Annotated in this window: 99 protein-coding genes, 1 tRNA gene, 1 other RNA gene and 4 pseudogenes (1 of these 105 running past the window's edge); 58 read left to right on the top strand and 47 right to left on the bottom strand. The window is 47.5% G+C overall.

Going from position 1 to position 115343, the window contains the following annotated elements:
• From NC980_RS05180 to NC980_RS05165, 4 genes are all read left to right on the top strand, one after another.
• A protein-coding gene (locus NC980_RS05180; RefSeq protein ID WP_190377717.1) for a nitrate reductase crosses the window boundary here: on the top strand, positions 1 to 1197 show its 3' portion. 1029 nt of this gene lie to the left of the window's left edge; the window shows 1197 of its 2226 coding nt (coding positions 1030-2226); the start codon falls outside the window, past its left edge; it ends in the stop codon at positions 1195 to 1197.
• A 129-nt stretch (positions 1198 to 1326) separates the two neighbouring features.
• A complete protein-coding gene (locus NC980_RS05175; RefSeq protein ID WP_242027048.1) occupies positions 1327 to 1791 on the top strand; it encodes a phosphate-starvation-inducible PsiE family protein in 465 nt (154 codons plus the stop codon).
• Positions 1792 to 1802: 11 nt separating this feature from the next.
• Positions 1803 to 2261 (top strand): nitrate reductase associated protein, encoded by a 459-nt coding sequence (locus NC980_RS05170; protein ID WP_190377716.1) that lies wholly within the window; start codon positions 1803 to 1805, stop codon positions 2259 to 2261.
• Positions 2262 to 2438: 177 nt separating this feature from the next.
• On the top strand, positions 2439 to 2507 hold the full coding sequence (locus NC980_RS05165; protein ID WP_347272641.1) for a hypothetical protein: 69 nt from the start codon (positions 2439 to 2441) through the stop codon (positions 2505 to 2507).
• A gap of 8 nt (positions 2508 to 2515) precedes the next feature.
• Here the strand turns inward: NC980_RS05165 and NC980_RS05160 are convergent, their stop codons facing one another.
• On the bottom strand, positions 2516 to 2932 hold the full coding sequence (locus NC980_RS05160; protein WP_190378043.1) for a hypothetical protein: 417 nt from the start codon (positions 2930 to 2932) through the stop codon (positions 2516 to 2518).
• 213 nt (positions 2933 to 3145) lie between these two features.
• On the opposite strand from NC980_RS05160, the gene NC980_RS05155 reads away from it, so the two are divergent.
• Positions 3146 to 4444, top strand: a complete 1299-nt coding sequence (locus NC980_RS05155) for a TldD/PmbA family protein (protein WP_190377715.1) — start codon at positions 3146 to 3148, stop codon at positions 4442 to 4444.
• Between the two features lie 63 nt (positions 4445 to 4507).
• Positions 4508 to 5803, top strand: coding sequence for an adenylosuccinate lyase (gene purB / locus NC980_RS05150; protein WP_190377714.1), 1296 nt, complete (start codon positions 4508 to 4510; stop codon positions 5801 to 5803).
• On the opposite strand, the gene NC980_RS05145 is transcribed toward purB, so the two are convergent.
• Positions 5800 to 6639 carry an SH3 domain-containing protein gene (locus NC980_RS05145; protein ID WP_348253907.1) on the bottom strand — a complete coding sequence of 280 codons (840 nt, stop codon included), beginning with the start codon at positions 6637 to 6639 and terminating at the stop codon, positions 5800 to 5802. The two genes, purB and NC980_RS05145, sit on opposite strands and share 4 nt — an antisense overlap.
• A gap of 43 nt (positions 6640 to 6682) precedes the next feature.
• Here NC980_RS05145 and NC980_RS05140 point away from each other — a divergent pair, with 43 nt between their 5' ends.
• Together NC980_RS05140 and NC980_RS05135 are read left to right on the top strand one after the other, a co-directional pair.
• On the top strand, positions 6683 to 7501 hold the full coding sequence (locus NC980_RS05140) for a rhodanese-related sulfurtransferase (RefSeq protein ID WP_190377712.1): 819 nt from the start codon (positions 6683 to 6685) through the stop codon (positions 7499 to 7501).
• A gap of 217 nt (positions 7502 to 7718) precedes the next feature.
• Positions 7719 to 8030, top strand: a complete 312-nt coding sequence (locus NC980_RS05135) for a hypothetical protein (RefSeq protein WP_190377711.1) — start codon at positions 7719 to 7721, stop codon at positions 8028 to 8030.
• Positions 8031 to 8076: 46 nt separating this feature from the next.
• On the opposite strand, the gene NC980_RS05130 is transcribed toward NC980_RS05135, so the two are convergent.
• The 9 genes from NC980_RS05130 to lipB form a co-directional block, all read right to left on the bottom strand.
• Complete coding sequence (locus NC980_RS05130; RefSeq protein ID WP_190377710.1) at positions 8077 to 8520, bottom strand: hypothetical protein; 444 nt, start codon at positions 8518 to 8520, stop codon at positions 8077 to 8079.
• 200 nt (positions 8521 to 8720) lie between these two features.
• Entirely contained in the window at positions 8721 to 9803 is a 1083-nt protein-coding gene (locus tag NC980_RS05125) for a glycosyltransferase (protein WP_190378013.1), read from the bottom strand.
• Positions 9804 to 10000: 197 nt separating this feature from the next.
• Complete coding sequence (locus tag NC980_RS05120) at positions 10001 to 10210, bottom strand: hypothetical protein (RefSeq protein ID WP_190377709.1); 210 nt, start codon at positions 10208 to 10210, stop codon at positions 10001 to 10003.
• A 401-nt stretch (positions 10211 to 10611) separates the two neighbouring features.
• Complete coding sequence (locus NC980_RS05115; protein WP_190377708.1) at positions 10612 to 11001, bottom strand: hypothetical protein; 390 nt, start codon at positions 10999 to 11001, stop codon at positions 10612 to 10614.
• 101 nt (positions 11002 to 11102) lie between these two features.
• Positions 11103 to 12236, bottom strand: coding sequence for an aminotransferase class V-fold PLP-dependent enzyme (locus NC980_RS05110; RefSeq protein WP_190377707.1), 1134 nt, complete (start codon positions 12234 to 12236; stop codon positions 11103 to 11105).
• Positions 12237 to 12520: 284 nt separating this feature from the next.
• Complete coding sequence (locus tag NC980_RS05105; protein WP_190377706.1) at positions 12521 to 13417, bottom strand: MBL fold metallo-hydrolase; 897 nt, start codon at positions 13415 to 13417, stop codon at positions 12521 to 12523.
• Positions 13418 to 13864: 447 nt separating this feature from the next.
• Positions 13865 to 17488, bottom strand: coding sequence for a glycerophosphodiester phosphodiesterase family protein (locus NC980_RS05100; RefSeq protein WP_347272638.1), 3624 nt, complete (start codon positions 17486 to 17488; stop codon positions 13865 to 13867).
• Positions 17489 to 17832: 344 nt separating this feature from the next.
• A complete protein-coding gene (locus tag NC980_RS05095; RefSeq protein WP_190377704.1) occupies positions 17833 to 21402 on the bottom strand; it encodes an alkaline phosphatase in 3570 nt (1189 codons plus the stop codon).
• Between the two features lie 430 nt (positions 21403 to 21832).
• Positions 21833 to 22480 (bottom strand): lipoyl(octanoyl) transferase LipB, encoded by a 648-nt coding sequence (gene lipB / locus NC980_RS05090; protein ID WP_190377703.1) that lies wholly within the window; start codon positions 22478 to 22480, stop codon positions 21833 to 21835.
• 197 nt (positions 22481 to 22677) lie between these two features.
• Here lipB and raiA point away from each other — a divergent pair, with 197 nt between their 5' ends.
• The 7 genes from raiA to ftsH all read left to right on the top strand — a co-directional run bounded on the left by raiA (position 22678) and on the right by ftsH (position 30590).
• Complete coding sequence (gene raiA / locus NC980_RS05085; protein ID WP_190377702.1) at positions 22678 to 23328, top strand: ribosome-associated translation inhibitor RaiA; 651 nt, start codon at positions 22678 to 22680, stop codon at positions 23326 to 23328.
• A gap of 322 nt (positions 23329 to 23650) precedes the next feature.
• A complete protein-coding gene (locus tag NC980_RS05080) occupies positions 23651 to 25684 on the top strand; it encodes an elongation factor G (protein WP_190377701.1) in 2034 nt (677 codons plus the stop codon).
• Between the two features lie 162 nt (positions 25685 to 25846).
• Positions 25847 to 26428: a cytochrome b/b6 domain-containing protein gene (locus NC980_RS05075; protein WP_190377700.1), complete on the top strand. Its 582-nt coding sequence runs from the start codon at positions 25847 to 25849 to the stop codon at positions 26426 to 26428.
• Positions 26429 to 26433: 5 nt separating this feature from the next.
• Positions 26434 to 27135 (top strand): molybdopterin-dependent oxidoreductase, encoded by a 702-nt coding sequence (locus NC980_RS05070; RefSeq protein ID WP_190377699.1) that lies wholly within the window; start codon positions 26434 to 26436, stop codon positions 27133 to 27135.
• An 84-nt stretch (positions 27136 to 27219) separates the two neighbouring features.
• Positions 27220 to 27951, top strand: coding sequence for a ribonuclease PH (gene rph, locus NC980_RS05065; protein WP_190377698.1), 732 nt, complete (start codon positions 27220 to 27222; stop codon positions 27949 to 27951).
• 147 nt (positions 27952 to 28098) lie between these two features.
• A complete protein-coding gene (locus tag NC980_RS05060; protein WP_190377697.1) occupies positions 28099 to 28551 on the top strand; it encodes an ATP-binding protein in 453 nt (150 codons plus the stop codon).
• Positions 28552 to 28682: 131 nt separating this feature from the next.
• Entirely contained in the window at positions 28683 to 30590 is a 1908-nt protein-coding gene (gene ftsH / locus NC980_RS05055) for an ATP-dependent zinc metalloprotease FtsH (protein WP_190377696.1), read from the top strand.
• Between the two features lie 368 nt (positions 30591 to 30958).
• Here ftsH and groL read toward each other — a convergent pair whose 3' ends face one another.
• Both groL and NC980_RS05045 read right to left on the bottom strand, forming a co-directional pair.
• A complete protein-coding gene (groL, locus tag NC980_RS05050; protein WP_190377695.1) occupies positions 30959 to 32626 on the bottom strand; it encodes a chaperonin GroEL in 1668 nt (555 codons plus the stop codon).
• Between the two features lie 92 nt (positions 32627 to 32718).
• Entirely contained in the window at positions 32719 to 33099 is a 381-nt protein-coding gene (locus NC980_RS05045) for a hypothetical protein (protein WP_190377694.1), read from the bottom strand.
• 98 nt (positions 33100 to 33197) lie between these two features.
• On the opposite strand from NC980_RS05045, the gene NC980_RS05040 reads away from it, so the two are divergent.
• The 3 genes from NC980_RS05040 (at position 33198) to NC980_RS05030 (ending at position 35810) form a co-directional block, all read left to right on the top strand.
• Positions 33198 to 33530 carry a thioredoxin family protein gene (locus tag NC980_RS05040; RefSeq protein WP_190377693.1) on the top strand — a complete coding sequence of 111 codons (333 nt, stop codon included), beginning with the start codon at positions 33198 to 33200 and terminating at the stop codon, positions 33528 to 33530.
• A gap of 9 nt (positions 33531 to 33539) precedes the next feature.
• Positions 33540 to 34703, top strand: coding sequence for an LL-diaminopimelate aminotransferase (locus tag NC980_RS05035; RefSeq protein ID WP_190377692.1), 1164 nt, complete (start codon positions 33540 to 33542; stop codon positions 34701 to 34703).
• 96 nt (positions 34704 to 34799) lie between these two features.
• Positions 34800 to 35810, top strand: a complete 1011-nt coding sequence (locus NC980_RS05030; RefSeq protein WP_190377691.1) for an Npun_R2821/Npun_R2822 family protein — start codon at positions 34800 to 34802, stop codon at positions 35808 to 35810.
• A 47-nt stretch (positions 35811 to 35857) separates the two neighbouring features.
• Here NC980_RS05030 and NC980_RS05025 read toward each other — a convergent pair whose 3' ends face one another.
• The 4 genes from NC980_RS05025 to NC980_RS05010 form a co-directional block, all read right to left on the bottom strand.
• Positions 35858 to 36676 carry a prohibitin family protein gene (locus tag NC980_RS05025; RefSeq protein ID WP_190377690.1) on the bottom strand — a complete coding sequence of 273 codons (819 nt, stop codon included), beginning with the start codon at positions 36674 to 36676 and terminating at the stop codon, positions 35858 to 35860.
• A 102-nt stretch (positions 36677 to 36778) separates the two neighbouring features.
• Positions 36779 to 37789 (bottom strand): threo-3-hydroxy-L-aspartate ammonia-lyase, encoded by a 1011-nt coding sequence (locus NC980_RS05020; protein ID WP_190377689.1) that lies wholly within the window; start codon positions 37787 to 37789, stop codon positions 36779 to 36781.
• Positions 37789 to 38094 (bottom strand): DUF4090 family protein, encoded by a 306-nt coding sequence (locus tag NC980_RS05015; protein ID WP_190377688.1) that lies wholly within the window; start codon positions 38092 to 38094, stop codon positions 37789 to 37791. The genes NC980_RS05020 and NC980_RS05015 overlap by 1 nt, the downstream gene beginning before the upstream one ends.
• Positions 38095 to 38150: 56 nt before the next feature.
• Entirely contained in the window at positions 38151 to 38993 is an 843-nt protein-coding gene (locus NC980_RS05010) for a Uma2 family endonuclease (RefSeq protein ID WP_347272622.1), read from the bottom strand.
• A gap of 105 nt (positions 38994 to 39098) precedes the next feature.
• Between NC980_RS05010 and serA the strand changes: the two genes are divergently transcribed.
• Together serA and prmA are read left to right on the top strand one after the other, a co-directional pair.
• On the top strand, positions 39099 to 40679 hold the full coding sequence (gene serA, locus NC980_RS05005) for a phosphoglycerate dehydrogenase (RefSeq protein WP_190377687.1): 1581 nt from the start codon (positions 39099 to 39101) through the stop codon (positions 40677 to 40679).
• Positions 40680 to 40793: 114 nt separating this feature from the next.
• Positions 40794 to 41684, top strand: coding sequence for a 50S ribosomal protein L11 methyltransferase (gene prmA / locus NC980_RS05000; RefSeq protein ID WP_190377686.1), 891 nt, complete (start codon positions 40794 to 40796; stop codon positions 41682 to 41684).
• Positions 41685 to 41687: 3 nt separating this feature from the next.
• Here the strand turns inward: prmA and NC980_RS04995 are convergent, their stop codons facing one another.
• Positions 41688 to 42797, bottom strand: a complete 1110-nt coding sequence (locus NC980_RS04995; protein WP_190377685.1) for a hypothetical protein — start codon at positions 42795 to 42797, stop codon at positions 41688 to 41690.
• 362 nt (positions 42798 to 43159) lie between these two features.
• Here NC980_RS04995 and nrdJ point away from each other — a divergent pair, with 362 nt between their 5' ends.
• Positions 43160 to 45490: a ribonucleoside-triphosphate reductase, adenosylcobalamin-dependent gene (gene nrdJ / locus NC980_RS04990; protein ID WP_190377684.1), complete on the top strand. Its 2331-nt coding sequence runs from the start codon at positions 43160 to 43162 to the stop codon at positions 45488 to 45490.
• 43 nt (positions 45491 to 45533) lie between these two features.
• On the opposite strand, the gene crtO is transcribed toward nrdJ, so the two are convergent.
• The gene (gene crtO, locus NC980_RS04985; protein WP_190377683.1) at positions 45534 to 47210 is read right to left on the bottom strand and encodes a beta-carotene ketolase CrtO; all 1677 of its coding nucleotides are present in this window, start codon (positions 47208 to 47210) and stop codon (positions 45534 to 45536) included.
• A gap of 246 nt (positions 47211 to 47456) precedes the next feature.
• Here crtO and NC980_RS04980 point away from each other — a divergent pair, with 246 nt between their 5' ends.
• Both NC980_RS04980 and NC980_RS04975 read left to right on the top strand, forming a co-directional pair.
• Positions 47457 to 48494 carry a hemerythrin domain-containing protein gene (locus NC980_RS04980; protein ID WP_190377682.1) on the top strand — a complete coding sequence of 346 codons (1038 nt, stop codon included), beginning with the start codon at positions 47457 to 47459 and terminating at the stop codon, positions 48492 to 48494.
• A gap of 99 nt (positions 48495 to 48593) precedes the next feature.
• Positions 48594 to 49574 carry a glycerate kinase gene (locus NC980_RS04975; protein WP_242027047.1) on the top strand — a complete coding sequence of 327 codons (981 nt, stop codon included), beginning with the start codon at positions 48594 to 48596 and terminating at the stop codon, positions 49572 to 49574.
• Here NC980_RS04975 and bioD read toward each other — a convergent pair.
• Together bioD and NC980_RS04965 are read right to left on the bottom strand one after the other, a co-directional pair.
• Complete coding sequence (bioD, locus tag NC980_RS04970; protein ID WP_190377681.1) at positions 49558 to 50262, bottom strand: dethiobiotin synthase; 705 nt, start codon at positions 50260 to 50262, stop codon at positions 49558 to 49560. The genes NC980_RS04975 and bioD overlap by 17 nt on opposite strands.
• Complete coding sequence (locus tag NC980_RS04965) at positions 50259 to 52112, bottom strand: serine/threonine-protein kinase (RefSeq protein WP_190377680.1); 1854 nt, start codon at positions 52110 to 52112, stop codon at positions 50259 to 50261. The genes bioD and NC980_RS04965 overlap by 4 nt, the downstream gene beginning before the upstream one ends.
• 189 nt (positions 52113 to 52301) lie before the next feature.
• On the opposite strand from NC980_RS04965, the gene NC980_RS04960 reads away from it, so the two are divergent.
• Positions 52302 to 53216, top strand: coding sequence for a branched-chain amino acid transaminase (locus tag NC980_RS04960; RefSeq protein ID WP_190377679.1), 915 nt, complete (start codon positions 52302 to 52304; stop codon positions 53214 to 53216).
• Between the two features lie 75 nt (positions 53217 to 53291).
• Here the strand turns inward: NC980_RS04960 and NC980_RS04955 are convergent, their stop codons facing one another.
• Positions 53292 to 53918: an HAD-IA family hydrolase gene (locus NC980_RS04955; RefSeq protein WP_347272621.1), complete on the bottom strand. Its 627-nt coding sequence runs from the start codon at positions 53916 to 53918 to the stop codon at positions 53292 to 53294.
• 171 nt (positions 53919 to 54089) lie between these two features.
• On the opposite strand from NC980_RS04955, the gene NC980_RS04950 reads away from it, so the two are divergent.
• Together NC980_RS04950 and NC980_RS04945 are read left to right on the top strand one after the other, a co-directional pair.
• Positions 54090 to 54323, top strand: a complete 234-nt coding sequence (locus tag NC980_RS04950) for a Nif11-like leader peptide family natural product precursor (protein WP_190377678.1) — start codon at positions 54090 to 54092, stop codon at positions 54321 to 54323.
• Positions 54324 to 54600: 277 nt separating this feature from the next.
• A complete protein-coding gene (locus tag NC980_RS04945; RefSeq protein WP_190377677.1) occupies positions 54601 to 55923 on the top strand; it encodes a D-alanyl-D-alanine carboxypeptidase in 1323 nt (440 codons plus the stop codon).
• Here NC980_RS04945 and hpnI read toward each other — a convergent pair.
• Genes hpnI through NC980_RS04920 form a run of 5 tightly spaced genes read right to left on the bottom strand, consistent with a single transcriptional unit; the run spans position 55920 to position 59562 of the window.
• On the bottom strand, positions 55920 to 57113 hold the full coding sequence (hpnI, locus tag NC980_RS04940) for a bacteriohopanetetrol glucosamine biosynthesis glycosyltransferase HpnI (protein ID WP_190377676.1): 1194 nt from the start codon (positions 57111 to 57113) through the stop codon (positions 55920 to 55922). The genes NC980_RS04945 and hpnI overlap by 4 nt on opposite strands.
• Positions 57114 to 57119: 6 nt before the next feature.
• Complete coding sequence (locus NC980_RS04935; protein ID WP_190377675.1) at positions 57120 to 57494, bottom strand: EamA family transporter; 375 nt, start codon at positions 57492 to 57494, stop codon at positions 57120 to 57122.
• Between the two features lie 9 nt (positions 57495 to 57503).
• The gene (locus tag NC980_RS04930) at positions 57504 to 57872 is read right to left on the bottom strand and encodes a hypothetical protein (RefSeq protein ID WP_348253906.1); all 369 of its coding nucleotides are present in this window, start codon (positions 57870 to 57872) and stop codon (positions 57504 to 57506) included.
• A gap of 14 nt (positions 57873 to 57886) precedes the next feature.
• The gene (gene hpnK, locus NC980_RS04925; protein WP_190377673.1) at positions 57887 to 58762 is read right to left on the bottom strand and encodes a hopanoid biosynthesis-associated protein HpnK; all 876 of its coding nucleotides are present in this window, start codon (positions 58760 to 58762) and stop codon (positions 57887 to 57889) included.
• Entirely contained in the window at positions 58762 to 59562 is an 801-nt protein-coding gene (locus NC980_RS04920) for a ferritin-like domain-containing protein (RefSeq protein ID WP_242027046.1), read from the bottom strand. Before NC980_RS04920 ends, hpnK begins: the two co-directional genes overlap by 1 nt.
• A 249-nt stretch (positions 59563 to 59811) precedes the next feature.
• Between NC980_RS04920 and NC980_RS04915 the strand changes: the two genes are divergently transcribed.
• Positions 59812 to 60111 carry a hypothetical protein gene (locus tag NC980_RS04915; RefSeq protein WP_190377671.1) on the top strand — a complete coding sequence of 100 codons (300 nt, stop codon included), beginning with the start codon at positions 59812 to 59814 and terminating at the stop codon, positions 60109 to 60111.
• A gap of 294 nt (positions 60112 to 60405) precedes the next feature.
• On the opposite strand, the gene NC980_RS04910 is transcribed toward NC980_RS04915, so the two are convergent.
• Both NC980_RS04910 and NC980_RS04905 read right to left on the bottom strand, forming a co-directional pair.
• Complete coding sequence (locus tag NC980_RS04910) at positions 60406 to 62934, bottom strand: peptidase domain-containing ABC transporter (RefSeq protein ID WP_190377670.1); 2529 nt, start codon at positions 62932 to 62934, stop codon at positions 60406 to 60408.
• A 57-nt stretch (positions 62935 to 62991) separates the two neighbouring features.
• Complete coding sequence (locus NC980_RS04905) at positions 62992 to 63753, bottom strand: peptidylprolyl isomerase (protein ID WP_190377669.1); 762 nt, start codon at positions 63751 to 63753, stop codon at positions 62992 to 62994.
• 413 nt (positions 63754 to 64166) lie between these two features.
• Here NC980_RS04905 and NC980_RS04900 point away from each other — a divergent pair, with 413 nt between their 5' ends.
• Entirely contained in the window at positions 64167 to 64808 is a 642-nt protein-coding gene (locus NC980_RS04900) for a peroxiredoxin (RefSeq protein WP_190377668.1), read from the top strand.
• Between the two features lie 41 nt (positions 64809 to 64849).
• Here the strand turns inward: NC980_RS04900 and NC980_RS04895 are convergent, their stop codons facing one another.
• From NC980_RS04895 to NC980_RS04875, 5 genes and pseudogenes are all read right to left on the bottom strand, one after another.
• Positions 64850 to 65332, bottom strand: coding sequence for a MarR family transcriptional regulator (locus tag NC980_RS04895; RefSeq protein ID WP_199298617.1), 483 nt, complete (start codon positions 65330 to 65332; stop codon positions 64850 to 64852).
• Positions 65327 to 65788: pseudogene (locus NC980_RS04890) on the bottom strand (MarR family transcriptional regulator); the annotation flags it as partial. The pseudogene NC980_RS04890 and the gene NC980_RS04895, both read right to left, overlap by 6 nt.
• Before the next feature lie 342 nt (positions 65789 to 66130).
• Entirely contained in the window at positions 66131 to 66619 is a 489-nt protein-coding gene (gene sixA / locus NC980_RS04885) for a phosphohistidine phosphatase SixA (protein WP_190377666.1), read from the bottom strand.
• A 72-nt stretch (positions 66620 to 66691) separates the two neighbouring features.
• Positions 66692 to 68002 (bottom strand): bifunctional oligoribonuclease/PAP phosphatase NrnA, encoded by a 1311-nt coding sequence (locus NC980_RS04880; RefSeq protein ID WP_348253905.1) that lies wholly within the window; start codon positions 68000 to 68002, stop codon positions 66692 to 66694.
• A 198-nt stretch (positions 68003 to 68200) separates the two neighbouring features.
• On the bottom strand, positions 68201 to 68710 hold the full coding sequence (locus tag NC980_RS04875; protein ID WP_190377665.1) for an HNH endonuclease: 510 nt from the start codon (positions 68708 to 68710) through the stop codon (positions 68201 to 68203).
• 257 nt (positions 68711 to 68967) lie between these two features.
• On the opposite strand from NC980_RS04875, the gene alr reads away from it, so the two are divergent.
• On the top strand, positions 68968 to 70179 hold the full coding sequence (gene alr / locus NC980_RS04870) for an alanine racemase (protein WP_190377664.1): 1212 nt from the start codon (positions 68968 to 68970) through the stop codon (positions 70177 to 70179).
• Between the two features lie 264 nt (positions 70180 to 70443).
• Here alr and NC980_RS04865 read toward each other — a convergent pair whose 3' ends face one another.
• A complete protein-coding gene (locus tag NC980_RS04865; protein ID WP_190377663.1) occupies positions 70444 to 70866 on the bottom strand; it encodes a molybdopterin-binding protein in 423 nt (140 codons plus the stop codon).
• Between the two features lie 83 nt (positions 70867 to 70949).
• Between NC980_RS04865 and modA the strand changes: the two genes are divergently transcribed.
• The 3 genes from modA (at position 70950) to NC980_RS04850 (ending at position 75252) form a co-directional block, all read left to right on the top strand.
• Positions 70950 to 71735, top strand: coding sequence for a molybdate ABC transporter substrate-binding protein (gene modA / locus NC980_RS04860; protein ID WP_190377662.1), 786 nt, complete (start codon positions 70950 to 70952; stop codon positions 71733 to 71735).
• Between the two features lie 24 nt (positions 71736 to 71759).
• Complete coding sequence (modB, locus tag NC980_RS04855; RefSeq protein WP_190377661.1) at positions 71760 to 73562, top strand: molybdate ABC transporter permease subunit; 1803 nt, start codon at positions 71760 to 71762, stop codon at positions 73560 to 73562.
• Between the two features lie 163 nt (positions 73563 to 73725).
• The gene (locus NC980_RS04850) at positions 73726 to 75252 is read left to right on the top strand and encodes a bifunctional metallophosphatase/5'-nucleotidase (RefSeq protein WP_190377660.1); all 1527 of its coding nucleotides are present in this window, start codon (positions 73726 to 73728) and stop codon (positions 75250 to 75252) included.
• 206 nt (positions 75253 to 75458) lie between these two features.
• Here the strand turns inward: NC980_RS04850 and NC980_RS04845 are convergent.
• The 3 genes and pseudogenes from NC980_RS04845 to acsF form a co-directional block, all read right to left on the bottom strand.
• Positions 75459 to 75839, bottom strand: a pseudogene (locus NC980_RS04845) (helix-turn-helix domain-containing protein).
• A gap of 145 nt (positions 75840 to 75984) precedes the next feature.
• Positions 75985 to 77382: pseudogene (hemN, locus tag NC980_RS04840) on the bottom strand (oxygen-independent coproporphyrinogen III oxidase).
• A gap of 107 nt (positions 77383 to 77489) precedes the next feature.
• Positions 77490 to 78554 carry a magnesium-protoporphyrin IX monomethyl ester (oxidative) cyclase gene (acsF, locus tag NC980_RS04835; protein WP_190377659.1) on the bottom strand — a complete coding sequence of 355 codons (1065 nt, stop codon included), beginning with the start codon at positions 78552 to 78554 and terminating at the stop codon, positions 77490 to 77492.
• Between the two features lie 402 nt (positions 78555 to 78956).
• Here acsF and NC980_RS04830 point away from each other — a divergent pair, with 402 nt between their 5' ends.
• Positions 78957 to 79979: a VOC family protein gene (locus NC980_RS04830; RefSeq protein ID WP_190377658.1), complete on the top strand. Its 1023-nt coding sequence runs from the start codon at positions 78957 to 78959 to the stop codon at positions 79977 to 79979.
• Here NC980_RS04830 and NC980_RS04825 read toward each other — a convergent pair.
• Entirely contained in the window at positions 79976 to 80779 is an 804-nt protein-coding gene (locus tag NC980_RS04825; RefSeq protein WP_190378008.1) for a DUF1838 domain-containing protein, read from the bottom strand. The genes NC980_RS04830 and NC980_RS04825 overlap by 4 nt on opposite strands.
• A 120-nt stretch (positions 80780 to 80899) precedes the next feature.
• On the opposite strand from NC980_RS04825, the gene NC980_RS04820 reads away from it, so the two are divergent.
• From NC980_RS04820 to NC980_RS04810, 3 genes are read left to right on the top strand one after another with little or no spacing between them, the layout of a single operon-like run.
• Positions 80900 to 81940, top strand: a complete 1041-nt coding sequence (locus NC980_RS04820) for a nitrilase-related carbon-nitrogen hydrolase (RefSeq protein ID WP_190377657.1) — start codon at positions 80900 to 80902, stop codon at positions 81938 to 81940.
• Positions 81941 to 83350: an aldehyde dehydrogenase family protein gene (locus tag NC980_RS04815; RefSeq protein ID WP_190377656.1), complete on the top strand. Its 1410-nt coding sequence runs from the start codon at positions 81941 to 81943 to the stop codon at positions 83348 to 83350.
• Between the two features lie 9 nt (positions 83351 to 83359).
• Positions 83360 to 83821, top strand: a complete 462-nt coding sequence (locus tag NC980_RS04810; protein WP_190377655.1) for a DUF3598 family protein — start codon at positions 83360 to 83362, stop codon at positions 83819 to 83821.
• On the opposite strand, the gene NC980_RS04805 is transcribed toward NC980_RS04810, so the two are convergent.
• On the bottom strand, positions 83809 to 84723 hold the full coding sequence (locus NC980_RS04805) for a DUF4437 domain-containing protein (protein ID WP_190377654.1): 915 nt from the start codon (positions 84721 to 84723) through the stop codon (positions 83809 to 83811). The two genes, NC980_RS04810 and NC980_RS04805, sit on opposite strands and share 13 nt — an antisense overlap.
• A gap of 325 nt (positions 84724 to 85048) precedes the next feature.
• Here NC980_RS04805 and NC980_RS04800 point away from each other — a divergent pair, with 325 nt between their 5' ends.
• The 3 genes from NC980_RS04800 to NC980_RS04790 all read left to right on the top strand — a co-directional run bounded on the left by NC980_RS04800 (position 85049) and on the right by NC980_RS04790 (position 87939).
• Positions 85049 to 86062 carry a zinc-binding dehydrogenase gene (locus NC980_RS04800; RefSeq protein ID WP_190377653.1) on the top strand — a complete coding sequence of 338 codons (1014 nt, stop codon included), beginning with the start codon at positions 85049 to 85051 and terminating at the stop codon, positions 86060 to 86062.
• Entirely contained in the window at positions 86059 to 86454 is a 396-nt protein-coding gene (locus NC980_RS04795; protein ID WP_190377652.1) for a nuclear transport factor 2 family protein, read from the top strand. The genes NC980_RS04800 and NC980_RS04795 overlap by 4 nt, the downstream gene beginning before the upstream one ends.
• Before the next feature lie 219 nt (positions 86455 to 86673).
• On the top strand, positions 86674 to 87939 hold the full coding sequence (locus tag NC980_RS04790; RefSeq protein ID WP_348253904.1) for a glycosyltransferase family 87 protein: 1266 nt from the start codon (positions 86674 to 86676) through the stop codon (positions 87937 to 87939).
• 60 nt (positions 87940 to 87999) lie between these two features.
• On the opposite strand, the gene NC980_RS04785 is transcribed toward NC980_RS04790, so the two are convergent.
• Entirely contained in the window at positions 88000 to 88803 is an 804-nt protein-coding gene (locus NC980_RS04785; RefSeq protein ID WP_190377650.1) for an aspartyl/asparaginyl beta-hydroxylase domain-containing protein, read from the bottom strand.
• A gap of 91 nt (positions 88804 to 88894) precedes the next feature.
• On the opposite strand from NC980_RS04785, the gene NC980_RS04780 reads away from it, so the two are divergent.
• The 8 genes from NC980_RS04780 to NC980_RS04745 all read left to right on the top strand — a co-directional run bounded on the left by NC980_RS04780 (position 88895) and on the right by NC980_RS04745 (position 99863).
• Complete coding sequence (locus NC980_RS04780) at positions 88895 to 90370, top strand: amidohydrolase family protein (protein WP_190377649.1); 1476 nt, start codon at positions 88895 to 88897, stop codon at positions 90368 to 90370.
• A 150-nt stretch (positions 90371 to 90520) separates the two neighbouring features.
• Entirely contained in the window at positions 90521 to 91012 is a 492-nt protein-coding gene (locus NC980_RS04775) for a chemotaxis protein CheW (RefSeq protein ID WP_199298597.1), read from the top strand.
• A complete protein-coding gene (locus tag NC980_RS04770) occupies positions 91009 to 92172 on the top strand; it encodes a protein-glutamate O-methyltransferase CheR (RefSeq protein ID WP_190377648.1) in 1164 nt (387 codons plus the stop codon). Before NC980_RS04775 ends, NC980_RS04770 begins: the two co-directional genes overlap by 4 nt.
• 25 nt (positions 92173 to 92197) lie before the next feature.
• Complete coding sequence (locus tag NC980_RS04765; protein ID WP_190377647.1) at positions 92198 to 93730, top strand: methyl-accepting chemotaxis protein; 1533 nt, start codon at positions 92198 to 92200, stop codon at positions 93728 to 93730.
• Positions 93731 to 93751: 21 nt separating this feature from the next.
• Positions 93752 to 94477 carry a chemotaxis protein CheW gene (locus NC980_RS04760; RefSeq protein ID WP_190377646.1) on the top strand — a complete coding sequence of 242 codons (726 nt, stop codon included), beginning with the start codon at positions 93752 to 93754 and terminating at the stop codon, positions 94475 to 94477.
• Between the two features lie 3 nt (positions 94478 to 94480).
• Positions 94481 to 97360 (top strand): hybrid sensor histidine kinase/response regulator, encoded by a 2880-nt coding sequence (locus tag NC980_RS04755; protein ID WP_190377645.1) that lies wholly within the window; start codon positions 94481 to 94483, stop codon positions 97358 to 97360.
• A 2-nt stretch (positions 97361 to 97362) separates the two neighbouring features.
• Entirely contained in the window at positions 97363 to 98343 is a 981-nt protein-coding gene (cheB, locus tag NC980_RS04750; protein WP_190377644.1) for a chemotaxis-specific protein-glutamate methyltransferase CheB, read from the top strand.
• 2 nt (positions 98344 to 98345) lie between these two features.
• Positions 98346 to 99863, top strand: coding sequence for an adenylate/guanylate cyclase domain-containing protein (locus NC980_RS04745; protein ID WP_190377643.1), 1518 nt, complete (start codon positions 98346 to 98348; stop codon positions 99861 to 99863).
• Positions 99864 to 99924: 61 nt separating this feature from the next.
• Here the strand turns inward: NC980_RS04745 and NC980_RS04740 are convergent, their stop codons facing one another.
• Entirely contained in the window at positions 99925 to 100965 is a 1041-nt protein-coding gene (locus NC980_RS04740) for a hemerythrin domain-containing protein (RefSeq protein ID WP_190377642.1), read from the bottom strand.
• A 273-nt stretch (positions 100966 to 101238) separates the two neighbouring features.
• On the opposite strand from NC980_RS04740, the gene NC980_RS04735 reads away from it, so the two are divergent.
• Both NC980_RS04735 and NC980_RS04730 read left to right on the top strand, forming a co-directional pair.
• Positions 101239 to 101745 carry a DUF2243 domain-containing protein gene (locus NC980_RS04735; RefSeq protein ID WP_190377641.1) on the top strand — a complete coding sequence of 169 codons (507 nt, stop codon included), beginning with the start codon at positions 101239 to 101241 and terminating at the stop codon, positions 101743 to 101745.
• A gap of 128 nt (positions 101746 to 101873) precedes the next feature.
• Positions 101874 to 102806 carry a manganese catalase family protein gene (locus NC980_RS04730; protein ID WP_190377640.1) on the top strand — a complete coding sequence of 311 codons (933 nt, stop codon included), beginning with the start codon at positions 101874 to 101876 and terminating at the stop codon, positions 102804 to 102806.
• 45 nt (positions 102807 to 102851) lie between these two features.
• On the opposite strand, the gene NC980_RS04725 is transcribed toward NC980_RS04730, so the two are convergent.
• The 4 genes from NC980_RS04725 to NC980_RS04710 form a co-directional block, all read right to left on the bottom strand.
• Entirely contained in the window at positions 102852 to 103559 is a 708-nt protein-coding gene (locus tag NC980_RS04725; protein WP_190377639.1) for a glycoside hydrolase family protein, read from the bottom strand.
• 39 nt (positions 103560 to 103598) lie between these two features.
• Positions 103599 to 105230 (bottom strand): ABC transporter ATP-binding protein, encoded by a 1632-nt coding sequence (locus tag NC980_RS04720; protein WP_190377638.1) that lies wholly within the window; start codon positions 105228 to 105230, stop codon positions 103599 to 103601.
• A 747-nt stretch (positions 105231 to 105977) separates the two neighbouring features.
• Positions 105978 to 106679 (bottom strand): NAD-binding protein, encoded by a 702-nt coding sequence (locus NC980_RS04715; protein ID WP_190377637.1) that lies wholly within the window; start codon positions 106677 to 106679, stop codon positions 105978 to 105980.
• Positions 106680 to 106730: 51 nt separating this feature from the next.
• On the bottom strand, positions 106731 to 108071 hold the full coding sequence (locus NC980_RS04710; RefSeq protein WP_190377636.1) for a TrkH family potassium uptake protein: 1341 nt from the start codon (positions 108069 to 108071) through the stop codon (positions 106731 to 106733).
• Positions 108072 to 108124: 53 nt separating this feature from the next.
• Here NC980_RS04710 and NC980_RS04705 point away from each other — a divergent pair, with 53 nt between their 5' ends.
• The 8 genes from NC980_RS04705 (at position 108125) to NC980_RS04670 (ending at position 114427) form a co-directional block, all read left to right on the top strand.
• The gene (locus NC980_RS04705) at positions 108125 to 108589 is read left to right on the top strand and encodes a rhodanese-like domain-containing protein (protein ID WP_190377635.1); all 465 of its coding nucleotides are present in this window, start codon (positions 108125 to 108127) and stop codon (positions 108587 to 108589) included.
• Entirely contained in the window at positions 108573 to 109661 is a 1089-nt protein-coding gene (locus NC980_RS04700; protein WP_190377634.1) for an acyltransferase family protein, read from the top strand. Before NC980_RS04705 ends, NC980_RS04700 begins: the two co-directional genes overlap by 17 nt.
• Before the next feature lies 1 nt (position 109662).
• Complete coding sequence (locus NC980_RS04695; protein WP_190377633.1) at positions 109663 to 110397, top strand: TIGR04283 family arsenosugar biosynthesis glycosyltransferase; 735 nt, start codon at positions 109663 to 109665, stop codon at positions 110395 to 110397.
• Between the two features lie 105 nt (positions 110398 to 110502).
• Positions 110503 to 110724: a hypothetical protein gene (locus tag NC980_RS04690; protein WP_190377632.1), complete on the top strand. Its 222-nt coding sequence runs from the start codon at positions 110503 to 110505 to the stop codon at positions 110722 to 110724.
• Between the two features lie 113 nt (positions 110725 to 110837).
• Complete coding sequence (locus NC980_RS04685) at positions 110838 to 111149, top strand: hypothetical protein (RefSeq protein ID WP_190377631.1); 312 nt, start codon at positions 110838 to 110840, stop codon at positions 111147 to 111149.
• A gap of 77 nt (positions 111150 to 111226) precedes the next feature.
• A non-coding RNA gene (gene ssrS / locus NC980_RS04680) (6S RNA) lies at positions 111227 to 111411 on the top strand.
• A gap of 338 nt (positions 111412 to 111749) precedes the next feature.
• Positions 111750 to 113093, top strand: a complete 1344-nt coding sequence (locus tag NC980_RS04675) for a pitrilysin family protein (RefSeq protein WP_190377630.1) — start codon at positions 111750 to 111752, stop codon at positions 113091 to 113093.
• A 41-nt stretch (positions 113094 to 113134) separates the two neighbouring features.
• Entirely contained in the window at positions 113135 to 114427 is a 1293-nt protein-coding gene (locus NC980_RS04670) for an insulinase family protein (RefSeq protein WP_190377629.1), read from the top strand.
• A 220-nt stretch (positions 114428 to 114647) separates the two neighbouring features.
• Here the strand turns inward: NC980_RS04670 and NC980_RS04665 are convergent.
• Positions 114648 to 114734 (bottom strand) — tRNA-Ser (locus NC980_RS04665).
• A gap of 435 nt (positions 114735 to 115169) precedes the next feature.
• Here NC980_RS04665 and NC980_RS04660 point away from each other — a divergent pair.
• A pseudogene (locus tag NC980_RS04660) lies at positions 115170 to 115343 on the top strand (IS5/IS1182 family transposase); the annotation flags it as partial.

The following is a 115343-nucleotide window of genomic DNA, read 5'->3' as shown; positions in this document are numbered from 1 at the left end:
GGGCAACCGAATGCAATGGGAGGACGGGAAGCAGGTGGCTTGTCTCATTTGTTGCCGGGATATCGATCGGTCATGAACGCCGAACATCGCGCCGAACTTGAGCAGCTCTGGCAGCTTCCTTCAGGTGCAATCTCGCCGCATCCCGGTCGCACAGCTTGGGAGATGATCACAGGGCTGGAAACCGGGGAAATTGGGATGCTCTGGGTAGCAGCAACAAATCCAGCCGTAAGTATGCCAGATTTGGAGCGGACAAAAGCGGCGCTGCGTCGATCGCCTTTCACGGTGTATCAAGAATGTTACTACCCAACCGAGATGGCAGACTATGCTCATGTGTTGCTACCGACAACGCAATGGAGTGAAAAAACGGGAGTCATGACCAATTCTGAACGGCGCGTGACGTTGTGTCCGCAGTTTCGGGTGGCTCCGGGTGAAGCGCGAACCGATTGGGAAATTTTTGCAGAAGTTGGACGACGATTGGGCTATCGCAAGCAGTTTGCGTTTAACTATTCGGCTGAAGTCTATGCGGAATTTGTGCGGATTACCCGCGATCGACCTTGTGATCAATCCGGATTGAGTCATACTCTCTTACGCGAAATGGGCGCAACGCAATGGCCTTTTTCCAACAAAGCCGAACCAACTCCACAAAAAACCGAAAACGCGAAACGCCTTTATACCGATTTGAAGTTTCACACTGCTGATGGCAAGGCACGGTTCTCCAACGTCTACTCGCGTGGATTAGCAGAACCGCCCGATGACACCTATCCGTTTGTGTTAACGACAGGTCGATTGTATGGACATTGGCACACTCAGAGCCGCACCGGACGAATCGAGAAAATTCGCCAGATGTATCCGACTCCATTCATTGAGATTCATCCCAAGGATGCAGATCAGTTAGGCATCGAAGCTGAGGAATGGATTGAAGTGCGATCGCGGCGAGGCAAAGCAAGATTTCCAGCCAAGATCACAAAAGCGATTCCGCCGGGAACGGTGTTTGTGCCGATGCATTGGGGCGCATTGTGGGCAGAGCAAGCCGAAGCGAATGCGTTAACGCATGAAGTCGCTTGTCCAGACTCGAAGCAACCCGAACTGAAAGCCTGTGCGGTTCAATTGATTCCGATCGCAGAGATCGATGGCTCCGATTGTGAAAGCGACACCAGCGAGTCAACGCAACCTACACTTCTTGCCTCTGCTTCTTAGCGATTTCTGCAAGTATAGATTCTACCTAATCGTTGTTGATAGAATCCGCGATGTAACAAAGCACATGATTCTCTTTACGGCGATCGCCGTGACTCGGTATGCTCTCAGCAGTAGAGGTGGTAGGTATTTATGCGGCGATCCCTGTGGAAATCCTTGCGTGAGGGAATGAAAGACGATAATTTTCTCGGTTTCCTCGAACGAATTGAGGGCGGGGTTTCCAAGATCCTGTCGATCATGATGCTGCTGGTGATTTTTTTATCAGTGTTTCAACTCGGCAGAGTGCTGTTTGTTGAACTCACCTCGATTTCACCGAATGACAACTCGACCAGAGTTCTGTTTACAATTTTTGGTTTGTTTTTGAATGTTCTGATCGCGTTTGAGATTCTAGAAAACATTACCGCTTACTTGAAAAAGCACGTCATTCAAGTCGAGTTGGTCATTGTGACTTCACTGATTGCCGTGGCTCGAAAGATCATCATTCTCGATTTAGAGAAAACGGCTGGACTCGATTTGATTGCGCTGGCAGCCGCGATTCTTGCCCTTTCGGTTAGCTATTGGCTGGTTCGCAAAGTTCCCCCAAAAAAATTTCATTAAGGAAGCGATCGATGAGCCCTTTTTTTCAGTTTGAATCTGATTTTGTTGATTCGCTCCGCTGCATTCCAATGATTGTGCGATACAAGTTAGATACTTGTGGTGTCAAACTAAAGTTACATCAGTGGAATAAGTTTAGTGAATCCGATCGACAACAGACCGTTGATGCGCCTTGCAGCACAGAAGATGAAGTTCGCAAGTACAAAGAATTATTACACCAGCTAATCGAGCAGCGTACAGGAGAGACAGCAACGGACTTAGCGATCGATGAGAATCCCTCGTGGAATGATGTGGTCAATATTCCTGAAAGCGTGATTCAACAAGCTGAAAGAGTTGGCGTGAGGATTACACCCAAGCAATGGCAAACGCTCACGCCAATTCAACGGTTTGTATTGATTAAGTTAAGTCGATCGTCGCATGAGAACGCGAATTTTCTACCTGCTGTCAAGGAGTTTCAGTTGATTCCGGCGTGAACTCTAACCATGCTTGATAAAGCACTAAACGATTTCTTGGCGTTGTGGGTGACGATCGAACCGATTGGAACGGTCGTTCTTTTTGCGGCGTTATCAACACATCTATCGCCAACGTAACGTCGCAAAGTCGCGCTCAAGGCTGTTATTTACTCCATAAGCATTTTATTGGAGTCGATTGTGGTAGGACAAGCAATTCTGGCAGCAATGGATATTCAGTTGATTTCTTTGCAGGTTGCAGGGGGTTGATCTTGCTTTTATTTGCCTTGCAGATGGTTTTTGGACTGGCTGTCGAACTGATTATGCAGGCAATTGGTGTTCAACGGTGGCTTAATTAACCATCCCAAGCAATGCACCATCTCTTGCTCAAAGCGATCGCTCTTCTCATCCATACCCTCAAGCGACGATAAATTCCGGCGCGATCGTCTCCCCACTCTGCGTTTCACAATCCAACAATCAAGCGCGAGTCTCAAACACTCAACGACGAGTTTCAAATACTCAAGCGCGAGTCTCAAATACTCAACGACGAGTCTCAAACACTCAAGAGCGAGTCTCAAACATTCAAGCGTGAGTTTCAAACACTCAAGCGTGAGTTTCAAACACTCAAGCGTGAGCTTCAAACACTCAAGCGCGACTCTCAGATACTCAACGACGAGTGTTTGAACCTGATTCACGAAGATCGATCGCTCGCGCTTGAGTAATTAAGACTCGTTCACGACTGTTTAGGCTACATCAATAAGTCAACAGAGTTCAACGTCGATCGCCCTTCTGATCCATACGCTCAAACGCTAAATTTCAAACGCGATCGACAACAAGAAATCAATTTGGCGTACAGTGATCAAGAGTTGGAATCGCCCAACGGTAGCGCCCTTTGCCCCCAGATTTCTATGTCGATCGCGTCTTCCCTACCCGAACAACTGCTTGAGCTTGCCTTACGCTCCGGAGCCGAATGCGCCGAAGTATTTCAATCGCAATCGCTGTCTCGTCCCGTCTTTTTTGAAGCCAATCGCCTCAAACAACTCGAAAGCACCGAAGCCGAAGGAACCGCCCTACGCTTGTGGAAACAAGGTCGTCCAGGGTTAGCCGTAGCGTATGGAGCCGTTGAACCGCAAGCACTCGTCGATCGTGCCCTTGCCATCAGTCAACTGAATGAACCCGAAGAAATCGAACTGTCTCCCGCTTCGCAATTGTCTTATGCCGATGTGGGGCAATCGGTCAGCGTGGAGCAGTTAGTCGAATGGGGCAAAACCGCGATCGAACTGGTGCGCGATCGTTATCCAGAAGTGCTGAGTTCTAGCGGTTGGGATTGTGAAGCGGAAACGACGCGCTTGATCAATTCCCACGGACTCGACTGTGGCTATATGGATACAACGTTGAGCGGCTTTCTTGAAGTGGAATGGGTTCGGGGCGATGATTTTCTCAATGTCTCTGATGGGCAGACCGAGCGCGATCGACTCGATCCAGTGGCGATCGCTCAACAAGTGTTACAGCGATTAGACTGGGCAAAAGAAAATGTTTCAACTCCGGTCGGACGAGTGCCGATTCTGTTTACCTCAAAAGCGGTGGATATGCTGTGGGGAACGGTGCAATCGGCGTTAAACGGAAAGCAAGTGATCGAAGGGGCATCACCCTGGAACGATCGACTCGGTAAGCTGGTGACTTCAGAAGCAATCACGCTTTCACAACAGCCGAATGCAGGGCCGTTTAGCTGTCCGTTTGATGATGAAGGCACACCAACTCGAATGATTACCTTTATCGATCGCGGTGAACTCAAGCTGTTTTACGCCGATCGCACAACCGGAAAGTTACTCGGTAGCGGCACAACCGGAAACGGATTTCGATCGGGCTTAGGCAGCTATCCCACACCCGGATTATTTAACATCTTGATTGAGCCAGGAAAGAAATCGCTCTTAGAATTGATTGCGACGATCGACAACGGCTTGATCGTGGATCAGATGCTCGGTGGCGGCGCGGGAATTTCGGGAGAATTCTCGGTCAATGTCGATCTCGGTTATCGCGTTGAGAACGGTCAGATTGTGGGACGGGTGAAAGACACAATGGTTGCAGGCAATGTTTATACGGCATTAAAGAATTTAGTCGAATTGGGTGGCGATGCAGACTGGAACGGCTCTTGTTATACGCCCTCTGCGATCGTAGAAGGCTTATCCTGTACAGGTCGCGCCTAAATTCCACTTTTGAAGCGTCAACCAGAGGCGCTACAATGTGACGGTTGAATTCGAGAACCTACCTTGATTGAGCGTTACACCCTGCCTGAGATGGGCGATTTGTGGACGGATCACTATAAGTTCAAAACCTGGCTACAAGTTGAAATTGCAGTGTGTGAAGCACAAGCAGAGCTAGGTTACATTCCCCAAGAAGCCGTCGAAGAAATCAAAGCCAAAGCGAACTTCGATGTCGATCGCATTCTCGAAATCGAAGCGCAAGTCCGTCATGATGTGATCGCATTTCTGACCAATGTAAATGAATATGTTGGTGATGCGGGACGCTATATTCACCTGGGCATGACCAGTTCAGACGTGCTAGATACTGCGCTGGCACTGCAAATGGTGGCAAGTCTAGAGGTGATCATGACGCACGTAGAAGCGCTGATCCAAGCGATCCGATACCAAGCCCAACAACATCGCAATACGGTGATGATTGGTCGATCGCACGGCATTCACGCAGAACCGATTACCTTTGGATTCAAGCTTGCAGGCTGGTTAGCAGAAATGCTGCGTCATCGCGATCGTCTCTGTGCCCTGAGAAAATCGATCGCGGTTGGTCAAATCTCCGGAGCCGTTGGAACTTACGCCAATATTGACCCACGCATTGAAGCATTAACTTGTCAGAATTTGGGACTAGAACCCGATGCCGCTTCAACGCAGGTAATTTCCCGTGATCGTCACGCTGATTTTATGAATGGCTTGGCATTGTTGGGAGCCTCGATCGAGCGGTTCGCGGTTGAAATTCGCAACCTCCAAAGAACCGATGTCCTCGAAGTTGAAGAATTCTTCTCGAAAGGGCAGAAAGGCTCGTCTGCGATGCCCCACAAGCGGAATCCGATTCGATCGGAGCGCTTGACCGGAATGGCGCGTCTCCTCCGGGGTTACGCAACCGCCGCACTCGAAAACGTAGCCCTCTGGCATGAGCGCGATATTTCGCATAGCTCAGTTGAACGAGTTGCCCTACCGGATGCCTGCATTCTGGCGCACTTCATGCTGGTAGAAACCACAGATTTGATCAGAAACCTGCTGGTCTATCCGGAGAACATGGCGCGGAATATGAACGTCTACGGGGGTGTTGTATTCAGTCAGCGCGTCATGTTAGCACTGGTGCAAAAAGGGTTGAGCCGGGAAGATGCTTATGCGATCGTCCAATCCTGCGCTCACCAAGCCTGGAACCGTGAAGACGGCAACTTCCGCAAACTCTTGAGCGAAGACCAGCGCGTGACTCAAACCTTATCGCCTGCCGAACTCGATGAATGCTTTGATCCACAAGTTCACCTGAAGAACTTAGATCAGGTCTATCAGCGCTTAGGCATTTAGCGTACTTGGACTTCAAAGGTGTACTCGTACCCTTTGAAGTTTGAGTCAAACTGGAGCGTGTAATCTCCGGTTTCAGGGAGTGTGCCCGTCCAGGAACTAGGCTGCTCTAGATCTGAAATTAATGACTTGCCACTGGGCGAAATGACTGCGGGAAGAAGCTCACCACGATTGCTGCCACTCGTTAGCGTCATTTTCTGCCCTTTGGCAAGATTAAAGCGGTAACTATGCGTTCCGCCGCCAACAAAGCGATCGCGAATCTCGATCGAGTCTTGTCCCCTGCCAAACTGAACGCGCTCAGTTTTTTCACCACAGGTCTTGTCCGTTCTGTTTTTAGCAATCCATCCCGGCGTTTCACCACTGATTCGGAACCAGCCATTTTGCTCTTCTTTGACATCTACATATGTCCCATTTTTTAGCTGTCCGACAATGTTCTCGGTTGTGGTTGCTTTGGGAGACGATCGTACATTGAGCGGTGAATCCGGATCATTCACTCTCGCCATCAAAACTATGCACTTTTCAACCGTTCGAGTGCCCTGAGTGGGTGTATCGCGTGGTGTATCAGGTTCAGGAGTGGGTTGAGAAGTCTCGTCGTTTGTGTTGCTCTTTGCGATTGGCGCAGAAGATTCCGAAACAGGTAGAGAAGGGCTAACAGAAGGGCTAGGAGTAGCAGTGTTGCTCTGTGCATTAGGTTGAGATTGAGGCGTAGAAGAACAGCCTGCAACCAGGGCAAGAACTGTAATAACTCCAATCAAGCGTGACCAGGAACCGTGAAGCAGCATAGTGTAAAAACCGAGTAATATCGTAAAGTCTGCTTCAATAGCAATTGCACGAATCACGGAAACATCTGCAAGCGCTAAACTAGGAATCCGAACTGTCTTGATGCTTATGTTGGTCGCTACTTTTTATAAATTTGTTCAACTGCCAGATTACGTGGAGCTACGATCGCCCCTGCTTGCCCTCTGCCAAGCCCAGAATTTGCGGGGAACGATTCTACTGGCACAAGAAGGAATTAACGGTACGATCGCTGGCTCAAAGGACGCGATCGACACCATTCTAGAGTTTCTCAAGCGCGATCTACGGTTTGCAGATTTAACGATCAAGGAATCTGAAACAGGATCGGGAATGTTCGATCGCATGAAAGTCAAGCTCAAAAAAGAAATTGTCACTTTGGGACGTGCAGAAGCTGACCCAACTCAGCAAGTCGGAACGTATGTAAAACCGCAAGATTGGAATGCAGTGATTTCTGATCCGGAGGTGACGGTGATTGATGTGCGAAACCAGTTTGAAGTGGCGATCGGTAGCTTTAGGGGCGCGATCGATCCGCAGACCGCTTCGTTTCGGCAGTTCCCTGAATATGTCCAAACTGCACTTGATCCAACCCACCATAAAAAAGTTGCAATGTTCTGCACAGGTGGAATTCGATGCGAGAAAGCTTCGTCCTATATGCTTGCTCAAGGTTTTGAGCAGGTTTATCATCTCGAAGGTGGCATCCTCAAATACCTAGAAGAAGTGCCACCCGAAGAAAGTCTATGGCAGGGTGAATGCTTTGTGTTCGATCAACGAGTCGCAGTGACTCATAGTGTTAGCGATGGCTCCTATACAATGTGCCAAGCCTGTGGTCATCCAATTTCACAGGATGAACAAGCCTCGCCGCAGTATCAGCCGGGAGTATCTTGCCCGTATTGTGCAGACTCCTAAAGAAACTGGTGTTTATCCTCCAAGTGGCAGACTGCACTTCTGCACTGGATGATAAACACCAGCTCAACTGCTCGAACTCCTTTCACCATAAGCAAGCCGCACAAGAAACAGTATTCCCCAAACGGGTACTTCGACTGGATCGAATTCTCCCCACAGGTTGACGGATTACCACGCCCGATCGCAAACAATAAGGAGTTCAACTTTATAGGATGCGACTATGGCAAACCCAACTCAATCTGCAAATCTTGATCAAACGATCGCTCTGTTCAGCTCTGACCTAGTTCAAATCGATCCAGAGGCTGCACTTGCCAATATTGAAGCTTGGCAAGCCCAGTTAAAAGGAACCGAACTCGCAGAAACTTTGGGAGAACTTAAGCTCGCGATCGATGGCGGGATGCGTGGTGGTGAAATTGGATCGATTCTGTCTGATCTCGGGAAGCAAGCTACTGCTGCCGCAGCGACCGAGCAAGGAGAAGCAGCAACAAAGCTGCAACAGTTAGGACAGATCCTTTCTAACGCAGTGAAGTAAACAAATAGAACGCTAAGAGGATCAAGGCTCTTCTTAGCGTTGATTCTTAATAAAGGAAAACTGAGCCGTTGTTTTCGACTCGCATTGTGATGCTGTCGGTTGCTAAGTTGGTTGTTGCATTCAGTGTTACTTCGATCGTGCCAGGCAAGGTGGCGGATTGTTTCGGAGTGACATTCAGCAAGCCTGCATCTTGACGATCGAAAGTCAAAGTGGTTGGAACCCGCAATCCTCGCAGCGTCACGGTTCCGCGCCCAGGTAGCGTTCTTACCTGCGTATCACCAATCGCTTGATAGGAAACTGCGGCATTGGTTTGATTAATCAATGTAACATTCACGCGATCGCCGCTGAGGGTCACTTGTGCTTTCGGTGAAAATTGTGCTTCGGGTGCAGGAGCGACTGTAGGTTGGGTAGATTGAGAAAATACGGGAGTAATTGCTCCACCGATTGCGATTGCAGTCGCCAAGACTCCAACCCCGATTTGTCTCAACATAATCAATCTCCTTGTTCTTAAATTCGATTAAATTTAGGGACATTAGTGCGTCTTTCCCATCAAATTAATGATAATTAAAAAATCGTGTTTGTCATCATTACAGCATTCTCTCTACTGAAAAGAACACTCAAAAAGATGGGCAATCTTAATTGATTGCCCATCGCTAAATGCTCGATTTTAGTGATATCTCAAACAGTGTTTTAACGTTCTAGTGATATCAGCGAAGAATTTCTGCTATGCCCGTTTTGGCTATACTTCTCAGCTAAAATCTGACGATAAACCGCTTCATAACCATCAACCATCTGTTTCACACTAAAGTTATTTTCAACGTGCTTGCGACAATTAAATCGATCGATCTCATGAACTCGATACACTGCTGCAACACATTCATCCACGTTTTGACACAAAAATCCAGTTTCTTCATGTGCAATCACCTCGGAAGTTGCTCCGAGTTCGAGCGCAATCACCGGAGTTCCCGCTGCCATTGATTCAATCATGACGAGTCCAAACGGCTCCCGCCAGGTAATCGGAAATAGCGTTGCGATCGCATTTCCCATCAGTTGATTCTTCTGAGCATGATTTGCCTCACCCAGATATTGAATCTGCTCCTCGTCAATGTGGGGCTTGATTTCCTGCTCAAAATAGTCCACATCAACACGATCGATCTTACCTGCCATTTTCAGCGGGTATCCAGTGCGCTTAGCAATCTCGATCGCGTGGTGCGGGCCTTTTTCCGGTGAAAGTCGCCCTAAAAAAGCCAGATACGGAGGCGTGTCTGGCTGGGAATAAAATCGATGGGTGGAAGGATCAATCCCGTTATAGACGGTGGCAACGTAATTTAATCCTAATCGGGGTTCTCGTTGTGATTTAGAGATACTAACGTAAGGTTGTGATTTCGCAAAACTAAAGGCTTTCTGATTATCTAAGCTGAATGTGCCATGTAGGGTGTGTATGGTGGGCGTTTTGACCAACTGAGCGCAGGCTAAAGCGGCAAAACCGATATGTGAATGAATAATGTCAAAGTTGTGAGCATTTTGATAAACGCGATTTAGCTCGATCGCTTCATAAACATTAAATTCTTGAACCGATGGATCAAGGCGTAGTGCGCTAGGATGAATCGCATCGAGTTTTGCCTGAGTTGTAGAATCTCCAGTCGCAAACAAGGTTACATCATGTCCTCGACGAACTAGCTCTTCGGTTAATAGACTCACCACGAGTTCTGCACCTCCATAGGCTGGAGGAGGCACCGTTTCCCATAAAGGAGCAATTTGAGCAATCCGCACGTAAGCCTCCGCAATAAAAGGGTCAGTGAAGAGCATACGAGTATTTACGGAACTTCCACATCTGGCTATCGAGTTACGGCATTAGGTAGATGAGCTATGGCGCTAATCGATCTGTGGACTTCAAATCAGACTAGCAACGATCGTTGCTGCGATGGTGGAGAGCGTTTTATTATCAGCGGCAGGATGATCAGCCGTTTTCAGGCATTAGATTCTTCAATCAACTGAATTCGACCCAAGCGGACGGCGTAGAGTAAACGATCGATTGCTTGTTTTTCTTCGTCGCTAGTCTGGTCGTTAAGCAGAGCATCTCTAAGATGCTGACAATCACGCAGGGCAATTTTTCCAGTGCTGCTGACTTCAGCAAATAATTCAGAAAGCGTATCTGAGGGCAATGGAAGATTGTTCATTGGGAAGCATGGGAAATTATCGTAACCTTAGTATTGACGCTCTACCCCGTGAAGTCGGTGACAGACTGAGGACTGGCTTGTGACTTTTTTTTACTTCAAAAGTGATTTAAATCACAATGGACTGACATCACGATGATTGTTGCTTCAGATAGCTTTCGTGATTTAAACGGTGGAACGTTCCCTGCTTAGTTTTGTAGTTTGACAACCGGAGCATCATCGATCGACAGCATAAACTGAATTAGATCGGTTTGATCTTGAGGCGTAAATCTAGCCGCTTGATCCACCCAATAGTTGTGCTCACTGTCATTACTATTGATGTTGATGTGTGTTTAATGTGTGTTCCGACTAAAAAAGTCCACCGGGAATTCCAGTGGACTTGATTGCTTTCTAAGAGTTAGGGACTATTGACCGAACGCATCTTTGATGCCGTCAACTGCTCTTTTCACAGCGCCCATGTTGTTGTCGATCGCGTCTTTTGTCCGAGACGCATCTTCATCTGCTCGCTTCTGAATGGTTGATGCATCTTCTCGTGCTTTACGTGCAGCAGTGTTATCTCCATCGGTCGAGCTATTGACCTTGCTCGCATTGCTCTTCGCCGCATCTTTCACTTTGTCTCTAACGTTGTCCACTAAGCCCTTGGAGTTATCTTCAGTTGCTTGTGCTGCACCTTTAGCGGTTGTTAAAAGCACGGGAGATGCGTTTGCACTCGGGGTCGAGAACCAAAGCGAGGTCATCATTAGAACAGCAAATAATCCAGTGATTAAACGCTTTACAAAATAATTGGGTTTCATAGAATACAGTCTCCGTAAAAATTAGCCTCTTACGTTTTACTGGAAGCAGCGAACTCGGCATATCGTTCTCGCGATAGAAGTTCTTGTGTCCCAAGGCTTACTTAAGCTTGCCTGAGCGATCGTACGGTTTCTCTAACACACAAAGCCGCTTGATCGATCTCCTCTTCAGTGTTAAATCGTCCAATTCCAAAGCGAATCGAAGCATAGGCTAACTCATCAGGAACTCCGATTGCGCTTAACACATGAGAAGGTTCTATCTTGGCAGAGGTGCAAGCAGAACCGGATGAAACCGCGATCGTTGATTGTAATCCCAGCAGTAAAGCTTGTCCGTCTACTCCCTCAATGCTGATGTTCAAATTTCCCGGTAGACGCTCTTGTGGATGCCCGTTGAGATGAATGCCATCCATGTTTAATTGCTGCCATAAGCGATCGCGTAGTTGCTTGATCTGCGCCGCTTCAGAAGTTGGATCAGCAATTTCAACTGCTTTACCGAGTCCAACAATCAAAGGGGTGTAAAGTGTTCCCGATCGCATTCCTCGCTCGTGTCCGCCTCCGTGTAACTGTGCTGAGAGTTGAACTCTCGGATTTTTTCGCCGCACATACAATGCACCAATCCCTTTTGGCGCATAAAGCTTATGTCCTGTGATTGACATTAAATCAATGTGATCGACCGTGAGCGGAATCTTACCGATCGCTTGGGCTGCATCAGTGTGAAAAAGAATGTTGCGACTGTGGCAAAGTTCACCGATTTTGTTGATCGGCTGCAACACACCAATCTCATTGTTTGCTGCCATAACTGAGACGAGAATTGTATCTTCGCGCATGGCTTTTTCAAGTTCAGTCAGATTGATCAAACCGAAGCAATCGACTCCTAAATAAGTTACTTCAAATCCTAGCGATTCTAGATAGCGACAGGGGTCTAAAACGGCATTATGTTCGGTTTGAACCGTAATAATGTGTCGTCCTTGATTGAAGTAAGCTTCGGCAACCCCTTTGATCGCTAAGTTATTAGCTTCAGTTGCACCACTGGTAAAAACAATCTCTTCGGGTGTGGCGTGAATTGTTTCTGCAATGATTTGGCGGGCTTGTTTAACAGCAGCTTCTGCTTCCCAACCATAAGCATGAGTTACACTTGCGGGATTGCCATAATGCTCAGTGAAAAAGGGCAGCATTGCGGCTAAAACGCGATCGTCTACCCGTGTGGTTGAATGGTTATCGAGATAAATCGGACGCATCTACAGTTCAATCCTTATGCATATCTATCTAATAGCATCTGAAACAAAGTATCAGATGCCCAGAAAGAGTTACTTTGAAGGCTTCGAATCCACTAGGAAGATCAATCAGTTTAATCGATGCGACTTTCTAAAATCCCAAGGATGCCTGTGATCATGAAGCCTCTATGTATTGCAACTCGACGTAGCCTAAGATTAGTCGCACAGCGCGTTAGGTAATATCTTTCTTAAACAAGGTTGGTAAGTCCTGTTCGAGCATATGAACGATCGCGTCAATCCGTTCTTGTTCAATCATCCCAATCTCCGGTCGCTTGGTTTAATCCCATCCAATCGAGACATTTTTGCATTGCTTGGTACATCGTTTCAAAGTCAGCATGATAGCGCCGTCCATGCCCCGGCAGCACCCATTCAAAATCATAGCGACTCAGTTTCTGCATTGATCGCTTTAATTCATCCCAAGAATACCAACACGCTTCGCGAAATCCGACCAGATGATTTTGTCTTGCTGACCATGCCAGATGATCGCCTGTAAACAGAAACTTATTCTTATACAGTAAAACCGTGTGTCCTTTGGTATGCCCAGGAACTGGGATAATCAACAACTCAGAATCAAGCTGAAATGGCTCCGTTCCTGTGAGTTTAATTTCAACGCTCTGCGTACTGCGGGTAATTTCATCGGAATGCAAAATTCGATCGCATTCAAAATGATCGTGAAACTTCTGATGATCCGCAACATCATCACGATGCGTTAAGTAAAGATAACGCACTCCACCCATTGTCTCTAATCGTTTTACCAATGGAGGCGTGAACCTTGGCGAGTCTATTAAGATATTACCTTCGGGACGCTGAATCAAATAGCTTGCAGCACCATAAGAATTCTCAGCGTGATAGCCGCAATGGTAAACATTCTCAGCAACTAAAACTGGAAAGCTCGCTTGAGCGAGTTTAATATCCGTTGGTTTTTCAACGGTTCCGATCGAACCTGTTGGACAGGCTAACAAGGCTTGCAGCGCGTGGAGCCGCTCAGTTTCATTCGCGGGTTGATGAAATACAATCGATTGACTGTCTTCGCGAGCAAAGATTTCTGGAGACATCCAGCGGCAAGTGTCACAATCAATGCAAGAACGATCGACATAGAAATCACCTGCGACATTCTGCGATCGACGGTCTGCTAAGTGAGCCATTTTCGACTCCATAAAACAATCATCTTGATCATAGCGAATGCAAATCCGATCAAGGGGAGCGGTAAAAATGGGTCGCCCAGGATTCGAGCGAAAGAACGATTCTATTAAACGGATCTGAGGTAAATCGATCGGAGAAAAATTAGCATTCGGATTCTGTTACAGCTCTCAAAAAACATAAGTTCGACAAAGTTCTCCGCTGCGTTGCTATTCCACCAAGTGATTGAAAATCCGGGGCGGGACGCAAACGCAGCAACAGACTCGTCGAACTCATGTCAAGTTGAAAAAGGGCTTGCCATTGGTCACTTGCAGCATCAATTCTGCTCAAGGTTCTGTTTTGCCCCAAATTGGAAGATCTCAATCAGCACGAACGGCGAGAGTTCGCTTTGGTAAAGTCTGACAACACTTCACGCCTGTCCCCGATCGTGCTTATGAATCCCTGAGCCGCACTCACTTCATGGTTGTGAGGGGATCACTGAGCGCGAATTGACTGAACGATCGATCCGAATAACACCCCAGTTCTGGCGTGAGTGGCGATCGTCCAGTTCCCAGCGCCGCAGGCAGTGAGATATCTTCAGATTGCAGCAACCGACCTTGAGCCGAAGTACTGACAGCCGCTAAACCCACACGCGGATCAAGATTGAGAGGTTGTTCAAGTTGCAACCGAATAATTTCATTGTTATCAATATTAGGTGGACGACCTACCGAGAAGGGATAGTTATTGTCGTTTGCAACCAAGATTGTGAATGGATCGATGACTAAAACATCTTCGATCGTTTCAAACGGAAATCTAAACGTTGTACTGCCATCACCATTAAGGTCAGCCGGATCTTCAATCTTTAGTAGATCAACAATTTCCTGTTTTGCAACAAAGCCATTGGCATCTTTTTGAGAGAAGTTAACCTTGAAAATCTTCTTGAATTGAGCCGCATCGCCCTGGTTAGGGTCACGCTCAATCACCAGATATTCGTTGTCATTCACAACGGTAAAATCGCCGATCGCATGGTTCGGATTCGACAAAGGATAGTAACCTACTAACCCGGTATATTGCTTTGATGCAACATCAAACTCATAGATTCTTAAGGCATTACTCGGATCGCCAACCACAGACCCTTCTAGCAACGGATACAGTTTGGATTGATCCGGGCTAATTGCCATTCCTTCAAATCCCCTCGATTGCCCTAAATTTGCAACAACTAAATTGCCGTAGTAAGGCTGATTCGCATCGGTAACGTAAGATTGGGATGCACTCGGATTTAAGTTTGGACGTGAATAGCCTGTTCCGGCAAAGTAATCATCGATCAAGACCGATCGACCTGTTCCCGGAAAATCAGTAAAGAAGCCATCTACGCCTAAATCAATGAACTGCTTAAACTCAGCTCTAGGATTGTTCTGATAGTCAGAAGCTAGGAAAAACGGATCATTTCGCAGCGTGTACAAGTGTACGAGCAAACCTGCACTGTGAGCATCTTGAATCAGCGTCGTCGGTGTACCTAGAACGCGATCAGCATCACTGATTTGTCTGTCTCCATTCAAATCATCGGGTCTACTATCATTGTTACGATCGACCGTGTTTGCTGGAATAATCAATCGCTTGTCTGGGCCGATGCCTGTCGCATAAGTCGCAATCTCTGCAAGTCCTTCCGGTTTGACCAAGTCTGCATAAGTGCGATCGTTACCATTTGCAACAAAATCGAAGGGGCTGCCTGATCCTCCAATCAGTTGAACGAGTGGCAGATCAACTCCCGCATTGGGCATGATGCTGCTGTTGAGATCTTTTAGATTACTTACTTCAAAGGATTGAAGATAAACTCGGGATGGGTCAGTAAAGCCATTTGCAACGAGTGTATCGATCAAGAGTTGGCTTGTGTTATAGCCTTGGTTTGCGAAAAAGGTTGGATGCTTTGTTTCTGGATAAATGCCAATCTTACGTCCAGTTTCTTTCTCGGTTTGCTTGACTAAATCAATGACTTCTTGCAGGGTTGGAACTTTTAGCCCATCATCGTTAAACCGAGTACTACGCAAGTCAGGCAAGCGCTCGATCGCATTGAGCGACTTGATTTCTTCTAAAGTGAAATCTTCCGCAAACCAACCTGTGACAGGTTTGCCATCGAGAATTTTCGTTGTTTTACGATCGACAAACTCTGGACGTTGATAGATATCAGTGCTTGTATCCGTTGTATTGAGTGAACCATCTGCATTGAGAACAGCGAGCATCGGTTCATGACGAGCAATCAGAACGCCATCTTTTGTAACGACTAAATCCGGTTCAATGAAATCGGCTCCACCTGCGATCGCAACTTTGTAGGATTCCAATGTATGTTCAGGACGTTCGCCCGAAGCACCTCGGTGTCCAATCACGATCGGTGCATTGCCCGTTAGCGTATCGAATTCTGGTCGCTTCAAAACATCAGGGTTTTGGGGCGATCGCACAAACGGAGCCGTGATTTGATCGCGCACTAAGTCGCCTGTGCCTGGAAAATCATCAAAGAAGCCATCCACACCCAATTCGATAAACTGGCGCAGTTCTAGTTCTGGATTGCCTTTATAGTCCGATGCAAGGTAGCGGCTTTCGTTCCGAAACGTGTAAGGATGCACAAGCAAGCCAGCATTGTGAGCATCATCGATCAACGATGTTGGCGGCAGCGTTACTTTATCTACGTCATTGATAGTTCCATCGTTATTCAGATCGTCGGGTTGCCCGTTGCCGTCGCGATCGACGGTTTGCACCGACACAATCATTCTTTTCCAGGGACCAATCCCACTTGCATAGGTAGCAATTTCCTTTAGACCTTCTGGAGTTCGTAAATCACCATAGGTACGAGAATCGCCACTGGCTACAAAATCGTAAGGTTGGATCTCGATCAATGTGCCATCGTTTCGCACATCACTTGCATCAAACAACTGAACCAGCGGAATGTCTACACTCGCGTCCGGCATCAAGTTGAACTTGAGATCTTTGAGATTTCCAACCTCAAAAGATTGAATGAAGATACGATCGGGATCAGTGAAATTGTTCTCGACCAGCGCATCAATGAGTTGTTCACTCGTGTTGTAGCCTTGGGTTTCAAAAAACGTTGGGTGCTTTGTTTCGGGATAGATACCAATTTTGCGCCCGGTGTCTTGTTCAACTTGCTTCACTAAATCGATGATTTCATCGAGCGTTGGAATCTCGAATACGCTGTTATAGATAGTTGAACGAAATGGCAATTGCTGGATCGCTCGAATTTGCTTGACTTCAGCTAACGTAAAGTCTTCCGCAAACCAGCCCGTTACAGGTGTGCCGTCGAGAATTTTCGTTGTTTTACGAGCGGCAAATTCTGGACGCTGATAAACATCGGTTGTCGTGTTGCTTAGATCAACCGCGCCGTCATCTTTGACCACCGCTAACATTGGCTCATGACGAGCAATCAGAACGCCGTCCTTTGTCGTTACCAGATCCGGTTCAATAAAGTCGGCTCCGCGCTGGATTGCTAGCTGATAAGCTGCGATCGTATGTTCGGGACGTTCTCCAGAAGCACCTCGATGTCCGATTACAATTGGAACTTCGCCGTTGAGCGTCTTGAGATTAAAGAAGTTCGGAGTCGGGATCGGCGCGTCTAAAACTTTCCCAGTTGCATCCGTGTTTAGCAAGAACGGGCCAAATTCGTCTCCGAACCACAGGGTTTTATCTGCCCCAATCGCAAAAGATTCGATGTCGAAATCTGCTCCAGTTAATTGGCGATCGCTTTGCGTTTGATTGACGATCGAGAATGGAATCTTTTGATCAGGATCATTCAGTTGTAAATAATTGAGAATTTGAACACTGCCGTCTCCGGCTTCGCCCTCCCGGAAATTGGGCTGAAGTTCATAAACTCGCAATTGAAAATCGGAACTATTTTCTTTACGTCCAAAGCCATTATCAGACATGAACCAAAAAGAGTTCGAGCTTGCAAACTGAACCGCACTAAATCCTTGCACAGGCTGCCCAGGAAATGAACCTGTTCGCCCATTCCCTGAGATGTCTTTACCTGAATCAGGACCTTCTGCAAATGTATCTGCGGGTAATGATGCGAATCCCTTTAATGTAACGATCGTCATAAATTTCTATGCCTAAGTAACACAGGTGAATAAAAACCATGTTCACCGCAGCATTACATATCAAGATTAAGAATGATTTATGTAAGAGAAAAGAGTTAGGTTAAAAAATGGATTGCCGCAATTGATAGAAAATGTGTCAATGCAAGACTCTATAATTTGCATGAAAATTAACACTTAACTGACACTTATTGATGTAACTAAGAATCAATCATTGAATCAGTATTAACTATGGTATTCGTTGTAATAAAAAATATGGCAGGAGCTAAAAGATGTTGCATACTCCTGCCCGAGGCAGTTCAGAAAGAGAGCAGGCTGTTTTCAATCTGCTCCCCTTCACGCTAAGCAATCAACATAAAGCTAGATTGTGTCAGACTGCTTGCTTGAACTCCCACCAACGTTGCTAACAACTCATTGCTAGTTCCCGCTTGAATGAGCGTATTGTTAGCATTCGCACCTGTCCCTTGGAGAAGGCTTAACCGTCCAAAGGTCAATCCTCCTGACAGAGCAATCTTATCGCCTTCGGAGATGCTGAAGTCTTGGATTGTGTCAGAACCATTACCTGTTGCTAACGCAAACACATCAGCTTCTGTACCACCTACCAAGATGTCATTGCCGAGGCCGCCATCGAGATAGTCGAAGCCAGCACCGCCGCGCAGAAGATCATCACCGCCAAGCCCGAAGCTGCGATCGTCACCTCCTTGAGCATTCATCACATCGTTCGAGTCGTCAAACCCGCACACCGTATTATCTAAATCATTGAAGAAGGTAACAGAATTGCGGTTCAGGATTTGAGCGAGATCTGCATCGGCTCTGAACACGTCAAAGCTATCTTCAACACTGCTCTGCCCATCAAAGATCAGGTTTCCAAGGTCAACAGATGCTCCTGTTGCCTGGGTCAGATTATTTAGGTTCTCCGAGTGAAAATTTCGTAGAATCACACCTGTGTTGGCAACACCCTCAAAGCTGATCACAAGATCATCACCTTGCTCAGTGAGCAACAAATTGCGAGCCGTCAAATCCGCACCCCTAAATTGGATCGTGTCTGCTTCAGCGATCGTGCTTTCTGAAGGATCAACACCGACACCACCAAAATTCGCAACAGCCAGATAACCCTCGCCTGTCGTTACTTCAGCCGTTTTTTGTCCACCCTCAGCTTTAAGCACCTCCGAAAACCTTACCCCAAACATCGTTTGGTACATGAGACGGTAAATTTCGGTGTTGTCTAAAGTACTGGGCAGTAGGTCGGCATTCATACCATAAGCTTTGGAAACGATGCTACCCGGAAAGTCGGGTGTCCCAACCCAGCCGACTCCAAAATTCCCCATCGGGCCATCCAAACTATCCATTGATGGAAAGGGTTTCCAAGGAGCGTCAGCGCTCGCTGTGCTGCCATTCACACCATCGAGGAAATTCCGAGTCGTGTTTGTCGTGGTGGGATTGACATTAATGAAAGGAACTTCAGTTTCGCTATCGAGCAATTCTGGCGTGGTAATCGCGCTTCCGGTCGGACGAGTGTAAGGTTTAAACTGGGAAACCTGCAACCCTCCAGCATCACTATCAGCAGCAGTAATAACTAACGTGTTGGGGTCTTGTGTATTCACGTAATTCATCGCAACCCCGATCGCCGCATCCGCCCGTCGGACTGCTTCAACCGTTCCAACGGCATTGTTGTTGTTCGCGAAGTTATCGCTTCCTTCCTCTTCAACTACTGCAAAGAAACCATCCGGGTCTCGCTGAATAATTTTGAGAGAGGCATCGAGCATTTCCGCAACTGTCGGCGCGGTTTCGACATAGAGCGGCTTCGGATTTGCTGTATTTAAGCCGAGTGCTTCTTCGGTACGATCGTCAAAGGTATGAATCGCAGAAAACACGCCTAAGAGCTTTTCTGGTGGGGTCGATCCATTCACCGCAGCATTCATCTGCTCCTCGGTGTAGACTACCGAGTAGCCTAAAGACTGTGCTAGCTCGATCAAGTTGGTACTTGGACGACGCTCTGAACGGCTTTCACTGGCATCTAATTCAGCCGTGACGTGAAAGCCCGTCGTTCCTTTGGGGAGCATGTAAAGCTCACCCCCACCCAATATCACATTTGTACCAGAGCGAATTACTTGTTCAATGATTTCAGAAAACTTGTCTCGCGATCGGATATCGTTGCCTAAACGATTTGTAGTTTCAGCAGCAAAGGCAGCAGAGCCTGGTTCGGCTAAATGTCCGGATTGAATCAAAGCAGTTGCTTTTCCAGCGTCGATCGCTTCTTCTAGGATTGTTTTGCCCGCTTTACCCGACAATGGAACAATCTCTGTATTATCCTCCTCCAAACCAAAGGATTCATCAAATACTTTCACGCCGTTCGCGTGAGTGACAGCTCCCGCGTTAGATGTGCCGGTAAGCTGGTTTTCCATGTGTCCTAGGTAAACGCCAGCATTGGACATCATGTCCCAGTTCAATCGTCCATCGGGACCTTTATCGATGTTACGTACCGCCATGTAGTGCGAGGGGCTAGTTCCATCTGGGTGAATGAAGATGACGTTTCCTGTCTCTTTCGTTGCAGCCGGAGCGGACGTAGGAGGCTCAACACGAGACGGCAATTCGGTATTAAACAGCGTCTCGTACATCAACTCGTACATGCCTGTGTTATCCACAGTGGCAGGTAGCTTTTCTGCATTCAGTCCGTGAGCTTTGCTGACGATCGAGCCGCTAAAGTCAGGCGTTCCGACCCAGCCTACAGCAAAGGGAAAAGCATCGCCACTTGCATCAGGAGCTGCAACGAAGGGCGTAGTGTTTGCTCCGGTTTGACCGTCAAGGGGAACAGGACGGGTTGAAGTGGTGGGATTGGCATTGACAGTTCCAACAGGTGCAGCGGGATCATCGCGATCGGTGGTTTGCAATCCGCCTGCATCACTATCTGCGGCGGTTAACAGCAGGGTATTGGAATACTTATTTACAAAGTTTAATGCAGTCCCGATCGCTGCATCTGCGCGGCGAACACCTTCGATTGTTCCAGCCGCGTTGTTGTTGTTGCCGAAGTTGTCGGAGCCTTCTTCTTCGACGATCGCAATGGAGCCATTGTTGAAGTTGGGGTGCTGTTCCATCAACTTCTGGGTGACATCCAACATTTCACCGACCGTTGGGGCAGTTTCAACGTAGAGCGGTTGCCCACGTTGAGCTAGAACTTCTTCAGGTCGATCGTTAAAGGTGTGGACTGGAGCAAAGACTCCTAACACTTTGGTTGGGGGTGTCGGGTACTTGGTGGAATCGAGCAATTCGTTAAGCTGTTCCTCGGTATACACCACGGTGTAACCTAGGCTCTTTGCTAGCTCAATTAAGTTTTCAGAAGGACGTTGCAGCGCGTTGGTACTTAGAGCATCATACTCAGCAGCCGTGCCGTGGAAGCCACTTTGCCCCACGGGGATCATGTTTAGTTCACCGCCACCTAAAATAAAGTCTGCACCAGATAGAATCACTTCTTTAGTAATGTCTGCTAATCGTTGACGAGGGGGAATTCGCTGACCATTGACAGTGATCTCGCCAACTTGAGCCACGAATGCAGCCGTACCGGGTTCATAAGCTGCTCCTGACTGAACTAAAGCGGTTACTTTATTTGCAGCGATCGCTTCTTGAACGATTGTTCTACCTGTGTTGCCAGATAATGACTCAACGGGAGAACCATCGGCATCAAGACCAAACGATTCTGCGTAGGTTTTTGCACCTGTTGCGTGGGTTACGGCACCTGCATTAGAAGTTCCTCCTAACTGGTCTCCCATGTGTCCTAAGTAGACACCTGCACGATCGAGATTGTCCCAGTTTAATCGTCTATCAGGACCTTTATCGATGAAGCGGGTGGCTGCGAAATGAGAAGGACTTGCACCATCTGGGTGAATGAAAATAACGTGATTACCAGTTGTCATAGTGTCTCAAGGGGAGATTGTATATTGAACTGCTGAGGAACGGGTCTGTACGAAAGCCTGAAAAATTTCCGCATAAAATGTTCCAACGGCTAGTAAGCGTTGGAACATGAAAAGAATGGGAAAAGCTCGATCGAGATATGAGTAAGCAGCGGCTTAATAGTGATGTGAGCCTTTCATTTCTTAATCTCAGATGTTTATCTAAGCTCTAAGAGAAATTACTAAAGCTTCAACACCCACAATTCCACACTAAACAATTCCACACTAAGGTTAAGGCTGGTCTAAGGTTTGCTTGTTAATTAGATAAGCTATGTCAGAGAAAATGATCATTGGTAGGACATGCACTAGAACTATACTTTGGCAACTCTCTTAAGTTAAGTAGCTATCATCCAGAAACACTTCGATAAAGATCTTATGCCTGCTGCAGTGACGATTATTCGTAGCATTGAGTGAGTGATACCTCAAACACATCTGCGAATGCGATCGCAATTTCTCGCTTCACTTCCTCGATCGTAATTCCTGGTACAAACTGCTCCAAACTTCCCACAGCCTTATCTGCAATGCCACACGGCACAATGCGATCGAATCCACTTAAGTCAGGATGAACATTCAAAGCAAAGCCGTGCATTGTGATCCAACGGCTGACTTTGATGCCGATCGCGGCTAACTTTCGATCTTTTACCCATACTCCGGTCAGTCCCGGAATTCGCGTTCCCATTAACCCATAGACTGCTAACACGCGAATAATCACTTCCTCTAACTGCCTGAGATACCAATGCAAATCTTTTTGATAGTAATTCAAGTTCAGAATCGGATAGCCTACAACCTGACCAGGACAGTGATAAGTCACTTCTCCGCCGCGTTCGATGCGATGTAGCTCATACTCAGATTGATTGGGATCGAACTTGAGAAACCCTAAATCTGAACCTTGACCCAATGTGTAAACTGGAGGGTGTTCCAACAATATTAAAACATCATTAAGGTCGGGGTTTTGTTTCCGGGCATCAGCTAGCGATCGCTGCCACTCCCAAGCCAGTTTGTAAGGCATTAAACCTTGAGTGTAGAGAAGACACGATCGCATCTACGTATTAATCCTCAAACATTTCACTCTGGATTACTTTTACAAAAAAATCAAGCGGAATCAAGATGAAATTACCGAACATTTCAAATCAAGAATTGTCAACAGATGCAAAACATTTTTAACCAGATGGTTTGCTCCAATACAAAGTGCTAGTGTGAAGTTAATCACCCACCACTTCACGGGAGGAAATAGCTTATATGAAGCTTGTGATCCAGGGAAAGAACATCGAGATTACAGATGCAATTCGAGAGTACGTTCATCAAAAAATTGAGAAAGCGGTGAGCCACTATCAAACCCTCACAACTGAGGTCGATGTTCATCTCTCTGTTAGCCGCAACCCCCGTCTGGTTAAGCAGATTGCTGAGGTTACGATTTACGCAAATGGAACTGTTGTCCGAGCAGAGGAAGGGAGCGAAAATTTATACGCGAGTATTGATTTAGTTGCAGATAAAATCGCACGTCGTTTAAGAAAATACAAGGAGAAACGATCGAACCATCGCCACGACAAATCTGTTGCAACCGTGGACGATCAGCCGATGATTGAAGATCTGAATCTCGATCGAGAGCCAGAACTTCCAGCGCAAGTTGTTCGCACCAAGTATTTTTCTATGGCGCCGATGACCGTGGATCAAGCGATCGAGCAGCTTGAACTGGTGGGACATGATTTCTATATGTTCCGCAATGTCGAAACGGGTGAGATCAACGTCGCCTACGAGCGCAATCACGGTGGATACGGTGTAATTCAGCCCCGAAATGGCAACGGACACACCCATCAAAACGGACACCAAGCCCAACAAAACGGCAGTGGTAAACACACAAGCGACAATGTTGAATCGCTTATAAGGTAACAAAAGGGGGGGCGTTCAATCGCGCCCCTTTTTGTTAGGACAGTTTTATTAAGACAATCTGAGGTTTTGATGTAGCGAATCAAAACAGTTTGATAATCCAACATTATCAGTTCTTAGGTTGAACAATCTTTGTCTTTCAACAAGAGCAGATATTTTATCAATCGCTTCAATTTAGGTGCTGAACAGTCTTGATTTTCACACTCTTCACGGTGAAGAATCGAGCCTATGTTTCTGCACTTTGAATTGAAGTAAAGATTGCTATTTCTATTCATGCGATCGCATTGGATACGATCGCGCATTCATTTACTTCTAGGAGGATGGTATGCAAAGTAATTCGATTGGCATCCGAAGCGTGGCGATCGTAGGCCCTTACCTCAGCGGCAAAACGACTTTACTAGAAAGCTTGCTTTGGGTCACAAATGCGGTTACTCGCAAAGGCACAGTGCAAGACAAAAACACAGTCGGAGATAGCAGCCAAGAAGCCCGCGATCGCCAAATGACGGTTGAATTGAACACGGCTTATACCACTTATGAAGGAGTGCGGTTTACGTTCCTCGATTGTCCCGGCTCGGTTGAATTTGCTCAAGAAGCACTAAATGCACTAATCGGTGTGGATGCGGTTGTTGTGGTGTCAGAACCTTTAGTCGATCGCGTTCTCACCTTGTCGCCATTGTTCAAATTCTTGGATGATTGGGAAATTCCGCACTTAGTTTTCTTCAACAAGATGGATCGCGCCGATGTGGACTTTATGGAAGTTCTACACGCGCTGAAAGCGGTTTCAAGTCGTCCATTGGTGCCGCATCAATACCCGATCGGACGCGGAGAAACGCTGACTGGCTTTATCGATTTAGTCACAGAACAGGCTTATCACTATCATCCGGGTGCGCCTGCTGAGCCGGTGGCTTTCCCCGCAGACCTCAAAGACCAAGAGCAACTAGCGCGGATGGAAATGCTCGAAACCTTGGCAAATTGGGATGATCATCTCTTAGAAGAACTCCTCGAAGAAATCGAGCCACCCCAAGACGAAATTTTGCAAGACTTGAAGATGGAACTGGGCGCAGATTTGATTGTGCCTGTGTTCTTTGGCTGTGCCGATCGAGACTTTGGAGTACGACCTTTACTCGATGCCTTGCTGCGTGAAACTCCGGAACCAGAAACGATCTCAGAGCATCGTGGCATCAAAGCTGGCAACACCGAAATTGCTCAAGTGCTGAAAACCTACAATACTCAACAAGGCGGTAAGCTTTCGCTGGTTCGGGTGTGGCAGGGAACAATCACGGATGGCATGACCTTAAACGGAGTTCGCATTGGTGGAATGTACCGCTTGATGGGTCAGCAACAACAAAGTGTCAATGCAGCTCAAGCAGGGGAGATTGTTGCGCTGGCTCGGATGGAAGGGATTAAAACTGGAGATACACTCACTACTGGACCAGCCCTCTCACTGCCGAAGCCAGAGCAAATCAAACCTGTCTATGCAATGGCAATCCAGGCAGAGAAGCGCAATGATGAAGTGAAGCTTACTGGAACATTAGCGAAACTGCTTGAAGAGGACTGTGGTATCTGTTGGGAGCAGCATGGCGATACGCATGAAATCATCTTGTGGGGACAAGGCGAAATTCATCTGCAAGTGGCGCTCGATCGCTTACGCCGCAAATACAATCTGCCCATGACCACGCATCTACCGCAAGTTCCCTACAAAGAAACCGTCCGTAAATCGATTAACTCACACGGGCGCTACAAACACCAGACCGGTGGACATGGACAGTTTGGAGATGTGTATCTCGATATTCAACCTGTCACGCGTGGCGAGGGCTTCCAGTTCGGTGAGAAGATTGTTGGCGGTGTGGTTCCCAGGCAATACATCCCTGGTGTTGAAATGGGAGTGCGAGAATATCTCTCACATGGCCCGCTTGGATTCCCGGTGGTTGATGTTGCCGTGACTTTAACTAATGGCTCCTACCACAACGTTGATAGTTCAGAGCAAGCGTTTAGACAAGCGGCTCGAATTGCAATGCAAGAAGGTATGGCGAAATGTGAGCCTGTGTTGTTAGAACCCATTGTTAAAGCGACAATTTCAGTTCCTTCAGACTTCACCTCGAAAGTGCTGCGATTGTCGAGCGGGCGGCGGGGTCAAGTGCTGGGCTACGATGCCAAAGATGGCTGGGTCGGCTGGGATGATGTGATTGTTCTACTGCCGCAAGCTGAGATGCACGATTTGATTGTGGAACTACGATCTCAAACCATGGGAGTCGGCTTCTTCCAATATGAATTCGATCATCTACAAGAAGTCCCCGATAAGTTAGCGGAGCGAGTTTTGGTGACAGCCGGACACAGCAACGGGAATCGATCGAAGTAAGCCTGGTTGATATTTTGCTTGGAAACACTACTGAGCGATCGCAAGGTGAGCCGATCCGCCTACCTCTGTAATTGAAAAGTTCAAACCCGTAGTTTTGTCATTCATACGCTACGGGTTCTTTTTGTGTCACATTAGCAGTATGTGATGTTTTGTGAAGCGCTAATGGAACTCAAAGTTTTACCGAAACAGGCAATTCTGGCAAAAACATTTCATTGGATTAATGTTGTCAGCCTGTTTGTCATGCTGACGAGCGGATTGCAAATCTACAATGCCAATCCGGTATTTGGCGGTAGAGCAGGAATTCCAATTCCGCCACTCTTTACGCTAGGCGGCTGGCTTGCAGGCGGGCGAGATTGGCACTTTGCTGGAATGGGATTGTTTTCGCTGAACCTGCTCTGGTATGGAATTTATGTCGTCGTAACGCGACGGTGGAAGCATCGATTTGTGGGCACAAACGACATCAAAGCCCTGCAAACCGGAAAAAACCCAAAGCGAAAATATTACGCATGGCATCGGGTTGCTTACACGGCGATCGTTCCCATCCTGCTGCTTGCGATTCTGAGCGGCATTGGAATGTATAAACCTGCTCAATTTCCCTGGATTGTCGAGATGTTTGGAGATTGGCAGGCGTTAAGAATTGTGCATTTTTCTAGCGTTCCGACCGTGATTGGATTTGCGATCGTCCATTCCGTTCTCGCGCTCAAAGTTGGTGGCTCTCGCTTGATTGATTCAATGTTTTGGTAGTCGTAATGCAGAATTTTTCGCGGCGTGAATTTCTCAAAATTGCTGGAGTTTCAAGCTCAGGATTGATTCTTGGCGGCTGTGGCGTTCCGATTTTTGCCGATATGGTGGGTGCAGCCACAGAACCGCTCAATCAGAAATTCGAGGAACTATTATTTCAGCCTGAAAAACCTGTTCCTGAATTTGCAGTCAGTCAAATCGAGCCAAATCAGCTTATTGTCAATACGTTTGGCTTTACCCCTGTCCTTGATCCAGCAACCTTCCGATTAATTATTGATGGCGAAGTGAATCAGCCGTTATCCCTGAGCCTGAACGACCTTTACAAATTACCGCTGACCTCGATGGTCATTCGTCATGTCTGTGTGGAAGGATGGGCAGCGATCGTGCAGTGGGGCGGAGTGCGGCTGCGAGACTTGATCCAACTGGCGCAACCGAAACCGGATGTTAAATATGTTTACTTTCAGTCCGCCGATCGCTATTCCGAAAGCTGGGACTTACGATCGTGCCTGCATCCTCAAACACTGATGGCGTACCAGAAAAACGGCGAACCCCTGCCGATTCAAAACGGGGCGCCTTTGCGGTTAGCTTCCCCGATTAAACTGGGATACAAGCAGAGTAAATGGGTAACGCGAATTACCTTAGTCAATCAACTCGGACGATCGCGGGGCTATTGGGAAGACCAAGGTTACGAATGGTTTGCCGGATTGTAACCCGAAATCTGAAGACAATCGGGAATCCCGCCCTCCATTGTTTGCTGTGAGCGATATGCTGAAACACAGATTTGAGGAAACTTCATGCCCTGGCAGCGTCCAGACGGTCGGCAACCCGATCAACTCCGTCCCACCACTTTCACCCGTCGATTTACTAAATTCTCCGCAGGTTCGGTTCTCGTTTGCTGCGGAGATACTCAAGTGCTTTGCACCGCCAGCGTCAAGCCCAAAGTGCCTCGATTCCTCGAAGGCAAAGGGCAAGGCTGGCTCACCGCAGAGTACCGGATGCTACCGGGAGCGACCCCCGATCGTCAAGAACGCGAACTGCTCAAACTCTCCGGACGCACCCAAGAAATTCAGCGCCTGATTGGACGCAGTTTGCGATCGGTGCTCGATATGACAGCACTCGGAGAACGCACGATTACGATCGATACGGACGTGCTGCAAGCCGACGCGGGAACCCGCACCGCTGCTATCACAGGCGCATTTGTAGCGCTGCATGATGCGATCGACTCGTTGATTCAGTGCGGCGACCTCGATCGCTCTCCGATTCAGCATCAAGTCGCCGCCGTTTCGATCGGCTTAATCGAAGGCGATGCGTTTCTCGATTTGAATTACCCTGAAGATGTCACTGCTGACATTGACTGCAATGTGGTGATGAATGATGCCCTAGAAATCATTGAAATTCAGGGCACAGCAGAGCAGGGCAGCTTCACCCGCCGACAATTAGATCAAATCATGGATCTTGCCGAAAAAGGCATCAAAGAATTGTTAGAATTGCAACGGCAAACGCTAGAGATTCATCCCAGTCATTAAAATCCACGCAAGAAACTGCTGCGATGTGCCAAATGTTTCAGCAGAGTTCAGGAAAAATACAAAGAATCGCCGCTAAAAAGACACGTATCATAAGTACAGTTAAAAACTGAGACCACTAGCCCCGCGATCGAGTCAACGCATCGGAGTATGTTTCAGCAAGAGCATCTGTCAGTTAACAGTAATCTTACCGTATTGAACCACGTCCAAAGGTGGTTCGAGGGATTTTGGTATCAGCACGACCCTCACTTTCCCCGCCGCGAAAATCAGCTTCACCGTCTTAACCTCGCTTTGGCAGAAGGATTCACGAATGCAGTGCGCCACGCTCATTCCGGACTTTCAAATGACACCTCGATTGACATTGAGGTCGCCCTACACGACGATCGTATGGAAATCCAGATCTGGGATTGGGGACAACCTTTTGATCCCAACAATATCCGAGAACCCCAGCCCGGAACTCTACAGGAAGGAGGATATGGCTGGTTCTTGCTGCGCCGCTTAGCCGATGAAGTGAGCTACGATCGCCAGGGACAGCGGAACTGCCTCAGAATTGTAAAGTACACTCCCGAAAGTCGAACGGCTCAGGTGTCGAATTCATGTTGACGGGGCTAGACTAGAAAAATAGAGATACTTTTTCAGTAGCATAAGCGTCTCTTGACCCGCTGTAGTTTCCCTGAACTATAGTTTCCCCGTATTATAGTTTTTCACACTGTCCCACAGGCAAAAGGCAACTCATGATGAAAGGCTCCCGCAACCTCGCGCAATCACTGCCCCTCACTAAAGCGAAATCCAAAGTGACAAAAGCTGCGCTTGTGGGCTGGCTGCTAATTCAGACTGTGCTGATGAGTGCTCCGGCAATGGCTCAAGCCCGCCAGAACTTGAACTATACGGGATTGCTAAAAAAAATTGATGCAGGTGAAGTCGAGCGAGTCGAAATTGATGAAGCTCAGAGCATTGCGCGAGTCCGCCTCCAGGGACAGAACAAGAACGAGCCACCGATCGAAGTGCAGCTGTTAGAGCGCAATCCAGAACTAATCGATCGCCTCCGCAAGAATAAGGTATCTTTCGATTCTCAGCCCACCGCCGATAATAGCGTCGTTGTAGGACTGATTGCGAATCTACTACTGTTTATGCTGCTGATTGCTGGATTGCTCTTGATTCTACGTCGATCGAGCAATTCTCCGGGTGGGCCTGGACAGGCGATGAACTTTGGTAAGTCTCGCGCTCGATTCCAAATGGAAGCCAAAACGGGGGTCATGTTCGATGATGTTGCAGGCATCGAAGAAGCGAAAGAAGAACTTCAAGAAGTCGTCGCTTTCTTGAAGAAGCCAGAGCGCTTTACGGCGGTAGGAGCGCGAATTCCGAAAGGTGCGCTGCTGGTTGGCTCACCCGGAACCGGAAAGACGTTGCTGGCTAAAGCGATCGCAGGTGAAGCAGGTGTTCCGTTCTTCTCGATTTCTGGTTCTGAGTTTGTCGAAATGTTCGTGGGCGTGGGTGCCTCCCGCGTCCGCGATCTGTTTAAGAAAGCGAAAGAGAACGCACCTTGTATTGTGTTCATTGATGAAATTGATGCAGTAGGACGACAACGGGGTGCCGGAATTGGTGGCGGCAACGATGAGCGCGAACAAACCCTAAACCAGTTGTTAACCGAGATGGACGGGTTTGAAGGCAACGCTGGAATCATCGTCATCGCCGCGACAAACCGCCCAGATGTTCTAGACTCTGCTTTACTGCGTCCAGGACGATTCGACCGCCAAATTACGGTTGACTTACCTGATCGTAAAGGACGACTAAAAATCCTCGAAGTCCACGCCCGCAACAAGAAACTTTCAGATGAAGTGGATTTAGAAAAAATTGCACGTCAAACTCCCGGCTTTTCGGGGGCTGAGTTAGCTAACTTGCTGAATGAAGCTGCGATTCTTACTGCACGTCGTCGTAAAGATGCGGTGACGATGCTGGAGATTGATGATGCGATTGATCGCGTGTCGATCGGGCTTGCGAAAAATCCGCTGCTGGATTCGACTCGGAAGCGAATGACTGCCTATCACGAAATCGGACACGCTTTACTCACGACCATTTTAGATAAGGCTGATCCGCTAAACAAAGTGACCATCATTCCGCGTGCGGGTGGAATTGAAGGATTTTCCCAGACGGTTCCCAATGAAGAAACGATCGATAGCGGCTTATACACTCGCGCTTGGATGCTTGATCGAATTAAAGTGATTTTAGGGGGTCGGGCAGTCGAAGCGGAAGTGTTTGGTGAAGATGCGATTGATGCTGGGGCAGCAAGCGACATCGGCAAAGTCACTCAGATCGCTCGGCAAATGGTGACGATGTTTGGCATGTCGGATTTAGGTCCGGTAGCACTGGAAAGTTCAGGCGGCGAAGTATTTTTGGGGCGGAACATGATGCCACAATCCGAATATTCTGAAGAGCTTGCCAGCAAGATTGATCAGAAGGTGCGCGAGATTGCGAAGTTTTGCTATGCAGAAGCGCGGCGACTGTTGCGGGAGAATCGTCCTCTGGTCGATCAATTAGTTGATGTGCTGCTGGAGCAGGAAACGATCGAAGGCGACCAATTCCGCAAGATTGTTCAAGAATATCGCGATAGCTTATCGCAGACTGCCAGCGTTACAAGTTGAAATTGAGATTAGAAAAAGCCCTTTCAAAATGCAGAAAGGGCTTTTTTAGGTCGTTTCTAATAACGTTCAATTAACGTGAATTCGATAATTTTTTGCGCTCCGTTGGTCACTCGTTCCGGAATAGAATTCGGGGCTAACAGAACGAAGTCCGCTAAAGGGGACTGAAGAAATCACTCTGCCATCTGTAGTCTCTGTAGAGAGACTTCGCATCATTAGCCCCGAATTTCATTCCGGGGCGAGTCAGCAACGAAGTGAGGAGACTCGTCGAACTTACGTTTAATTAACGTACGCCTTCCTTGGAGACTCACGTAAAAAAAAAGCAGTTGATCAAAACGATCAACTGCCTCAAAAATCTAAGCGTTGGCAGACTACATCATTCCCATGCCGCCCATGCCGCCCATGCCACCCATACCGCCCATACCGCCCATGCCGCCCATATCAGGCGCAGCAGCAGACTTTGGTTCAGGCTTCTCAACCACAAGTGCTTCAGTTGTCAGCACCATCCCCGCGATCGAGCCTGCATCTTGAAGTGCCGATCGCACCACTTTTGCCGGATCAACAATCCCCGCAGCTAAAAGATCTTCGTACTGGTTGGTCAGCGCGTTATAGCCCTGGTTAAAGCTCATTTCTCGCACTTTCTCAACCACGACAGATCCTTCAACTCCTGCGTTATCGGCAATTTGGCGCAATGGAGCATCGAGCGATCGAACAATGATATCGACACCAATTTGCTCTTCCGGATTAAGACTCGCTTTCAACTCTTGCAGCTTGCTCGCTAGGTGGATCAGCGACACGCCACCCCCCGGAACAACCCCTTCAGCGACCGCCGCTTTAGTTGCGTTCAGCGCATCTTCGATCCGGAGTTTGCGATTTTTTAGTTCGGTTTCGGTTGCGGCTCCAACTTTAATGACAGCAATCCCACCTGATAACTTAGCAATCCGTTCTGCGATCTTTTCCTTGTCGTACTCAGAATCACTGCGCTCAACTTCTTGACGCAACTGAGCGACACGCTTCTGCACATTCTCACCACTGGAATTATCAGAAACGATCGTGGTCGCATCCTTGGTCACGATGATTCTTCTGGCTGTTCCTAGCATTTCTGCTGAAACTGCATCTAAGCTGAGACCAATCTCTTCTGAAATCACTTGTCCATCGGTGAGAACCGCAATATCTTGCAGCATTTGTTTGCGGCGATCGCCAAAGCCCGGTGCTTTGATCGCCACCACATTTAACACACCGCGCAGACGGTTCACCACCAGCGTCGCCAGTGCTTCTCCTTCCACATCTTCCGCAATGATCAATAGGGGTTGACCCGCTCTTGCGACTCGCTCTAACACCGGAACCAATTCTTGAATCGAATTGATTTTTTTGTCGCACAGCAAGATTGCCACGTTTTCGTATTCGACAATCAAACGTTCCGCATCGGTGACAAAGTAGGGCGAAAGATAGCCGCGATCGATTTCCATCCCCTCAACCACTTCGAGTTCAGTTGCCAAGGATTTCGATTCTTCAACCGTAATCACACCATCGCGACCGACTTGATCCATTGCAAACTGAATCATCTGTCCGACTTCTTCGTCGTTTCCAGCCGAAACTGTTGCCACTTGAGCAATTTCGGTGCCTTCAACGGGTTTCGCTGCTGCTTGAATCTCAGTGACCATTTTAGCGATCGCTTTGTCCATGCCGCGCCGTAAGCTAATCGGGTTTGTGCCGGCGGCAACGTTCTTTAAGCCTTCGCGAATCATGGCTTGAGCGAGAACCGTTGCGGTTGTGGTTCCATCTCCGGCTAAATCTTTGGTTTTAGAAGCAACTTCGCGGATCAAAGAGGCTCCCGTGTTTTCGAGTGGGTCTTCGAGTTCGATTTCTTTTGCGATCGTCACCCCGTCATTCACAATCTGAGGTGCGCCGAATTTCTTTTCCAATAAGACGTTCCGACCCCGTGGCCCTAGCGTGACGCGCACTGCATCCGCGAGCGCGTTTACGCCGCGCTCTAGCGCCTGCCGGGACTCTTCATCAAAGACAACAATCTTTGCCATAAATTTTAGCCAGTTCTCCACCTAGAAATTTAGCACTCACTGGGACAGAGTGCTAAAGACTCGGAAGATCGGAAAACCGTATGCTCTAGAAATTATTGGGATTTTAGGTACTGCTTCAAGCTCAATAACGTTGCCGTTTGTCCAAGGCTGATCGGCAAAAGCGAAATTCCTTCGAGGCGGGATTGTACCCAACCGTTGCCCCATGCCCATTCATGAAAGCCATCAATTCCTTGACTTAGAAGAAATCGAATCCGGTTCGGTTCTGCAAGTTCGACTTCGTGCTGAATGGTAACAAGTCCAATTCGTCCGGTTAACTTTGTGCCAGGGGTAAGCGTATCCGAAATCCCGATCGAGAAGCGCTCAAACCACAGCCAGTTCTGTAATTCTTTCACTTGAGTCAAACTCCTTGCCAGCGTTTCTTCCGAGGCTTCGAGTTCAATGCGGAGGCTGCTTTGCTGAAATGTGCCAAACATAGTCAAATCGACCCGTACCGTACTGTTTCAGTATGGCAGATCGGCAGAAGGGAGCGCAGGGCTTTAAAATTGATAAGTCGTTATTTGTGACTGTCGAGATGAGTAGCGTTCTTGTGATTAGTGACGCAGAGTTTGAAACTGAAGTAATGAACGCCGCTCAGCCTGTGCTGGTGTATTTTTGGGCAGAGTGGTGCGGCCCCTGTCGATTGATGGCTCCGGTGATGAATGCGATCGCGGCGGAGTATGGCGATCGTTTAAAAGTGATCAAGATGGAAGTTGATCCCAATCCTGAAAGCGTGGCGAAATGCAAGATTGAGGGCGTTCCGGCGTTTCGGGTTGTGCAAAAAGGTGAGATTACACAATCGGCAGAAGGTGCGATGAACAAGGAGAAAATCAAAGACCTTTTAAATCAAAGTTTGATTACCGCGTAAGAGGGAAAAATGCAGTTTGCCAAACGCTTAGAGCCGCTTCAAGCTAATGTTTTCGCAGATATGGATCGTGCTAAGTCGAAGGCGTTATCTGCAGGACAGGACATTATTGATCTATCGCTGGGGTCGTCTGATTTGCCAACCGAACCGCACGTCATTCAGGCGATCGAACAGTCCTTGCATGATCCTTCGACGCATGGTTATTTGTTGTTTCACGGCACGAGAGCGTTTCGACAAGCTGCGGCGCGTTGGTATACCGATAAGTTTGGGATTGCGGTTGATCCAGAGACTGAAGTGTTAGCTCTGGTTGGATCGCAGGAAGGAACAGCTCATTTACCCTTAGCTGTGTTAAATCCGGGTGATTTTGCCTTGTTGCTTGATCCCGGATATCCGTCTCATGCGGGCGGGGTTTATTTAGCGAGTGGGCAAATCTACCCGATGCCGCTTCGGGCTGAGAAGGGGTTCCTTCCAGTCTTTGAAGAGATTCCGTCTGCGGTGTTGGCTCAGTCTCGGATGATGGTTTTGAGCTATCCGCACAATCCAACGACTGCGATCGCGCCTCTGTCTTTTTTCCAAGAAGCAGTGCAATTCTGCCAAACTCACGATTTAGTGCTAGTTCACGATTTTCCTTACGCCGATTTTTATCTCGGTTCTGCTCCGATGCCCTCAGTGCTGCAAGCTGATCCAGAAAAATCAGTGTCAATTGAGTTTTTCACTTTTTCAAAGTCCTATAAAATGGGCGGTTTTCGCGTGGGTTATGCGATCGGGAACGCAGACTTAATTCGAGCATTGAGACAAGTTAAAGCAGCGATCGACTTTAATCAATATCGAGGCATTTTGGATGGGGCGATCGCAGCCCTAACCGGAGATCAATCCGGAGTGCAAAAAGCGGTTGAAATTTATCGACAGCGGCGGGATGTGTTTGTCGATCGCTTGCATCAGATCGGTTGGAAGGTGCCGATGCCTGAAGCGGCAATGTATGTTTGGGCAAGGCTGCCGGAACCTTGGGTGAAGGATTCGATCAACTTTGCGGTCAAACTTGTAGAAGCTACAGGCGTTGCAGTCTCTCCGGGTGCAGGATTCGGTAAATCCGGCGAAGGATATGTAAGATTTGCGCTGGTGCATGAACCGGAGCGATTAGTCGAAGCGGTCGATCGTATCGCTAAGTTTTTGTAGAAGTGAATCGGCTTCTAAGAATTGCGGGAACGAGTGTTAGATTTCAAATCACTTGTCGCATACTGTGAACGAACTCGTAGACAGTGAGCCGTTAAAGTGACCTCTTTTGGAATCTATACCCTTGCAAATGATGCAGTCTTTGATCAGCTTGTTGCCCTGCTAAACAGCATTAAAGCAAACGTTGATCCGGATATTCCTGTCTGCGTGATTCCCTTTGACGATCGCCTCGATCGCGTCAAGGCGGAAATTCAGGCGCGTCCGAATGTGACCCTATTCCAGAATCAGTCATCAATCGATCGTTGGGAAAACTTCGCTCGTGAGTTTGTTAAGGCTCACCCAGAAGCACAACGCACTCAGCAGGCTCATCCTCGTTGGTACAAAGGCAAACTGCATCGTAAATTTGCAGCATTCGACGGGCAGTTTGAGCAGTTCGTCTTTTTTGATGGAGACAGTCTAGCAATGAAGCCTTTGACCCAAATTTGGGAGCGGCTAAAACTGTATGACTTTGTGTTTGATGACTGGGAACATGCTAAGTCAAGCCAGAATGCAGCCCTGAACATTCCGCTAATCGAAGCAACGGGTGCGTTTACAGAATCTGAAATTCGTCCTAAACTCCATTGTTCTAGTTTCTTCGGGTCAAAACGTGGAATTTTTGATGATCAAGAGCTGGCAATCCTACAAAAGCAGATCGCGATGCAAGCTGGGGCAGCATGGGTGAATAATCAGGGTTGGTGGGACGATGCCTTTTTATTTAATTACATGACCCTTCGATGCGATCGCCCCCTGTTTAACTTCACCCTCAGTCCGAATGGTCAAGAGCGGACTGGAAACTGTGCGAATCGAGATCCATTTGTTTTAATCGATCATGTTCTTTACAATGAACAAGGGCTGAAACCAATCCATCGGATTCATTACATGGGCTATTCTTCTACTGACTTTGCAAGATTTTGTCACGGAGAAGATGTAGAGATTCGATACAAAGAGGTTTTCTTGCACTACCGATTTCTCGATCGACCAGAGCAGAAACCATCGGTTCTAAAACCTCCTAGTGTTCTCACTAAAACAGGTCGATTGTTTCAAAGAGCAGCACAGAAACTTTTGAGGTAGTTTTTTTAAGATTAGTCTCTGACACTAGCAAATCGCAGAGATAACTCTCAAGGCTGCAACATTACAGGCGCTTTCTGATCCCCACTCAACACAATCACTTTTGAATTCTGAGATGTCGCCAGTTGTTGCATAGCTTCAATTTGCTTAAATCGCAGGGCTTGATCGGTCAATCCTTGCGATAGAATTCTCTGTGCATCTGCGTTTCCTTGAGCTTCGATGCGTTTGCGATCGGCTTCTTGCCGCTCTCTGTCGAGAACAAACTTCATGCGTTGGCTTTCTTGCTCAGCTTTGAGTTTGTCCTGTACTGATCGTTCTAGCGCTTCAGGAAGCTTGACATTCCGGAGGGGCGCTTCTTCGATGATGATGCCGCGATCGCGCAAGCTCTTGTTCAGATTGTCGCGAAGCTGCTGTGCAAGTTTTTCTCGATCGCTGGTGTAAAGGGTTTTCAGTTCATAAGTTGCAGTTGCACCTCGAATCAGCGATCGGATCTGAGGGGTAAGAATGACCTCTTCGTAATTCGTGCCCACGGTTTGATAAAGCTGTTTTGCCTTCTCAGGCTCAATGCGATAAAGCACGCTGACATCGACATTCACCATCAAGCCTTCTTTGGTTGGAGTTTCCAGGGTTTCTTTGACTTCGCGAATCCGTGTTGAAAACTTGGTTAACCGAGCCAGTGGATTTTTGAGGTGAATGCCTGGAGTGAGGGGTTGAGCTGACACTTGACCGTAAAGATCAACAATGCCAATTTCTCCAGTTTTAATCACCGTCACACAGCGTAGAAGGGCAACCAGTCCACCAAATCCAAGCAAACCAGACACAATTAGCATCGGAATCATTGTTTTGCGATTCAGCGCAAATGCTTGCATATCAATTGTCTTTTATGAGTTGGATAGAGTTAGCTTGCCCAAAAGTGATCAGATGCTTTCTATGAAGCCTCTACAAGCACGATCGTCTTTACTCCGAAAACCCTAGCTCATTTCTGGTGCGAGCGGACGACGCTGTGAGAATTTCTCTTTTGCGGTTGCTTTAGTAAAGAGCTTTCCAGCTTCTTTCAGATCGACATTACCGCCGCTAATAATCACACCAATTTTGGCATCTGGAAAAGAAACAATTCCTTCGAGCAATGCTGCTGTTGCTAGAACGCCTGTGGGTTCAACCACAATCTTGAGCCGCTCCCAAACGAAAAGCATCGTGCGTAAGATTGCGGCTTCGGACACTGTAACCATCTCATCAACGTACTCCAGAATTAACGGAAAGGTGAGTTCTCCGAGCGAAGCTGTTCTGGCACCATCTGCGATCGTGTTCGGATTCTCAACGGTTTGCAGGGTGCCGCTGTAGAACGATCGCGTGGCATCATCTGCACGTTTGGGTTCAACTCCAATGGTCTGACAGTTCGGAGAAAGAGTATCGGCAGCGATCGCACAGCCTGAAATCAATCCACCTCCGCCACAGCAGACTAGCATGACATCTAAGTTGCCGACTTCTTCGATCAATTCTTTTGCAGTGGTTCCCTGCCCTGCGATCACTGGCGCAAAATCAAAGGGTGGAATTAAGGTTAAGCCACGATCGTCTGCGATCGATTGTGCAACTTCTTCTCGCTTTTGTAGAGTGCGATTGTAAAAAATAACTTCAGCTTCGTAGCTTTGTGTTGCTGCTTTCTTTACCTCTGGCGCGTCGTTTGGCATGACGATCGTCACAGGAACATTCAGAATTTGACCTGCCAAGGCTAACGCTTGCCCATGATTGCCCGATGAAAACGCAATCACGCCGCGCCTGCGTTGTTCATCGCTCAGTTGAGCCATTGCATTGTAAGCACCTCGGAACTTAAACGACCCCGATCGCTGAAAGTTCTCACACTTGAAAAGCACCTGAGCGCGAGTGCGCTGATTCACTGTGTTTGAAGTGATCACGGGTGTTCGGTGGGCAACACCTGCGAGACGATCGGCAGCCGCTAAGATATCCGAGTAAGTGACAGACATTACTTGTTGTAGAAAAAGGCGATTTCTTTCTCTTTCAGCGGTGCGAATCCTGCGGCTTCTAGCGTTTGATTCAGTTCAGCTTGAGGAATGTGCTTTGCTCCGATGCGAACAATCCGCGATCGCATCGTGTTTGACACTCCACTGCGTTGCCGTCCCGCTTCTAGCGCCATGACTTTGTTGTATAAGTCCAACTTCTCAGACGGAATCGGAGAGCCATCAAAATCAATCCCTTTGGCGATCGCAACATCGATCGCGTCTGCACCTGTTGTATTTTGATCTTTTGTACTTTGATTTTCGGTACTCATGCTTGTCACGTTCCCATAACCCGTTTTAGGCATCTTATCAGGCGGTGATGCGATTTCTACTCTGGTAGCTGATTCGGATCGAGCCCTTGCGATCGCAAATAGTTTTCTAATCGCTCCCGTGCTTGGCGTTCTTGTTCAGCGCGTTGGCGTTCTTGTTCTGCTCGTTGGCGCTCGGCTTCTTCGGGTAAGGGAACCAACTCGCCTTCTGCGGTAAACCAGCGCAATTGGCGATCGTGAATGCCCAGTTCTAGCCCTAGTTGCTCACTCGGCAATCTGCCGCTCTCGTTGGGCGCGATCGCGCCGTAAGTTCCGCCGATTAAGCGAAATCCGGCAAACTCCATTGTTTCTGGGTGAAACCAGTAATACTCTGGAACGCGCCAAACATCTTGATAAAGGTCTTTTTTCTTGCCGCGATCGACCGTAGCAGTCGCGCTCGACAATAATTCGATTACCACGTTTGGATATTTGCCGCCTTCCTCCCAAATCGCCCAACTGCGACGATCGCGTTTTTCGGCTCCTAACACAACAAACACATCAGGGCCGCGAAAGTCTCGCTTCTTTAATTGCTGTTCGTTGTAGTAAACAGTCAGATTGCCTGAAATGTAAAAATCTGAGCGATCGCGCCACCAGAATTCGAGTAACCGAATCAGCAGATCAATTTGACGGCGGTGAAAATCAGTTTCCAAGGGCGGCTCATCACTGTAGAGGTTAGTCGGAGGAAAAGTAATATCCTCCGGTAAATCTGGTGCTTGAGCTTCGTCCACAAACGGTGGAGTGTCTTGACGAGATTGGGCAGGAGTCGCATCGAGTTGAACCATATCGGCAGGCTCCAGTAACGCTGTTTTTAGTTTAACGGGTGGCGATCGCAGCGCAAATCGAAAACTTTTCCAAGAATGCACGAGGGGCGATACCGGGATCTACTAGAATGACTATTTGTGGAAAACGGCTCAAAATAATCATTGTGCAAATCTCCACACCTACTCACTCTGCCTTTCGCCGTTGTTATGCCCAAGGTTCTTGTTTCTGATCCGATCGACCAAGTTGGAATCGATATTCTGTCGCAAGTTGCTCAAGTTGATATCAAAACTGATCTGACTAAAGAGCAGCTTGTTGAGATGATTCCAGAATATGATGCGCTGATGATTCGTTCTGGGACTCGCGTGACTGCTGAAGTAATCGAAGCCGGACGGAAGCTCAAAATTATCGGACGCGCGGGAGTCGGGGTCGATAACGTCGATGTGCCGGCAGCAACCCGAAAAGGCGTAATCGTTGTGAACTCGCCCGAAGGTAATACGATCGCGGCGGCAGAACACACGCTTGCAATGATGCTGTCCCTGTCTCGCTACATTCCCGAAGCGAATGAAAAACTCAAACAAGGCAAATGGGATCGTAAAAGCTACACCGGGAACGAAGTTTACAACAAAACTTTGGGTGTCGTTGGTCTAGGTAAAATCGGTGCTCACGTGGCAACTGTGGCACGCGCAATGGGGATGAAGCTACTTGCGTATGATCCGTTTATCTCGACCGAACGTGCAGAACAATTAGGTTGTAGCTTGGTAGAACTTGATGTCTTGTTCCAATCGGCGGACTACATTACGCTGCACATCCCCAAAACTCCAGAAACGACGAATCTGATTAACGCAGATTCGATCGCCAAAATGAAACCGAATGTTCGGATCATTAACTGTGCGCGGGGCGGCATTATCGATGAAGCCGCGATCTCTGAAGCCCTGAAAGCTGGAAAGATTGCCGGAGCCGCGCTCGATGTGTTTGCAGCGGAACCGCTCGGAGAATCGCCGCTCAAAGCGTTGGGTAAAGAAGCCGTGCTAACGCCACATTTGGGAGCATCAACCGAAGAAGCTCAGGTGAACGTGGCGATCGATGTGGCAGAGCAAATTCGGGATGTCTTGCTGGGTGAGCCTGCACGATCGGCGGTCAATATTCCGGGCTTGCGTCCCGAAATTATGGAGCAGTTGAAGCCATACTTGCAGCTTGCGGAAACGCTCGGCAAGATGGTTGGACAGTTGGCAGGAGGTCGGATTGAATCGCTGAATATCGGACTGCGTGGAGATCTAGCAACCAATCAAAGTCAGCCGATCGTGATTGCAGCGCTGAAAGGATTGTTATCGCCTGCTCTGCAAGAGCGCGTCAACTATGTAAATGCCAGCATCGAAGCAAAAGAGCGGGGAATTCGCGTGATTGAAACTCGCGATGCTTCAACCAAGGACTATGCAGGTTCGCTGCATCTGTCAGCCAAAGGAACACTCGGAGAACATTCAGTGACGGGTGCGTTGCTGGGTGACGATGAGATTCGGATTACCAGTATCAATGATTTTCCGATCAACGTTCCGCCAAATCGCTATATGTTGTTCACCTTACACCGCGATACACCGGGCATCATTGGGCGGATTGGCTCATTGCTGGGTGAATCTAACGTCAACATTGCCAGTATGCAGGTGGGACGCAAGATTGTGCGGGGTGATGCCGTGATGGTTCTGAGCATTGATGATCCGCTACCAGAGAACATTCTGAATCAAATCAAGGAAGTATCTGGAATTCGCGATGCTTATACGGTCACGCTGTAAGCGATCGTCATTGTGAGAGGGAGTCGGTTGCCCGGAATCATCCAATCGATCGTTGGCTTGATTCTCCTACTCCCTACTCCCCACCTCCCTATCCTTCACCTAATCGCGCACCCTATGTCAAACAGTTGGTGGGAAATTCAAGTTCTCTGTGATACAGCATTAGAAGAAACCGTGATCTGGCGCTTTGATAACTTTGGTTGTCGGGGTGCTTCGAGCCAAAGCAAAGGATCATCGTCCTTAGTGTCCGCCTATGTACCACAGCAACAGGTACAGCTATTAGATCTATCGGCGCTGGCATTGTTGCTAAAACAGGATGGGCTGTGTATGAAGTTGTCAGCGCCGATCGTGCAGTGGCGCATCATTGACGAAGAAGATTGGGCAAGTAGCTGGAAAACCTACTGGAAACCGCAGGAAGTCGGCGATCGATTCTTGATTAATCCGGCTTGGTTGCCCCTGCCCGAAAAGAGCGATCGAATTATAATGCAGCTCGAACCCGGAGTCGCCTTCGGAACTGGAGATCATGCCACCACGCAACTCTGCTTAGAAGCGTTGGAGATGCGGGTGGGTGCTGATTCGGAGAATGTGACGATCGTGGACATTGGCTGTGGATCGGGCATTCTCTCGGTCGGCGCATTGTTGCTTGGAGCAAAGAAAGCCTATGCGGTTGATACTGACCCACTGGCAGTAAAAGCAACCCTAGAGAATATCGAACTCAATCACATCGATTCGAGCCGATTAATTACGGCTCAAGGCAGCATTGAAGAATTGGTGAAAATGATCGATCAGCCCGTCGATGGTTTAGTGTGCAATATTTTGGCAGAAGTAATCATCGATTTAATTCCACAATGGGAGCCGCTTGTTAAACCAAGCAGTTGGGGAATCTTGAGCGGAATTTTACTCGATCAAGCAAAGCCTGTTGCGGACACCTTAGAAGCAAATGGTTGGATCGTCGCAGCACTCTGGAAACGGGGAGATTGGTGCTGCTTGAATGTGCGTCGATCATAACCCTTAACCCCGTGATTGTGGGGTCGAAGCCGTTCCCATATTCGGTGCTTTGAACTGAAATTCGTAAACAAACACTCGAATCTTATCTTCAGCGATCGCCGGAAATCGATCTGGTTGGTTCGCGTCTTTCTGCACGTACTCGATCGCTTTGTCGTTGAGAATCGGGTAGCCTGTGCTGTTGAGAATTTGCGGTTTGCGATCAGCGAGAGGCTTGCCATCCTTGCCGATGAAGATCGCGATCGCGATGGGATGCTGTTTGTAGTTGCTCAGTGGAAATGCTAACGGATAGTCAAGCTCTTTGAGCGGTTCTTGAGGCTGACGCAGGCGAACATACTCCCAAGGCGTATCTTTTGCCGTCAACTCTTCGGTGAGCTTTTGAGCCGCTTGAACGCTGTCCTGCTGGGATGTACCTTCAGGATTGTAGCGAGTTGCAGCAAGAAGCTGATCGTTTGAGGTTGTAGGTGCGGGGGATTGAGTTGTCGCAGGTGCGGGGGATTGGGTTGTGGTGGGCGCGGGGGACGGTGCTTCAGTCGATGGTGGTGTGACTTTGGCAACATCGTTCGGATTGGCTGGAGTTAAGCCCGCGATCGATGAATTAGGACTAATCGAGATATTGGGTTGCGGTGACGGTTGGGTCGTAGGTGTGGGTGCAGGAGGCTTAGGCGGCGGTACGATTCGCGGCTGTTGGGCGGCAAGTCGGCGCAGCAGTTCATTAAAGCGATCGGCTTGTGAGATCTGCGGTTGCGTGGGAGTCGGAATCGGCGGCGGCGGATTCAGGGTCACCGGGGAGTTTAAGTCGGGAATCGTGTAGAGCGGATTCGGGATAGCGGATCTGCCCTGTGCCGTGATAGGAAGCTGTGTTTTGCTGTTCGGCGGGTTTGGCACAGGCGGCAGGGCAAGCTGCGACGAGGCTTGAGGGTTGCTTCCTTGAGGCGGTTCGAGCAGGCGGACTCGTCGAACTTCTGCTTCTGGGCGCGGTTCGCTTGAGGACGTAAAGGCAGGTAAGGTGGCAAATATCAGAAGATGCGCTCCGACTGATCCCAACATTGCGAGTGCAGTAGGTTGCTGAAGGGTGTCCGGTAGGGTGCGAAAGAAGCTTGCAAAAGAAGACATAGTTAAAGCTGAGGTTGGGCGGTCAGCTTCGCTGCGCTGAAAGCGTGCGTCGCTCGAAGTTATTCAGCATTTTAGGACAGGGTGAGCGGAATTGGGGGTTGGTTTTGGAAATAGAAACGCGATCTGCTGCTCGTATAAACAAACTTTTGGGGGAGTGAGAATTGTAAATTCCCTGCCATTGTGAGACGAGTAGTGCAAATTTACCGCTATACTTTAGCAACGATTTAGTACGTTCGGGCTAACTGGAAATCACTTGATCATTTTTCGTACCAGATGTAGAGTAGTGGCTATTATGTAAACACTACTCGTAGCGCTCTTAAATCAAATTTCATTTAGCGCCAAGTCCACGAAAGGAGTCCCACATGGTTCAGGATATCACCCGTCCAAAAGAGTTCTCTGGCTCTAGTGTGCCAGATGACGACAATAGCAGTCAATTTCCGGCTTCGGCTCCTGCTGCGAATCCGGTGTTTTACAGAACCTACAGCCGCAAGCTGAGCGAAACTCGGCGCGAGTCGTGGGCGCAAGTGAGCCAGCGTACCATGCAAGGACTCGCTGACCTTGGACGGTTTACAGAAAAAGAGCAGGCATTGATTGAATTAATGCAGCGATCGATGCGCTGTTTGCCGTCGGGTCGGTGGCTCTGGGTCGGTGGCACGGCTTGGATTAATCGTTCAGAGAATTTTTCTGGCTCTTATAACTGCACCAGCACGAATTTAACCGACTGGCGAGCGTTTGGTCTGATGATGGATCTCGCCATGATGGGAAGCGGTACGGGTGCGGTGCTGGAGCACAAATATACCGATCGCTTACCCGAAATTCGCAATCGGTTGAATGTGACGATCACGCGAGAAATTGGCGAAGTGCCGGATTTCCTTAGAGCCGATCAGACCGGGGTTGAAATCGAGGGTAATTCGGTGACGATCGCGGTTGGAGATAGTCGTCAAGGTTGGGTGAAGTCGTATCAGACTTTATTGGAACTATCGAGCGACGATCGTTTTACCGCAGATGTGGAAGTTTCGATCGACTTGGGTTCCGTCCGTCCTGCGGGTGAGCGGTTGAAGGGCTTTGGCGGAGTGGCGAATCCGATTCGATTGCCTGCTTTGTATGAGCGTTGCGCTAAAGTGTTGAATCGCGCGATCGGGCGTAAACTCTCTCCGATTGAGTGCTGCTTGTTGATTGATGAAGCTGCGGCTTGCGTGGTGGCAGGTAACATTCGTCGCAGTGCGGGGATGCGTCAGGGCAGCAGTGACGATGCTGAGTTTGCGGTTGCAAAAGATAACTTGTGGCAACAAGACGATCAAGGCAACTGGCGGATTGATCCGGATCGTGATGTGTTGCGGATGGCGAATCATACTCGCGTTTATCACCACAAACCGACGCTGCAAGAATCGATCGATGCGGTTCGTAAACAGTTCTATTCGGGTGAAGGCGCAATTCAATATGCACCGGAGGCAATTGCTCGATCAAATGCGGATATCCTGAACACTCCCAAACTCAAAGCTGAATTTATCCAAGCTTATGAAGCAGGCAACGGTCAGCAGTGGATTCAGAACAGATATCCGAGCATGCCGACTGAAGAATTGGAGCATCGATTACAACGTTACGGACTTAACCCATGTGGTGAGATCCTGGGCAGTAATTTCCACTGCAATTTGTCTGAAGTCCACTTAAATCAAATTGATCCGTTGGATTACGAAGCTCAAGAGCAGGCGTTTACGGCAGGTGCGCTCTCGGTTGCAGCATTGTTGAATCATCGGTTTAATGAACTGCGCTATCAATATTCGCGTGAGCTTGATCCGATCGTCGGTGTCTCGTTCACCGGACTGTTTGATTTCTTTGTTCATGCCTTTGGTGTGGAATGGTTACGCTGGTGGGAAGCAGGTAGACCCGATACTGTCACCGGATTGCGGTTCAAAGCGCGAGAGCAAGAGTATCTATCGCGCTGGAAAGAAATTGTTCATCGGGTTGTGGGTGAATATTGCGATCGTCACGGTATCCGCCGCCCGAATCGCTGTACGACTGTTCAACCTGCGGGAACGAAGTCTCTATTAACGGGTGCAAGTTCTGGCTGGCATCCTCCGAAAGCTCAACGCTTCATTCGTCGGATTACTTTCCGTAAAAATGATCCCGTTGCTCTAGCTTGTTTGGACTATGGGTACAGCATTGTTCCATCGCAGTCGGATAAAGATGAAAACGGTAATCTGTTGAATGATCCGTTTGATCCGCGTTGTACAGAATGGTTAGTTGAAATTCCGGTCGAAGTGCCCTGGGCAAATCTTCCAGGAGCTGATCAGATTGAGATTGAGAAATTCTCGGCTTTGGCACAGATGGATTTCTATCTCCAAGTCCAGAAATACTACACGGCTCACAATACCAGCGCCACGATCGAACTTCGTGAAGATGAGATTGAAGGTCTTGCAACTCGGATTCATCAAGCGATCGAGAACAATGAAGGCTATATCAGTGCGGCATTGTTAGCGCGATTTGATGCACCGTTCCCCAGACTGCCGTTTGAGAAGATTGATAAGGCGACCTTTGATCGTTTACAAGCGGAAGTGGTAGAGCGTCGATCGATCGATGACTTTTATGCAGCGTTAGTGCGGCATGATGGCGGAGATTTAATCGAGGCAGGCCCAGCAGGCTGTGATTCGGACAAATGCTTGTTCTCTGACACCAAGAAAGAGAATGCTTAATTGATAGCAAAGGATTCCGATCTGACTCGGAATCCTTTATTTCTTATCGATTGAACGCAGATTTCACAAAGCTTCCAGCATCACGAAGCGGTTGCAAGAAAGACTGCTTAGACTGAAGAAACACGCGAGCGCAATTTCTTCCGGGCATCCCCGAAATCGAGCCGCCTGGATGTGTTCCTGCACCTGTGAGATAAAGGTTCTCGATCGGCGTTTTATAGTTAGCAATTTCCGGCAGCGGTCGAAAGAACACCATTTGTTCTAGCGTCATATCAATATGATAGTAGTTGCCTTTATATGATCCGAGCCGTTCACCAAGTTCAGCCGGACTTTCAACAGCCCGTCCGATCGTTGCCGTTTTCACATTCGGCGCATAATCCGCTAGTTTATCAACCACACGATCGGCAACTTTGTTCTTGAGTTCATCTGTCCAACCTGTGCCATTCAATCCGGTTCCTTCCACATTTTCGACTTGATACGGTGCAAAGAACTCAATCCAAACTGTGTGATGTCCTTCGGGAGCCATTGTGGGGTCGAGCATTGTCGGTTGAACAATGTACATCGATGGATCAGCATCGGGAATTCGACCGATCGCCGGATCAGTATGAGCAATCTCAACGTGCTTGACTGAATCTGCAATCAGCACTGATCCGATCAGGTATTCATCTTTGTGATCGTGATGAATAAACTTTAACGGTTCTGTCATTGCTAAATCAATTTTCAATATCGTTTCATTGTTGTTCACAATTCTACGATCGAGCCGTTCTCGCAAATGTTCATCAGCAGCATCGACCTCGCTTGGATCAATCAACTGTAAGAACACTCTTCTGGCATCAATGTTAGAGATCACACCATGTTTTGCGCGATATTCCTGACCTGTCGCCACTCGGACTCCAACTGCGCGACCGTCATCAATCAAAATCTGCTTGACCATTTGTTCCGTCAAGATCTCTCCACCCAAGCTTTTTACCAATCGCACCAATGCTGCGGTAAGTGCGCCTGTTCCGCCTTTCGGACGTGCCATTCCGGGATGATGTCGCATTGCCATCATCATCGCTCCGATCGCTAGATTCTTCTGCGAGGGTGGAACCCCCATTTCTGCGGCAAGCCGAGCCAGAGGAGCTTTTACAGTCTCGGTATCAAAATATTCATGCAGAATATCCTCTGCACTCGAAAGCATCGTTCTGACAAAATCTAAAGCTTTGTTTGTCGAACCCACAACGGATAGAAAATCTTTAACCTTCTTAACGTCATAGTTCCGAGCAATATCAATAACTGACTTTGGCGGCGCATTAAAGATCGGAATCATGGCATTGATCGTGCGCTGCCATAGATCCACAAACTCGGCATACTTTCTAGCATCTCGCTCACTATATTGAGCAATTCCCGCACAAGTTTTCTCAACGGATTGATGCGCCAGAAAATAAGTTCCATTAGGATGCGGACAAAAGACAACTGGATCGCAGTAAAGATACTCTAATCCATACTTCGTGAGTTCTAGTTCCTCAACCACCGGGCCTAAATGGATGAACTCATGATCGATCGCGCATCGATTAAACCTAAACTCTGGCAACTCTGGAATGAGTGCTTCAGTCGTTGCCGCTCCTCCCGGAACCGGACGCTTTTCCAATAACAGAACTGTGTAGCCCGCTTTAAGCAAATAAGCAGCACAGACCAAACCATTATGACCTGCACCAATGATAATCACATCGTAATTAGACATCCCGGCTCTCTCCGATCGCTAGATCTTAGCTTAGAAGAATCTATCGACAAGTTGCCTATTGTTAATTTTCTAGTACGAAGCGCCAATCTTCCCCTACCCAAAGGTGAATCTTCCAGGCTTCTGTGAGGTAACTTAGCGCACTTTTAAGTCAACCAACGGAAAGATGTTGCTTTCGGGTGGGTGCGGCAAACTCAGAATTGAATGGATGCCGATCCTAAGAATAATTAAACAAGTGGAGAACACAAAATGGTAGCAACAATGGATGATACCAAGCGTCTAGCGATCGCGATGAAGCTTGCAGACATCAAAGCTGTCCAAGAACTTCTTATTGCAAACGAACAAAGGTTCATCTCGGCAACCACTGACTCTGAGTTGGTGAAGCGTTTTCAAGATATGTTGAAGGACGACCAGAAGAACCTGGGCATCTTGGATACAGTAATTGTGCAATACGGCGTTCAGTCTGAGCCGAAAGAAACGATCGCCGAAATGGTGAAGAAGCTTGATGAAATGATGTCAGGTTCTGAACTTACCTTGTTTGAAAAGGTCTTCCAGCATGAACTGCTGAAGCACCAACAAGTAATGTCGGGGATTGTTATTCACAAAGCGGCTCAAAAAGTTGGCGCAGACATCGAAGCTGCAATCGCTCCGCTCAACACCGTTAACTTTGAAAACCGCGCTCACCAAGAGCAATTGAAAGGCGTAATCGAACTGTTGGGTGTGCGTGAACTCACCGGAATGGATGCAGATCAAGGTCTGTGGGCACGAGTTCAAGATTCAGTTGCCGCCTTGACGGGTGTTGTCGGTAGCGTTGTTACTCAAACCACCGACAAGTCTGACATGAACATTCAAGACGTGCTCCGCATGGATCACCAAAAAGTGAATGTTCTGTTTGCTGAAATCAAAGGCACTCAAGATCCTGCAAAGCGCAAAGAATTCTTCATGCAATTGAGCGGCGACCTTCGCGCTCATGCGATCGCAGAAAACGAAGTGGCTTATCCGGCAGTTCGCGGTAAGTATGCAGAAAGCGATCTGCAAGAACTGTATGATGAGCAAAATTCCTGGTTCCCCGCACTCGATGCGATGGAAAAAATGGATATGATGTCGGATGAGTTTATGTCCTCGCTGAACCGCTTGATGGACGAAATCATGGATCACGTTCGCCAAGAAGAAAGCACTTTCTTTGCTGCACTGCGCGATAACTTCAGCGATCAGCAACTAGAGCAAATCGCATCTGAGTTCAAGGCGAAGAAGAGCGAAGTTCAACGCCAAGCTGCGGGCATGTAGTTTGAGTGATGACTGTCTTCTAAATCAGGGTTTGATTTAAGGGGTTTTAAATCGGGGGGTTGGTTGCCAGCCTCCCGATTTTCTGTAGATAATCATCTTATGACTCTGGAAGAACTAATTCGCTCTCATGATCGATCGCGCTTAGAATCCTTTGCACTACAAAATCCTACTTTTGGAATTGATGCAAGCAATGTTCACGATCATATTCAGTCGCGCCTGGCACTGTTTGATCGGAGCTATAGCGCGATCGTTGAGCTTTGCACTGAACTAAAACTACCTCCTGCGCTCGATACTCTCTGGAATCTATGGCTACCCTTAGCTATGCAGATTGCAGACTGGAAACCGAGCGATCGCGCTTTAATTCAAGGCTTTTTAGGTGGGCAGGGAACGGGAAAGACGACCTTAACGCGAATGCTGACTGTGATTTTGAGTCAGCTTGGACTGCGTGCGGTTAGCTGGTCGATCGATGACTTGTATTTGTCGTATGTGGATCGGGTTGCCCTCAGAACTCTTGATCCGCGCATGATGCGGCGCGGGCCACCCGGAACGCATGATGTTCAACTCGGAATCAAGATTCTGACCCAATTTCAGCAAGGTCAATTTCCGATCGCGCTGCCTCGATTTGATAAGTCTGCCTTTGGTGGAGAAGGCGATCGTACTCAGCCGGAAATGATTGATCATGCAGATATCGTATTGTTTGAAGGCTGGTTTGTTGGAGTGCGTCCGATTGAGTCTGAATTTAGGATTGCGCCGATCGTCACCAAGGACGATCGCCAGTTTGCGCGAGATATGAATCGGCAGTTGAGGAACTATGTACCCCTATGGGAATTGCTCGATCGGTTAATTGTTCTGTATGTTCCAGACTATCAACTCAGCAAGCAATGGCGTAAACAAGCAGAACATCAAATGATCGCTCAGGGCAAACCAGGCATGAGTGATGCAGAGATTGATCAATTTGTTGAATACTTCTGGAAAGCATTGCATCCCAAATTGTTCATTACACCGATAGTGGAACAATCGAGGGATGTAGACTTAGTGCTTGAAATCGGAGCAGAACATACACTTACGCGAATCCTTTAACCATGTCAGGGATGAGCCGCTCTAAATCTAAATTTGCCGCCGCTTGAGCCAATTTTTCTACATCAGTTGGATCACTTAAATAAGGCAGCAATCCGAGAACGGGTATTCCGGTTAATCGTTCAATCAAGCTGACCGATGCCCAGTTTTCAATCTCTTCATCGGAACTCGATCGAATACAATTCAGCACAATTCCTTTCAGATGAACTTTCGATTGTCGCGCCAGTGCCACATTCGCCACCGCTTGCCCGATCGCGCCTAATCTCACAGGCACCACTAATACAGCGGGTAAATGCCAATCCCAAGCCCAATCTGCAACGGTGGTTTCATGCGTCACAGGCGATCCTAATCCGCCTAATGCCTCAACCAGCACAAAATCACGCTGGCGCCGCAACGCCTCAAACGCTTTCCAAACAGGCTCAAGGGCGACTCGCTTGCCCTCCAAATCGGCTGCGATCGGGGGCGCAAGTGGAGCCTCAAAATGCAGTGGATTTAACTCTTCTGGGGTTTGATCCAACTCAAATAATTGACGATACAGTTCACGATCGCCCACTCCCGTCTGCAATGGTTTCATTACGCCTAGAGAACGCGATTGACAATACTTTTGCCAATATGCAATCAACGCAGTCGTTAATACCGTTTTACCTGCATCAGTATCCGTTCCCGTAATTAAAAGTGCATTCGGAATCATTTCGCATCCACACTTAATGTGAAATTAGTTTCGCGATCGCTGGTGACATCCACTTGATAAGCACCACCCCGCGGGACAATGCCCTGCCACGATCGCAGATTTACTGCATCTTCAACAGGCTCCCCACTGGGGTATCTTACTGTAAACCTTGCACCTTGAGAAATATTCAGCGATAAAGCTTGGTTGGGTCGAACATTAATTAAATAACGGCGCGTTGTATTCACATCTGCTGTATTACTTACTTGGGTTCCGGTTTGACCTTGAGGAATCGTAATCACTTCTTCGGTCACAATAGGATTAGGAGATGGAGGAACTGAGGGCGACGGAGGCGTGGGCGTTTGCAGCGTCACGTTCAGCTTAAAGTCGCTCTTAGGAATTCCTTTAACGGTTCTGAGTTGTACCGTGTAGTTTCCTGTAAAGGGAAGTTCGCCAGCCCAGTTAGAAACGCGACTGGCAGCGTTATCGACTGGATCACCATTCGGAGCTAACACACTGAGCAACACGCCTTCGCTACCCAAGCTGGTATTCAAGCGCTGTCCTTGATTCGCAGGAACAATGAAGTTTAAGGTTTCATTCGATCGCAAAGTTCCACTCCGATTGACCGTTCCACCTGATAAATCTAATTGTTGACTGTAGCTCACTGGACTGGGAGTGGGAGTGGGAGTGGGAGTGGGTGAAGGGCGAGGCGTGGGAGTTTTGGTCGGAGTGGGAGAAGTTGTGATCGTTGGAGTCGGAGTGGGAGACGCAGTCGGCTGATTTGCGTTCATCAAAGCGCGGGTAATTGTCCAAGCGCCTAATCCGGTGAGCAGCACTAATCCGGTGCCGATCGCGAACACTGCCCACGGATCATCCCAGAAAGAACTGCGAGTCGGAACCGAGGAGTCGCGTGCTTGTAAGTTTGTGGGCGCAACGGTGGGAGAATTGCGATGACCAATCGCTACCGTTTCAGCACGAGAAATATTCGTGGGTGGTACGTTGGTGGGCGGTGGAGTTGCAGGCAAGGGTGCGATCGTTGCGGGGGATTGCAGCGCTTGAATCACTTCGGTTGCAGACTGAAAGCGATCGCCGACTCGATAACTCAACATTCGATTCAGCACTTGCGCGAAGGTTGGCTCTAGATTTACGAATCGCTGCCATCGCCAGGTCATTGTATTTTCGTCAAACAAATCTTGTGGCTCTCGTCCGGTGAGTAACACGACTGCCGTGACTGCTAACGCATACAAATCGCTATTCGGATAAGCGCGTCCGGTCTGCATTTGTTCGGTTGGTGCATAACCGAGTTTGCCAACCGTTGTATGTTGTTTATTGGTTTCTTGTGCCTGAATGCGAGTGGCGAGATCTTTGACCACACCAAAATCGATCAGCACGGGAAGCTTGTCACGATCGCGCAAAATAATATTATCCGGTGCAATATCCCGGTGAATAATGCCTTTGCCGTGAATGTATCCCAGCACAGGCAAAACCTGCCGAATAAGCTGCGTTACTTCACTTTCTGAAAACACATATCCCCGCGCTTTGCGTTCATCCAGAAGCGATCGATACGTGTTGCCCTCGACGTAATCTTGCACAATAAAAAAGCGCTGATCCTGCTCAAACGTGGCGCGAAACTGTGGGATTTGGGGATGCTGAATTGCATAAAGCGTTTGGGCTTCTCGCTGAAAGAGTTCTTTAGATTTCTCTAGGGCGTAAGGATTATCTTGCGGCGGTGTGAGCTCCTTAATCGCACACAGTTCGTTGAAGCGTCCTTGATCTTCTGCAAGGTATGTTCGTCCAAATCCTCCCTGTCCCAAGACGCTGAGAACGCGGTAGCGGCTTTGTAAAATCGTGGAGGCTGGAATAGGTGGCTGCATATCGATCTCGATCGCGTACAAATCACTAGAGGGACAAGAAAGAACCGGAGTTCCAAGTAATTAGTTATATCGTATTGCAGATAATTTAGATTAGGGTTCGATCGGGCAGTCGAGAACTGAAATTTCAAGGTAATCTAGGAAATCTATCGCGCGTACGATTGCCGTTTTCTGAGGTCTTACCCAATTTCCATGCACACTTTTCTTCCCATTGCGTATTTCAAGAATCAATTTGTGCCGTTTGCTGAGGCGAATTTGTCGATCGCAACGCACGCACTTCATTATGGAACGGGCGCGTTTGGCGGATTGCGCGGCATTCCTAATCCTGAAAATTCCAATCAAGTGCTGTTATTCCGGCTCGATCGACACTGCAAACGCCTCAGCAGCAGCGCCAAATTCTTGAGCTACGATTTGCCTGCGGATAAGATTGAGAGCATCATCACCGAGTTTGTGAAGAAGAATCGACCGGAGCGATCGTTCTACATTCGTCCGTTTGTCTACACTTCAGATCTGGGAATTGCACCCCGTCTGCACAATATTGAGAAAGACTTTTTTGTTTACGGGCTAGAGTTAGGCGATTACTTGTCTCCAGAAGGAGTGAGTTGCCGAATTAGTTCCTGGTATCGCCAAGAAGACCGCAGTTTACCGTTACGCGGCAAGATCAGCGGCGCTTATATCACGTCTTCGCTTGCCAAAACTGAAGCAGTTTCCTCTGGATTTGATGAAGCGATTTTGCTCAACTCGCAAGGCAAAGTGAGCGAGGCATCGGGCATGAATATTTTTGTGGTGCGAAACGGGGAATTGATTACGCCCGGATACGACCAAGATATTTTGGAAGGGATTACGCGGGACAGTATTTTGACGATCGCTCGTGATTTGGGAATCAAAGTTGTGGAGCGCCCAGTCGATAAATCAGAGTTGTTCATCGCCGATGAAGTCTTTTTGAGTGGAACCGCTGCGAAGATTACTCCAGTGAAGCGGATTGAAACGTTTGAATTTGGCACAACTCGACCGATTACCGATCGCTTACGCGAAGTGCTAACGGCTGTAACTGAAAACCGGGATGAACGCTATCGGGAATGGGTGAACACGATCGATATTGGCTAGATAGGCGATATGCAACTTTAGAGTTCAGTTGACGCTCCCACTTGCTTTAGCGACGGGACTGTCAACTGTTTAATGTCAGCTGCTTAATAAGTGCAGGAGTTCTTTCGGGTGATGAATCAAAAAATCAGGATCGTTCTGGCTCAAAATCTCAGCCGCATTTAATCCCCAAGTTGCCGCAACAGAGTAAACGCCGCTTTTTTTGGCGGCTTCAATATCGCGAGTTTCATCGCCGACATAATAAATCTGATTGGAATCAAACTTTCTGTGTCGGATGATTTTCTGAATTAATCGACTTTTACCAAATAGGGCATAATTTGCAGAAATCAGATCAAACGTAGATGTCAGGTTTTGCACCCTGAGAAACTCTTGAATGTTCTTAACAGAATTGGTTGAAACAATTCCTAAACAGTATCCTTGCTGTTTTAGTTCTAGTAATGTTTCTCGCATTCCGGGAAAGAGCTGCAAATTTGGGATCTCTTGATTTAGTTCTTGAGTAAAGCGACGAATCAGAAAAGGCAACTGCCAGACGGGAATCTGCGATCGCTTGAGGGCTTCTCTTGATCCCAAATATTTAAGTTCTTCTAAGGTTTCTTCATCAAAAGGAGAAAATCCAAATCGAATCGCTAAACGATTTGTAATTGCAATCCCAATTTCAACGCTATCAACAATGGTTCCGTCAAAATCAAACAAAATAACTTTCACAGGTGAAGTTCAAAAATCGCAAGAATAGGGTTAATCTTCATTTACAGTCTAATCAATTTTCATGTCAGTCTGAATCACTCCTCTCAGAATTCTTTAGGCTGAATGGGTAGAGATCTTAGCACCACGTTCTTTCTCTATTTTGCCAGTTTAATATTTGCGAGGAACTGTATTATGTCGCAACATCATGCTGCTGAACTGTTTAAAGCGGTTCAAAAAGATCATGCGCTCAAAGTTCGCTTACAAGCAACGAGCGATCCTGAAACCTTTGTCAAGATTGCCAACGATCGCGGTTACGCAGTCACTGAGTCGGAGGTGGAGGAGTGGGTCAATCGTTTTCCTGCGTCGGAGCTTGCGGCTTTGTTTAATCCAGGAGTGGGTGGGCGACAGCGTTTGATTCCCCGATAGGTGAGGAGCTACTGTATACACACATCTCTTTCCCGCTTCGTTGTTATCGGTTTCAGCCCCTTAAATCCCCCAATTTGGGGGACTTTGAACTTGAAGAAATCATCGCATTAGAAACCTCTTTTTTCCTCAAAGTCCCCCAAATTGGGGGGATTTAGGGAGAGAAGGGGTTAGGGGATGAGGGCAGCAACCGCCGCAAACGGAGAGAGAACACACTCCAATTCAGCAACGCCACCAAAATAAGCTAAGCTGAATTCCGATTCTGTTGCTGATTCTCTCCATGCGCCACTCTGCTTTGCTTGTTTGCCTGCTGTTGGTTGGATGCACCCAGTTAGAAGTGGCAAAATCGCCCCCTGCTGACAGCCCTAAACCTGAAGAAGCCAGCCGTAAAGTTGTATTTCCGCCTCCTGCGCCAACGGCACCGCTAGCTCTTGCACCCACTACCCCTGATCCCAATACCAGCGCGATCGTTCAGCAATATCTCTCAAAGCTGTCGGCGCAAGGGTATTCGCAAGCGAATCAAGGTATTTGGATTCAATTGGGTGATACCTTACTGGCAAATCATCAAGGCACAAAGCCTTTGTCGGCTGCTTCCTTAACCAAGGTTGCAACGTCTCTGGCTGCACTGCAAACCTTTGGCGCGGATCACCGATTTGAAACGGTGATTGGAACAACTGGAACAGTTGAAAACGGCATTGTTAAAGGAGATTTGATTGTTCGGGGTGGGAGTGATCCGTTTTTTGTTTGGGAAGAAGCGATCGCGCTGGGTAATGCGCTGAATCAGCTTGGCATTAAACAAGTCACAGGTGATCTGATAGTGACTGGACAGTTCTTTATGAACTTCGAGACAGATTTGGGCAAGGCAGGAACATTGCTCAAAGAAGGATTGAATTCAAAAACTTGGTCGGGTGAGGCGATCTCGCAACATCAAACGCTTCCTGCTGGGACTTCGAAGCCTCAGATTGCGATTGCGGGTCGTGTTAAAGTCGCCGCGAATCCTCCGCAGTTTACACAGATTGCGACACACCGATCGCTACCTTTAGCAGAACTTTTGAAGAAGATGAATCGCTTCAGCAATAACGCAATGTCAGAAATTGTTGCAAGCTCGGTTGGAGGTGCAAAAGTTGTTTCACTCAAAGCAGCACAAGCAGCAGGTGTGCCTCAGAATGAAGTCATTTTAGTCAATGGTTCAGGTTTGGCGGTTGAAAATCGCATTTCTCCGCGGGCGGTCTGTTCGATGTTTCTGGCGATCGATCAGTTGCTTAAGCCTGCCAAGATGACGATCGGGGACATTTTCGCGATCGTGGGTAATGATCAGGGCATTCTTGACGGGCGTAAGCTGCCAACTGGATTAGTGACAAAATCCGGTAGCTTAAACGAAGTGAGCGCACTCGCAGGAGCATTACCGACCAGTCAAAAAGGCATTGTTTGGTTTGTGATCATGAACGGTGGTGGTGCAAACTTAGAAGGCTTTCGGGCAGGGCAAGAATCATTGCTGAATACCTTGTCAAATCAGTGGGGACGAGTGCCAACGGCTCCAAATGAGCTTGCATCCAATCGCGATCGAGCGAATCTTAAATCTGTGATTGAGAAAGCAAACTAGCTCATAGCGGGTGGTACATCATTGACGATCGCGCCCCCCGCTGTAAGTTCGAGTCGCCGCCCTCGCCATTCTACAGTATTGCCAAAGAAGCTATAACACCACAGACAGAAGCTTAAACAATCACGCAGGGGCACAAGTAATAGAAGTTGTTTCGCGATCGCGTCTTGCAAGCAATTCACTCCAATCAACCAAGCCGCACAGTACCTCACTGTCCAAGTTGTAATTAGGACAATCCAACCGAGAACAGAAGCTTGTGTCATTGTGAAAAATAACAAACTGCTGATGGTTCCGTAAGTGAAAATTAATCCAAAATAACTCGACGATCGAGCAAATCGTGTGTTGCGAAACCAGCGTGTTTGATGCTTTAAAAGTTCTGAAATTGTTGCCGTTGAAAGAGCATGATCAACGACATACTCTGAAAGTACAACTTTATAACCTGCTTTCGCTGGGAGATAGCCAAGCTGAAAATCATCTCCGATATAGTTCACGATCGCCTCAAATCCTCCAATCTCAGCTAAGACAGATTGCCTGAGTGCGATCGTTGCGCCAAACGCGAACGCCATTCCCTCAAGCTTTCGAGCCACAAGCACACCTGGAAAGAATTCCGTTGAAATACTCAAGGCTTCAAATGCAGAAATGAGATTTTGAGAGCGTGATCGATACATACAAGTGACAACGCCAACGGTTGAATCACTCAAAGGCTGTATCACTTGCTTAAGATAGTTCGGATCAACCCAAATATCACTATCTGCCAGAACTAAAAGGTCATGCTTTGCTTTGAGGGCAATGTTATGTAAGTTATTTACTTTGGGATTGATGCCGATTGCGGTTGGATCAATCACGAATTGAATGTCTTGGTCGGGAAAGTCTTGGATTAATTGCTGGACGATCGCAGTACAAGGATCATGCAGATCTTGGGTTCCAAAGATGATCTGATAGTTCGGATAGTCTTGTTTGCAGAATGATGCAAGATTCTCATAAGTGTTCTCATCAAGTCCACAGACGGGTTTGAGGACTGTAATGGGGGGCTGAAAATCAAAATTCTGCTCGGACTTAGCGCTAAAGAACTGTATGGCAGCCGCGATCGAAAACAGATAAAAAATAACGGTTGATAGACTCAGAACAAAAAAGATTGCAAGAAGCAAAGTTCCTGCAATCTGAATTAGGCTTGGAACAAGCGGGTCATTCATCTGGATTTAACCGATCGACACAAGCGCGACACCCACACCGACTAAAATCGTTCCAAGCAGTCGAGCGCGTGAGATATTTTCGTGCAGAATGAAACGTGCACCAAATAGGCTAACCACATAGGTCAGAGAAGTTGAGGGATAGACCAAACTCAGATTTGCCCAACTCAACAGAGAAATAAATAGAAAGAAGCCGACTACTGTAGAAAAGATGCCACAGCTAATTTGAAAGTTATTGAACACATGCAACAATCGGCGCGGTAATGTTTTCAACGGAAATGGATGAAACTCGCCCATCTGCTTCATGCCTGCGCTGATGAAGATATTGCCGATCGAGTCTGCAAAGACGAACCCTAATAATGCAATCCAAACTCTCGTATCCATGATGCCCCACTATGATTGATGTTTCCGATCGTCCCAGCCGACCACAAACGCGCCTGCTGTGATCACACAAGTGCCTAACAACCGAATCGCAGAGACTTGCTCACGCAAAATCAGGATCGCCATTGCTGTACTGAGGACATAAGTAAACGCAGTCATCGGAATCACATAGCTCAGATCAAAGCGTGACATCGCAGCCAGATACAACAATAAACTGCAAATCAGAAAGGCAATTCCTAACCAAATCCAAGGACTCGTCAAAAACTTAACTGCAACCATCAATAGTGCGCCAATTTCGACAGAATTGATCGGCCCAATTTCGCGCATTCCCCGGCTGATCCACAAATCTCCAAAGACCTGACAGATAACCAGAAGCAGCATGATGACTGTTCTATTCATGGATTAGAACCTACTGCTAACTCAAATCCATAAGCTTCAAGGGCAGCGCGAACACGATCGCTCAGCAATGCCTCTAGCTCGACAAATCCTAGATTAAGCGGGGCATTACTCGGCTCTCCAGGAACAGTAATGGCGGGATGAGAATAGATTTCTACCCGATTGGCTGTAATTTTTGGAATCAGTTCGAGCAAGTACGATTCTGTGATTTGTCCTGTCTGGAGCAATCCATAAACGCGATCGGCAAATTGAATCCGGTGCTTCTTCAAAAGGTTCTCTCCGTAGCGTCGCAATCCAGAAAATACTAATGATCCTACAGTTTTTGCGATCCAACCGGAGCGATCGATCTCCAGTGCAATGCTCAATTCTTCTGAAGGCAAGCGGATTTCTGGGATCTCGAATTCTTTTGCCAAATCAACTAGATGCCGCAAAATAACGGGGTGAGCATGTAAATGCAAATGGCCATCCACATGAGACAGCTTTAAGCCTGTTCGCCGAAATTTCTCAAGCTGGGCACGAATTTCAAGTGGTAATTCTTGTCTCGCTTTGGCACTGAATTGATATCGCAATCCTGCCCAAGCCGGATCATCAGGAAAGTTTCCCTCAGCATCAACCAAGTGGGGAATCTGTTCGGGTGGCAGTGCCGATCGTCCCATTCCCACGACTAAATGCAATCCTACTGCTAGAGAAGGATTGGCTTTCGCAAGCTCGATCGCTTCGTCGGCGGCATCCCCCGTCACCATAATGCTGGTGCTGGTGAGAACGCCCTGCTGATGTGCGGTGATAATTGCCTGATTGACTCCGGTTGAGAAGCCAAAATCGTCGGCGTTGATTCTCATCCACCGACGATCGACTTGAGTTGATGACTTTAACATTAACGACTCACTTCTGCTTTCATCTCGGTGGGGCGATTGGGCAGGAGTGTTGTCGCTCGGAGCGCGATCGAGGCAAGTCGCGGTAATAATTTCGGTTCGAGTAAGCGATCGTCAAATCGGCTCATGCGCTGCTGATTTTCGCTAATGGTTGCCGATAAAAACTGTGGCAAGGTCAAATCATCGACAAAGGTTTTTGCGCCTGTTGCCGTAAAACCTTCATTTCCATCCTTTGCCAGCACCATTTTGCCTAAGTTAAACAAAGCACGTCCGTAATGGAAAGCAGAATGCACACCTCGTAAAATGTCCGATCGTCCTTGTTGCGCTTGAACATAAGTAATCCAATTGACGAAGAAAACAATGTGCCGTGCTTCCTCATCCAGAATTGGATCAAACAGCGTAAACATCGATTCAGGTAAATACTTCGCTTGGCGAGCTAAGCCAAACATTCCAAAGGCAAAAAATGAATCTAAGCATTCTCCAAATCCGAAGTCTGTGAAGGCTTGAGTAATATTTTTCGGTAGAACGGGTGCGGGGGGTTCTTCGACTTGTAAATCGTAGTGGCGAATCAGACATTCGATTAGGCGAGCGTGGCGGGATTCTTCTTCGCCTTGGAGTGCGATCGCGGCTCGAATCTCAGGATCGTCGATCGTGTCTGCCATGGCGCTAACCATCATGCCCGCTTCTCGCTCGGTGTCGAGTGCAATTCCCCAGAACGGAATCCGCCGCAAGCGATCGAGTTCGGCTTCATTGAGTTCTGGAAAGCTCATTGTCTCTGGCTCATACTCCAGATGAGTTGCCATAAAATCTTGGCAAAAAAGCTGCTTATGTTCCTCAGATCCAAGCTTCATAACCGCGTCCACACCACTAAATGTTCAGAGAAGGCTCTCTATATGATGGTATGACCTTTTGAGAATCGCAAGGATACACCGAACATTTTTAAGGTTAGGTTTGGGCTATTTCATACCGAATCAATTTATTAATGCGATAGATCCTTCGCCCCCTAAATCCCCCAAACTGGGGGACTTTGAGAATCCGAAACAGATTTAGGCTTGAAGTCCCCCACTCGTGGGGGATTTAGGGGGCTTCCAAGATCTGTCGCACTCAAAAATCAATTTGGTATCAGTGGTCGCGATCGCTGTTTTAGTTCTCGCGATCGCTATTCCAGTGCTCCGGATCGCTGTTTTAGCTCTCACGATCGCTGTTTTAGCTCTCGCGATCGCTGTTTTAGCTCTCACGATCGCTGTTTTAGTTCTCGCGATCGCTATTCCAGTGCTCCGGATCGCTGTTTTAGTTCTCGCGATCGCTATTTCAGTGCATCGCACCCGTGTTTACCGATCAACGTTGAGTAATTTTTGCTCATGATTGTACAGTGACGATTCACCGCGATCGCTTCGATGCTGATTCCAGAGACAAGTAATTCCCCCCTCTAAACAAGTCCCCTACCTTTCAAAGTCCCCCACTCGTGGGGGATTTAGGGGGCATTCATCCGTCCAAACCGCAGTGAGAAAACTGATCGCTCTCACGCATGTCTAGCACTACTCCTAAATCCTAGCCGATCAAAAAAGCTCACGAAGTTCAGCGAATCAAAGTCGCCTTTCGTGAGCCTAGATTGTTGAGCGATCGTACTCTAAGTTTAATCCCGCTTACACCGAAGCTTGCTGACGTTGATACAGCGACCAATACAAGCCCTTCTTCCGCAGCAGTTCATCGTGTGTTCCTTTCTCAGCAATCAATCCCTTCTCCATCACCAAAATCAAGTCTGCCCGCTTCAGAGGTGCAAAGCGGTGAGCAATCAGAAACACCGTGCGATTGTCTGAAATCGACTGCAAATTCTGTAAAACCTGTTGCTCGGTCTCACTATCGAGTGCGCTCGTCGCTTCATCTAATACCAAAATCGGGCTATTCGAGAGAAACAATCTCGCCAACGCAACCCGCTGCCGTTGCCCCCCAGAAAGGGCTGTTCCCCGCTCTCCTACATTCGTTTCGTAACCTTGAGGCAGTTCGCTAACAAAGTCGTGCGCCGCCGCCATTCGCGCTGCCTCAACTACTTGTTCGGCCGTAATGTCCGGACGACCAAGACTGATGTTATCAATAATGTTGCTATTAAAGAGAAAGTCCTCCTGCAACACAACTCCCATCTGGCTGCGTAACGAATGCAGATCTGCGCTCTTGATGTCGAAGCCATCGATCGTAATCTGTCCCGCCTCCGGCAAATACAAGCGCTGCAGCAATTTCGACAGCGTACTCTTACCCGATCCGCTGCGTCCGACCACGCCTACCAGCATTCCCGGCTGCACATCGAACGAAATGCCTTTCAGCACAGGTTCTTGGTTCGGGCTATAGCGGAAAAACACTTGATCAAAGGAAACCTGCCCCTTCAACGGCGGCAACACCAGTCCGGTTCCGGGTTCTGCTTCCGGCGCAACATTGAGGATATCCCCGATACGATCGACCGACAACAACACTTGCTGTAGGTTCTGCCACAGTTGCACCAATCGCAATAAAGGCCCCGTCACTCGTCCAGACAGCATCTGAAACGCCACCAACTGACCCACGGTTAGCTCTTGCTTGATCACCAAATGCGCCCCAACCCACAGAATCAGCAAATACGAGAAATTCGTCAGAAAATCACCCAAGTTATTGCTGATATTAGAAGTCGTCGAAGCCTTAAAGCTGGTGCGAATATAGCGAGCAAACAGACCCTCCCAGCGATCGCGCGACGGCTTTTCAGCACTGTGCGCTTTCACCGAATGAATCCCTGTAACTGTCTCCACCAAAAAGGACTGACTATCCGCACTCCGGTTAAACGTCTCATTCAGCCAATTTCGCAGAATCGGTGTGGTTGTCAGCGTCAAAGCCGCATACAAAGGCAAGACCGCCAAGGCAACACCCGTGAGCGGAATGCTGTAGAAGAACATCAACGCCAGATAAACGACTGCAAAAATCGAGTCGAGAATCACGGTTAAAGCCGTTCCCGTAAGGAATTGCCGAATATTCTCTAATTCCTGCACCCGCGCTACGGTGTCTCCAACCCGCCGCGACTCAAAATAAGCCAACGGCAGCCGCATCAAATGCCGAAACAACTGGGCAGAAAGGCTCAGATCCAACCGTCGCGCCGTATGCGTAAAGATAAATAGCCGCAAAATCCCCAGTAGCGCCTCAAACACAGCGACCCCTAAGAGCGCGATCGCCATCACATCCAGCGTCGGAATACTGCCCTGCACCATGACGCGATCGATCACTACCTGGGTAATCAGCGGAGTCGCCAATCCCAACAGTTGCAGCGTAAATGAAGCGAACAGCACTTCTCCGAGCAAGCCGCGGTATTTCCACACCGCAGGCAGGAACCAGGTTAAATTAAATTGTTCTTGCTTCTGAACGGCTTCAACCTGCCACAGTTGCCCATCCCACACCTGATCCATAAAAGATCGATGCACCGCTTGCGGAGTCATGATGGGATCTTGCGGATCAGAAATAATCCAGCGATCGCCCCTTACTCCATAGGCCACCACCCAATGCGGCTCTGCCGTATCATTCCACAGCATCAGCGCCGGAAAATTCAGCAGCCGCGCCTCTTTCCATGTCGTCTGGATTCGGCGCAACTGTAGCCCCAACTTTTCGGCTGCATCCACCACATTCGTCGGGCGCTGTCCACGCAATTGGCGCTGCACCCAATCAAGCTGCACGGGATTTTGCAGATGATTTGCAACCATCGTTAAACAAGCAGCCGCGCTATTCATCCCTGACACAAAGGGAAATCCAGACACAGGCTGCGGCGACTGATCCAGTTGTGGCATATATCGCGATCGCGTAATTGCCCAAAAGCGATCGACATCCGGTGAACGTACAGTCATCCACTGTTCGCTGCGCCACTGTACCGCCTGCACATCACCACTGGCGGCTCTCGCTTTCCAGCCGGGTAAGTCTAATAAATCGCCAATCCAGTCTCCGGGCTGCAAAACGCGGGAACTGTTGTCTTCCCCGACCAGGCGCACTTTGCCGCTGAGAACAATCATTTGAACTCCAGCGTCTTCACTCGACCAAAGCACTTCGCCTAGCTTATAGCGACGCGCTTCGGCGGTGGTTTTAAATTGCACCTGTTGTTCAGGACTGAGAAAACAGAGGGGCGGCGATTCCCAGGGGAGAGTTGTCGCGAGGTCGTTCGTTAGCATGGGGGCAGTTGAAAACTAGGGGGCTAAAATGCGGAAAGGGCGTTGCCGTTCTTCAGTCTAATCGTTTACCTGCAGTTTCACGGTCATCTTTTGAATTTTCTCAGCGAGCCAACGATCGAACAATTCCGTCGTCAGCATTTGTTTTAATTGCTGATTATCTAAAGTTGCAGGGATTACTTCCTCAATCCGGAAAAGCGCCCATCGATTTTCGAGTTCAATCGGGCCGACAATATCCCCCACATTGGCAGAATCGATCACCGCTCTGACCGCATCGGGCATTGTACCGCGACTGACAGGCCCCATCATGCCGTTTGCGATCCGATCGTCCGCGATCGAATGCTCCCGTGCCAGCATCTCGAACCGCTCTCCCTCGCTAATTTGCAGCTTCAATTCGTCTGCTAATTCTTGGCTTTCGACAATAATCCGAGACAGCACTACGCGATCGAGGAATACTTTACGCTCAATAAAATACTCCTGTAGTCGCGGCTCGGTCGCCAAGATCTTTAGCTTCTCGTTCTTAAAGTTGGTTGAAATTTGCTGATGAAATGCCGTGTAATCCAGTCCATTGCGGTTGAGCCACTCTTGGAACTGTTTCGGATCGGTGAGTTGCTGCTGAATTCGAAAGTCAACGACCGCTTGTTCGATTACGGCTGGATTAATATCAAGGTCATCGCGATATTTTACTTCAGTCTCGATTACGTACTGACGTAAAATATCCCCAATAAACCCTTGGAGCTTTCCAGAAGTTTGGAGATAACGCAGGCAATCGCGCAGGCTGAGTGAGTCGTCGTCAATCGTGAGAAAAGTGTTGGTTTCCATACGGGTAATCTGTTGCGGGTGTCCTAATCGATGGTATCGCGCCCGGATCGCCTAAGAAGTTTGCTACAGGTTAAGAACAGCTTAGCGATCGCGAGACCACTGCGATTAAACTAGAATCCTGCACTTCTGGAGTCCGCAATTTCAACCAAATCCCCTAGGACTTCACGGCATCTTCAAGGAGGGTACGGAGAAAACTCGAAATTTGAAGCTGAAGTGTTGTACCGTACCATCGGACTTCTGCGTAAATGCTCTGAGCTTGAATTCTCATATTTCAGTTTGAAATCTTTACGAAGTTCTTCATCACCTATAGAATCTTTAAAAGATCTAAACTCCGACCGGGAAACCGGGATTTATGGCATGATCGATCAGTAACTATTTGCGATCGACAGACACTCAAAAGGAAATTACGCGATATGGCTCTTCGACTAGGTGATGGCGTTCCCAACTTTACTCAGGACTCTTCTGAGGGAACGATCGATTTTTATCAGTGGGCAGGCGATAGCTGGGTGGTTCTCTTCTCTCACCCAGCGGATTACACTCCAGTTTGCACTACAGAATTGGGTGAAGTGGCGAAACGCAAGCCAGAATTTGACCAGCGCAATGTCAAGGTAATTGCGCTCAGCGTGGATGATGCAGAATCCCACCAAGGCTGGATCGGTGATATCAATGAAACCCAAAGCTGCAACGTCAACTACCCAATCTTGGCAGACAAAGACAAAAAAGTGTCTGAACTGTACGACATGATTCACCCGAACTCCAGCACAGGTTCGACCCTGACGGTGCGATCGGTGTTCATTATCGACAACAACAAGAAACTCCGCTTAACGCTCACCTATCCTGCTAGCACCGGACGCAACTTTGACGAATTGCTGCGCGTGATTGATTCGCTGCAACTAACCGACAACTACAGCGTTGCAACCCCGGCAAACTGGCAAGATGGCGACGATTGCGTTGTCGTGCCTTCGATTCCGACCGATCAAGCGCGTGAAAAATTCCCCAAAGGCGTCACCGAGGTAAAACCCTACCTCCGCATGACTCCGCAACCGAACAAGTAAGCTTTCAAATTGCTGTGATTTCATTAACTGGGTGAGTTTCCTTACCCAGTTTTTTCTATAGCGTTGAGATTTTTGATCGCCTGATTCACCCAATCAGACAGCGCCGCTTGCTCCTCGATCGAGATGTCGGTCATCATCATTTCGATCACGGACTGGGCGATCGGGGGCAGCGTCGTTTTCATTTGCGCTCCGGCTTGCGTCAGCCAAATCCGCCAAATTCTTCGATCCTGGAAGTCGCGTTCCCGGCGAATCAAGCCGCGCTCACTCATGCGATCAAGTACCCCGGTTAAAGTGCCGCCGACTTGCTGGAGTTGATCGCTAATTTCAGAAGTTGCCTGCCCGTCTTCTTGCCACAAACAGCATAAAACGACCCAGTGAAATGGCGTGAGTTCATGCGGATCAAGCTGTTCTTGAAATCGGCGGGTTCCTAGCTGCGCAATAATTTTGATGCGATAACCGAGATTATAGGGAGCTAGCAAAGCCCGCCAACCATCTGCATGGGGGGTAACGGCAGAATGAGACAAATTGGCAATGATACGATCGATGATGCTAGACAAGTGTTCGCGCTCTGGAAGCGGAATTCCCTGCAAGGTGGCTTCTCGAATTTCGACTGCGATCGGCGGGAGGATATCTTGAAGCTGTCGTCCTGCATCGGTCAGCCAGATTCGCCAAATTCTTCGATCCTGGAAGTCGCGTTCCCGGCGAATCAAGCCGCGCTCACTCATGCGATCAAGTACCCCGGTTAAAGTGCCGCCGACTTGTTGGAGTCGATCGCTAATACTCGATGTCGCCTGCCCGTCTTCCTGCCATAAACAGCACAAGACCACCCAATGAAACGGAGTCAGCTTATAGGGATCAAGCCGTTCTTGAAATCTGCGACCAAGCAGTTGAGAAAGGAGCTTGATGCGGTATCCGATGCCATGTGGAGCTAGTAAACGTTTGAGATTAGCGGGAATTTGTTCGGTGTCTGAAGAGAGCATCTCATTCCTAAAATTGCGTATTAAACGATTTAGATCTCGAAGCTCGGCGTAGCAAAAAGCAAAGTAGGAAAATTTTAGCTTAATTAAATCGCTTAAGACAAAATTAAGGGATAACGATCGCCATTCGGATCGTAATACCAATTTAAAAACAAATTCAGCAGATCACCGATTCTTCGCATCCCTTAATCGTAGAGACACAATTAATCGTTCTCCTACCAAAAGTTTCGCAACAATCTGTTGCGTGCAGCCTTCACAAATCAAATTGCTATCAGGAATGAGTAGAGCGACAAATCGACATTGATGACACTTTCTCAGAAAATTTCTCACAAGTCGGTTCTATTCTCATAGCAGAAACTTAGGAGGAGTCAGCCAGAATAGGCGACTATTGCCGATCGCGCCGCCTGTATTCGGCAGTTCTAGCCCGACTACACCCGCTTTTTTCAGGATGAGACGATCGCGGACTTCTCCCCAAATCAGCAGTTCTGCCCACCCGCTTAAGTCCGGCTCATGTCCCACCAGCGCCAGTGCCTTGTCCGGTGTGCGCCACGCTTCAAGCCAACTGATCCAGGTCTGAATATTTCCGCTTGGTGCAAGATATCCCTCAACTTCGAGTGCATTGCCCAAGCCAGCCGCTTTTAGAATTTCAGCCGTTTGCATAGCGCGAGTCAGGGGGCTTGTCAGGATTAGATCAAACTCCAATCCAAACGATCGTAGCTGCTTTGCGACCTGCTCAGTTTTACGCTTTCCTTCGGAAGTTAAAGGTCGCTCGTCATCGTTGGCGTAATCGCCGTGTTGTCCTGCCAGTCCATGCCGAATCAAATAAAGCTTCATACACCTATCAAACGTCTAGGGGCTATTTGGATCTTTACCAAATTCGTTGCCCTAGACGCTTCTTGCTTTAGATTAATTTACTCCTTTGGGATAGTGCTGCTCTGGGTTGACCAATCGCAGTAATTTCTGCTTCACCTGAGCATCGAACACCGACCATTTGGTTTTGGCGTATTCGCTGTTTTCTGTAAAGCCTGAAAGAAATCCCATCGGAATCTCAAAGCCGCCTGCTTGCGATCGTCCCCCACCAAAGAAGCGTCCTTGAGCATCTTGCCCAAATGCCTCTTTGATAAATTCGTCCGGGTCAAGCGTCAATTTGTTCGTGCGAAGCGATCCGACGACGAATTCGAGTTCTTCGTCTTCGTCGTGAACGATGCCATAAACTACAGCAGTATGGACATTCTCTTCTGTCACCAAGAAGTCTGCTGCTTGAGGAATTGCGTCACGATCGTCGTAGCGCAAATAGCCTACGCCAGCGATCGAAAAGTTGTTGTGAACGGTGCGATTTTTCAGCGATCGTTCAATCACTTCCATCACCTGTTTCGATCGCGAGGACTGCATCACCGCGTTGAGCAACTGCGCGTCATAGTATCGACTTAAAAAGGCAGCCGCGAGAAAATCTTCTTCCTGCGCCTGCATCAATCGATTCGTGTCCGATCGTAGTCCGTGCATCAGCGCAGTCGCGCACTTAATATGCTCAGGGGCGCTGGTATCAAATTTCAGCATTCCCGCCTGAATATATTGCGTCAGGATCGTCGCGGTGGCGCGAGTATAGGAGCGAATGTCAGCGAATTCAGCGTGGAGGTCGTCCTGCATACTGTGATGATCGATCACAACTGTAATCGGGATATTCGATTGCAGAACCGACGGTAGAAGCTGGCTTGTGGTTCCCTGGTTGTCAATCAGCACACAGCCTTTGTAAACCGAGAAGTCCTTTGTTTTTGCGGTTTGTGTCGTTAATCGTTGAAGCGGTAATGCGGTTAACTTCACAAGCGCAATATTTTCCTGATGCGAAAGCGTTCCAGCATAGGCAATTTCAGCTTGAATGTCGTATCTTTGGGCGATTAATTTATAAGCCCAAGCCGAAGAAAGTGCGTCGGGATCAGGAAAATCCTGTAAAAGTATTAGCTGACGCTCACCGCGATGCCGCTCTAGAACTTGACGAAACCCTTCGATTTTCTGCTCTTGCTCCGGAGAACGCATGACATCGTAAGGGTAGCGTCCTCGCTGGTCATGAGCCGCGCCATTTGACGCTTTTGAAAGATCGTTGCTCTTGGCTACAGCGAGGCTATGCGATAGAGGCTCAGTTGGATTCAGCCCAGAAATACCAGAGTCTGGTTCCATTGTGATGAGTGAAGTGAATGGCACAGTCGAATCAGATTGCATACGTTGAAGTTGTGCGGAAAATAGAACCAGCCTCGGTCGGCAGCTTCGCTTCACAGAGTGTTCTCGCCTGGTTTGAGCTGCTCGATCGTAGGCACTCTCTGATCTTCGCAAAAAAGTTCAAAAAACGGCAGAGCGATTTGTTCAGTTTCCCTCATTTGATAGAGCGGAAACCGATCTGGAGCCGCGATCGCTCGAATTCTATTCTTCTCGCACTCCCCCGATGACATATTTTTGCCATTCTTGGTTCACGCCGTTCTTGACGTGCTTGGTGACTTCAAAATAAAGACTGCTGTGCGGGCGATGTGGCGGGTTTCGCAGCGGCATAACGGCTTCTTTGGGGGTGCGGCTGCCTTTTTTGACGTTGCAGCGCACGCAAGCCGTAACGATGTTTTCCCAAGAATCTCCGCCGCCCCTTGATCGTGGGATCACATGATCCAGCGTCAGATCGTCCCCGGTGTAGCCGCAGTATTGGCAGGAGTGCCCGTCGCGGTGCAACAGATTCTTGCGAGTGAGCGGAATCTCTTTGTAGGGGACGCGCACATAATGGCGCAGGCGAATCACGGTGGGGAGTGGAAACCCCGAATAAATCATCTTTCCGTTATGCTCGACTTGCTCAGCTTTGCCTTTGATAAGCAGGACAACTGCTCGCCGCCAACTGGTAATATTGAGCGGTTCGTAGGAGGCATTGAGCACCAGAACCTTTCCCATTCGGATTGTTTTAAGACACGCTTATTTGCACTGATGCTAACATATCCAACCAATTCGGTGATGGCTAGGGCGATCGTTGAAAGAAGCGATCTCCACTCACTTTTCTCCGTTTGGTCTTTTTTGTAAAGTGAGAGTCAAGCAGTTGAGAGATGACCGGCGGTGGCTTCGGGATCGAAAATTAAATTTTCCGATTTTGAAAACATTGTTGAAATAGAATCAAGAGCCGACAGGCAAATGGTGGCTGAGGAGTAGGAGTGATGCTGAGTTGGGACCAAAGTTCGAGTATTGCCTTGATGCAGCGGGAACGCGCTTGGGTTGAGATTGATCTGGCGGCACTGTCTCATAATGTGCAGCAGATTCTTAGCCTGATTTCTGCCAAAACTGAGCTAATGGCAGTGGTGAAAGCTGATGCTTACGGCCATGGGGCGGTGACGGTGGCGCAGACTGTTTTGCAAGCAGGAGCGTCTTGGCTAGGGGTGGCGACGATTCCAGAAGGGATCGAGCTACGTGAAGCGGGAATTGAAGCGCCGATTTTAGTTCTAGGAGCGACACATACCGCAGAGCAGACTCGAGCGATCGAGCATTGGCAGCTTCAACCTACTCTCTGTACTCCCAAGCAAGCCTTAGTATTCTCAGAATCGGTGCGACAGAGTGTGTTGCCGATTCATCTCAAACTAGATACGGGAATGTCGCGTTTAGGAACTTCTTGGGAAAATGCAGTCGAGTTTGTGCAGTTAGTGAAGAGCTTGCCGAATCTATCGATCGAGAGTATTTATTCACATTTAGCAACTGCCGAAGATCTTGATCCGACTATCCGGCAACAACAGCAGCATCGCTATGAATCGGGACTTCGTGCCTGTGGTTACAACCTGAGTGGAAAACATCCCCGCTTTCATTTGGCGAACTCAGCCGGGACGATTGTTGATCCGAGCTTGCACTATGACATGGTGCGGACAGGGCTTTTGCTGTATGGACTTTATCCGGCAGAGCATTTGCGGTCGCGCTTGGATCTGCGTCCGGTGATGCAGGTGAAAGCGCGGGTGACGCAGGTGAAAACCATTCAAGCGGGAACCGGAGTGAGCTATGGATATCGGTTTATTGCCGATCGTGAAACTCAGATTGCGGTGATTGGAATCGGATATGCAGATGGTGTACCGCGTAATTTATCGAACAAGATGACTGCGTTAGTTCGAGGACAACACGCAAAGCAAATTGGGTCAATCACAATGGATCAGTTGATGCTGGATGTGAGCCATATTCCAGCATTGCAGGAAGGTGAAGTTGTAACGCTGTTAGGGCAGGACGGCAACGAAAAGATTTTGGCAGACGACTGGGCGAATGTACTCGGCACAATCTCTTGGGAAATTCTGTGTGGATTTAAGCATCGGCTTCCACGGGTTGCAGTGGGTAAGCCGTTGGTGAGGCGAGAAATGATTGATCGTCGATCGAGCCAAAATAGGGGAAGTTAGTAAAGATCACGTTCCCAGGTGACGGCGATGTTGAGTTGTTTGAAGGTGTCTTCAACCCTAATTCCTTGCAATGACTCCAAATTTGTGGACTCATCGCGACTCGAACGTTGACATTACTTCGGGTTCAGAAATCGCCCAAATAGAGATAGATGCTCCTTCGATGCCGTTTCGCGGCAAGTCTGCCAAATTGCTGTAATTGGAACACTCATTGTCGTATGGCAATATGATCCAAGCAATATGCTCCAAGTATTTCCGTTCAGTAAATCATTCCATCGCAATTACAACATCACTCGACTTAATCACTGCATAAGCCGTTTTACCTTCTTCGAGTTCCAAAACTTCGGCTGAGGTCGTCGTAATCGTCGAAGTTAACTCTACCCGATGCACCACTTCGATCGTCACCTCCGTATGAATCGACCCTTTCACCAGTCGCTTCACTTTCCCTTCCAAAACATTGCGAGAACTCACCTTGAGCGGTTTCTTCGATGAACTTACAGCCCGATCGACAGCCGCTTCTTGAGCTATTTCCCCGGTCGTCTCAGAATCGCCGGACTGCTTTAACCCCCGCAGCATCTCCCGTAGCACCTCAGTTTTGGTGCGCTGCGATCGTTGGCATATCGCCTCTAGAAGCTGCCGCTCCTCCTCAGAGGTTTGAAATGTGATCCATCCTTGATCTTTTCTGGGCATTACGCTACCAATTTAGTTGGTAAAATCTGATAAGTTGGTAAAAGTCTATTGACGTTCAGGATTCTTATCCTAAACAGAACTGTATGAAACGTAAACACTTCCTGACGGTTTTGAGTGTTGCTCTGATTAGCTTCTCGATCGTGCTTGGCTTACAGTTCGCTCAACCCACCACAGCAAACACCACTTTATTAGTCTCAGCAGCAGCCAGTCTTAAAGAGGTGCTAGAGAAAATTGAGCCTCTGTATCAAAAGACTCGCGCTGATGTGGATTTGACCTATAACTTCGGTGCATCTGGTGCTTTACTTCAGCAAATCGAGCAAGGCGCACCTGCTGACATTTTTATCTCAGCCGCAAGACGGCAAATGGATACACTCGATCAAAGAGGCGCATTAGTTCCGGGAACTCGCGGTAACTTAGCAAACAATCGATTAGCGATCGTCGTTCCCAAAGCCTCAAGAATCGTCACAAGCTTCTCAAGTCTTAAAGAGCCGGAAATTAAGCGGGTGGCGATCGGCGAACCGAGAAGCGTTCCTGCCGGACAGTATACTGAACAGGTTTTGCAAAAGCTGAATCTGTCCAACGATCTCAACTCTAAGCTCGTTTATGCGAACAATGTGCGGCAAGTTCTCGCGGCGGTTGAAAGCGGCAATGCGGATGCAGGGTTTGTTTATGTGACCGATGCTCAGATCTCCGATAAAGTGAAAATTGCTGCCATTGCTGCTGAGAGCTTTCATTCGCCAATTGTTTATCCGATAGCAGTGTTGAAGAGCAGCAAGAGTGTCGATGTAGCCAAATCCTTTTTGCAGTATCTATCCAGTAATGAAGCGAGAAGCGTATTCCGCAAGTACGGATTTATTGTGCCGAAATAGCAATTTTGTCGAATGAATGTAACAATGACTGTTCCCCTTGATCTGGCTCCATTGTGGATCTCGCTGAAAGTAGCCGCGATCGCAACTGTCTTTACCTTCTTTGCAGGAATCGCCGTTGCCTATTGGATGCTGAACTATCGCGGCAAGGGAAAATTCATACTTGAAGGAATCTTTGTCTCTCCGTTGATCCTGCCGCCGACTGTGGTGGGTTTTTTGCTGCTGTTGGTGTTTGGTAAGAATGGCTGGGTGGGGCAGTTGTTGGGGTCGATCGATTTCAGCCTTGTATTCACCTGGTATGGAGCCGTGCTCACGGCAACAGTCGTTTCATTCCCCTTGATGTACCGAACCGCATTGGGAGCGTTCGAGCAGATTGATGAGAACCTCTTAGCCGTTGCTCGGACTTTAGGAGCTTCAGAATGGACAGTGTTCCGTCGAGTTCTGCTGCCTTTAGCATTGCCGGGAGTGTTAGCAGGTGCGGTACTGGGGTTTGCCAGGGCATTAGGTGAATTCGGGGCGACCTTGATGTTAGCAGGCAACATTCCTGGACAAACGCAGACGATTCCAATGGCAATTTATTTTGCTGTAGAAGCGGGCGCAATGAATGAGGCTTGGTTCTGGGCAGTGATGATTCTATTGATTTCGCTGTCTGGAATCTTTGCGGTCAACTTCTGGCAAGACCGACAGCAGCAATTGAAACTGCTGCGAACCGCTAGAAAGCCAAATCATAAAGCAGTTGCGGAAATTTCTCCAACTTCATCAGGTTTATTTGTTGACATTCAAAAGCAGCTTGCAGCCTTCGACTTAGATCTGACTTTCAGTGCAACAAAATCAACACTAGGAATGCTAGGGGGATCAGGTGCAGGAAAGAGTATGTTACTGCGCTGTATTGCAGGAATGGAAAGTCCAACACAAGGACGAATTGTTCTCAACGGACGAGTTTTGTTTGATGCAAAGGCAGGAATTAATGTACCGAGCCGCGATCGCAAAGTCGGTTTTCTGGTGCAGAACTACGCTTTATTTCCGAACCTAACTGTTGCAGAAAACATTGCTTTTGGCTTACCAAAGTCTCTTGCTAAACGTGAAGCACGTCAGCGCATCAAAGCTCAGTTGAATTCAGTACAACTACAAGGGTATGGCGATCTCTATCCGCATCAATTGTCTGGCGGACAACAGCAGCGGGTTGCATTAGCGCGGGTACTTGCAAGTGAGCCAGAGGTAGTTCTGCTCGATGAACCTTTTTCAGCCTTAGATACCCATCTGCGGAGTCAAATGGAACAAGAAGTGATTGCACGACTCCGAGAGTTTAAGGGCGTGAGCTTGTTTGTCACCCACAACTTAGAAGAAGCGTATCGAGTGTGTGATGATTTGATTGTTCTGGAGCAAGGACAGACGCTTGCATATGGTTCAAAGTATGACATTTTTGCAAGACCCGGTAGATTAGGTGTAGCTCAACTGACCGGATGCAAGAACATTTCTCCAGCCCAAGTCATCACAGAACAAGAGATTTATGCAATGGATTGGGGCATTCGCTTGCGAGTAATTGAACCCTTACTTGATCGATTCGCTTATGTTGGAATTCGTGCCCATCAGATTCGATTTACAGATGCTCCAAATCGAGAAAATACCTTTCCTTGCTGGCTCGTTTCAACCAGTGAAACGCCGCATCGCATGACAGTCTTTCTCAAGTTCACGAATGATGCGACTAATCCACAGGACTATCATATTCAAGCCGAAGTCTTTAAAGAGAAGTGGGAGATGCTGAAGCCCAAGCCCTTCCCTTGGTTTGTTCAGATTGAAGCACTGCGGTTGATTTTACTAGAAGCATAAAGTGCTGAATTGATTAAGCTCGCCCTCATGGAAGCAGCGATCGTTCTGAACGAGCTTTTCTGAGCGCCAAGTTTATAGAAAACTAAAAAAACTACAACTCACCAAAGTTTCGTTGTATTCTAGGCGACCTCACTAGAAATAACGAATCAAAATAACACCCAATATGAAGAACTCGAAACGACTGATGTTCTCAGCAAAAAGCCTTCTTCTCAGCTTCGGCGCTGTTCTCAGTGTCGCTCAAGTCTCCCTTGCAGAAGTTATCAATATTACCCTGCTGCACCTCAACGATATTTATGAGATTACACCTGTCGAAGGCGGCAAACGCGGCGGCATGGCGCGAGTCGCAACCCTACGTAAACGACTTCTCGCACAAAATTCACGCACCTTTACGCTGCTTGCAGGCGATGCCTTTAGTCCCTCTGCTCTGGGAACTGCAAAAGTCAATGGTAGACGGTTAGCAGGACAGCAAATGGTCGCCACAATGAACGCAGTTGGGTTTGACTACGCGACGTTAGGGAATCATGAATTTGACATTTCTAAAGAGGAGTTTCTACAACGCTTAAGCGAATCAAGATTCAAATGGGTCTCTAGTAACGTCGATGATGAAACTGGACAAGCCTTTCCTAAAGTTGAACGATCGCAAATTCTCACTATCAAAGGCGATCGCGGAGCTACTGTGCGGATTGGATTAATTGGATTAACAATCGACAGCAATCCAGCCAACTATGTGCGCTATCGCGCTCCGATTGAAGTAGCAAAAAACCAAGTTGCCGCACTCCGGGGAAAAGTCAATGCGATCGTTGCGCTCACTCACCTGAGTTTGGCAGAAGACCAACAACTCGCCGCCGCAGTACCAGAGATTGATTTAATTCTGGGCGGACATGAACACGAAAACATTCAGCAATGGCGACTGGTGCAGCGCCCTGTGCGATCGTCTCGCTGTATCGATAAAGGCACTCCCATCTTCAAAGCCGATGCCAATGCTCGCACTGTATATGTTCATACGCTCAAATACGACACAACGAGCCGATGTCTAACAATCGATTCACAACTCCAACCGATCACTGCTGCTCTACCCGATGATCCTAAAACAGCAAAGGTTGTGCAAGACTGGCAGCAAAAAGGATTTCAGGCGTTCCGAGATAGCGGATTTGAGCCGAATCAAACGGTTGCAACAACAACTGAATATCTAGACGGATTAGAAGAAAGTGTCCGCAATCGATCGACGAACTTAACCGAATTAATTGCAAAAGCAATGCTCCGAGAAGTGGGCGATGCAGAACTCTCGATTTTTAACAGTGGCTCGATTCGGATTGACGATCGCATTCCGCCGGGAACAATTAGCCAGTACGATATCATTCGAATTTTACCGTTTGGAGGAAAGGTACTATCGGTTGAGATACCAGGAATGTTATTGAAGCGAGTGCTGGATCAAGGCAAAGCCAATCGAGGTGCAGGCGGATATCTCCAAACGGCAAATGTGCAATATGACGAAAAATCAGGGTGGCAGATTCAGGGGAAACCGCTAGATAGCGGTCGTACTTATAAGGTCGCTATCAATGATTTTTTAATTAGCGGCAAAGAACAGAATCTTGAATTTCTGTCGCTTCAAGCTGCAGGTGTCAAGCTAATTGCAGAAAAACGCGATATTCGATTTGCAGTGATTCAGGAAATGCAGAATCGTAACTAAACTGGCGTAGCACTACAGGATCTGTCTTCATGACTACGGGGGCAAGTTTGTAAACCTTACTGTTGATTCTCGAAGGACTGTAACCCAACCCAAACACCGCTCGCGTCAATCTCAAACCCAATCGATCGCTCTCTGGCGATATCAGTTGTTAGCTCTTTGTGCTGGGCTACGGCGCTGGTAGTTTAATCGCCAGGGACAAGTATTTTTCAGCTTACTAAGCTTTTTGAGGGGTTAAATTGCTCTAATGGACAATGACACGAAGGTTGATCGAGCCATTGGGTCCCAACTTGATAGAGCGCTGCCATCACGGGCTGAATCTGCTGCCCCTTTTCAGTGAGAGAATATTCGACGTGGGGCGGCACTTCGGCAAACACTTGTCGATCGATTAAGCCATTTTCTTCCAGTTCTCGCAGTCGGATCATCAACGTCTTCGTGCTAATTCCCGGTAGCGCTGCTAATAATTCATGTGTCCGGCGCTTACCTGTAAATAGCTCTCTTAAAACTAAAATTGACCATTTGTTGCCGAGTAGGTCTACAACAAATTAAATCGGGCACTTGAATTCTAAACAATCATTTACGTTGTGCATCCATTCCAACCTGATTCCGCCATTTTCTACTTTAAACAATGACGGGAATTGCGAACGGAGCTAAAGACTTAAGCATTTCTTTACAGTTTGAATCCTTGCTTCTGAAATGATCCCGTCTTTCACCAGACGGGATACTCATACGCAATTAGATTGATTTGGAGAAAGTTTTAGCGGTACGATCTCCAAGATAAGCATCAAAAACCGATGCGATATTGCGGATCAACAGCCGCCCGATTGGAGTAACTTCGATCCCATCGCTCCACTGCTTGATTAACTCATCTGCTTCCAGTGCATCAAGCTGTGATAGTTCTTGAGCAAAATAATCATTGAAATCAACATCAAACCCCAAATGATACTTCGCTTCTAGACCAGCAGCAGAAATCTGAAATTGACACATCAATTCCATAATCACTATGCGTCGGATTAAATCATCCTGACTGAGCCGCACTCCTTTCTCGAACGGTAACTGACCTGCATCAATAGAGCAGTAAAAGTCCTTCAAGTGTTTATGATTCTGGATATAAACATCTTGCAGCATACTAATTGATGTGACTCCAAAGCCTAATAAATCAGATTCAGGCTTGGTTGTGTAGCCTTGAAAATTACGATGAAGTTCCCCGGCTTGTTGTGCGATCGCAAGTTCATCATTTGGCTTAGCAAAGTGATCCATGCCAATAAACACATAGCCGTTTTGTGTGAGTTGGGCGATCGTGTTTTGTAGAATCTTCAGCTTCTCAGCAGCATCGGGCATTGTAGATTCTGACATTCGTTTTTGAGTCGGCTTGAGCCAGGGAACATAAGCGAAATTGAACACCGCAATGCGATCGGGATCTAACGCTAAAGTTTTCTCAACAGTCTACTGGAAGGATGCCGCAGTTTGGAAGGGTAAGCCGTAGATCAAATCCACATTGACGCTTTCAAAGCCTGCTTCTCGAATCCAATTCATCACATCAAATAACATTGCTTCAGGCTGCACCCTATTAATTGCGACTTGAACTTGAGGATTGAAGTCCTGAATACCAAAGCTAATTCGGTTAAAGCCGAGTTGCCGAAGGAAATGAATATCATCGCGTTCAAGATATCGAGGATTGACCTCGATCAACAGTTCTGCGCTGGAATCAATGCGGAAATAGCGATGTAGCTGTTTCCAGAGAAATTCAATCTGCTGAAGATCAAGGTAATTCGGTGTGCCGCCGCCCCAGTGAAGTTGATGTACCACACGATCAGAACTGACAAGCTGAGCCGTTTGGCGAATTTGACGGGCAAGATAGCCTAAGTAGAGTTCTGCAACTTCTTTGCGCTGAGTAATGATGGTGTTGCAGCCGCAGAAGTAGCAGGGAGTTTCGCAAAATGGAATATGACAGTAGAGCGATAAGGGGGTTTGTTTACGATTGCCAAGGTCGATCGCGGCGCGAAAGAAGTCTGGATCAAAATCAGCGCTTAATTCTGTAGCGGGTGGATAGCTTGTATAGCGAGGTAAGGGCTGATTGTATTGATTTAATAGTGCCGCGTTAAATTTAACGGTTTGTGAAATGTGTTTCATCGATTGGAAACTCCTGAACAATGAGCAATCAAATTAATCGACACTGTAGAGACGCAATCAAAAGCTTCTGAGGAGTTCGCGCCTCTACAAAATGATGGCTAATTTTCTTAATGAATCGCAGATCGAGTCGTCTCAGCATCGACGGAGGGCAAGAAGTAGAGCCGCAGCATTTGCCAGATAATTACAGCAATGTAAGGCAATTTTTGACAAAGCTGAATCCATTTTTGACGCTGATTGTTCGTAATCTCAGATAGATTTTGATTCGCGATCGCACATTTCTTCAACCGTGGGAAGAACTCTGGATGATCGGTGTCCAATACACTCGGAAACGCTCGTTTTGAGGTTTCGTTGGTGTGTTGAATCACATCTTTGTTGTATTGATCTGCATCCATGCCGATCGATTCGTAAAAGGTCGATCGTTCTAGCACTGTTAAAGTGTGCGTCACAAAAACAGTTAATAAGAAAAAGCGTGCCCAGAGTTTTGCTTGCCAGCGCTTCCAGATTTTGGGCTGCGATCGGAGTAGAGCTTTGAAGAAATCACCGTGCCGATTTTCATCTTGGCACCAACTATCAAAGTAGCGGAACAGCGGATAAACTCGATGTTCTGGATGCTTTTCCAGGTGGCGATACACCAAGATATAGCGCCAGTAACCAATCTTTTCTGATAGATAAACGGTGTAAATCACCCACTCTGGCGAAAAGAATGTATAAGTCCGATTTTTTGTCAGATAGCCTAGATCAAGCGATAGTCCAAAATCTGCCATTGCCTTGTTTAAAAAGCCAGCATGACGTGCTTCATCGCGGGCTAGGAGGTGAAAAGCTTCTGACAGCAAAGGCTGACGATTTTTGAGCTTGCGCGAGAGTTCTTTGAACAACAAAAAACCCGAAAACTCTGACGTACAAGAACGTTCTAGAAAATCAATACATGCAGCGCGAGTTTCGCCGTCAATCTGTTCCCAGCTTTGCTGAAACTCTTCGTTGCGGACAAAGTGGTGGCGATTGTAATCTGCTCGAAGTTCTGCGACTACGGCTTCTAATTCGTCTTCGTGTCCGGAGAGATCCATATTCGCAACCGCATCAAAATCAGTGATATAGAATCTCGGCGTTAACAGGGTTTCTTTAACAGGTGTTTTGATCCCAGATGTCTCAGATTTTGGAATTGCACTGACCATAGCGCGGATTGTTCGGAAGAGATAACTTGCTTACTTTCTCCGAAACTACGATCGCTGCACAAGTGAGTTATCGACAGTATCCTATAGAACCCATTTGGGATCTTTTCTTGAAATACAAAGGTAAGCAGGAAGCCCGTTTCGAGCAGCTTATAGATTTAGGAGAAAAATCGTGGTTCAAGAACTATCTGAATCATAAGATCGAGGCATTACTAGCCTTGAAGACACCTCAAAAAGATCCCAAATGGGTTCTATAGCTACTTGAAGTAAAGCATTGTGACCCACATAGGGTTAGAGCAATCTTTGAAGAAGTGTTACATCGTTGGTGTTTGTCAAAAAACGTTACAAGTTGCAATCTAATTCATCGGCTGACACAATGACATCGTTGACCTTCTTAGAATAGTTATGTCTTTGTCCTCTGCGATCGCTGGAATTTACGAAGTCTGTATCGGTGTTTCTGGCATAGAATCCGCGATCGAGTATTGGCAGCAGTTTGGATATGAGATGGCTCAAGCAGGAAAACTTTCTGCTTCGATCGCTCAAACGTTGTATCAAGTGGATTCTTCAGTGCAATCCGTTCGCCTAAGTCACCAAACGGCTGATCACGGCTTAATTCGCTTGATGCAATGGGAACAGCCCCGCAATGAGGGTTTAGCGCTGGAGTCGATGAAAGTCAAAGGGAATCGATGGGCAACGACTATGACAGCAGATGTTTTAACGCTCCTCAACCATGCGGAAGAAGCCGATCGAGCAGGACTTCCAATTCGTTATACATTGCCGCACTGGGAAAAGATTTACAACAAAGAGCATCAAATGCGCCCGTTTATTGATTCCGCGATCGGGGTTCGAGAAATGCTATTGCTGCAACCGCTCACTCGACAGGTACTGTTTCAACGCTTTGGATACACGGTGCTGAACTATGGTCAAATTAATCAGCAGGCAGCCTTGAAAGCGAGTCAAATTACGCATATGGGGCTGATTGTTCAAGACGATCGCAAGGAAACGCTGAGGTTCTATGAAGATGTTCTGGGACTCTTGCGCGTTCGGGATGATGTCGAGACAAGTTATGAATCTTCGCAGGCAGGACGGGAAATTTTTGACTTACAACCCGGCGAAAAGTTCATTGTGACGGCATTTGATGATCCACGATCGTCTGTTACTGATTGGCAAGCAGCGCGATCGGGACGATTGTATATTGTGCGATTTCCAGAAGCTTATTCATTGCCGAGTCGGTTCGACCAAGCGCAACCCGGATGTTTAGGACTGTCGCTCTATACCTATCGGGTAAGAGAGATTGAGAACTATCACGATCGCATCACAGCAAGTTCGGCTCGCAGCGTGTCCGAGATTGTTCGGGATGAGTTTGGCGATCGTAGTTTTTCTTTTATCGCTCCAGACGGTTATTTTTGGACACTGATTGAAGGCTAAGCGGCTGGAATCGGAAATGTTTCCTTAGCAAGATACGCATCAAAATGCTGCTGGAAATAGAGCCAGGAAGTCATATCTTCTGTATCCAGTGGTGCTTCCGGTGCTTCCCGATAGAGCGGCAGCCGGGTATTAATTTCGTCTTGAAGTAATTGCGGTAGCTGATCAAAGCCCGCTACTTTGCGGCCTGAAGCGCTGTAAATTAAGTGCCCAGTGCGATCGCCCATTTTCATCCAAGGTAGCCAAGGGCCAATCCGATCCCAACCTAACCATATTTTTGAAACGGAAGGTTGCTGCTCATCAAAGAGTTCGGCAGATGGAACAACAAATTTGAACAATTCTGCCGCTTGATAATTAGGATTTGGAAAGTATTCCGCGAACTTTGGATCATTCAATGGATTTGGATAAGCAGGAAAGATATCAAATGTAAGCGTTGTGGTTTCGTCATCCACTTGAGCAGGAAACTGTCCTTTAAAGGTTCCTTGAATCGGATTGTTGGCAACGTGCATCACAGGTACAGTTTCTTCAGTCCAAGGATTTGTCCAAGTTTGAAGCTTTTCGCCCGTTTTAGGATCTAAGTAATACGTTAACTCTCTGGAGGTAAACGCCCAGCAATTTTCTTCAGTTGGAAGACAACGGCTCACACTCATTCCAACCATCTTGAACAAACATTGCCGTTTCTCACCGGGGACAAACGAGTAAATCGCGCCTGTCCAAATTAAATAGTTCGATCGTGCCGGATCAAGCGACGATCGAATCTTCACCCAGTATTTAGCATCCAGAAGTTGAGTTGAAACCATCAGCCTGCCCAGATTAAATTTTTAAGACGATCGTGTAAGGTTCTTGCTTTCATCGCCTTCAATAAGAATGAGTCCCACACATCATTCTAGAGTCAAAGAATAACCGACATCGCTTAAATTAACATGAAACTGATGGAAAACGGGCTGGCTTACAAGGCACTAGCACTTCAAGTCACCTGTCACGCGATCAATCAAAGCCGCGATCGCGCTTCTGCACGATTAAAAATGCAGCAAGCCCTCGATCGTTTAGATCAGCAGATTGCTGCGAGCTTAGCTTTTATTGGGTCTGATTGTCGTTTAATCGTATTACCAGAGTATTTTCTCACAGGCTTTCCGATGGGCGAATCTCTAGAAGATTGGGCAGACAAAGCTTGTTTAGAAATATCAGGCGCAGAGTATGAAGCATTGGGAAAGATTGCTCAAAAACACCGCATCTTCCTAGCAGGCAATGCTTACGAACTTGATCCACATTTTCCGGGCTTGTATTTTCAAACTTGTTTCGTCATAGATCCAAGCGGCTCTGTCGTTCTACGGTATCGTCGGTTGAACTCGCTGTTTGCGCCAACGCCTCATGATGTTTGGGATCAGTATCTTGAACATTACGGGCTAGAGGGTGTGTTTCCGGTTGCGAAAACCGAGATTGGTAATCTTGCCGCTGTTGCATCGGATGAAATTCTATTTCCAGAAGTCGCACGCTGTTTAGCAATGCGGGGAGCAGAAATCTTAATTCATCCTACTTCAGAAATTTATGGACAAGCACGATCGCCCAAAGAAGCTGCAAAAATTAGCCGGGCAGTTGAAAATATGATGTATGTCATTTCGTCGAACACCGCCGGAATCGCGGATAGTTCGATTCCGATCGCATCAGTCGATGGGGGTTCAAAGATTGTGGATTATCGAGGATTAGTGTTAGCTGAAACCGGGGCAGGGGAAAGTATGGCAGCGTTTGCCGAAGTTGATTTAGCGGCACTCCGTCGCTATCGTCGGCAACCCGGATTAGGCAATATGCTTGCACGCCAGCGATTTGATGCGTACGTGGATAGCTATCATAATTCCGAGTTTTACCCGCGCAACACCATGCTAAACGGTGAAATCGAGCGAAAACACTTTATCCAAACTCAATTAGCCACGATCGAGCGCTTGGCTCAACGAGGAGTGATTTAAATGCCTCAGATTCCTGTTCGCAATCCTCGCACTGGTAACGTCGATGCCTGGATTATGCCTCCTACTTCAGCAGACCTTTCTCAACAGTGCGATCGCCTGCGTGTAGCTCAACCTGCTTGGCAATCCGCTGGGTTAGGGCAGCGAATTGCAGCCTTGCAGCAGTGGAAACATGCGATTCAACAGCATTCCGAGCCATTAATTCAGGCATTAGTCGCAGATACAGGACGATTGGACATTTCGGCATTAGAAGTTGATTCGGTGCTGTCGAGTCTCGATCGCTGGTGTCAACTCGCTCCAGAACTATTACAGGAAATCGAGAAGCCTACAGCAATTCCATTTATTCACCTACAGCAAGATTCTGTTCCCTATCCGCTTGTGGGTGTGATCAGTCCGTGGAATTTCCCCTTGTTGTTATCTCTGATTGATGCGATTCCGGCCTTGTTAGCGGGTTGTGCTGTGGTTGTTAAACCTAGTGAGATTGCGCCTCGTTTCATCAAATCCTTACTCGATACCGTCAATGAAGTTCCTGAACTGCGAGACATCTTGACTTTTGTTGAGGGGGATGGAGACACAGGAGCCGCCTTAATCGAGCAAGTTGACTTAATCTGCTTTACAGGCAGTATAAAAACTGGGCGACAGGTGGGAGAAGCTGCCGCAAAACGATTCATTCCAGCATTTTTAGAGCTTGGAGGAAAAGATCCAGCGATCGTTCTAAAGTCCGCAGATCTCGACCTTGCAACTTCCGCAATTCTATGGGGTTCAGTGGTTAATACGGGACAATCTTGTTTGTCGATCGAGCGAATTTATGTCGATCAAGCCATTGTTCAACCCTTCACAGAGCAACTGATTGCCAAAGCAACACAACTTAAATTAGCTTATCCAACCCTTAATGATGGTGAAATTGGCCCGATTATTGCCGAACGACAAGCAGCAATCATTGCAGATCACCTACAAGATGCGATCAACAAGGGCGCGATCGTGCAGTGTGGTGGAAAGATTGAGACTTTAGACGGCGGTTTATGGTGCTACCCCACAGTTTTAACTGAGGTAAACCACACCATGAAAATCATGACCGAAGAAACATTTGCGCCGATTATGCCCATTATGCCTTTTGCAACGGTTGAAGAAGCGATCGAGCTTGCAAATGACACAATTTATGGGTTAGGTGCAGCCGTATTCGCAGGCTCAACCTCAGAAGCATTGGAAGTTGGCGATCGCATTCAAGCAGGCGCAATCAGTATTAATGATGCAGCCCTCACAGCTTTGATTCACGAAGGAGAAAAGAATGCGTTTCACTACTCTGGAATAGGAGGCTCACGCATGGGAGCCGCAGCCCTAAAACGTTTTATGCGAAAGAAAGCGTATTTGATTAAAACAAAGCCTGTGTTTAATCCTTGGTGGTATGTATAGGAGGTCATCATGTTAGATATTCGGACTGAAATGCCGGTTCTTGCTCGACACGAAGGCGACTGGATTGGAACTTATACCTTGATCGACTGTAACGGAACCATTCTCGATCGGCATCACTCTCATCTCACCTGTGAATTTCCCCAAGATGACCTGTCATCCTACTATCAAATCAATCGCTACACCTGGGACAACGGCAAGCAAGAAGAACATCGCTTTCCCGGAGCCTACTGCGATAAAAAGCTGTGGTTTGATACAGAGCGTATTAAAGGTCATGCTTGGGAAGTTGATGATTCCACGGTAATTCTTTGGTTCAGTTACAAATCAATTCCAGACTTTTACCTTTATGAAATGATCCAAATTAGTCCTTGTAACAACTATCGCGCTCGCACTTGGCATTGGTTCAAAAATAACCAAATCTATCAACGCACGCTCATTCAAGAAGAGCGACAACGCCCAAGTCAGCCTGAATGACCATAGGACAAAACCGTTCCAGCTTGGGATAAATCTCTATCGACCCGGACAAAGAATAAACCACCATCTTCTGAGATATGTCTGGGAAGTGTGCTAAAGCTGGGGCTATAGCAAAAGTGATTTTTGGCGAATCTGTAGTCGCCGATATCGCACCATCCCGCCAAGCCATATGCCTCTTCGTTATAGGACTGAATCATCATCTGCTTGCCGTCATAATGTGGCAAAAGGGCGAGTAACCACACTCCACCTCCATTCGCTGCTTTTCTCAGCCACTTCTTGTTTGCTGCGATAAATTGTGCTGTGTCTGTCTTTCCCCAAGGCAGCAATTTGCTATCCAATACAGGAATGTACTCACCGAGTCTAGCTTCTGGATGATTCGGCAAATCTTGATACTGGAGACGACCATTTTCCATCCATAAAACTTCCGCGCTTTCACCGTTTAGCACTTTCCAGTCTCCGACTCTCACTCCTGCTGGAATGAAAGAGTAGCAGTGCTTGCTGAGTTTCCATGCTCCCACTTGAATCGCACCGCTCAGCACAAAGATCTCCAAGTCTGCTGTGAATCTGCCTGCAGGAATTTCAAATTGGGCTGGCAGCAAAACTTTGGCTGTCGATGCGCCATGATCATTCCAGGAAAGCATTCGGCAGATCGCAGGCTGCTCTGGTATTCCCTGAATTTGCCACGCTTGTTCAGGGACACGATGACTATCAAAGAGTTGATATTGACGAGGCACATACTCTGAAGCGGGAGCTTCGCTGTTGCCGAAGGCAATCGCCGTTCGTCGTCCAGACAAATTCATCCGTCCTCGACCGTCTCCACCCCAGTCTTCTGGGATTAAAGCTGCCTCTAAAAAATCATTGGTCGCTGCTGGGAATGCAGAGGATTGATCGGCTTCGCCCATACTTTTACAGTTTTTAAGTAGACCTGAAAGCGTATCGTCATACCGAATCAATTTGTTGATGCGACAGATCCTTCGCCCCCTAAATCCCCTATACTGGGGGACTTTGAGAATCCGAAACAGATTTGGCGTGAAGTCCCCCACGACTGGGGGATTTAGGGGGCTTCCAAGATCTGTAGCACTCAAAAATCAATTTGGTATCAGATGGCTCGTCGAGCCGCCAGTCAGTCTGAGTCAGTCAATTTTTAATGCTACAGCCTGATTGCCAACCGGACTCATGATTGAATGAAATGCGTAATCAAAAGCGTCGATCGATTCAACTGTTGCCATGCCTTCTAGAACCTACAAAAAGCTTGTTGCTCAACGCTTCAGCGATGATTTCCGTTCGGCGATCGCCCTTGAAGAACTGCCGATTCCTACCCTGAATCCTGGAGAAGTTCTAATTCGCAACAAGTTCGCTGGCATCAATGCTGGATTTGATACTTTGCTTTGTAAAGGAAACGTTCCCTATGTGAATCTTACGCCACCCTTTGATCTAGGTGTCGAAGCCGTGGGCGAAGTGGTCGCGATCGCTCAAGATGTTCATACCCTAAAAGTTGGAGATGCTGTTGCAACCACAGTCCGAGGGGGAGGCTATCGGGAGTATCAAGCGATCGCGGCAAACCTTGCAATCAAGATTCGCAATGCAATTCCTGAAGTTCTAACACTGATGCCGACCGGAACCTCAGCCCTGGTTGCACTTGAGCAAGTGGGAGAAATGACGAGCGGAGAAGTTGTTTTAGTCACGGCAGCAGCAGGCGGAGTCGGACATATTGCGGTACAACTCGCCAAGTTAGCTGGAAATCATGTGATTGGGATTTGCGGCTCTGAGGCGAAGGTGAAATTATTAAAGAGTTTGGGCTGCGATCGCATTATTAACTACCGAACCGAAACACTCGATACAGTTCTTCAACAAGAATATCCCAATGGAATCAATTTAGTTTTTGATTGTATTGGTAAGCAGGTCTTTGATACTTGCGTGAATCATTTAGCCGTACGAGGGCGATTAGTAGTGGTGGGTTTTATTTCCGAGTATATGAGTGATTTAGAATCTGTTACTCAACCTCGAATTTATCAGAAGTTGTTTTGGAAATCGGCTTCGGTGCGTGGTTTTTTGATGCCGCATTTCGCCGAATTTGCAGAGGAAGCCCGCGAGCGCTTACTCGATTTGTTTTACGCAAATAAGCTCAAGGTTGCAGTTGACTCTACCCTTTTTAATGGCATTGAGTCGATTCCAGATGCCGTAGAATACCTATTGAGTGGTCAAAATTGCGGTAAGGTCGTCGTGAGGTTCCAAAAATGACTATAGAATCAGTCAATACATTAGCCGTTGCTCGACAAGCCTTTGCGCATTTTGAACATGGACTTGCAACGGGGGAGTGGCAAGCCTTCTTCGATATGCTCACCGATGATTTTTCATTCTGGTTTCCGTTGGGCAAATTTCATGGATTAAATGTTGGAAAAGCAAGAGCGATCGAGTTTTTCAACTATGTTTCCGAAGTGTATGAAACGGGGTTGAAATTGACGCTTGATCGCGTAACCAGTAACGAAACGACCGTTGTATTTGAATTTCGCGACGAGGGATTGATGTGGGGAAATCCTTACAAAAATCGCGTCGCAGTCTCTTTTGATGTCCGGGGTAATCAAATCTGCGGCTATCGAGAATATTTAGGCAGCGACGGCAAATCTAACTGATATAACGATTTACATATGCTTCATTTCTTGATTAGCGTCTAGCTTTCCTACTCTAGATAGATGTGTCTAGCAGGTTAAATTCTTCATTCTGCTATTGGCAAAAAGCTTGCACAAAAAGTATTCAAAGACGTATGAGTGACAATTAAACTTTGATAGACAGAAAGGCAGTGTCATGCAGAAGTAATCGCTTTTTAGGATACCTGAGTGATGAGAATAAAATTGGCAAGACCGACTTCTAACACACTGCGAATCGAACTCATTTTTGTATCGCTGTTATTCATTGCATTTCTATTTCTAGTGCGTAAGTATCAGCAATACGATATCAGCATTTATTACGACTATTCGCTCAACTTGTTAAAAGGACAATTTCCTTATACTGATTTCAATTTTGAATATCCTCCTTTGGCGCTGTTACCGATCGCTCTTCCCCAATTGCCTAGCGTTGTGCAACCGCTGAATTTTACAGCGTATGCAATTCTTCTATTTATTCAAAATGCTTTTTTTAGCCACTTGATTGCAGTCGTACTTTCGCGAATTATTGCGGCTTGGCAGACTAAAAAAGCCGCGATTAGAACGATCTCTTTCTACGCAGCACTGATTGTGCCTAACCTTATCGTTGTGTTTTGTCGATATGATATCTTCGCAGCGCTTTTAACTGTGATTGCATTTTGGGCTGTCCTAAAACAGCGCCCAACTCAGGCGGGAATTTGGTTAGGATTGGGAATTGCTGCAAAACTTTATCCAGTCGCTCTAATTCCTATCTTTTCGATCTACTACTTCACAAAGCGGCAATATCAAGCTAGCGCAAAATTTTTACTTGGCAACATTCTCACCGTTGCTGTGATTTTTTTACCTTTTGCATTAGCTGCACAAGAAAAGTTCTTCAGCTTTCTGACTTATCACCGACAACGCGGACTACACATCGAGACCTTACCGGGTGGAATTCTGCTACTGTTGAGCAAGTTCGGCTTCATTGATGCTTCCTTTGAGCTAAACTATGGAGCCTTTCATTTCACATCAGAGATTGCGACTCCAATCCTCAAAGTTCTACCCATACTCACTTGGAGCTTATTAGGAATTACGCTGTTTTATTGCGTAAAAGGATTTCGGCAGGAATACGTAGCAAGTGGAGAAATCACCTACAGAACTCTAGCAACTTACATCACAATCACGCTGCTTGTGTTTATGATTACTGCTAAAGTTTTCTCACCCCAATATCTCGTTTGGGTGTTACCCTTTCTACCGCTCTTGCGATTAAATCGAATTACGATCGCCTTTATTACCGCAATCTCTGTGACAACTTTTCTGGTGTATCCAGTGTTATATGGTAGATTGCTTAATTTGAGAATCATTGCGCTTTTTGTTCTCAATATTCGTAATGTTCTAATCGCTGCATTCGCAGCCTACTTGCTAGTCGATCAGAGCCGCAATTTGTCTAGAGAAGCAAAGAAAACAAGCGTAGAGAAAGCCTTTACTGCTCAGTAGCAGACCGCAATTCCCTACGCAAATTTCTATTACTCATTTAGCTTGAATTAATCTGCTAATTCAGGCGCTTCCGAGCGCTCTATCCCATTCTAACTGGTGGCTCAAACCATACTTAATAAAGTCTTCTGGGGTCGCTTTATCATTCCTACCAAAAACGCCCAAACTGTAGGGATTCTCTTCCATACGCTGTTTGACTAATTCCCGTTCAAACTGAATCACTTCTGATTTAGGCTGATCCGTTTTGAAGAAATCAACTACTAGGACTGTTCTTTCGTCATCAGTATAATTATGTGGACAGTGCGGATAGCTGTGGTCTAGAACCATGAACTCGCCTTCGTGCCAGTAAAGTTTGTCATGGCAAATTTTCATCGCGATATCGCCTTCTGGCACAATCAATCCCAGATAGCCGCGATTCATGTGAGGGTTATAGTTCACATGAAGCTTGACATCTAGCCCCGGAAGAAACGTTCCGAAATATACGTTTCTCAGGATGCCATCATAAGCTGAATTTGTTGCAACGATCGCTTCTGTCAATGTTGGGAAATATTGCTCTTTTAACTCAAATACTTTTTCTGACACATCTTGTAACTCATACTGGGGATATTTGATTCGATGTGCCTGAATGTATTGTTCAATAAACATTCCTTGAAATAACACACCAAAGGCACTATATTTCGATTTACCTTTGGTCTTGATCGTTTGGCTTTTAGGCCCCATGACATCAAGAGCAAGCTGCATTTCCGCTGGGGAAGCATTTTGCTTAAATGCGATAAATTCATCGCGAATCGCTTGCCACTGCTCCTGAAGCATATTCAGAAAAGTAAACTGCTTGGGATCTAAATGATACTCGTTAAATTGCTCCATTGTTCTTTCTCCTAGCTTAGAAGCAAACTCGTCACGATTTCATTCTAAGAGTTATGAAGAAATTGTTCTTATTGATTTTGTAGGAGGCGCTGTGTCTGAACCTTGCATTCTGGATAAACTGATCAAAAACGTGCGTGTCGTTCGTCCACATCAATCTAGTGTAGAGCACTTAGATTTAGGCATTAAGGATGGTAAGTTTGCCCAGATCGCGTCACAGATCAGCCCAGAACAGGCAACAGAGGTCATCGATGCTCAGAATCTACTCGCTTTTCCTGGATTGATAGATGCTCATATGCACATTGGCATCTATCAATCCTTAGAACAAGATGCGATCGCAGAAAGCAAAGCCGCCGCAATGGGAGGCGTAACTACCAGCCTCAACTACATTCGAACTGGACAATACTATCTCAATAAAGGTGGCTCTTATCAGCAATTTTTCCCAGAGGTGCTATCTCGATCGGAAGGTAACTTTTTCGTCGATTATAGCTATCACATTGCACCGATTAGCGCTCAGCACATTGATGAAATGCAATGGTTGTTTGAGCAATATGGGGTCGCTTCGTTCAAAATTTTTATGTTTTATGGCGGTTATGGTCTGCATGGTCTATCCGATCAGCAGAATCTATTTTTGATGATTAACAAAGAAGAACGCTATGACTTTGCTCACTTTGAATTCATCATGCGGGGTTTAGCTCAACTACGAGAGCGCTATCCGGCTGATTCAATCAGCCTTAGTCTACATTGCGAAATTGCTGAGATTCTCAATGCTTATACCAAAATCGTTCAGCAAGACCCAAGCTTGACTGGACTCAGTGCTTACAGTGCTGCCCGTCCTCCCCACTCCGAAGGGCTTGCTATCTGTATTGCCTCCTATCTCGCTCATGAAACAAATTGTATTAACATCAATCTGCTGCATCTGAGTTCTCGTAAAGCGGTTGAAGCAGCACTAATGATGCAATCTACATTTCCGCATATCAACTTTAAGCGAGAAGTCACAATCGGGCATTTGCTTCTTGATGTCGAAGCTCCCACCGGGAAATGGGCGAAAGTCAATCCACCGATTCGATCGCGCGCTGATGTCGAGTTTCTGTGGACTGCGGTGCTACAAAATCAGATTGATTGGATTGTTAGCGACCACGCTTGCTGCTCTGCCGAAAAGAAAGCCAGTCTCCAAGACCCAGACAACATCTGGCTAGCAAAATCGGGCTTTGGGGGCACGGAATATCTCCTCTCAGGCGTTCTGAGCGAAGGCAGTAAGCGGGGAATGTCCTACGACCACATGGCGCGATTGCTCTGCTGGAATCCTGCACAACGGTTTGGACTCTGGCAAAAAGGGGATATCGCGATCGGATATGATGCTGACCTTGTGTTAGTTGATCCGAATGAACGCTTTGTAGTTCGAGCTGCTGAATCATTCTCTAAGCAGGGCTATACACCGTTTGAGGGGATGGAACTGACCGGACGGGTCAAGCAGACGATGCTGCGCGGTAATCTCATTTACGATCGAGGACAAATTCTAGGCTCACCGCAAGGACGTTATTTAAAGCGATCGCAGTCGAGCCGTTAACTTCCGATCAGCCGCGATTCCGTATCATCCGTAGAATCTCGGTAAAAGTATTGAGGCTGAATCCGAATTCCTACTGGGTTTTCCGAGAATTCATCTAGAATACAGCCGGAATTGTATGTTTTTTATGAATTCAGCCTGGGAATACTGAGGGTGTCAAACCTCAAAGACATTCCGATGCTGCTGTTATTGTTTTGCGTTGGTAAAGATCCTTACGCGATCGAAAGTTCTCATATCGTGGAGGTGATTCCGAGCGTACCGCTGCGAAAACTGCACTACGTTCCTAAATACGTCGCAGGATTGCTGAACTATCGCGGCACGATCGTTCCCGTGGTTGATCTGTGCGAATTGATTCAGGGAACACCGAGTCGCTTCCAGTTGAGTAGCCGCATCATCATGGTGAAGTCTGCGGAAGCATCTACGGTTTCTTATCTAGGATTATTAGCAGAACAAGTGATTCAAACCCTGGATAAACCCAAAGCAAAATTTGTTGCTTCTAACGCCGTTCATATGAATGCCGCTCCCTATTTAGGAGGAATGATCCTAGACGATCGCGGCATGATTCAGCAGATTCATCTTGATCGATTGTTTGCGGATGTACAGCAGATTTATCTAGCAGCGTCAGGGGAGTCGCAACTGAAATGAGCTTCGCCGCGATCGCAGCCTTACTCAATCAAACGATCGGGATCGATGTCGAGGGAATTGGAACCCGCAACCTCAAGCGAGTCATTGCAGCCCAGTGCGATCCTGAGGATATTCCTGCTTACTTCAGGACGCTACAGTCCTCTCCACAAGCCCTAGAGACGCTGATCGAGCAGATTGTTATACCAGAAACTTATTTTTTTCGCGATCGAAAGCCGTTTGAGTTTCTGATCGAGCAAGCGCGATCGCGGGAATCGCTGCGAATTTTGAGTGCTCCCTGTTCAACAGGCGAAGAACCATATTCGATCGCGATTTCGCTGCTCGAAGCAGGTCTATCCGTTGATCGCTTTAATATTGATGCGATCGACATTAGTAAGACAGCGATCTCCAAAGCCAGGCGGGGCATTTACGGCAAAAATTCGTTTCGAGGTGAAGCTTGGATCGATCGCAACCGCTATTTTCAACCGGCTCAAGACGGGCATGAAGTTAAATCATTCGTTCGTAGAGCAATCAATTTTTATCAGGGAAATATCTTAACTGCATTCCCAGCAGCCCAAGTGACCTACGACATGATTTTTTGTCGCAATTTGCTGATTTATCTCAGTCGTGCTGCTTGTGAGCAAGTCTTCAACACATTAGAACAATTGTTATCACCCAACGGATTACTATTCGTCGGTGCATCTGAAGCTGCAAAGGTTCCGGGCGATCGCTTTACTTCAGTCCGTCAACCGTTTACCTTTGCGTTTCAAAAAACTGCTCCAGTCAAGCAGCAGAGCGATCGTGAGCATCGCGACATACCAGAGCGACCAATGATGACGAAGCCTAGCGTCACACCCTCAAAACCAATCCAGCAGCCCACTGGTTTAACAGATTTAGAACTAGCGCGACAATTTGCCAATGCTGGAAAAATTGATGCCGCGGTCGCCCATTGCAATGCTCATCTACAGCACGATCTCACCAATGCTGAAGTTTACACACTTCTGGGAACCTTGCATCAAGTCAAAGCCGAAATTACTCACGCCGAACGCTACTTCCAAAAAGCACTGTATCTCAACCCAAATCATTATCAGGCCTTAGTTTCTCTTGCCTTGATCAAAGAAGGGCGCGGCGACCTCAGCGGCGCAAAACTCCTTCAGCAGCGGATTCAGAAGCTCAGCCCCTAACTCCTTGAACCACAACCGAGTAACAATGATGAATTATCTATTAAAAGACAAGTCTCTCAAAGGTCGGATCATGAGCGCCTTTATTTTCATGGGCGTGTTAGTACTAATTGTGTCTTTCGTGGGTCTAGTCAGCACAATTCGCCTCAGCAGTGGAATCAACACGCTGAGCAGTAACAGCCTGCCGAGCTTAATTGGACTCTGGAAAGTCAATGAAGGACAAACACAGATCGAATCCTCAGAACGGGCATTGTTAATTCCGGGACTGACTCCGCAGGAGCGTCAGACAGAGTTCGATCGCATTAAAAAAGCATGGGCACAGATTGATGAGGGCTTCAAGCAGTACGAGACTACACCACGTACTGAGGAAGAAGACCGCAACTATAAGAAGCTATTGGAAAACTGGAACCGCTGGAAGACTGACCACGAAGAATTGATTAAGCTCAGCCAAAATCTAGACAACAGGTTTACTCCCACTGATCCGAATGCTCAAAGACCCGATGTGTTGAACCAACTGCGCGATCGTGCTAGAGCAAATCGCGTTTCGTTTGAAGCAGCAACGACCTCGCTACTCGAATCTCTCAAAATCAACGAAGAGGTCGCAAAACAGGCTGAAAAAATCGCTGATCAGGATGTCAATCAAGCAAGGTCTTGGACTATACTCGCGATGATTTTGGGGCCTACAAGTGCTATCTTGCTCGGACGCTATCTTGGTAACGCTTTGATCCGACGCTTGCAGCAATCCGTGGTGCAAATTACCACCTCTGCGACGCAAATTGCGGCATCTGGCAAAGAACTCGAAGCAACAGTAGCTGAACAGCTTGCCTCTACTAATGAAGTCACCGCGACAGCCCAAACGATCGCATCGACCTCTCGAAAACTGGTCAAAACAATGGAGCAAGTTGCAGGACTAGCGCAAACAACGGCAACTTCTGCAAATGACAGCCAGGACGAACTGGTAGAAATGGCAAACGTAATGCGTCAATTAACTGATGCAACAGCAGCAATTTCATCCAAGCTGGGTGTAATGAATGCAAAGGCGAACAACATTAACAATGTCGTGGTCACGATTACCAAAGTTGCGGATCAAACCAGTTTGCTGTCGCTCAATGCAGCGATCGAAGCCGAAAAAGCAGGAGAATATGGAGCAGGATTTGCAGTCGTAGCGCGTGAGATTCGTCGCCTTGCGAATCAAACCGCCGTTGCCACGCTTGAAATCGAGCAGATTGTTAAAGATATGCAGTCCGCGGTTTCGGTGGGAGTGATGGAAATGGATAAGTTCAATCGATCCGTAGGTGACAGCGCCGATCGGGTGAGCAAAATCGGAGATCAAGTCGCGAAAGTCATTCAGCAAGTGCAAAGTTTGCCGCCGCGATTCGAGCAGGTTAGCCAAAGTGTGGAAACTCAGTCAGAAAGCGCGTATCAAATCAGCGAAGCGATGGAACAACTCAGTCAAGCATCGCACCAAACTGTCGATGCTCTGCGAGAAACAAACAGCGCCTTAGATCAGTTAGATGATGCAGCGCAAAATCTCCGTCGTGAAATTGCTCGCGCCCGCTAACGTTTGAATCTGGTTGTGACGATGATACAGCAAGACTTAGTAACTTCAGGTCAGACGATCGACTCTACAGCGTTGAATGATTGCTGGAATCAGATCGGCGTAATGGGCGATCGATCTTGTGATCGCTTATCGACCGTGATGCACTGTTATGACTGTCCGGTGTATGCAGCAGCGGGAGATAGTTTGCTCCAGCGCGAACCCCAGCAGAACTATCTCGATGAGTGGATTCGCATTCTTTCTGAAGCACCGAGCGATCCAGAAGATACGGAAAGCGAAGGCGCGATCGTGTGTACAGCGGATGCAATTTCTGTGATGATTTTTCGCTTGGGCAAGGAATGGTTATCTCTGCCCGTGCGGATTTTGCAGGAAGTGACAGCGCCCTGTGTCATTCAGCCCGTTCCACACCGCAGCAATGAACTCTTTCTCGGATTAGTCAATATTCGGGGAGAAACTTTGCTGTGCGCCTCGTTAAGCTATCTTTTGAACTTACGTGCGGATGAAGATGCGGCGACAGGTTCCTCTAAGCGGATGATTCTGGCGGGTCAAGGCGACGAGAAGTGGGTGTTTCCGGTGGATGAAGTGCACGGAGTCTTTCGCTTTCATTCATCGGAGCTACAAGATGCCCCGATCGTGGTGGCAAAAGCGGCTGAAGCATATACACAAGGGATTGTGCATTGGCAAAATCAGAAAGTGAGCTATCTCGATTCTGAACTATTGTTTTACACGCTAAACCACAAGATTTTTTAATCGATGAACACTTACTCAAAGCTGGAACTGTTTTGCCGCGAAGTGGAAGTTCAGGTTGGTGTTCTCACCGAGTCGCTTTCTGTTCTGAAAACGCAGCCGTTGTCGATCGCAGAGTTGAATCGATCAAGTCAAGCAGCCCATGCGACTTGGGGAGCAGCGCGACTGATGAAATTGGAAGCGATCGTAGAGCTAGCAAATTTAATCCATCAATCCTTGCTCGCGGCTCAAAACAAAGCGGTCACGCTTTCTCCGGAGCAGGTTGAGAATTTGCTGTATGCTAGCCGTTTTCTGTTGAATATGAGCAAGGCGGCAACAGGAGATCTTGATCAATGGTTGAATGAACATTCCTGGAGTTTAGGCATCATTCAAACTGCCTTAAGAGCGACTGCTGCATTAAATCATGGTTTATCCAGCAACCATTCATCAGTAGGGCAATCAGTAGAGGCAACGGTTGATCAAGTTACTGCATCGCATCAGATTGCAGCTTCTACAAGTTCTTTACCCTCTACAAGTTCTTTACCCAGTGAGGCAACCGTTGATCAAGCTAAATCAGAACCCCCGATCGCGCTCATTGAAGCACCGAAATCGCCTGAAGCATCGCCCAGCGTAGATGCTTCGATGCTAGATTTATTTCGGTTGGAAGCAGAAGCACAGGTCGTAATTCTGAATGACGGAATCCTTGCCCTGGAAAATAATGTTCAATCTGGGCAAGCGCTAGAAACATTGATGCGAGCGGCTCATTCCCTCAAAGGGGCAGCGCGAATTGTCTCACTTGACGCGATCGTTAACCTGGCTCACGTTATGGAAGACTGTTTTGTTGCGGCTCAACAGAGCAGAATTACACTCAATCCAGATAATGTTGATGTACTGCTGCAAGCGGTTGATCTGATTCAGGGCATCAGTCAAGTTAGCAATTCAGAGCTTTCTCAATGGTTAAAGCGCAATCACTCAGCATTTGAATCCATACGATCGACGATCGCTGCAATCCTTGATCCAGCTGTTCAAGCAGCCCAATCCAGCCAGAAGACCCTGATCGAGCCTGAGCGCTTAGACCGTGAACCAAACACCGAAGAAGCTCTTCACCTATTGGAAGCAAACCGCTCAAAACAATCTGCAACCGTTGAGCAATCCGAGCAAGCCATCCAAGATCGGGTAGTGCGAGTCAGCGCAGAGAACTTAAACCGCATTATGGGACTCGCAGGAGAGTCATTGATCGAAGCAAACTGGCTTCAACCCTATGCAGACTCAATGATGCTGCTAAAGCGACGACTAGGGGAACTGTCGCGCAGTCTAGAGCAGCTTCAGACTTCGCTCGATCGCGGCATCTATGACCAAGAAAGCAGAGAACGCCTGCACGAAGCTCGCCAGCGCGAACAGGAATGTTTCGGCTTCTTGGGCGATCGCTTAACCGAGCTTGAACTTTATGCCCAACGCACCGCAAATCTCTCTGATCGCCTCTATCGAGAGGTCATTTCCTCAAATATGCGCCCGTTTAATGATGGAGTGCAAGGCTTTCCGCGCATGATTCGCGATCTTGCTCGGAAGCTGAATAAAAAAGTCAAGCTAGAGATTATTGGCAAATCTACCCCTGTCGATCGCGACATCCTCAAAAAGCTCGAAGCGCCCCTCACTCACATTCTCAGAAACGCCACCGACCACGGCATCGAATCCCCTGAAGAGCGCATTGCGGTTGGAAAACCCGCAGAAGGCACAATTCGCCTCGAAGCGCTGCATCGAGGGGGAATGTTAGCGATTACGATCGCCGATGACGGTAAAGGAATCAATCTAGAACAGTTGCGTCAAAAGGTGATTAAGAAGAACCTAGCAACATCAGAAATGGCAGCACAATTGAGTGATAGTGAACTTTTGGAATTTTTATTCCTGCCAGGGTTTTCTACTGCCAAGCAAGTCACGGAAATTTCTGGACGGGGAGTAGGCTTAGACATTGCGAAAAGCATGGCGCAAGAAGTCGGAGGAACCGTTCGCGCCATGTCTCAAGTTGGTAAAGGAACAAGCTTTCACTTTCAGTTACCGCTGACTTTATCGGTGGTACGAACCTTGTTAGTTGAAATTTCAGGGAAACCTTATGCAATTCCCCTAGCCCGAATTGATCAAATCGTCAGAGTAGAACGATCGCAAATTAGTGATGTTGAAAACCGCGAATATTTCACCCTGAATCAACAGCACATTGGTTTGGTTGCCGCGCATCAAATTCTCGAATTGCCAGAGCTAATGTCTCAGGATGCAGCCCTTTCTGTGGTCGTGGTTAGCGATCAATCCCGTCCTTACGGGCTGGTTGTGGATAAGTTTTTGGGCGAACGTGATCTAGTAGTGCGGCCCCTTGATCCCCGTTTGGGAAAAGTGCGTGACATCAGTGCAACTTCACTGCTTGCCGACGGAACTCCGATCTTGATTGTAGATGTTGCTGATATGGTGCGATCAATTGATATGCTGCTGAATTCTGGACAGCTCGCAAGAGTGAATTCTCTCGAAGCCGATGTTCCTCTTGAGAAGCATAAGAAAATTTTAGTGGTAGATGATTCAATTACGGTGCGCGAAATGGAACGTAAGCTGCTCGAAAATCGCGGCTACACCGTGGATGTTGCCGTGAATGGTGCAGAGGGCTGGAATGCCATCCGAACGAACCAGTATGACTTGGTGATCAGCGACATCGATATGCCCCAAATGAATGGAATTGAACTGGTGAAGCACATTAAAAATCATTCTCGCTTGCATTCGTTACCTGTGATCATTGTGTCTTACCGCGATCGCCCAGAAGACCGGATTCAGGGACTCGAAGCAGGCGCAGACTACTATCTCACCAAGAGTAGTTTTCATGATGATGGTTTGATTGATGCGGTTGTCAGTTTGGTAGGTCGTTGAACATGAAAATTGCGATCGTCAACCCTTCTATGCACCAGATTGCAGCACTCAAGCAAGCGCTAGCGCAGTATCAGTTAATCTGGACAGCGCAGAGCGCTACAGAGGCAGCCGCAAAATGTCTTCAGACTCTACCTGATGTGATTCTGATCGATGCTCAATTACCTGCTGCGACGACTGAGCAAATTCTAAAACTGGCTGCCTGTAGCGTTCTGATTACAACAACAGACCTGCGAGAACACATCTCGGCTGTTTACGCTGCGATCGAGCAAGGGGCGATCGATGTTGTGGATATCTCTGGTCTAAGTGATGATCGCGCTGGAACAACGGAGCTTCTAGCCAAAATTTCGAGAATGGGTAAACGATTGACCTCAGCGCATCGCAGTTCATCTGCTTACAGTCGAACCGCTCACAAAGATGGATTGATGCCGCTGATTGCGATCGGCTCATCCACCGGAGGGCCAAAAGCACTCGCTACGATTCTTGCTGAACTCCCAACCAACTTTAGAGCCGCGATCGTCATTGTTCAGCATGTGGATGCTCATTTTTCGGTAGGCTTTGCAGACTGGTTAAGCCAACAAACACGCTTACCTGTGAGAATTGCAATGGCAGGGGATCGACCCGAACGCGGAACAGTGTTAGTTGCAGGCACAAACGATCACCTCTATCTAAAATCCGATCTCACGCTCGACTACACACCGTACCCAATCGAGTACGTGTATCGACCCTCTGTTGATGTGTTTTTCAAAAGTCTAGCTCAACACTGGAACCGTCAAGGAACTGCAATTTTACTCACCGGAATGGGACGCGATGGCGCACAAGGATTACAAGCACTGCGCCAGCAGAACTGGCAAACGATCGCGCAGAGTCAGGAAAGCTGCGTGGTTTATGGAATGCCGAAAGCTGCAGTCGAGCTAAACGCTGCGATCGAGGTGCTTTCCCCAGCCGCAATTGCTGCAACTCTGTCTACCCTAAGATTCACATAACTATGACTTCTTCACTCGATGAACAAATCACAGTGCTACTCATCGACGATCAAACGATTATTGCTGAAGCAATCAGGCGAATGTTGGCCTCAGAAGTAGACATTGCCTTCCATTACTGTAGTGATCCGACTGAAGCACTAGATTTTGCTGCACAGTGCCATCCAACAGTGATTCTACAAGATCTAGTCATGCCGCAAATGGAGGGACTATTACTGGTTCAGTTCTTGCGATCGCGGGATGCAACAACGTGCTTTGTTCCCTTAATTGTGCTGTCGAGCAAAGAAGACCCAACGATCAAAGCGAAAGCCTTTGAACTAGGCGCGAATGACTACTTAGTAAAGCTTCCTGATGCAAGAGAACTGATTGCTCGGATTCGCTATCATTCCAAAGCTTATCTAAATTTTCTGAAGCGACAAGAAGCAGAAGCCTTGTTTAAGGCTGAAATTCTCCGCCAAGCAGCTTATATCGAGCAAGTCGGTAAAGTGACAACTGCCGCATCCGATGTCGAACGGGATGCGTTTCAACCTGATGTTTTATCTGAGGTTGCAAAGCGTGATGATGAACTCGGACAGTTGGCGCGGGTGTTTACTCACATGGTTAAAACCGTCAAAATTCGGGAAACTCAACTGATTGAAGCGAACCATCAGCAAGAAAAATTACTAGAAGCCTACAGTCGCTTTGTGCCGAATGAGTATCTGCGCTTTCTGCGAAAGAAAAGCATTACTGAAGTGAAACTCGGCGACCATGTGAGTAAAACAATGGCAGTCATGTTTTCAGATATTCGATCGTTCACGACTCTATCTGAAAGCATGACACCGAAAGAAAATTTTGCCTTTGTAAACGCCTATCTACAGCGAGTCAGCCCGGAGATTCGCAATCATCACGGCTTGATTGTTAAATTTCTTGGTGATGGAATGATGGCTGTGTTTCCAGAGGGTGCAGATGATGCGATCGCGGCAGGAATCAATCTATTTCGAGCCGTTGAACAATTCAACCAAGACCGTCAAGGTGAACAGCCCATCCAAGTTGGAATTGGCATTCATGTGGGTCATATGATGTTAGGCATGATCGGCGAAGAGAGCCGAATGCAGGGTGATGCTTTTTCCGATAATGTTAACCTGACGGCTCGTTTAGAAGGTTTAACTAAGTTCTATGGTGTATCACTATTGCTCTCACAGCAAACGTATGAGAATCTAACTGCTCCAGAACAGTATCAACTGCGATTTCTCGATCGTGCCATCGTAAAAGGAAGAAGCGAACCTCTCTCAATTTATGAGGTTCTAGATGCGGAGCAAGAAGCAGTACGATCGCTCAAGCTTCAAACACAGCCAGACTTTGAGCAAGGCATAAAACTTTACTGTCAGGGGGATGCGATCGCGGCGAAAACATCCTTTGAGAAAGTTCTGGCGGTGAATGCTATGGATAAAACCGCACAACTTTACCTCAGCCGAGTCAATCAACTGATCGATCAAGGAATACCCAAACAGTGGAACGGAGTTTGGACGTTTACTGAGAAATAGACCTCTACTTGAGAGGTGCGCTATTCACAATCACGCACCTCTCAAGCGATGACATTAGCGACTACATTGAGGACATCTCCTGCTGTACTCTTGTTTTCACCGCTTTAAACTCAGTTGCCATTTGCTCCTTCTCTTCGGTGCTGCAATTTTTGTCGATCGCAGCAAACATAGTGCTTTCTTCTTGGCGAATATGGTCGCCCAAGTGCTCCATCAAATCTTTGATCTTGGAGCGAAACTGATCCGCCGATGCAGGATCGATCGACTTAATTTCCTCTAGCATCGGTCGCCATTCAGCTTGTTCGCCGTAAAGTTCCTGAGTATTTTCGTCGCCGTAGAACGATCGAATTCTCGGATAGACGACTTCTTCCTCGGCTTTCGCATGTACCAAGATGTCCTTGTAGAGCTGCCCGAAATACTCTTGCAGCTTCTGCGGATCTTTTGTTGCGCCAATCTCAGTGAAGATCGTATTCACTTTGTTGTGATCCAACCGAATCAGGGTTTGGATGTTCATGTCCTGTTTATCGGTGTTTTGGGTAATCACACTCCCTGCAACACCTGATAAAGCGGCAACTGCGTCTTGTACCCGCGCCCAAATTCCTTGATCCGCATCCATCCCAGTCATTTCGCGGACTCCAACTTGTTCGAGCATTCCTTTGAGTTGTTCTTGGTGCGCTCGACCTTCAAAGTTCACGGTGTTGAGTGGCGCGATCGCAACTTCGATATCTGCTCCCACTTTCTGAGCCGCTTTGTGAATGTTGATGCCGCTCATCGCTTGACCATGCTTCATCAGTTCGTGGTGAATCAGCTTTTGATAGTACGTAAACTGATCACCCTCCATCATCTTCTCAAAGTTCTCGATAAAGATGCGAGTCGCTGGACTTGGCTCAGCTTGAATCCCATATTGCACAATCACGGTTTCGACGATGCCCAAGTTTTTGCGATCGTCTTCGAGCATATTCTGCAATCGTTCACGAACATCGTCGTAGGGGCAAGCATCAATTAGTTTTTGATCGTTTGAGAGAATCAGGCTTTGAAACGCTTTGAGATCTGCTAACCGTTCGCCGATCATCAATCGTTTTGTATCATCTAAGGTTGCAACCATGTTTAGTTCTCCTATAGGTACTGATTTGTTTGAGGCATCGACAAAATAACACTAGAGCTTGCCGATCCCCTGAATTTTGAAAGGGACTGCACCACTATCCACCTAACTGGAGTTAGATCTTGTAAATATAGCGCTCTTGTTTGAGCCATAAAGGCTAGAAGGAAATGGCCCTCCTCAACTAATTGAGAGCTGCCATGTAACTCAATCACTGATTTCGCTCTCTAGACAGAGGTCTAGACGGTCAAGGCATTAGTAGGTTTGTTTAATTTAACTATGACGAACGTAACTCAAGCGCCGCTCGAATCAGCTACTCTACCGAAGCGATTCGTTTTAGCCAGTATTTTATTAGGAATGGGCTTTGCAGGATTTTTTGATGGCATCTTTCTCCATCAAATTTTGCAGTGGCATCATATGTTAAGCACTGTGCGACCGATGACAAATATGGCAGATGTGAAAGTGCATTCGGTGGCAGACGGTTTGTTTCATGCTGCAGATTATTTCTTGACGATCGCAGGTGTGACGCTGTTGTGGCGATCGCATCTAGCCGATGAACTGCCAAAATCGAGTCAGCCCTTTATCGGTTTAATCTTGCTAGGGGCAGGGTTGTTTAATACGTTTGAAGGGATTATCGACCACGAAATTCTGGGAATTCATCATGTGCATTCCGGTGCTCACTATATGCTGTGGGATCTAGCATTTTTGGGGTTTGGCATATCGCTGATCATTGCGGGATACAAATTAGTTGAGCGATGGAAAAACCCTCAAGAATCTATGTCTTGAGGGTTCAACTATAGGCTGATTTAGTTAACAGATTGGGCCGCTAGAAATGAGGTGTTCGGACTTAATTAGGTTGCTTACCCAAAGCAATCTAAGCAACTGTTGAACACTCTTTTTTTTTGGGGAATATCATGTTTTTACATACGAAGCGTTTGCAATATTTTACGCCACCCTCTAAACCCGATCCAATTTACGCTAAAAAGCTACAAGAGCTAATTGGTGGCTCAATGGGTGAAATGACTGTGATGATGCAGTATCTATTCCAAGGTTGGAACTGTCGCGGCCCTGCAAAATACCGCGATTTGCTGCTAGATACTGGAACCGAAGAAATTGGCCACGTTGAAATGCTGGCAACAATGGTGGCGCATCTATTAGATAAAGCACCTGTTGAGATGCAGGAAGAAGGAGTTAAAGATCCGGTTGTGGGCGCAGTGATGGGTGGAACAAATCCTAGAGATGTGATTGTTGCTGCAATGAACCCTCAGCACGAAATTGTGTCAGGTCAAGGTGCAATGCCTGCCGATAGCGTCGGTTTCCCTTGGAATGGTCGCTTTATTACTGCAAGCGGTAACTTATTGGCGGATTTCCGATCGAACTTACATGCAGAGTCTCAAGGTCTGATGCAAACTGTTCGCTTGTATGAAATGACGGACGATCCAGGCATCCGCGATCATTTGAGCTTCATGATTGCACGCGATACGATGCACCAAAACCAATGGTTGGCAGCGATCGAAGAATTGAGAAGCGATGGTTTTGAAGATGTTGTGACTCCGAAGATTGCTCACGAATACGGTAAGCGCGAGTATGCTTATCAGTTCTGGAACAATTCGGAAGGAGAAGACAGCGCAGAAGGACGCTGGGCGAAAGGACAATCGATGGATGGTAAAGGACAGTTCGAGTATGTCGCAAATCCTCAACCGCTCGGCCCGATTCCTGAACCGCCGCAACCGAAGCCCAAACTTCATGCAACTCCGGCTACAACCGCCATGCAGAAGACTAGCGATAATCCGGTGAAGAACATTGTCGAGGGTGTTAAAGACGCGATCGACGGCTTCAACAAATAGTTAATTGAAGCGGGGTAAGCACAGAGCTTACCCCGATCGTTCCAATTAAAACGAGGATTGTTTGCCTTGTTTTAATTCCTGCTGCAAAACACGCTGATAGATTCTGGGCAACGCATCACTCATTGAGTTGGTTTCAATCCCATAGCCTAAGCTTGTCCAAGTCGGAGACAGAATCTTCAACACTCGATCGACTTGTCCTTTTCTGAGCAATTGAGGAATATCTACCCCCCAAGCTTGGGAGTCACTGAGCCAGCGATAAACCACTTCATCTTGATACTGCGGCTCAAAGCTGTAGTTCTGCCACATGAAAAAGCCGTCGGGAGCCGGATGGTAGCGTCTTGCTTTCTCTTGCCAAGTGGTCGTGATGAACTGATAGCGCCCTGCTGCGGTCGTGCAGTTTCCAATATTAGGGCCATTGACGATCGTAATACAGCGATCGGGATGCTCGTTTAAGCTCTGTGCATAAGTGCCACCATACATTACACCATAAGGATTTCGCACGTTTGACTCACTCGCCGAGATGGTTCGCATCAGCGCCCGAACGTATGGATCGCCGCCCTGCTTAACTAAGGGCGCATCTGCTCCGCGTCCTGAACCTTCAAACGTCAGAAATTCGGGGCGCTTCCCTTGCAAATGCCCAATGATCAGAACGATCGCCAACAAAATCAAGCTGCGAACGAGCCAACTACCGACATTTTGCTCAAGCGTGTCGGGTTTTGGAGCTTCTGGCTTTGGAGAATTTGCTTTCGTCATACAACAGATTACGCACTCTTGAGCATTTTAGCTTCTTTATTAGCCAGTCATCTTGTTTAACAAGGGTGCAGCTCCTAACAGCGATTGGGTGTAGGGATGCTGAGGATGTTTAAACAAAGTCTGAGTTTCACCGAGTTCAACAATTTTGCCGCCGTTCATCACTGCAATGCGATCGCAGAAGTATCGCGCTACCCACAGATCATGCGTGATAAATAGATAAGTTAAGTCAAATTCTTGTTTGAGATCCTGCATCAATTGCAGCACTTGAGTTTGCACTGTAGCATCTAGCATACTAACAGGCTCATCGCAGATTACTAATTTAGGACGAGTGATCAGGGCACGAGCGATCGCAACGCGCTGCTGCTGTCCTCCGGAGAGTTCGCCCGGATAGCGATGGTAAAACGATTCAACTGGAGTGAGTCCGACTCGTTCTAGAACATATTCCACTTCTTGCCGCGCTTTTTCTGGGGTTGCAAGGTGGTGAATCAGAAGCGGGTCAGCAATACTTTCGCCGATCGTCATGCGCGGATTCAGACAAGCGTGGGGATCTTGAAAGATCATCTGAATTTGTCGTCGCTGTTTTTGCAGTTGTTCGCGATTGAGGCGGGTTAGATTTTGTCCAAAAAATTCTACTTTGCCGCTAGTCGGTCGAAGTAAGTGCAAAATCGTGCGAGATAAGGTGCTTTTACCACAGCCTGATTCTCCAACTAAACCCAAGGTTTCACCCGGATAAAGTTCAAGATCAATGCCATCCACAGCGCGGATAGTGCGATCGTTTTTGTCGAACAAGCGAGAGATAAAGTTAGATTCGATCGTATAGTGCTGCTTCAGTTCAGATAACCGTAAGATTGGTGCAGCACTAGCATGATTACTTTCAACAATAGAACCGGAATCTTTTTGCAAATGCAGCGCTGAATTAATCAGTGTACGAGTATATTCCTGCTGAGGAGAACGAAAAACGGATTGCGTTGAACCTGCTTCAACAATTTCGCCGTCATACATTACAGCAATCTGATCGCAATATTCCGCAATCATTGCGAGATCGTGAGAGATCAAAATCAGCGCCATATTTCGCTCACTACATAGGCGCGTCAACTCTTTCAAAATCTGGGCCGCAACCGTCACATCTAAACTTGTTGTCGGTTCATCTGCAACGATCAGTTTCGGATTTAGTAATAAAGCAAGCGCGATCGCGACTCTTTGCCGCATTCCACCACTAAATTCGTGCGGATATTGTGACCAGCGACTTTCGGGAATATTGACGGCTTTTAAGGTGTCGATCGCTCGTTGTTTTGCGGCTTTTGTCGATAAGTTTGGTTCGTGCGATTTCAGGGTTTCTAAGCAATGATCGCCGATCGTCATGAGCGGATCGAGTCGCGTCATTGGGTCTTGAAAGATCAGCGCCACCGCTTCACCTCGAAACTTCTGAAGCTCAGTTTCGGACAAATCAAACACCGATTTACCCTCAAACTTCACCTGCCCTTGGATTTGGGCATCAGATAACAATCGCATCGCTGCCCGTCCGAGCGTGGACTTACCACAGCCCGATTCACCGACTAAGCCGAGTCGCTCTCCGGGTTGCAGCGTAAACGAAACATTTTTCACAACTGCGTTTTGTCCAGCCCGATATGCAACGGTAAGGTCTTCAACGCAGAACAAAGAATCGTTCATGATGGTGCGATCGCTATTTTTTGACTGCAATCACTTTAGCTCATCTCGTTCAAATCGCCTGACTCAACTGGCGAAATCGATGAGTTTCTCAAGTCAAGCAAATTTACCAGCCTTGAGTCGCTAACCATCCAAGACTGTTATCGGTAGCCTATTGACGCGGGATTATCAGCGATCGGACTCATACCAAATTGATCTGTCGCATTCTATGTTGAATTCGGTATCACTTTATTTTGTCGAACGATGTCCGCTCATACCAAATTGATCTTTAATTGCTACAAATCTTGGAAGCCCCCTAAATCCCCCACGAGTGGGGAACTTCAAGCCAAAGAAGGATTAGGTTCTCAAAGTCCCCCAGAATGGGGGATTTAGGGGGCGAAGGATCTGTCGCATTCACGAATTGACTTGGTATCAGATATAACGATCGCGCTATCAAGTAGCAGAATTCCTAAACTCGATACCGTAATTGCAAAACTAAAAGACGGAATTCCTAAACTCGATACCGTAATTGCAAAACTAAAAGACGAATTCGTCAACTCGATACCGTAATTGCAAAACTAAGTAACAGAATAGAAAAACTAAAAAACGAAATTTCTAAACTCGATACCGTAATTGCAAAATCAAATAATACAACTTCTTAACTTAATGCTCTGGGTGAAAGTTAGAAACTTGAATCGCGAAGTTCTACATTGGCGTTGGCAATCGTGAAACGTCACTCTACGCATTGAAACAGGGTAATTCTATGGCTGGTTAGATCGGTAAACGATCGATATCCCGATTCGTTCCAATTACCACGATTGCGGTTCCCTTCGTAATGTACATATTTGGGTTGGGATTGATGATGAATTTCCCATCCTTGCTGAACGCAAGCAGGTTTAAGCCATAGTTTGATCGCAGTTGTAGCTGCGCGATCGATTTACCGTGGAAGCTTTCGGGGGCAATCATTTCGACGATGCTGTTTTCAGGATCGAGGTCAAACCGATCTAAAATTCCGGGCTTAGTCAGCGATCGTGCCAACGTGCAGCCCATTTCATGTTCTGGAAACACCACATGATCCGCGCCCACTTTCTTCAGCAGCTTTTCGTGGATTTCTGAAGATGCTTTTGCCACTACATGCGGCACACCGCCCTCTTTTACGTTCATCGTTGTAATAATACTTTCCTGAACGTAATTGCCGATCGCCACAATTACTGTATCTTGCTCAAAAATTCCCGCTTCTCGGAGTGCAGCAGGCTGAGTCGAATCGATTTGACGAGCATGAGTGACGATGCGATCGTTCAACGCTTGATCAACTCTGCCTTTATCAGAATCGGCCGCCAGCACTTCATAGCCAGAATTGTGCATCGTCGCGCAGACTGCTCGCCCGAATCGCCCCAAGCCAATCACCGCAAACTGTCGATTTTTATTGTTCGATCGTAAACTGTGAAAGAATCCCAAAGATGATAGATTCACGATCTCTTGTGCCTCTCAATGATCTCGATCAATCATAATAGTTTGAAAATGTTACCCGACTAGCAGATTTTCTTCAGGGTAATTTACAAAGCTCGGCTTCGGATCGCCCAGAACTGCACTCATCAACAGCAAAACGCCCACCCGTCCGACATACATGACCGTCACGATCAGAAGTTGACCGGGAATGGATAAGTTTCCAGTTCCAAAGGCGGTTAATCCAACCGTCGCGAACGCAGATACGACTTCAAATAAGATATTGATAAAGCTAATCTCCGGATCAGTCAGCGCAATTAAGACTGTTGCAGTAATAACCGTTGTAATCGAGCCAATCAACACAGCAACCGCTTTCAAAATCAGCGCCACTGGAATCTCACGGTTTGACGACAGCACTACTTCTTTTCCTTGCAGTACCGCTCTTGTACTATCCAGCAGCACTCGCAGCGTTGTGGTTTTAATACCGCCGCCTGTACTACCCGGACTTGTACCGATAAACATCAACGCGATCGTAATAAATAATCCAGCAGTGGTCATTTTAGTAATGTCGATCGTGTTGAATCCAGCCGTCCGGGGAACAACTGCCTGAAACCAAGCTGCCATGAGTTTGTGAGGAAAACTCATGGCACCGAGCGTATTCGGATTGCGGAATTCGGTTGCGAGAATGGCGATCGTTCCCATAATCAACAGCACGATCGTCATACTAACTGCGACGCGAAAATTCAACGAAAAACTGGTTCGTCTGGGATTACGGCTGAGGCGATCGCGTCCCCAAAAATACATCTCCATAATCACCTGATAGCCAATTCCGCCAAAAATAATCAATCCTGACACGGTGAAATTGACGATCGGATTGGTAGCGTACTGGATCAAATTATCCGAAAACAAGCTAAATCCAGCATTGTTAAACGAATTAACACTGTGAAAAATCGATTGCCACAGCGCCCAAAGCGGTCGATCGCTAAACTGCGGCAGAAACACCGTCATCAGCAAAATCACCCCGGTTAGCTCAAACAGTAGAGTGGTGGCGATAATCGACTGTAACAACCCCGTCAATCCCGACAATCCCGGCACGTCGAGCGACTGCTGCACCGCAATTTTTTCTCTTAGTCCCAACCGTCTACCCAGAAATAACAGCAAAACTGTCGTTGCCGTCATGTATCCCAGTCCACCCACCTGTACCAGAATCACCATAAATAATTGGCCCCAGAAGGAATAAAACTTTCCCACATCCACGACAGATAGCCCGGTTACACAGACGCATGAAGTTGACGTAAATAAAGCCGTGACGAGGTTGTTCCATTCGCCACTGGCAGTCGAAATCGGCAGCATCAAAAGACCCGTTCCGGCGAGAATAAGAGCAAGGAAACCTAGGCAAATAGTACGAGAGACAGTCATAAACGAAGTGCGAGAAAGAGTACGATCGAGCAAAATTGTAAATCTATTTTGCTGTGAATCTTCTATTTAAGCTGCTGAAGCTCTGGATTCGGATTCAGTTTCCCACAGTCCGATCGCTTTCCACTCAAGACCTCGATCTCTGGCTACAAGATCCCGCCCGAATACCTCCTATTCTTCTGGATGCTCGCACTGTGCCAGAATTTACGGTGAGTCATCTTAAAACTGCCCAGCGAATTGATCCGCGTCAGCCAAACTGGAAGCACTTACCCAAGAATTTTGCGATCGTCGTATATTGCTCGGTGGGATATCGCAGCGCTAGAGTTGCCCAACAGCTTCAGAAGCATGGCTTTACTGATGTATGGAACCTAGAAGGCAGCATCTTTCAATGGGCGAATGAGGCGCGATCGCTTTACCAAAACAACGGGCGATTGGTGCGATCAGTTCATCCCTACAATGCCCGATGGGGAAAGTTGCTAAAACCTGAATTGAGAGCCGCGATCGATGAACAAACGACGTAATGATTTAGACTGGCTGCGCGTTTTTGCGGTTGCAGTGTTGATTTATTTTCATGCAGCAGCGGTGTTTTATCGCGGCGATTTGGGTGAGTTTTATGTGGTGAATCAACCTACCAGTTCGGCGTTAGGATTCCTGATTTTGTTCATTCATCAGTGGCACATGCCGCTCTTTTTCTTTGTTTCTGGGGCGGCAAGTTGGTTTGCTTTAGAGAAGCGATCATCCAAAGATTATCTCAAAGAAAGAGTGCAGCGGCTATTAATCCCGTTCGTGTTTGGATTGTTTGTGCTTGTGCCGCCACAGGTTTATCTTTCACTGCTTTCACGATCGCGCTTTCAAGGCTCTTACTTCGAGTTTTATCCCCAGTTCTTTAACGGAATTCGTCCTGCTGGAAATTTTGAATGGGCGCATCTTTGGTTTATTGTTTACCTGTTTGTTTTCTCGCTAGTTGCACTACCGATATTCTCATTTCTAAAGTCTGCGAATTACCGAGTCAACTTGATTCTACTCGCATTACCTCTTGCGTTGATTGAAGCGATATTTCGACCGAAATGGATTGGATTTCAAAACTTATACGATGATTGGGCGAATGTGTTGCTATATCTGACTTACTTTATTTACGGATATGGCTTAGTCGCTCGATCGCAGTTTACCGAACTGCTCGATCAATATCGTTCTTGGATTATCGGAAGCGCGATCGTGCTGATGTCAATTTTCATCGGATTATGGATTGCTGATGTCGTTCCCGATCGCGCTTACTCACTTGCATACATGAGCTATCAAGCCTTTCGAGGAATAAATTCTTGGGTCTGCGTTCTCGCATTTCTCAGCTTAGGACAACGCTTTTTCCAACATCGCAATGCAATTCTAAATTACCTAAATGAAGCAGCGTATCCAGTGTATTTGTTACACCAAACGCTTCTAGTCACGATCGCGTTTTTCGTGGTGCAATGGAGCGTCAATATTGCTGCAAAATTTCTAATCATCAGCAGCGCAACCGTCTTGATCACGCTCTTGGTTTATGAATTGTTCGTGCGTAAAATTTGGATCACGCGATCGCTTCTCGGATTGAAATAATATGTCTCGTGTTTCCATTATTATCCCGACCTTAAACGAAAGCCGCAGCATTGATCGCACCCTCAGACAGCTTGCAATTCTCGCCCCCGCTGCTTGGGAAATCATCATCGTCGATGGCGGCAGTACAGACAACACGATCGCTCTTGTCAAGCAAACTAATCTCGCTCAAATTCTTCACTGCGATCGTCCCAGTCGTGCCATTCAGCTCAATCACGGAGCTGCCCAGGCAACGGGTGACATTCTCTGCTTTCTCCACGCCGATACTCAAATTCCCGACGACGCGATCGCGCTAATCCGCGAAACTCTAGCCGATCCGGCTATCGCCTGCGCTGGCTTTATCTCGATCATGACCGGCGATCGCAAAACACGTTGGGGAATCTCTCTGCACAACTTTCTCAAAACCTACTACGCACCCCTACTTTTTCGTCCTCATCTCTTTATCAAAGGGTTGCGTTTACTATTTGGCGATCAAGTCATGTTTTGTCGCAGATCTGACTTCTGGGAATGTGGCGGATTCGATGAAGCGCTCCCCATCATGGAAGACGGCAACCTCTGTTTACGGCTGATTCGCAAAGGCAGAATTCGTCAAATCAATCGCATCGTCCAAAGCTCCGATCGTCGAGTCGCAAAATGGGGAGCCTGGAAAGCGACCGCTCTCTATCTATACATCGGCATACTCTGGGGGCTTGGTGTCTCTGCTACAAGATTGAGACGCTTCTACAACGATATTCGCTAACCCTAACCTTTAAACAAACCTAATGGTAGAGCAAGGTGTAGAGATCCCAGTGCCACAATAAAATTTATTCATCAAATTTTAGATCTGTTCTGGAGACTCTTTTTTATGCACTCGGATTTTCGGGCGATTCAAGCCTCATCGCCGATCGCAACTATTCGCGTTGATAGCGATACTACCGCCATTTCTGAAGGACTGATTGCGATTGCGTTGCCTTTTAGCATATTTTTTACAGTTTTGGCCCATAAAAAGCAAAAACGCCAGACTTTAAAGCGACAAATTGAAATGTTAGAACGCCTGTGGCAAAAGAGCAGCGACAGAATTCAATAGTCCAGTTCAGAAACAATCCAAAAAACGAATAATGACTGCGTTAGATTTTGCAATCTAGGGTAAATTATGGTGTCTCCTCCGAACAAAGAATCTATTAGGACTTGAGAAACACCATGAAAAAATCAAACGCGATCGGCATTCTAGCTGGACTCGCTCTAGCAACCAGTCTTACTGCATGTTCCGGTTCAGAGCAAGCAGCTCCCCCTTCACCTCCTGCATCGCCCGCTGCACAGCCTGCGACATCAGTTGAGAAAGCCGGAGATGCCAAGAAGCCAGGTACAGCAGCTAAAAAGTCTGGAGAAGCGACAAAAGCCAAAGCAGGCGAAGCAGTTAAAAAGACAAGCGATGCAGCCAAGAAAACTAACGATGCTGCAAAAGAAAAATCAACCGAATCCGCTCAGCCTCCTGCTCAGAAGAAGCAGTAAGCCTAGAGTCACAAATGGGGTGGAAGAATTGAGAATAGACTTTCCAACTCCAAACTGACCCGCTACAATAAACGAAGGATTTGCTGCGGCGTTGGTGACTGCCAACAATGTTTTATGATCTATGTTTTTTGAATCTGGGAGTCAAAAAAGGCTGATGGCAGTAGACCGAGCTTGTACTCGGAAACTTCAAATCCGCTACTTCGACACCCACCTGGTTTTAACCAGGTCAAAAGCTGAGGTAAGACGGCGCTGCGGTGTCCTACTTTTTCGATCCCTTACTGATTAAGTGAGGGAATTTTTATTGCAAAAAATTCTATTATTTCTTGTTCACGAAAGTTTGATTAAAATTTATTATGAAATCGATTTTTGATTGAATTTTATGCCAACAATGTTTTAATTCAGAACTCTGAAAATCCGTCGATCGAGAGATCAAATCTCTGCATTTTGGCGCGAGAAATTTAGCATAAATGATTAAAAAATAGTCTTGATCGTTTTGATCTTCTCACACCTATTTCAGTGCTGTAAGTTAACAGGATCACATACCGCCGCTTCTAACCCTTTCTAACCATTGTCCTCTACTTGTATCGATCAGTTAATCCCTTGAATATTTACCGATCGCCCCAAATCCCTCTTGCTTTGCCTGCAACCGTACATCAGCTAGACAATGGACTAACGCTGATTCACCATCATCTCCCCGCAACTGGAGTCAGCGCAATCGATGTCTGGGTGAATGCAGGCTCGATCGTAGAACCGAATGAGTGGTCGGGAATGGCTCATTTCCTTGAACACATGATTTTCAAAGGAACGAGTAAGCTTGCACCCGGAGCATTTGATCAAGCGATCGAAAACCGGGGCGGAATGACGAACGCAGCCACGAGTTATGATTACGCGCACTTCTATATGACGACCGCATCAAAAGATTTTGCGGAAACCCTACCCTACCTGGGTGAACTGTTGCTCAATGCGGCAATCCCCGATGATGAGTTTGGGCGGGAACGCGACGTTGTCCTGGAAGAAATTTTGCAGACTTATGATGATCCCGACGCGATCGCATTTCAGGTGCTGTCGGAATTGGTCTATCAGCGGCATCCCTACGGCAGACCGATTTTAGGAACAGAAGAGAGCTTAATGCCGCGATCGGCAGAGGAAATGCGATCGTTTCATCGCACCCACTACCAACCGGAAAATATGACTGTGGTGGTTACGGGCGATATTGCTCTCGACGAAGCAAAACTTCAGGTCGAAAAAGCGTTTCATCCATTCCCCAATTCAATGTCCTGCCCACGGCACGAAGCGGAAGCCGAACCGCCAATCACCAGCATCCGACGCGAAGAACTCTATCTACCCAGACTCGAACAAGCTCGATTGCTGATGGCTTGGATTGCGCCAGGAGTTGAACCGCTCCAGCAGGATGATGCCGACGAGCCGCTCCCCTGGAAACGATTTGAGCGATCGAACCAACAAGATCCATTAAAAGCAGCCTGTGGACTAGATTTGCTCTCAGCCGTTCTTGCCTCTGGGCGCACCTCACGATTTGTTCAAGAACTACGCGAGGAACGTCAACTGGTGCAGGCGATCGACTGTAGCTTCTCTCTACAACGGGATTCGAGTTTATTTACAATTGCCGCTTGGCTCGATCCCGAAGATTTAGAGCGAGTCGAAGCGCTGATTTGCGATCGCTTGTCTCATTTGATGACGATCCCCATTGCTCAGGCTGAACTCGATCGCACAAAACGACTACTCTGCAACGATCACGCCTTCTCAACTGAAACCCCCGGACAGCTTGCAGGACTATACGGCTATTATCATTCTCTCGCTCAAATCGAAGCCGCGATCGCTTACCCTCATTGGATTCAATCGTTCACAACCGAAGATTTACGCGATCTGGCGAGTCACTATCTTTCGCCCTATCACTATGCTGCGATCGTCGTGAAACCGATGTAACTAGGTTGCTAGAATCAACGCATGTAGTTTTCAGAACGATCGTGACTTCAACTATCACCCTGTCTCAAAATCGAATGGTTCACCACACTGTGTTAAGCAATGGCATCACAGTGCTTGTCACCGAAAATCCATCGGCTGATATTATTGCGGCTCGTTTGTTCCTGAAAACTGGAAGCCGTTGGGAGCCATACGATAAAGCGGGACTTTCGCACCTCGTCGCAGCGGTGATGACGAAAGGCACAGAAGATCACTCGTCCTTGGAAATCGCAGAACGAGTTGAATCGATCGGAGCAAGTTTAGGCACAGATGCCGCTTCGGACTATTTTCTACTCAGCTTAAAAACTGTCTCCGCCGATTTTCCTGAAATGCTGGACTTGGCAGGAGAACTTTTACGATCGGCAACTTTTCCAGAGGCAGAAGTTGAGCTAGAACGACGGCTCACACTCCAAGCCATTCGCTCTCAGCAGGAGCAACCCTTCACGGTTGCGCTCGATCGTTTACGCCAGACAATGTACGGCGAACATCCTTACGCGCTTTCAGGTTTGGGAACGATCAGTACCGTCGAGAAGTTGACCCGTCAGGATCTCCAAGACTACTACAAAACATACTTCCGCCCCGATAACTTGATCATCAGCATTGCAGGTCGAATTACACCGGATCAAGCGGTATCGCAGGTTGAAGAAATTTTAGGAGACTGGAAGGCACCCTCGACACCGGTTGCGGATCTCACATTACCGATCGTCACATCCAATCCAACCCGCAACAGCATTCCTCAAGAGACACAGCAATCGATCGTCATCCTCGGCTATCTTGCGCCCTCGGTTCAATCGAGTACGATGGCAGATTACGCTGCTCTCAAGTTGCTAAACACCTATTTAGGCAATGGTTTATCCAGCCGGCTGTTTGTTGAACTGCGTGAGAAGCGAGGTTTGGCTTATGAAGTGTCTGCCTTTTACCCGACGCGGCTTGATACCTCATATTTTGTTACCTACATGGGTACGGCTCCAGGAAATACAGCGATCGCGCTTTCCGGCTTGAAAACAGAAGTCGATCGCCTGTGCGATGCACCTTTGAGCGAAGAGGAGATCCAGACTGCCAAAAATAAGCTACTCGGGCAATACGCCCTGGGTAAACAGACCAACTCTCAACTCGCACAAATTTTTGGCTGGTACGAAACCTTAGGATTAGGGGTCGAATTTGACGCGCAGTTTCAAGCCGCGATCGCCAACGTCACCCCAGAAACCGCACAAGAAGTTGCTGGTCGGTATTTTGGTTCTCCTTACGTTTCTTTACTAGGCCCAGCAGAGGCGATCGAGAATTTGCATCTTGCCTAATCCTTGCTGCCATACCACTGTCCCCGAACGCTTATTTCTTTTTGACATCTTCAGGCATTCACCACTATCCCGCGTTGAGCCATACCGCTCAAATTTGGATAGTCAACTAATAGTCAAAAGGTGTCTAAAGACCTTCAAAGTCACCCAATCGATCGCCCAAAAAGAAACCCTCGAAGTTTCGAGGGTTCTCTAAAAGCCGTGATACACCAAAGTTTTAGAACGGAGAGAGAGGGATTCGAACCCTCGGATAAGTCACCCCATCACAGCATTTCCAGTGCTGCGCCTTAAACCACTCGGCCATCTCTCCAGATGGGCAGCTTTTTCAAGCCACAGAATTCATACTATAGCAGAACTTGGTGCATCCTTGAGATCTGTTTTTTGAAAATGGCTTGAAATAAGGCAAATTCGGGTCGGCGCTTCCCCGGGAATGCTGGGATGGGGTGACTTATCCAAGGGTTCGAATGCCTCTCTCTGAAGAAAAGTTTATTTTGACATCAAGAGAAAATATCTCTGATCAGTTTGTGGCTAAAAGTACAGTCAGAGAATAAAAGGAATTTCAAGAGGTTTAGCCACCTATAAGGTTGACTATAGGTGGGTATGCGATCCAGAAGAGCTAAAGGCAGTGTCAATGTTCAAGACAACAATGGATCTATTCGGCTAAGGTGGACTTACTTAGGCAAGGCATATAAAAGACTTGTTGGGAAATAGGTAATAATAGACAAGACCAACAGTATGCCGCCAGATGCTTAACCTTGAACGCGCACTGAACCAGGATCGCCTGCTGCGATGCGAGCATTAACCGGGCTGAATCGAAACGCTTTCGATGCCTTGCTGCCCAGTTTTGAGCAAGCCTATGAAGCCAGTCGCATTGCGGCAAAGCCTGTGCGAAAACGGGCAAGAGGCGGCGGGCGCAAAG

The organism is Leptolyngbya sp. AS-A5, assembly GCF_039962495.1.
Classification (GTDB): domain Bacteria; phylum Cyanobacteriota; class Cyanobacteriia; order Leptolyngbyales; family Leptolyngbyaceae; genus Leptolyngbya.
Note: the sequence above shows the minus strand (reverse complement) of the source record. Positions and strands in the feature narration are given on the sequence as shown.

Excerpts from the sequence above, each read along its gene's own strand:
- NC980_RS05175 (WP_242027048.1), top strand. The coding sequence starts at position 1,327 with ATGCGGCGATCCCTGTGGAAATCCTTGCGTGAGGGAATGAAAGACGAT.
- NC980_RS05170 (WP_190377716.1), top strand. The coding sequence starts at position 1,803 with ATGAGCCCTTTTTTTCAGTTTGAATCTGATTTTGTTGATTCGCTCCGC.
- NC980_RS05155 (WP_190377715.1), top strand. The coding sequence starts at position 3,146 with ATGTCGATCGCGTCTTCCCTACCCGAACAACTGCTTGAGCTTGCCTTA.
- NC980_RS05140 (WP_190377712.1), top strand. The coding sequence starts at position 6,683 with ATGCTTATGTTGGTCGCTACTTTTTATAAATTTGTTCAACTGCCAGAT.
- NC980_RS05135 (WP_190377711.1), top strand. The coding sequence starts at position 7,719 with ATGGCAAACCCAACTCAATCTGCAAATCTTGATCAAACGATCGCTCTG.
- NC980_RS05130 (WP_190377710.1), bottom strand. The coding sequence starts at position 8,520 with ATGTTGAGACAAATCGGGGTTGGAGTCTTGGCGACTGCAATCGCAATC.
- NC980_RS05120 (WP_190377709.1), bottom strand. The coding sequence starts at position 10,210 with ATGAACAATCTTCCATTGCCCTCAGATACGCTTTCTGAATTATTTGCT.
- NC980_RS05115 (WP_190377708.1), bottom strand. The coding sequence starts at position 11,001 with ATGAAACCCAATTATTTTGTAAAGCGTTTAATCACTGGATTATTTGCT.
- NC980_RS05110 (WP_190377707.1), bottom strand. The coding sequence starts at position 12,236 with ATGCGTCCGATTTATCTCGATAACCATTCAACCACACGGGTAGACGAT.
- NC980_RS05105 (WP_190377706.1), bottom strand. The coding sequence starts at position 13,417 with ATGGCTCACTTAGCAGACCGTCGATCGCAGAATGTCGCAGGTGATTTC.
- NC980_RS05095 (WP_190377704.1), bottom strand. The coding sequence starts at position 21,402 with ATGACAACTGGTAATCACGTTATTTTCATTCACCCAGATGGTGCAAGT.
- lipB (WP_190377703.1), bottom strand. The coding sequence starts at position 22,480 with ATGCGATCGTGTCTTCTCTACACTCAAGGTTTAATGCCTTACAAACTG.
- raiA (WP_190377702.1), top strand. The coding sequence starts at position 22,678 with ATGAAGCTTGTGATCCAGGGAAAGAACATCGAGATTACAGATGCAATT.
- NC980_RS05080 (WP_190377701.1), top strand. The coding sequence starts at position 23,651 with ATGCAAAGTAATTCGATTGGCATCCGAAGCGTGGCGATCGTAGGCCCT.
- NC980_RS05075 (WP_190377700.1), top strand. The coding sequence starts at position 25,847 with ATGGAACTCAAAGTTTTACCGAAACAGGCAATTCTGGCAAAAACATTT.
- NC980_RS05070 (WP_190377699.1), top strand. The coding sequence starts at position 26,434 with ATGCAGAATTTTTCGCGGCGTGAATTTCTCAAAATTGCTGGAGTTTCA.
- rph (WP_190377698.1), top strand. The coding sequence starts at position 27,220 with ATGCCCTGGCAGCGTCCAGACGGTCGGCAACCCGATCAACTCCGTCCC.
- NC980_RS05060 (WP_190377697.1), top strand. The coding sequence starts at position 28,099 with ATGTTTCAGCAAGAGCATCTGTCAGTTAACAGTAATCTTACCGTATTG.
- ftsH (WP_190377696.1), top strand. The coding sequence starts at position 28,683 with ATGATGAAAGGCTCCCGCAACCTCGCGCAATCACTGCCCCTCACTAAA.
- groL (WP_190377695.1), bottom strand. The coding sequence starts at position 32,626 with ATGGCAAAGATTGTTGTCTTTGATGAAGAGTCCCGGCAGGCGCTAGAG.
- NC980_RS05045 (WP_190377694.1), bottom strand. The coding sequence starts at position 33,099 with ATGTTTGGCACATTTCAGCAAAGCAGCCTCCGCATTGAACTCGAAGCC.
- NC980_RS05040 (WP_190377693.1), top strand. The coding sequence starts at position 33,198 with ATGAGTAGCGTTCTTGTGATTAGTGACGCAGAGTTTGAAACTGAAGTA.
- NC980_RS05035 (WP_190377692.1), top strand. The coding sequence starts at position 33,540 with ATGCAGTTTGCCAAACGCTTAGAGCCGCTTCAAGCTAATGTTTTCGCA.
- NC980_RS05025 (WP_190377690.1), bottom strand. The coding sequence starts at position 36,676 with ATGCAAGCATTTGCGCTGAATCGCAAAACAATGATTCCGATGCTAATT.
- NC980_RS05020 (WP_190377689.1), bottom strand. The coding sequence starts at position 37,789 with ATGTCTGTCACTTACTCGGATATCTTAGCGGCTGCCGATCGTCTCGCA.
- NC980_RS05015 (WP_190377688.1), bottom strand. The coding sequence starts at position 38,094 with ATGAGTACCGAAAATCAAAGTACAAAAGATCAAAATACAACAGGTGCA.
- serA (WP_190377687.1), top strand. The coding sequence starts at position 39,099 with ATGCCCAAGGTTCTTGTTTCTGATCCGATCGACCAAGTTGGAATCGAT.
- prmA (WP_190377686.1), top strand. The coding sequence starts at position 40,794 with ATGTCAAACAGTTGGTGGGAAATTCAAGTTCTCTGTGATACAGCATTA.
- NC980_RS04995 (WP_190377685.1), bottom strand. The coding sequence starts at position 42,797 with ATGTCTTCTTTTGCAAGCTTCTTTCGCACCCTACCGGACACCCTTCAG.
- nrdJ (WP_190377684.1), top strand. The coding sequence starts at position 43,160 with ATGGTTCAGGATATCACCCGTCCAAAAGAGTTCTCTGGCTCTAGTGTG.
- crtO (WP_190377683.1), bottom strand. The coding sequence starts at position 47,210 with ATGTCTAATTACGATGTGATTATCATTGGTGCAGGTCATAATGGTTTG.
- NC980_RS04980 (WP_190377682.1), top strand. The coding sequence starts at position 47,457 with ATGGTAGCAACAATGGATGATACCAAGCGTCTAGCGATCGCGATGAAG.
- NC980_RS04975 (WP_242027047.1), top strand. The coding sequence starts at position 48,594 with ATGACTCTGGAAGAACTAATTCGCTCTCATGATCGATCGCGCTTAGAA.
- bioD (WP_190377681.1), bottom strand. The coding sequence starts at position 50,262 with ATGATTCCGAATGCACTTTTAATTACGGGAACGGATACTGATGCAGGT.
- NC980_RS04965 (WP_190377680.1), bottom strand. The coding sequence starts at position 52,112 with ATGCAGCCACCTATTCCAGCCTCCACGATTTTACAAAGCCGCTACCGC.
- NC980_RS04960 (WP_190377679.1), top strand. The coding sequence starts at position 52,302 with ATGCACACTTTTCTTCCCATTGCGTATTTCAAGAATCAATTTGTGCCG.
- NC980_RS04950 (WP_190377678.1), top strand. The coding sequence starts at position 54,090 with ATGTCGCAACATCATGCTGCTGAACTGTTTAAAGCGGTTCAAAAAGAT.
- NC980_RS04945 (WP_190377677.1), top strand. The coding sequence starts at position 54,601 with ATGCGCCACTCTGCTTTGCTTGTTTGCCTGCTGTTGGTTGGATGCACC.
- hpnI (WP_190377676.1), bottom strand. The coding sequence starts at position 57,113 with ATGAATGACCCGCTTGTTCCAAGCCTAATTCAGATTGCAGGAACTTTG.
- NC980_RS04935 (WP_190377675.1), bottom strand. The coding sequence starts at position 57,494 with ATGGATACGAGAGTTTGGATTGCATTATTAGGGTTCGTCTTTGCAGAC.
- NC980_RS04930 (WP_348253906.1), bottom strand. The coding sequence starts at position 57,872 with ATGCTGCTTCTGGTTATCTGTCAGGTCTTTGGAGATTTGTGGATCAGC.
- hpnK (WP_190377673.1), bottom strand. The coding sequence starts at position 58,762 with ATGTTAAAGTCATCAACTCAAGTCGATCGTCGGTGGATGAGAATCAAC.
- NC980_RS04920 (WP_242027046.1), bottom strand. The coding sequence starts at position 59,562 with ATGGCAACTCATCTGGAGTATGAGCCAGAGACAATGAGCTTTCCAGAA.
- NC980_RS04910 (WP_190377670.1), bottom strand. The coding sequence starts at position 62,934 with ATGCTAACGAACGACCTCGCGACAACTCTCCCCTGGGAATCGCCGCCC.
- NC980_RS04905 (WP_190377669.1), bottom strand. The coding sequence starts at position 63,753 with ATGGAAACCAACACTTTTCTCACGATTGACGACGACTCACTCAGCCTG.
- NC980_RS04900 (WP_190377668.1), top strand. The coding sequence starts at position 64,167 with ATGGCTCTTCGACTAGGTGATGGCGTTCCCAACTTTACTCAGGACTCT.
- sixA (WP_190377666.1), bottom strand. The coding sequence starts at position 66,619 with ATGAAGCTTTATTTGATTCGGCATGGACTGGCAGGACAACACGGCGAT.
- NC980_RS04880 (WP_348253905.1), bottom strand. The coding sequence starts at position 68,002 with ATGCAATCTGATTCGACTGTGCCATTCACTTCACTCATCACAATGGAA.
- NC980_RS04875 (WP_190377665.1), bottom strand. The coding sequence starts at position 68,710 with ATGGGAAAGGTTCTGGTGCTCAATGCCTCCTACGAACCGCTCAATATT.
- alr (WP_190377664.1), top strand. The coding sequence starts at position 68,968 with ATGCTGAGTTGGGACCAAAGTTCGAGTATTGCCTTGATGCAGCGGGAA.
- NC980_RS04865 (WP_190377663.1), bottom strand. The coding sequence starts at position 70,866 with ATGCCCAGAAAAGATCAAGGATGGATCACATTTCAAACCTCTGAGGAG.
- modA (WP_190377662.1), top strand. The coding sequence starts at position 70,950 with ATGAAACGTAAACACTTCCTGACGGTTTTGAGTGTTGCTCTGATTAGC.
- modB (WP_190377661.1), top strand. The coding sequence starts at position 71,760 with ATGACTGTTCCCCTTGATCTGGCTCCATTGTGGATCTCGCTGAAAGTA.
- NC980_RS04850 (WP_190377660.1), top strand. The coding sequence starts at position 73,726 with ATGAAGAACTCGAAACGACTGATGTTCTCAGCAAAAAGCCTTCTTCTC.
- acsF (WP_190377659.1), bottom strand. The coding sequence starts at position 78,554 with ATGGTCAGTGCAATTCCAAAATCTGAGACATCTGGGATCAAAACACCT.
- NC980_RS04830 (WP_190377658.1), top strand. The coding sequence starts at position 78,957 with ATGTCTTTGTCCTCTGCGATCGCTGGAATTTACGAAGTCTGTATCGGT.
- NC980_RS04820 (WP_190377657.1), top strand. The coding sequence starts at position 80,900 with ATGAAACTGATGGAAAACGGGCTGGCTTACAAGGCACTAGCACTTCAA.
- NC980_RS04815 (WP_190377656.1), top strand. The coding sequence starts at position 81,941 with ATGCCTCAGATTCCTGTTCGCAATCCTCGCACTGGTAACGTCGATGCC.
- NC980_RS04810 (WP_190377655.1), top strand. The coding sequence starts at position 83,360 with ATGTTAGATATTCGGACTGAAATGCCGGTTCTTGCTCGACACGAAGGC.
- NC980_RS04805 (WP_190377654.1), bottom strand. The coding sequence starts at position 84,723 with ATGGGCGAAGCCGATCAATCCTCTGCATTCCCAGCAGCGACCAATGAT.
- NC980_RS04800 (WP_190377653.1), top strand. The coding sequence starts at position 85,049 with ATGCCTTCTAGAACCTACAAAAAGCTTGTTGCTCAACGCTTCAGCGAT.
- NC980_RS04795 (WP_190377652.1), top strand. The coding sequence starts at position 86,059 with ATGACTATAGAATCAGTCAATACATTAGCCGTTGCTCGACAAGCCTTT.
- NC980_RS04785 (WP_190377650.1), bottom strand. The coding sequence starts at position 88,803 with ATGGAGCAATTTAACGAGTATCATTTAGATCCCAAGCAGTTTACTTTT.
- NC980_RS04770 (WP_190377648.1), top strand. The coding sequence starts at position 91,009 with ATGAGCTTCGCCGCGATCGCAGCCTTACTCAATCAAACGATCGGGATC.
- NC980_RS04765 (WP_190377647.1), top strand. The coding sequence starts at position 92,198 with ATGATGAATTATCTATTAAAAGACAAGTCTCTCAAAGGTCGGATCATG.
- NC980_RS04760 (WP_190377646.1), top strand. The coding sequence starts at position 93,752 with ATGATACAGCAAGACTTAGTAACTTCAGGTCAGACGATCGACTCTACA.
- NC980_RS04755 (WP_190377645.1), top strand. The coding sequence starts at position 94,481 with ATGAACACTTACTCAAAGCTGGAACTGTTTTGCCGCGAAGTGGAAGTT.
- cheB (WP_190377644.1), top strand. The coding sequence starts at position 97,363 with ATGAAAATTGCGATCGTCAACCCTTCTATGCACCAGATTGCAGCACTC.
- NC980_RS04745 (WP_190377643.1), top strand. The coding sequence starts at position 98,346 with ATGACTTCTTCACTCGATGAACAAATCACAGTGCTACTCATCGACGAT.
- NC980_RS04740 (WP_190377642.1), bottom strand. The coding sequence starts at position 100,965 with ATGGTTGCAACCTTAGATGATACAAAACGATTGATGATCGGCGAACGG.
- NC980_RS04735 (WP_190377641.1), top strand. The coding sequence starts at position 101,239 with ATGACGAACGTAACTCAAGCGCCGCTCGAATCAGCTACTCTACCGAAG.
- NC980_RS04730 (WP_190377640.1), top strand. The coding sequence starts at position 101,874 with ATGTTTTTACATACGAAGCGTTTGCAATATTTTACGCCACCCTCTAAA.
- NC980_RS04725 (WP_190377639.1), bottom strand. The coding sequence starts at position 103,559 with ATGACGAAAGCAAATTCTCCAAAGCCAGAAGCTCCAAAACCCGACACG.
- NC980_RS04720 (WP_190377638.1), bottom strand. The coding sequence starts at position 105,230 with ATGAACGATTCTTTGTTCTGCGTTGAAGACCTTACCGTTGCATATCGG.
- NC980_RS04710 (WP_190377636.1), bottom strand. The coding sequence starts at position 108,071 with ATGACTGTCTCTCGTACTATTTGCCTAGGTTTCCTTGCTCTTATTCTC.
- NC980_RS04700 (WP_190377634.1), top strand. The coding sequence starts at position 108,573 with ATGAACAAACGACGTAATGATTTAGACTGGCTGCGCGTTTTTGCGGTT.
- NC980_RS04695 (WP_190377633.1), top strand. The coding sequence starts at position 109,663 with ATGTCTCGTGTTTCCATTATTATCCCGACCTTAAACGAAAGCCGCAGC.
- NC980_RS04690 (WP_190377632.1), top strand. The coding sequence starts at position 110,503 with ATGCACTCGGATTTTCGGGCGATTCAAGCCTCATCGCCGATCGCAACT.
- NC980_RS04685 (WP_190377631.1), top strand. The coding sequence starts at position 110,838 with ATGAAAAAATCAAACGCGATCGGCATTCTAGCTGGACTCGCTCTAGCA.